Here is a 115,343-nt window from a genome sequence, read left to right as displayed (position 1 = left end):
TCCCGATTGAGCCGGGAACTGAAAATGAATGGAAATACCCTCCGTTTGAGGGAAAAGTTTCTGAAGGATACATTTGGGGACGGGGCGCTATGGATGTTCAGGGTGGTGTTCTCGCCATTATGGAGGCGGTGGAGTATCTTCTGTCAAAAGAGTTCCGACCGGATCGTACCATCATTCTGGGCTTTGGACATGATGAGGAGATTGACGGAGAAAGAGGTGCTCAGGCAATCGGAGAAACCCTCGCACAAAGGGGTATTGAACTGGCCTGTCTGCTTGATGAGGGTACGCCCATTGTCCACGACGTGCTTGCTGAGCTTCCAAACCCGGTTGCACTGGTGGCTGTTGCAGAAAAGGGTTATCTGAGTCTTGAGCTGTCTACATCAGCTGAAGGGGGGCATTCATCAGTACCCCAGGGACTAACTGCAATTGCCAGACTCAGTGAGGCTATACAAAAGCTTGAAAAAAATCCGATGAATAATAAGGTTGACGGGCTGGTGAAGCAGACTATGACTGCTATCGGACCCCAAATGCCCTTTTTGTACCGCATTGTTATGGCCAATCTCTGGCTTTTTGGCGGACTTGTTAAAAAAGAGCTGGCTGCCATGCCGGCAACCCGGGCTGCCCTTGGAACGACCATTGCTACAACCATATTTGAGTCCGGGATTAAAGAAAATGTTCTTCCGACTCAGGCCAAGGCCATTGTAAATTTCCGGATTCATCCCAACGACACTATTGAAAGTGTGATTGATCACGTGAGACGGACAATCAATGATCCTGAAGTGCGTATTTCAGAATTGCCTGGTTCCATCAACCCTTCTCAGATTTCAGATGTCGCGGCATCTCCATACAAAACGCTTAAAAAGACAATCAGAGAAGTTTTTCCGGATGTGATTGTTGCTCCGACGCTTATGATAGGTGCCACCGATGCAAGGCATTATGCCCATCTCACAGATAATATCTACCGGTTTCTTCCCCTGAGGGCAGATGAGGGCGATCTGGACCGTGTTCATGGCACAAATGAGAGACTTTCCAAGGAAAACTATCGTGAAATGATTGAGTTTTATATCAGACTTATTGAAGAGTCAGCTGACTGATCTGTTTTTTATTTATATCTATCAGGGCACTGCATATATTTTTGAAATCGAAATATTTTAAACAAATGAACATGTTGCCTAAAGGTCGATGTTTACTGGAGGTTGAAATATCCATGAGTAGTTTGCTCAAGGAAACCCCGTAGATGAAATTGACTTCAATGCCAAGGACACAGGACTATTGCCGCGAGCATGCACATGAAAATTTACCTTCCTGGCATTCAGCAACAAAAACTAACAGATTGAAAGACAACTAATTGCATAATTATAAACACATGAAAATCCTGTACATTTTTCCCCATCCTGATGATGAGTCATTCGGACCGGCTCCGGCAATAGCAGCCCAGCTCAGACAAGGCCATCAGGTTTTTCTGCTTACCTATACCAGGGGCGGCGCCACTAAAGTCCGTCACCAGTACGGCTATACCGTTGAAGAGATGGGAAAGATCCGGTATAAGGAAATGCTTGATGTAGCAGATGTTCTGGGATTAACCGGTATGCAGGTATTGGATTTGCCCGACAGCGGCCTTAAGGATATGGATCCAATTGAAATTGAAGATATTACGGAAAATCATATCAGAAATATTGTGCCTGATGTGGTTGTAACATATGCAGTGCATGGAATCAGTGGATTTCATGATCATCTTGTCTCTCATGCTGTAGTTAAACGGGTATACTCCAAATTGCGGCGTGAATGGGATAATGCTCCTTCCAGGCTGGCGTTTTTCACACTCGCGCAATCAGAAAAGGATGACGGGAAGTTTACTTTGCAAGTCTCTTCAGAAGATGAAATTGATTGCGGTACTCCGCTGTCAGGTGAAGATATTGAAAAAGGGGCCCGGGCTTTGGACTGCTACAGGACGTATCAGCAGGTTATAAAAGAAGCAAGGGTACTTGAGCGAACAGGAGATACCGTATACTTCGAGTTTTTTCAGGAATCCTTTTCTCCGCATGTCACTTCAATTTGCGACGGACTGCAAGACAGCGAATGAACATCCCGGCGGGGATGGATTCGATGTTTCCATTTGATTATTATGTCCTTACTTAGGAAGCAGGCTGGCCAATTTTTCCCCTTCGTGACGCGAAATTCCGACATACCAGACATCGTCCCATTTCCAGGAAACGACATCATAACCGTCTACATTCGAAATGTGATAATCATCCTTGCTTATACATTCTTTGACGGCTTCCGGGTTTCTCTTCAAATGGTTTTCAAGATCAGACACCTTGAAAGCATATATGTAGATGAAATCTTCATCATCCATTTTGTATTGAAGAAGGGGAATGTGATAGTCATTGACAAATTCTGTGTATGCAGCTCCGGAAATGCTGGTATTTGCCAGTTCGGGCACAGTGATGGAAATATTAAAGTTCTCGGCCAGATGATTTCCGATATTTTCCCGGGAAGTAGCGCTAATCTCCGGGGGCATCTCATGCCTGTCAAATGTTGAAAAATGTTCCAGAACGTGTTTTTCAAGGGACGGAAGATCAGATGTGGCTGCCGCCTGTTCATCCGTGAAAAACCACTGACTGACAAATAGTATCAATCCCGCTATAAATACAGCGGCAATGGAAGAAATCGCAGCAAATCGCTTTCCGGGAGTCATCAATCCGGTATTTGCCGGATATTCTATTTCCACAGGGCTTTCATCATAATATTCGGAGTTGCCCGATACAGCGTTAAGTTTTTCTTCAATCGCTTTTCTCAGATGTTCGGGTGTTTTATCAAAAATCACCTTTTCCCTGACAAGCTGTTTCACCCATAGCTCTTCTTCATAATAAGCCCGTACATCCGGATTATCTTCAATGAATGAAAAAAAAGCCTCTCTTTCTTCACGGGTAGCCTCGCCATCGGCCACCACAGTAGAGAGTTCATAGGCTTGTTTTTTGTCAAGCTTTAGTCCCATATCTATAAGTACCACATGCTGATTTCAATTTCAGGGGTTATGGCAAATAACTTCATCACATTTTGAGTGCAAAATGCAGATTCGCCTGATACTGTCGGTTATTAACCGTATATGCCGGGTGTTTTGAAAAAGAAGTTGAGCATATTTCTTTGTATCATGACGCCGTTATCTGAGATGATCTTTATACCTGTAAATTGCAGACTTAAATAAATCGTTCTCATCAGACGGTATGTTCCAAAATTTAGACTCAGTCCAAGCTTCCGGCCATCGCAATGTTGTTCAAGCAACTACGATTATTTTTTTCGTGGCATTGTTAACAGGTTTGATTTCCGAAGCCAAAGCTCAGGTAGTTAATGTGGAACGACACCGTGTTATAGCAGATTCGGTTAATGTATGGACCGGTGGACTGGGCTTCGGGTTGAATACATCAAAAAACAGAACTCGAGTTACCCGCTATAATACTTCCGCGGATGTCACATATATCGGTACCAGGCACGATTACCTTATTCTTGGCAGAAACAACTTTCTCCGCGTTGAGGGAGAGAATGTGATGAATGACGGACACATTCATCTCCGCTCTGTTCTCTACAGGGATAATACGTTTGCTCCCGAAGTGTTCTTACAGGCGCAATACAATCTGGACTGGGGACTGAAACGCAGAGCTCTTGCAGGCTCGAATATTAGGATACGACTCTCAGAGACTGAAAATTTCAACGCTTTTGTCAGTACCGGGCTGATGTTCGAAAACGAGATATGGGAAGATTCTGATGAAGATCTCCGGAAAGAGTATTCCCGGCTGAAATCCACGACAAGTTTCAACATACGCGGAAGAATTACCGATAATCTGGATGTTGCTGCAATAAGTTACTATCAGGCCAGGCCCGATCGGTTCTTCAGGCCAAGATTTACTTCTGACTGGCAGCTGCGTTTTCACATATCCGAGCATCTGAGATTATCCCTGCAGTTTGTAAGTACCTATGACTCGGCGCCACCCTTAAATTCAGAAGATTTTATTTATAATATCAATAATGTACTGGAAGTGCGATTTTAACCGTTTATTCGTATCTGGTGACATAATCAAATCCATCGCTTTATGCTGTTAAAAACATTCAATCTCATCATCCTGCTTTTTTTGTTGTCGGCATGCGGCTCTGAACAAGATTCGGCTATGGGACATGCCGGAGATAATGACCATGACTTCTGGGTCTCACTGGAAACTGCTGAAAGACAGGCGCTTGACGAAGGCAAGTATATTGTACTTGATATTTATACAGAATGGTGCGGGTATTGCCGGCGAATGAACCAGGAAACCTACGCAGATCAAAGGGTTAATGAAGCCCTGGACAGGTTTTTCTACCCGGTGCGTATTGACGCCGAGTCTTCTGAAAATGTGACATTTCAGGGCTCCAATTATGAAATGAGAGACCTGGCGGTTGAGTTCGGGGTCAGATCGTACCCTACAACGGTATTTATATCACCTGATGGTGAAGTAATTGCAGCACAAACCGGATTTATTGAACCCGAAACCTTCCACAGAATGTTATCTTTTGTAGGTTCGGAAAGCTACAAGGACAAAACATTCCGGGAATATACCGATTCTGCAGAATGATAAAACGCAAATGAAAAAAAATCACTCAATTCCTTTGAGCCTGCTGATGTTGACCAAAGTTCGACCACTATTTCTGTTGCTGGCGCTGTTTGTAATAACTGCCGGCCTTTTTCAGGATTCGCAAGCCCAGCTGCGCGGAAGTTCCGAAAAGGTTGATGTTGAAACATATTTGTCAAAAGATGTCGTGCCCAGGGGCAGTACATTCCGTGTTGCTGTCATGCTTGACATTGCTGATGGCTGGCATGTAAATGCGCATCAGCCGACTCTTGATTATCTGATTGGCACCGAGGTCAAACTGGAAACCCATGACCGTTTCATTTTGTCTGATATCCGTTATCCGGAGCCGGATAAGTACGAGTTCGCTTTTGCGGGTGGGGAAGACCTTTTGGTTTATGGCGGAAAAGTACCGGTCTATCTGGATATCCGGGCTTCTTCCGGACTGGAGACCGGCACCCATAAACTGACAGGCCATGTCCGTGCACAGGCATGTGATGATCAGAATTGCCTTGCTCCGTCGAACCTGCCACTGGAAATTGAATTTGAAGTAGTTGACGGGGAACATACTGCTCAGGAGATCAATCAGGATGTTTTTGATCAGTATGATGCCGCTGCATCCGGAGCAGATGCCAGTCTGCAGCCCCAGTCCCCCAATGAAATTGAGGCTCTTTTCGAGGACAGGGGGATTATCCTTGCCTTTCTGGCACTGTTTCTGATCGGGCTTGCTCTGAATCTCACTCCATGCGTATACCCGATGCTTTCTGTGACCGTATCCATATTTGGCGGGCAGAATGACCCGAATATGCTCCGGGTTTTTTCAAAAGCGGTTGTATATGTACTTGGAATAGCGACCATGTACAGTGTGCTGGGTGTGCTGGCTTCGTTCAGTGGTGAGTTGTTTGGTTCCTGGCTGCAGCACCCCTGGGTCCTGGCAGGTATCGGGCTGTTGCTGTTCGGACTCGCACTAAGCATGTTCGGTCTCTATGAAATCCAGGTGCCGTACTGGCTGGCATCACGTCTTGGTACCGGAAACTCGACCGGTTTTGTCGGAACCTATTTTTCAGGACTTGTTGTCGGGGTATTTGCCGCTCCCTGTATTGGTCCCCCAATCATAGCGCTGCTCGCCTTCATCGGATCACAGGGCGATCCTGTTTTCGGATTCTGGTCCTTTTTTATTCTTTCGCTTGGATTGGGACTGCCGTATCTGATACTTGGTACATTTTCCGGCCTGCTGCCGAAATTGCCCAAGTCGGGAGTCTGGATGATCTGGGTGAAAAAGGTCTTTGGCGTTGTGCTCGTCGCACTCGCACTCTTTTATCTTGCCATGCCGTTTATGCCGGTCAGCGATGCCTTCTGGGTAGTTCCGCTGGCCTTTATCATCGGCGGCGTATATCTTGGATTTCTTGAGTCATCCGGCAAGGAAACGCCGTACTTTTCCAAATTAAAAAAGGCTTTCGGCGCGCTTGCCGTCGTGGCGGGTATCTTTTTCTTTATGAATCTTCAGAAGGACGGGATTCAGTGGGAAAGTTTTGACCAGTCACGGCTTGCTGAAGCAAGGGAATCCGGAAATCCTGTTGTACTGGATTTTTACGCTGACTGGTGCATTCCATGCCTTGAGCTTGAACGTATTACCTTCACGGATTCACGTGTAGTCGACGCAACAGATGACATGGTCAGGATGAAAGTGGACCTGACACAGTTTGACTCGCCTGAATCCGAAGAACTGCGCCGCGAGTTCGATGTGGCCGGAGTTCCTACGATCGTTTTTCTGGATGAACAGGGTAACGAGGTTGCGGACGCACGGGTAGTCGGATTTGTCGGGCCGGATGAGTTTATCAGCAGAGTAAATAAGGTGAAGCAATAAAGTCTCTCAGCGGAACCGGGTCCAGGGGAGTTCTCCGGGAGTTTCCGTTTTAAAACTCATGACTTTTTTTGTGACAGGATGATTGAATGTCACACTGCTGCAAATAAGTGCCAGCGAATTGTCCGGCAACGGCATGGCTCCGTACTTCCGGTCACCCGCAACCGGATATCCTGCTGCTGCAAGTTGTGCTCGTATCTGGTGAAACCGGCCGGTATGCAGACGGATGTGAACAAGTGACCGCTTGCCGCTTATTTGCTTTACTGTCAAATCCAGCTCGGCTTTTTGAGCTCCCGGAGTTCCCTCGCGGCATATCTCTGCTTTTTTCCTTGCATTGTTTTTTCTGAGATAATGTACAAGCCGGCCCTGATTCACCACATGACCCTCAACAACAGCGAGATACTCTTTTTTGACAGTTCTGGTTCTGATTTGTTCAGATAAACGGGAAGCTGCTTTGGACGTACGCGCCAGCACCATTGTACCACCCACAGGATGGTCAAGGCGCTGCACAAGTGCCAGAAAAACATTTCCGGGCTTCTCATACTTTTCCTTGAGATACGTTTTCATAACCGACTGGACATCCGGCTTCCCGGATTTGTCAGCCTGGGAAAGCATGTTTGATGGCTTGTTTATGACCAGCAGGTGATTGTCCTCAAACAATATCTCTATATTGTGATATATTTGTCCGTCTTGCGTCATTTGTAATTTTCAGGCAGTTGGTTGGATGAAGCAATAATACAATATTTCAAGCCAAGGTCACATGAATGTTCTGATTCCCTGCAGCACAGCTTCAGGACAGGAAAAAATTCGGAAAATCTGCGAAAAAGTGTAAAGAGCAAGCGCTGAATCCAAAATGAATAAAAACCTTTTACAGAAACTGGACAACCTGACATCCGAGCCCGGAGTGTATCAGTTCAAAGATGATTCCGGCGAAGTCATTTATGTGGGAAAGGCAAAGCGCCTGAACCAGAGGGTGCGGTCATACTTTCAAAAATCTGCAGATCATACCGGGAAAATCCAGGCACTTGTCCGGAAAATTTCCGATCTCGATGTAATTATTACCGATTCTGAGGCCGAAGCGCTGATCCTCGAAAATAACCTGATTAAAAAACACCGGCCCAGATACAATATTTTATACAGGGATGACAAAACATACCCTTATATCTGTATTTCAAACGAGGAACGGCCCCGGGTGTTTCCTACACGTACCATAATCAGGGACGGAAGCCGGTATTACGGACCCTATGATCATGTCGGCAAGATGAGACTGATGCTCGAAACCATTCGCAAAGCCTTCCGGCTGTGCACGTGTGCCTGTTCTTCAAGAATGATCGACCACAGCAGAGGAATGCCGAAATGGGGTAAATGTTTTGAAGATTATTTTGAAAACTGTTCGTATGAAACAGAACCGGAGGAGTATAAACAAAAGATAAATCAGGTTGTGAGGCTGCTTAACGGACACACACGTGAGCTTATACGGGATTTGAAACATGATATGGATGCCTTATCTGAAAATCTCGAATTTGAAAAAGCAGCCGTTCTCAGAGATGGTATCCTGTCGCTGGAAAAGTACAGTTCCAAAATGAAAATGGTGTCTGCCGACGGACTGGACAGAGATGTTTTTGCCATAGAGTCGGATTGGGACGAGAATGTGGCATGCGGCGTGCTCTTCCAGGTCAGGGAGGGAAAACTGATTGGCAAATACCATCGCTTTCTTAAAAACATTGAAGGCCGTGACCGGAAGACGTTACTGCAGTCCTTCATGGAAGACTACTATACAAGTGCTTTATCCGGAACCGTTCCGGATGAAGTCTGCATGGGGAATGAACTGCAAAATGATGAGCCGCTGTTTGAATATCTCTGGCAAAGCAAAAACAGAAAGGTTCCTCTGACGGTACCGCAAAGAGGGGAGAAGGCGCAGATGGTTCAGATGGCCAGGGCAAATGCTTCTTTGCTTCTGAAGGAATGGGTTCTTGAAAAAATTAAGGCAGATCAGGGCAGGGTGCCGCATTCTGTGAAAGCACTTGAGAGGGATTTGCAATTGCAGCGCCTGCCAAGAAGGATTGAATGCTTTGATATTTCCAATTTTCAGGGTGCATATACGGTCGGTTCGATGGTTTGCTTTGTTGACGGGCAGCCGCGAAAGAGTGAATACAAACGTTTTCACATAAAGGATGTCGACGGACCGGATGATTTCGCATCGATGAGACAGGTAGTCAGGCGCAGATATGAACGTTTAAAGCAAACCGGCGGGCAGCTCCCTGACCTTGTTGTTGTCGATGGAGGCAAAGGCCAGCTTTCAGGTTCGGTAGAAACACTGAAGGAGATCGGAATGCATAATGACCTGGCGGTAATTGGATTGGCAAAAAGACTTGAGGAGATCTTTTTCCCCGGCGAAACGTATCCGGTCATGATACCAAAATCATCATCAAGCCTTAAGCTGTTGCAGCGAATCAGGGATGAAGCTCACAGATTTGCCATCACCTTTCATCGTGATGTAAGAAGCAAACAGACATTCCGTTCCGAACTGCAGGAAATCCCCGGAATCGGGGTGAAATCATCAGAAAAATTGATAAAGCATTTTGGTTCGGCAGCTGAAGTGGCAAAACAGGACTTTGAGACTTTGAAACAGGTTGTCGGGAAAAAATCAGCCACAGCAGTCTTCTCATACTTTTCACCGGAACAAAAAGAAGAAAAATAATTCGAACCGCAGCTCTTCTTGTTCGTAAAAGTAGGTAGTTGACAGAATGAATTTAGGCATTATGTCAATCTGATGTGTAAAAGTAATGACAAGAGTCGCAGTATCAGCATTTGCGAAATGATTTAAAATGCTTTATTGTTGATATTATTGCGACCCTCAATAAAAACCAGTTAAAAGCCTATACGGAAACAGTTACAGTTCTTAACACTAGAACACCTGCCATGCAGGCAATATCACTCAATTTCTCAGCGTTTAAAGGCTAATATGATGTCGCAAAAATCTCATACCCACTTGCATCAGGTTGATGACCACGAACTTGTGCAGCGTTATCGCAAGCACAATGATCAGGAGGCATTCAAGCAGCTCCTTGATCGTCATCAGTCCAAGATTTACTCCTACATCTACAGTATGGTCGGGAATGCAGAAATCGCAAACGACATATTTCAGGAGACATTTACCAAGGTCATCACCAAAATGGATGAGACTTACAACGAACAGGGTAAATGGATCGCCTGGGTTATGCGTATCGCGCACAATGCAACCATTGACTATCTGCGCAAGAAAAAGCGGTTTGTGGATGTAAATGCACAGGATGATCCTGATTATGATTTTTACGACAGGCTGACCGATGAGACGCTCGATGACGCACAGGAAGTCATCGAAAAAGGGGAAGCCAAGAACAGCCTTATGAAACACATCTCCAAGCTTCCCAAGGAACAAAGGGAAGTGGTAATGCTTAGGCATTATTACGAGATGTCATTTAAAGAGATAGCTGAACTGACCAATGTGTCGATCAATACGGCACTTGGAAGAATGAGATATGCTCTTATTAACCTGAGAAAAATGTTTGATAAAGAACATGGAAAAGAAGAAAAATATGTCGAACGTAGATGAGCTATGTGTCAAGTATGTGTTCGACGAACTGGATCCTTCTGAAATAACCCTGGTCGAGCAGGCGATGAACTACGATCAGAACCTGCTTATCGAGATTGAAAGTCTGAAAAGCACATGGCGCAAGCTCAAAAAACTGCCCGAAATGAGTCCGCCTGACAATATCAGCGAAGCGGTGATAGAACAGGCAAGAGAATACTCGAATCAGCAGCAGCTTTTTGGCAGCCAATGGAAAAACCCCGGTCTGCTTGCAACCGCCGCCATTGTCATTTTCAGTTTGATGATATCAACTGCCTATCTTCTTCCGGCAGGAAACGGCGACTCGGCAGATATTACTCCGGTATCATCGGAAATGAACAAAGCGGGTAGTTCCGGTGGCACAGTTATCACTACCAGCCAGTCCGATAATCATTCTCTTTTTGATTTCAAGGCTGACCAGGGCAATTTTATCTCTCCCGTCGAGCAGGCAGAACGGCACGCTGCTGCAGACTCTGTTCACCGTGACAATACACAGAGCGGTGTCACCAATATGCAGACACCTGTCATGTCACCAGCATTTCGAGATTTCCAGTTAACCGGAACCGGACAATAAAGACGCCTATAGCTGATTCTATACGACCTGCATTCTTACATTAAATTTTGCTTCAGTTGCTTCACCCCGGACAGTTTATACTGCCACCTTTCAAAATATATTCTTACCTTTACGGTTTGTGAAAATTTGTGTTGACCAGCGCAGATTTAATCGCCAAGTCCGGATAAATTACGTTTTATTGTATGGGAAAAGTTATCTCTGTAGCAAACCAAAAAGGTGGAGTAGGAAAGACAACAACAGCTATAAACCTGGCAGCAAGTCTTGCAGCGATAGAGCACACTACACTGCTTATCGATATTGATCCGCAGAGCAATTCCACAAGCGGCACCGGGTTTGAGTACAAGGCTATAGAGTACTCCGTGTATCAGGTCATGGTAGAAGGATACAATGCCGGGAAGGCAGTAAAAAAAACCGAATTGCCTTATCTGGATGTCATACCTTCACACATCAACCTTGTTGGTGCCGAAATTGAAATGGTAGACAGACCTCACAGGGAGAAGATCCTCAGAAATGCCATTACCGATATCAGGGACGAATATGATTTTATCATCATTGACTGTCCGCCGTCGCTGGGATTGCTTACAATTAATGCACTGACCGCTTCTGATTCGGTTCTCATTCCTGTACAGTGTGAATATTTCGCGCTCGAGGGTCTGGGGCAGCTTCTCAATACCATAAAAATCGTGCGCCAGCATCTGAACACGGATCTTGACATCGAGGGTGTTGTGCTTACGATGTATGACACGCGGACAAGGCTTTCCAATCAGGTTGCCGAAGAGGTCAAAAGATATTTCGACAACCGGGTATTTGAAACGGTCATCTCCCGTAATATCAGGCTTGCCGAAGCACCCAGTTTCGGCAAACCGGCTTTATTGTATGACTCCGTCTCTATCGGGTCGAAAAATTATCTGGCACTGGCAAAGGAGATTGTCAGGAGAAACAAAAAACGTTTTAAACACAGCTCCGTATTCGCTGAAAAGAATAAGCAGGCATCAAATTAAAAAGGCAGACTGCAAGGATGGATCATTATGACTAAGAAAGTTTTAGGAAGAGGTCTCGGAGCTTTTTTCCCGGAATATGAGGATGATCAAACCTCGGAGTCCGGCGGATCCAGGGAGCATCAGGTACTGAAAAGAGTAAATATTACCGTAGAGCTGCCCGTTTCGGATATCCGTCCTAACCCGCATCAGCCGCGTGAAGATTTTGATGAGATTAAACTGCAGGAGTTATCCGACTCCATCAGGCAGCATGGATTGATTCAGCCCGTAACCGTCAGAGCCATAAGTGAGGACAAGTTCGAGCTTATTAGCGGTGAGCGTCGTCTCAGGGCGACAAAAATGGCTGGAATCACAACCATACCTGCGTACATCCGCGAGGTCGATGATGACGACATCATTGCCTTTGCATTGATTGAAAATGTTCAGCGCGAACAGCTGAACCCAATCGAAGTAGCCCTCGGATACAAGAGGCTTTTGGAAGAATGCGATTTTACCCAGGACCAGGTCGCAAAAAAGCTGGGAAAGAACAGATCGACGGTTACCAATATGCTCAGGCTGCTGAATCTGCGTCCGACCATACAGTCTGCGCTTAAGACAAACAAGATCAGCACAGGCCATGCCCGGACCTTAATTACCATAGAAGATCCGAAAGTGCAGGATAAACTGCTGAACAAGGCCATTGAAGAGGACTGGTCGGTACGGCAAATAGAAGATGCCGTGCGCAAGCTGGATCAGAAGAAAAAGTCCCGCAACAAACTTCTGAAAGAAAAGGACCAGAAGGATGTGCATCTTATGGAGATATCAAACCGTTTGAGAAACAAGTACAGTACCAGGGTTCAGATAAAAAAGAAAAATAAAGGCGGTGAAATTCGCCTTGAATATTACTCTGATGACGATTTCGAAAGGCTCATATCACTGCTGGAATCGGCTCAGGAATGATCCGCCCGGGTTGCGGAACAGGTACTGGAAGTTTATAGGACTTATCATACTTCTGCTAACCGGTGCACACAATGCTCAAGCCTCTGCAGGTTACGCTGCTTATCCGGGAGATAATGGATTTGGGGCCAGTTCCGGTGAGATTGCTCTGAGATACAGTCCGGGTAACACCAGCATCAATAACATAAGCAACATCAGCATGTATCCGGCCTGTTCCCGTTCGGTCATCAGCAAATTCAGAACGGGTCAGGACGGCAACGGGAATATGACCGAAGGCGGTATCCGTGACACGGTTCCCGATCCGTCCAGTGTGTGGAGAAAATCACTCATGGTACCAGGCTGGGGGCAAGTTGTAAATGAACAGACCTGGAAAGTCCCGGTCATATACGGACTGCTTGGCGGATTGACTTATTACAGCATCCTGATGCATCAGAATTACAGAGATTACAGAGCTGCATTTTATAATTCGCAACCTGATACTGATGATGAGCGTTTCGGGCCGACTCCCGGTCATATTGATCCCAATACCAATCCTGAGTCACTTCGTTATACTAGAAACATGTACCGTAACAGAAGGGATTTGACATTTATCGGAATATTGCTTGCATACGGGCTGAATATTGTGGACGCTTACGTGTTTGCCCAGATGCGGGATTTCGATGTCAGTGATGATTTAAGCGCCAATATATCGCTTGACAGCCCGCTCTATTCCGGCCATAACGGGGCAGTTGATCAGGTATCGTCCGGAATGATACCCGGCAGCCCGGATAAAACCGGTTTTCGGTTTACCATTTCCCTGCAAATCCCCTGACTAACCGACATAAATATCAGATAATGGAAAAAAAACGACAACAGATTCAAAGCCGGTATGATGCCCGTTTTGAAAAAGATGTATGGAGCGTGTTCAAGGTTATGGGAGAGTTTGTGGATGGCTATGAGCGTATGTCCCATGTAGGGCCGTCCGTTTCATTTTTTGGCTCGGCAAGGTTAAAAAGTGACAACCCTTACTATCAGATGGCTGTACAGACAGCGAAAGAGCTGTCCCAGATCGGATTCGGAATTATAACCGGTGGCGGCCCGGGGATAATGGAAGCGGGAAACCGGGGAGCCAATGAGGGAGGAGGTACATCAGTCGGATTGTGTATTTCGCTTCCCATGGAAGAAGACGGTAACTATTACATTGAAAAAGAGTACCGGATCAACTTCAACTACTTTTTTGCACGCAAGGTTATGTTTGTGAAATATGCCCAGGGCTTTGTTGTGCTGCCGGGAGGCCTTGGAACACTGGATGAGTTTTTTGAAGCCCTGACTCTAATCCAGACCCGGAAAATCCATCGTTTTCCGATCGTTATGATGGGTAAAGAGTACTGGGATGGTCTTATTTCATGGATGAAAAATACGATGGTCGCCAGCGGTACAATTGACGCTGAAGATCTTGATCTGTTTCATATAACAGATGATCCTGAAGAAGCGCGGGATATTATTTATAACTTTTATCAGGAAAATAAATTGAGGCCCAACTTTTAGATTTCTTTGCATTTATAACCCATAGAGAATTTTTAATGGCATTATAAAACTAAAATGTTAAATTAGGCAACTCTAAAAGTACGATTATCCTGCTCAAAGACGTTTATCTAACGACTACTAATCCAAAATCAACGTAAAGCCTTATGAAAGCTGTCAAAAGCTCTTTATCGATCTTCACCGCTCTGCTGTTGGTTTTTGCAGTGAATTACTCTGCAGATGCCCAGTCCAGAGAAGATGCCATTTCGACTTTTAACGAAGGTTTCGCCTTGTTCAATGAAGAAGGGGATAATCTTGGCGCTATTGAAAAATTCAAGGAAACGATCGAAATAGCCGATCAGGTGGGATCGGAAGCCGATGATATTCGTGACCGTGCCGTCGGACAAATACCGCGTCTGGCATTTATGCATGCCGCTCAGCTTGTCAGAGACCGAGAACTCGAAGAGGCCATCGAAGGTTTTCAACTGGCCATTGAATATGCGGAAGAATATGATGATGAAGACATTCTCCGTCGTGCCCGCGGTAATCTGCCGGCGCTGCACCTGAACCTGGGTAATCAGTTATACCGGGATGAAATGAATGATGAAGCACTTGAGCAGTATGAAAAAGCGCTTGAGCTCAACCCCTCATATGTAAGCGCATACTATCAAAAAGGACTTGTATACCGTCGTTTCGGGGATTTGGATCAGGCACTTGAGCACTTCGATACTTCCATTGAACTTGCAAGGGAAGCGGATGATGAGGAAAACGTAGAACGAAGTGAGCGTGCAGCAAGAGACTACCTTGTATATCGTGCGTCTGAGCAGATCGAGGAAGAAAATTACAACCGCGCACTTGACCTGCTTAACAGAGCGGCCGGATATGGCGAAAGTGCAAGACTTCACTACCGCTTTGCTGAAACCTATAATTACCTTGAGCGTCATTCTGATGCACTGAGCAGTGCAGAAAGGGCCCTGGAACTGGAGGATGGAGGCAGAGAAGACCATGCACGTATATATTTTGAGCTGGGTCTTGCACATAAAGGACTTGATAATACCGCAGATGCCTGCAGCGCTTTCGAAAATGCCATGGTCGGCGAATACAGATCACCCGCCGAACATGAAATGGAGCACGAGCTCAACTGCGAATAGCTTTTTTAGTTTTTTAAGACTAAATTTCAAAAACTCCGGTCACGAATATGGCCGGAGTTTTTTTTTACATATATGACTGTTTTCGGTATTGGATCGGGAGTGGTTGATCATCGAAAACCGGTATTTCCAGGTATCATGCAACTATTAAAACCTTGAACATATGGTAAGTGAAATGGATAAGAATCTGCAAATCAAATGCAGCAATACAATCAGGGGGCTGGCTATTGATGCAGTGCAGGCTGCAAACTCGGGTCATCCCGGAATGCCAATGGGAATGGCAGATGTCGCATTTGTTCTCTGGACCGAATTCTTAAAACACAATCCGGATAACCCGGACTGGTTTGACCGTGATCGTTTTGTCCTCTCTGCAGGACACGGCTCCATGTTGCTCTACAGCCTTCTTCATCTTACCGGGTACCCATTACCACTGCAGGAGCTGAAGCAGTTCCGGCAGTGGGACAGCAAAACTCCCGGTCACCCTGAGTTTGGTTTGACAAAAGGTGTTGAAACCACAACCGGACCACTTGGGCAAGGCTTTGCCAATGGTGTCGGCATGGCCATCGCCGAAACACATCTTGCTGATAAATGCAACACAATTGACCTGAATGTCATCGATCATCATACCTACGCAATTGTCAGTGATGGTGATCTGATGGAGGGGATCAGTCATGAGGCAGCATCACTTGCCGGCCACCTGGGTCTTGGAAAGCTGATTTATTTTTATGATGACAATGGCATAACCATTGACGGGTCAACTGATCTGGCTTTTTCCGAAAATGTAAAACAACGATTCGAAGCCTATGGCTGGCATTGTATTTCAATCGACGGGCATGATTTTAAAGCCATCAGAAATGCCACCAACGAAGCAAAAGCGGAAAGTGAGCGTCCGTCACTGATACTCTGCAAAACACATATTGGCTATGGAAGTCCGAACAAGCAGGGAACTGCTGAGTCTCACGGCGCACCGCTTGGAGACGATGAAATCCGGCTGACAAAAGAACGTCTGGGACTGGAGCCGGAGCAAAAATTTCAGATTGATGAAGATGTAAAAACTTTTTTCAGAAAAGCAGTTGAAAAGGGAAAGCAGGTGGAAATGGAGTGGAATGAGCGGGTCAGTCAGCTTTCCGAAGATGCTCCGGAAAAAGCGGCCTTTCTTGACTCCTGCATTAACAGGAACATTCCCGATATAGCGGACGCATTGCCGTCATTTGAAGCAGACGCGAAAGGGATGGCAACCAGAAAAGCTTCCGGGTCAGTACTTGATAGCTTGATGCAAAAAATTCCTCATATTATTGGCGGTTCGGCTGACCTGACACCGAGCAACAATACCAAGGCCAAAGGAATAGGTATATACTCTGCCGGTGACAGAGGAGGGAGGTATATCCATTATGGTGTCCGCGAACACGGGATGTGGGGTGCCATGAACGGCATTGCTCTGCATGGCGGACTGATTCCCTTCGGAGGAACATTCCTGATTTTTTCAGATTACTGCCGGCCCTCAATCAGACTGGCTGCATTGTCCGGCTTGCCATCTGTCGGAGTTTTCACCCATGATAGTATCGGCTTGGGCGAGGATGGCCCGACGCATCAGCCTGTAGAACAGCTCTCTTCACTGCGGGCGATTCCAAACCTCGTTCTTCTGAGGCCCTGCGACGCTAATGAAACTGCCCGGGCATGGAAAGTGGCTTTGGAGCGGACAGACGGTCCCACACTGATCGCACTAAGCCGGCAGCCCATTCCGACCCTTGACAGGAAAACCTTCGCGTCAGCTTCATTAGTCGAAAAGGGTGCATATGTACTTGCGGATGCAGAAAACAAGGATCCTGATATAGTAATGATCGGTACCGGTGCTGAGGTATCTCATCTTGTTGAGGCCCGCAGAATTCTTTCGAAAAAAAACATTCATGCCAGAGTGGTTTCCATGCCAAGCTGGGAACTTTTCCGGAAACAGAGTGCGTCCTACAGAAAATCGGTACTTCTCTCGGATGATATACCGAAACTGTCAATGGAAGCAGGTGTTTCCCATGGATGGTCTGAATGGACCGGTCCCAATGGAGTTTCGATTGCAATTGATCATTTTGGGGCATCGGCACCCTATAAAACCATATTTGAAAAATTTGGTTTTACACCGGAAAATGCAGTGGCGACGGCTGAGGAGTTGCTGAAGCAGTAGTTTTTGCAGTATTTCCTGAAAAATCACAGGCAAATTCGGTTATGCTCATCCGGCTGAAGAAGGCGGCATCATGATGGATAATGTAACAGGTGCAACAGACTTCAGCCAGAGCTGATGATTCTTCAGGATTCCGTTTCTGCAGTTTCTTCAGCGTCTGGTGGCTGCATTACAGGGGAAGGATGTTTTTGAATGCAGGTAAAGGTGATATCATCGCAAAGCTTTTCACCTGAGATGAACTCTTCTGCCGAAATCTGAATTTTGTTCAGAATGGTTGTGGCATTAAGGGATCCATACAGCTCAAGAAGCTGAACAAGACGATGATCACCATACTGCTCTTTGTTTTCATTGCGGGCCTCGGTCAAGCCATCCGTATAAAAAAGAAGCTTGTCACCCGGCCGCATCGTAACCTGAATCTGTTTCAGGTTTTTTTCCAGCACCCCTGTTTGAGACATTCCGAGTGCCAGTCCGGATGATCTCAGTTCACTGATGGTATCTCTTGCCGCCAGATAAAACAGAGGAGGATTGTGCCCGGCTCTGCAAATTTTCACGGGTGAGCCGTCTGAGGGGAAAAAGGCAGCACAGGCAGTGACAAAGGTCTTGTCTTTTTTCCCGGATTTGATGTAATCATTCAGATGCATAAAAAGTTCTTTCGGTTCCGGTTCAAACTTTTCGGTGATCAAATGCACCAGCGCCTGAAGTCTGACCATATATAATGCCGCGGACAAGCCCTTGCCCGATACATCAGCAATGATATAATATGTTCCGCCGGGGGAATGGATAACATCGACATAATCACCGCCTACATCACTGGCAGTGCTTGCAAAAGAGGCAAATTCAAGATCGTCCAGCTTTATATTCGAAGAAGGCAGCAGACTGATCTGGATATCTTTTGCCAAATCAATTTCTCTTTTGACATCCGACTTTTCCAGAAGTTCCAGTAAAAGAAGCAGTACCAGTGTTATGATGGAAACCGGTAAAAGAAGGGCTGCAACAGGCCCGGTTCCCACAAAATAAATTGCGAAACCGACAAAAGACAAACCAAGTGCCAGCCGACGGCCCGGAGTCAGCCGGGATAGCAGCGAAGAGATTAATTTGAAGACGCGAACTGGCGGCTGTTTTTTATCTGCGCTTTCCCTGGAAACCCCGACAGCATCATAATACAATTCCATCAGCCTCCGGGAGTCGTCATGCAACTCCCTGCCGATGCGTTCGGCAGTCATATCGCGCGTGTATTCACGATAAAAAGTTCTTGTCCTCTCAAACTTCTGACGGGTTTCGTTTTCCAGGCTCATACGTATTAATTCAGGAGAGAAATAAGCACAAATGAATCATCTCAAAACAATAATCTGCAACAAAAAGCATATGTCAACATATCAATGGTATTCGGATAATTAAACTAAAAGTTATATGAAAATTGAGTTATTTTAACCAGCCGGATGGTAATTACAAATGAATAATACCAAAAATCCGGAGGTATACGGACATCATCAGCATGATAAATGTATACAGAAAAATTCATCCGGCAACACAAAACAACGGAATTTCTCTCATGCCCGAAAAACTTTTTTTGATTGACGGAACAGCGCTGGCCTACAGGTCATATTTCGCGATGATAAAGAGCAATCTGAAGAATGCCGAAGGAATTCCGACCGGAGCCATGTATGGTTTTGCAAATGCTCTCGTCAATCTTCTTGATAAGGAAAAACCGGAATTTCTTGCTGTAGCCTGGGATACCCATGCTCCTACATTTCGCCATGAGATGGATGAAAACTACAAGGCAAACCGTCCGCCGCAACCCGAAGAACTTCAGAAGGCCATACCGCTGATAAAGGAAATGGTTGCACTTTTCGGATTTGAAAATATTGAAAAGGACGGGTATGAAGCTGATGATCTTATCGGCACGCTGGCAACGGAAGCCAAAAATGAGCAGGTAGCCGTTTACATGGTAACTCCCGACAAAGACTTCATGCAGCTGGTCGGCGATAACGTTTATATGTACAAGCCATTGAACAGGGGGGACGGTTTTGACATTATCGACTCTCAGGGGGTTGTGGATTACTTTGGTGTATCACCGGAGCAGGTGGTTGACATCCTGGCACTCATAGGAGATACATCGGACAACATTCCGGGTGTTCCCGGGATCGGGAAAAAGGGAGCCGCCAAAATTATCGGGGAATACGAAACCCTGGAGAATGCAATAGATCAGGCACCCTCCATGAAAAGCAAACGTGCCAGGGAGGGATTGACAAATAACAAGGATCAGGCACTGAAATCCAGGGAAATGATTATCATCAATACGGATGTACCCGAAACCGTATCCTGGAAAGAGCTGAAATGGCACGGCGTCGATACCGAAAAGCTCGTGTCTTTTTTCAAGCGAATGCAGTTCCGTTCGCTGGCCCGGAAAATTGCAACGGCTGACAGCGGTATGCTTGGAACCATCAGTGATAAACTGCAAACCGAAGGTCAGGGATCTTTATTCGACGTTGAACCGGAACCTGGCACTGAGAGTGAATCAGTGAATTCCGCCTCAACTTTTGACACACTCAATCCGGATGAAGTCGATTACATAACAGTGACCAGTTCCGAAGCGTTGCAAAGCAGCATTGATACTCTGATGCAGGCCGGCAGCTGGAGTTTTGATACAGAGACGACATCAACCAACCCGCAGCAGGCGGATTTGCTGGGCATTGCTTTCTCTGACAAAAAAAACCGGGGATGGTATGTTCATGTGTCCGACTTTGACAAAAAGACACTGCTGCAGATGCTGAAACCCCTGTTTGAGCGGAATGATGTCCTCAAAGTTGCTCATCATTTTAAATATGACTACAGAGTTCTGCAGCGGTTTGGCATCACCATCAAAGGAAAGTGTTTTGACACGATGCTGGCCGCATATCTTATTGACTCCGGCCAGAAAATGGATATGAACTCATTGGCACAGGGATATTTGAATTATGATCCGGTCAGCATTGAATCACTCATCGGAGAAAAGGGACGCAATCAGAAATCGATGCGGGATATTCCCCTTGAAGATGTCGCTCCCTACGCATGTGAGGATGCCGATATCACCCTGCAGCTTTTCAATGTTATGAAAAAAAAGCTTCAGGAGCTGGAAGTCACCGGACTTGCAGAGAATATCGAGTTTCCCCTTGCCCGGGTGCTTGGAGACATGGAATCCAATGGTTTTAAACTGGATCTGGACCTGCTTTCATCCTTTTCCGATGAGCTGGAGCGCGACATAATTTCGCTTCGCGACAAAATTTATCATCTGACAGGCGAAGAGTTTAATATCAACTCAACGCAGCAGCTTGGAAACATCCTGTTCGAGAAAATGAATCTGCCGTCAAAGAAGAAGACGGCGACCGGAAAATATTCAACTTCGGAGCAGGTGCTTGCACAGCTGGCTCAGGAATATGACGTGGCCGCAAAAATACTGGAATACCGCGGTCTGTCAAAGCTGAAGTCCACTTATGTGGATGCTTTGCCAAAGCTGGTTAATGAGACTACCGGCAGAATCCACAGCACATTCAACCAGCATGTTACGGCTACCGGACGCCTTTCATCAACGCAACCCAATTTGCAAAATATTCCGGTACGTACGGAACGTGGAAGGGGCATCCGCAAAGCCTTCGTTGCCGCTGAAGGGTACCGGATTCTGGCTGTCGATTATTCCCAGATCGAACTTCGCATCATTGCTTCCATATCCGGTGATGAAGCAATGATACGGGCATTTAATGAAGACGAAGATATTCACAGCCGTACCGCAGCTGAACTGTTCGGAGCAGACTCCCTGGAAAAGGTGGACCGGGAACAGCGAAGGAAGGCCAAAGAGGTGAATTTCGGTATTCCCTACGGAGTCAGTGCTTTCGGGCTTGCACAAAGGCTGGGAATTTCGAACAAGGAGGGAAGGGCAATCATTGATGCCTATTTTGACCGTTTCCCGGGTATCAGGAGTTTTATTGAGGAAACTACCGCGTTTGCAAGGGAAAAAGGATATGTTCAGACATTGTCCGGCCGGCGGCGTTATATTCCGGATATTCATTCCCGCAATCAAAATATTCGCGGTTTTGCCGAGAGGACGGCTGTGAATATGCCTATTCAGGGCACGGCCGCTGATCTGATAAAGATTGCAATGATTGAAGTCGACAAAGCGCTTGCCTCCGATGAGTCACGGACACGCATGCTTCTTCAGGTTCATGACGAACTGGTGTTCGAATTGCCTGAAGAGGAGACTGAAACTACTCCTCAGAAAATCCGCTCAATCATGGAGCAGGCCATGGATCTGAAAGTGCCCCTTAAAGCCGAAACCGGCATTTCGGATAACTGGCTGGATGCCCATTGACATTCTTCTTATGTCCAATGCTTCTTCGTCATTACCCACATGATGCCTGAAAAAGCCGGTGTATCTGTCGGCACCGGCTTTTTTATGAATTAAAAGCGGGCTACCTCAGACTGATACCCAGTCCGGCGCTGATCATGTGATAGTCAGCCAGGGTATAATCAACATTGAACGTGACCAGGGGCAGGCTGATGCGAACTCCGGCCAGGGCACGGAAACTATTGGCACCGTCAATTGAAATATCAATCGGATCATCCAGCGATGTCAGTTTTCGCACGGGCTCTCCGTCTTCCTGAGTGAGTACGTAAAACGGAAAGCGGCCGTCAACATTTATGGATGTATTGGATGCTTCGAATCCTGCACCTGCATACACCGAAATTACAGGGAGTGATTTACCCACGAGAAGATTTACAGTATAGGCATTTGTACTGAAGCTAACCTCCTGATCTTCCCAGGCCGGATGCTCAGGTCCGCCAAGGTCATCCTGGATCTGATCATTGTCCGGATCAAAATCATCAGGACGCGAATCCAGTCCGGCGCTGGATCCGAAGGCTGTGTAGCCTGCCATCAGAGAGAACGTTACGGGAAGGAGAGCACCTCCGGGCAGCCATTGATTCAGTTCGTGCTTAACACCAAGGCCATACAGATAGATTTCGCCGTAATCAAGGAATTTCACCGGTGGGATAAACCGTGCCATAATTTCCGTGTCCCCAAACACACCAACCCCGGCCTGAACCATGGGTGTTGCTATAAATTGCTGGCCGGTGCCCGGTGGCATCCTGAAATCAGCCAGCCGCAAGCCCTCAATCTCATAGGCAAGCCGTACATCCGTACTTGAACTGCCGCTGAAAGTGGGTGTTACAGGTCCGCCATCTATCGTATTTATGGTACTGAAATCAAGCTCGCTTACATCAAAACTTTGTCTTGCATCCGGAACAAGTGCCACAGCTGTATTGATTTTTACATGAAAACCAAGAAATCCGTGTGCATTGGCCCGGTCAACCCAGCCGGAATTCAAACCCGCGCCGAATCCGTCACCAAATGGTTCAAGGTATTCCTCGAAAAGCAGCTGGCCGTCTTCAACGCCACCCCTCAGAAAGTCACCAACGTCCCCGAGTTGCGCATGAGCATTTTGTGGGAGAAATGATAAGGCAGCGAAAATTATGATGGCCGATAATGCAGGTATATACTTTTTTGTAACAGTGTGATACATATCCTGTCCCTCCAGTTTTTTCGGTTACAGTCAGTCTGGTTTGAAACTAATTTCAGCTAATGTAGTGTATTTTTTCAAGAAGCCAAACTGTCAACGATATTTACATAACTGCGGTAGCGGGATTCGGAGATGTCACCGTTTTGAAAGGCTTCTATGACTGCGCAGGAGGGCTCATGACGATGTGTGCAGTTATAAAACCGGCATGATTCGCGCAGTACCTTCATCTCGGGATAAAACAGGGAAACTTCGTAAGGTTCAAAATTGACCAGCCCGAATTCACGTATGCCCGGAGTATCTACAACATAGGTGTCATCAGCAAGTGTAAAAAGCTGGGCAAAAGTGGTTGTGTGTTTACCTTTATTGGAGAAGTTGCTTATTTCACCTGTTTTGAGATTCAGATCCGGGTTCAGTGTATTAAGGATGCTTGTTTTTCCGGTGCCGGAATGTCCGGTCATGGCAGAAAGCTTCCCTTTCATACCGTCAAACAGCCGGTCTATGCTTTCCCGGTCATAAATACTTACGGCAAAGAAAGGATAGCCGAGTCCGGAATACAACTCCTCCAGTTCGGTGATCTTGTTTTCATCTTTTTCATTCCTGACCAGATCCGATTTATTGATGACGATTACCGGATTTATCTCATTGGCCCCGGCAGAGACCAGGAGGCGATCGATAAAGCCGGTTTTAAAAGCCGGCTTTTTAAATGACTGGATAATCAGTATCTGGTCGAGATTGGCAGCAATTATCTGAATGCCTTTTTTCCCGTGGGTAGCCTGCCGCACCAAACGGTTTTTCCGTTCGAAGATCTGATCTATTATCCCTGTTCCGTCAGCCTGCAGGTCAACGCTGACGTTATCACCAACGGCAACCGGATTGGTCACTTCTTCATCTGAAAGGCGGAATTTACCCGGGAGGCGGCAGGATACCATTCGTTTGTCATCCAGCAGAACGTGATACCAGCTGCCGGTCGCTTTGATGATCAATCCCTGCATATGATTTTCAAATTCCCTGGAGATTTCATTTTGCAGTGATCATTTAGCCGGCATGTTTCAGTTTGCTGATACACTTTCCGATTCAGGTTCACTCAGGTACTCTTCTTTCCTTTTGCTTCGTTCATTGTCGCTTTTCCGGCTTTTAAACTTTTGGGCAGGATCAGTCACGGGCTCTTTTTCCAGTACAAGATCCAGTATGGGGTCCATTCGGTCAAGATACTGAAACTTCAGGCCCTTGATCACATCCTGTTCAATCTCATCAACATCTTTTTGATTTCTCTTGGGAAGTATGACCGTTTCTATCCCTGCCCGTTTGGCGGCAAGTGTCTTTTCCTTGATACCGCCAACAGGCAACACGGAGCCTCGTAAAGTGATTTCGCCGGTCATCGCAACGGTGTTTTTGATTTTTCGCTGTGTAAAAATGGAAGATACAGCAGAAAGAAGTGCCAGTCCCGCAGAGGGACCGTCTTTTGGAACCGAACCGGCAGGAACGTGTATATGGAGATCCCATTCATTGAAAGCAGCATCGGGAATTCCAAGTTCTGATGCACGGGATTTCAAATAGCTCAGGGCAAGCATGGCAGACTCTTTCATGACATCGCCCAGCTGTCCGGTAATGTTCAGTTTTCCTGATCCCCGGGAAACATTGGCTTCAATAAAAAGAATATCTCCGCCGTAGGGCGTCCAGGCCAGTCCGGTAGCCACGCCCGGGACCGTAGTTCTTTCTGCAACGTCAGAGAAATAGCGGCGTTTCCCAAGGTAATCTTCGATATCTTTGACTCCGATGGATGCCTTTGTAATCTCTTCTGATGCTATTTTGCTGGCGACCCCGCGGGCCAGGGAACCGATTTCACGCTCGAGGTTTCGCACACCGGATTCACGCGTATATCCGTCAATTACTTTCTCTATCGCTTTGTCTGATACCCGGAATTGTGACTTTGTCAGTCCGTTTTCTTTGACCTGTTTCGGAACCAGGTATTTTTTTGAAATCTGCAGCTTTTCCTCAAGAGTGTAACCGCTCAGATAGATCATCTCCATACGGTCTCTGAGGGCAGCAGGAATGGTGTCCAGATTGTTTGCCGTGGCAATAAACAGCACCTTGGACAGGTCATATTCCACTTCAAGGTAATTATCATAAAACGTATGATTCTGCTCGGGGTCAAGCACCTCGAGCAGTGCCGATGTCGGGTCTCCTCGGAAATTCATGCCGACCTTGTCAATTTCATCAAGCATCATTAGCGGATTGCTTGTACCGGCTTTTTTAATGCTTTGGATGATGCGGCCGGGAAGCGCCCCGATGTAGGTGCGGCGGTGGCCTCTTATCTCGGCTTCATCCTGCAGACCGCCAACGCTGAAACGCTGGAATTCACGATTCATCGCACGGGCGATAGACCTTCCCAAAGAGGTTTTTCCGACTCCCGGCGGGCCGTAAAAGCACAGAATAGGTGCTTTCATGTCTTTTTTCAGCTTCAGTACCGAGAGGTATTCTACAATACGCTTCTTTACTTTTTCCAGGCCGTAGTGGTCTTCATCCAGAATTTTTCTGGCGTTTTTGAGATCCAGCTTGTCTTCGGAGTAGTGATTCCACGGCAAATCAACCAGCCATTCAACATAGTTATAAATTACACCATGGTTTGGCGCATTGGCCGGAGTTCTTTCGAGACGGTCAAGTTCCTTGTCAAGAACCTTCCGCACATTCTCGGGAAATTCCTTTTCGTCTGCTTTGGCCCGGAGCTTTTTTACATCCTCCTGCTCACTGTCCTCACCGAGTTCTTCCTGGATGGCCTTCAATTGCTGGCGCAGATAGAAATCTTTCTGCTGCTTGTCAATGTCCGTTTTTACCTTGGACCGGATCTCTTCGCTCAGGTTAAGAACCTGCATCTCCTTTTTGAGATAATTCATCACCTTTTCCATTTTGTCAGAAAAGGTTTTTATCTCAAGAAGAGCCTGTTTTTCATCCAGCGAGATATTCAGATTTGAGCTGATAAAATTCAGCAGGAAGGTCGGACTGTTGATGTTGTTGATTGCAATGCCGGCCTCGGATGGGATGTTCGGAGACAGGTTTACAATCTGTGTCGCCGTCTCCTTGATTGACCGCATGGCCGCGTCGAGTTCAACTCCGGAAACATCCTGATTGTAGACAAAGGGCTTGACCCTGGCTGTATAGTAGGGTTCGACACTGACGAATTCTTCAATTTCGAAGACGCTTTTACCCTGGATGACAATACTTTTGCTGCCATCAGGCATTTTGATCAGCTTGAGGATCTGGGCTACAGTGCCGACATGATAAAGCTCATCTGGTGCCGGATCTTCCTGATCCTTGTTTTTTTGTGTTACTATTCCGACTGTTTTATCGGTTTCATATGCTTTCTTTACAAGCTCGAGCGAACGGTCTCGGCCGACGGTAATGGGTATGACGACACCAGGGTAGAGGACCGTATTTTTCAGCGGAAGAATCGGCAGCTCTTCCGGTATGTCAGATTCGGTCATTTTCTTCTCTTCTTCCTCAGAGAGAAGCGGAATTGCCTGTTCAAAATCGTCAAACTCATCTTCCGAAAGATTGTGCGTAAGTATTTTCAGCCCATCAAAGTTTTGCATGAATAAATCTTTTATATATGGATATTCTGTCGGTAAAATACGAATTAAGTTTCTGGTCTGTAACTATTAAGTTTCCGGTCTGTTACTGACGAATTGAAAACTGCCCGGTATGGAAAGAAACCGGATTTTTATCTCATCGTTCATTAAAATTCCAACCAAAATGGCGCAACAAATGAACCAAAAAATAAACTGTGTACATTTCGTCATAGAATCCGACAAATCAGCAGAGTTTTCTGGTGAGACCGAAAAATCACTGATTATGGAAGCAGCTGGCTGACGTTTCCCGGACAATATGGCAGACTATTGACAACCAGGTGTCCGAACCCGGTTCTCTGGCCATTGTTTGCTCCGGTTTCGCAGTTGTGATATTATGCAGCTGGATCTCAGAAACTTATTCGCAGGCTCATTCCGGAAACAGAGCCGGCAACCCAATTTGTTTTACCGGAGTCACTGTTTCTGTGGAGCCGAACAGCACCTGAAGCAGATACAGGACCCGCATCCAGGCCCAGTCCGGCACCAAAAGAAATACTGCCGTCGGGACGGATCTGCATGCTGCCTTTGACAGGAAGAAAGGGCAAAATTCTGATCTCAGATCCAAGGGACGTTATCCATCCGTCGGTTTCAAACTCAGGGGCATTGAAACGATAGTTAAGATCGATCAATCCGACAAACCAGTTATATTGAATTGCTGCTCCCAGGTGCAGCTTTGTCGGCAACTGCACATAGTAAGCTGATTCATCCACGTCAGCAAGATTTTCAAATACAGACTGCTCCGCTTCATCTTTTGCCAGGTAGTGAAACAATTCAGCCGGGTAACCGGAGAAGCCGGCATCTGACTCCGGAATATCTTCATATGTCCTGGTGATTGTTCTGGATTCGCGGGTTCCGTCATGATTATGATATCGAACAGCACCAAGGTCGTGAACGGCAATGCTAAAGCGAAGGGACTTTCTCAGGGGCCGGTCGACATGTGGTGACAGCGCTATATCATCGCCCAGCGGCATGACATAGGTTAGGCCTGCATCCAGACCCATCCCGATTCCGTTGACCTCCATATTTGAAGATCGGGAAAAATGTTCCCGGTGAGTCTGATGCGGATCAGCACCGGCGATCAGTTCCGATACAAAACGGTCGATGTCACCCGCAACGTGCGCAGTTAAATGTTTCGAATTATCCCATTCATTGTCAGAGCGGATATAGCGGGATTCGAATTCACTGTCTGAATGCATGCCACCAAGGATAAATTTGGGTGCAATTCCAAAGTAGAGTGTGTTCAGGTCTGCCGTCCAGTTATTGAACATGGTGACCTCCCTTGCAAACCCCACTGACAGTTCATGATATACATGATACTGTTCTGACAATCTTCTGCTGAGTGACTCTTCTTCTCCGGATTCTGATGCATTGGCAGCATCAAACCAGTTCCGGCTGATTTGAAATGATGACATGCCACGGGAGCGAAGGGCAACAGAACGTGCCGAGTTCCCGCCGGACCAGCTTATTGCAACCGGGGTGAATTCATATTTCCTGGTGTGGCGCAACCGGTCATCATTTGAAAATAAGCTGGTGACGTCATCGTCAGACCAGGATTCATTGCCCGGTGTGGTCCCGGAGTAGAAGTGACGGGATACAATGTCCGGAAAGTGGCTCCAGCTGCTGATTCTCTCCCCGCGGCTGTCATACACGCCTCCGCTGCCCGCAGAAATCTGAAATCGCCCCGACCGCTTATGAAGCGCAAGATTTGCAGGGTTGTGAAAATGAGCATCTATGCCGCTCAGATATGCCGTGCCTCCCCCGAGCGCAACGATATCAGGATGGCCGACTGAACGGGCTGTTACCGTAGCACAAACTCCTGTAAACAGCAAGGTCAGCAGCAACGGACGGATTTTGATTAATAACAATGCGAACACCTCAGGTTTTCCGGGGAAAAGTCGAAAAAATATCTGAAAACTTCAGTATATCAATCAGCCGTGAGTCAGTTGCAGCTGTTCCCGGACAAATTGAAATAATATTGTTCTGCAGCATATACATAAAATACGCAAAAGCGTAAATTATTGTTTGTATAACATATTCTGAATGAATTATTTCAGTTTTTCCTACCTTGAATCAGGAAATTGCCGGAAAACGATATAATGAGAGGAGTTATTTACTATGCAAAAACAAGGTCTGACGCTTGGAAAAATAAACGGCATACGGGTTGGACTGGATTACAGCTGGTTTATCATATTTGTGCTTGTAGTCTACATGCTGGCCGTATGGTTTTTTCCGGAAAACTTTGAAGATGTTTCAACTGCCGGGGCATGGGTTCTTAGTTTGCTGACAGCGTTTCTGTTTTTTTTATCCATTCTGCTGCATGAATTTGCCCATGCCGTGGCCGCCAGAAAGAGAGATGTCGAGATCAGTGAAATTATCCTGTTCATTTTCGGAGGACTGGCGCGCATGAAAAAAGAACCTGAAAAAGCCGCAGATGAATTTGTGATTGCCGGTGCCGGTCCGCTGTGCAGTTTTGTACTGGGAGCCGTGTTCCTGGGTATTGCTTTTCTGTCCGAACCCTTTTTGGGCGAGGGGCTTCACGGCGTTTTCTGGTACATCGGATATATCAATATTTTACTTGTGATCTTCAATCTGGTTCCGGGTTTCCCGCTTGACGGTGGACGGATGATGCGCGCAGCCATCTGGCACTACACCGGCAACCTGAGAAGATCCACACGTGTTGTCAGTATTTTCGGACAGGTGTTTGCCTTCTTTTTAATGTTTGTCGGGGTGATGGTCATTTTTGGCGGTGCTATCATAACCGGTGTCGTCTGGATTTTCGTGGGAATGTTCCTGCTTCAGTCGGCCAAAAGCGGATATTACATGGTTGCCATGCGGGAAGGATTGTCCGGCATACCGGTAAAAAAAATGATGACGATTGATCCGTCCATTGTTCATCCGGACCTCAGCCTCAGAAACCTTGTGAATGAACATTTTTTCAAAAATCGCTTCTCCTGTTTTCCTGTGGTCAGGCAGAATGAGTTTCTTGGTCTTGTTGAGATAAATCAGGTGAAGAACGTAGACAGAGAGAAGTGGGAGCTTGTGAAAGTTTCTGACATAATGACACCCCGGGATGATCTGAACATAGTTCACCCTGAAACCGATGCTTATGATGCTTTAATGCAGATGATTGATTCGCGGAGCGGGCGGTTGCCTGTAATGGAGGGGGATCGCCTGGTCGGAATTATTTCCCGGAAAGATATTCTGCAGTTTGTCGAGTTTCGCGAAACGCTGCAGGGGTGAGCGGCTATCCGATGACTTTCAGCTGGGCCAGCCTGGCCACCAGTTTTTTCTGCCCGACATTTTTGAAGAAGACGGTCAGGCGTGCATCGTCACCCTGACCCTGGCATTGAACAATTTTTCCGGGGCCGAATTTCTTGTGGATGACAGCCATCCCTGATCTCCAGATGATTTCGCCGGTATTCTGGTCATATTCTACACCCATTCCACCGCCGTCATCGGCAGGCGCGGCCGAATCATACGATTCACTATGAAAATCACTGCCTGCACCGGCATTTCCATCATAGTTCGATTGATCATAGGAAATGTAGGTGCCTGATTTCCCGGAGCGGCCTGCCATGCCGGGTGATCCTGTCTGGCGGATCGTGGCACCTGTTTCGGTACGAACCACAGAAGGGTCAACCTCATCCAGAAAGCGCGAGCGGTTCATATCCACCTGCTCGCCAAAGCGGAACCTGTTTTTCGCATAACTGAAATACAGCCGCTTTTCTGCCCGGGTAATTGCTACATAAAACAACCGCCGCTCTTCTTCAATATCAACGTCTTCTCCGCTGCGCCCGCCGATGGGAAACAGATCTTCCTCCAGTCCGGTAATAAAAACAACCGGAAACTCGAGCCCCTTGGATCCGTGCACGGTCATCAGTGTGACTGCCGGATCATCGGTATCATGAGCATCCAGGTCTGTCACCAGACTGATTTCCTGTAGAAAGGCACTCAGGGAAGGGGTGTTGCTGCTTTTTTCGAAGTAGGAAATGGCGTTCAGCAATTCCATGACGTTCTGCCTTCGCATCAGGGAGTCATGGGAATGTTCTTCGACAAACTGCTTGACATATCCGGTCTCATCCAGTAAAAAACGGACCGTATCTGTCAGACCTGTATCTGTGAGCTTCTTGCCGGTTCGCTCCAGAATATCGACAAAGTCGCGGATCCGCCCGATTGCAGGCTTGTAAATGCCCGTAGATTCAACGTCGCCGATGGTATCCCACAATGACTTGTTGTGTTTGCGGGCTATCTGCTGCAGATTTGTTATGGTTTTTTCGCCTACCCCGCGGGCAGGTTCATTGATGACACGCAGCAGGGATTCATCATCATGAGGATTTACAAGAAGTCGAAGGTACGCTGTTACATCCTTGATTTCCTTTCGCTGATAAAATGAAATACCGCCGACTAGCTGATAGGGAACACCTCTGCGCCGGAAAGCATCTTCCAGGACCCTGCTCTGATAATTGGTGCGGTAAAGCACGGCGAAATCCCTGAAACTGAGATGCTCCCGCATTTTCAAATCTTCGATGGAGCGCACGATTCTGTTTGCTTCGTCCCGCTCATCATAATTTTCGAGCACGGTGATAATTTCGCCCCTGTCATTCTGAGTCCAGAGCGTTTTATCCAGACGGGAGGTATTTTGCCGGATGACGGAGTCAGCACATTGCAGAATTGATTTGGTCGAGCGGTAGTTCTGTTCCAGGGGGATCTGGGCGGAATCGGGGTAATCTTCCTTGAAATTGAGAATATTTGAGATATCCGCTCCGCGGAACGAGTATATGCTTTGCGAATCATCGCCTACAACGCAGATATTCTGATGTCCGGCGGCCAGCAGCTGCGTGGCCCGGTACTGGGCATGATTGGTATCCTGATACTCATCGATCAGAATGTATCGAAAATGATTCTGGTATTTTTGAAGTATTTCCGGATGGTGCTCAAAGAGTTCGATAGGCTTTATTAACAAGTCGTCGAAGTCCATGGCATTGTTTTGCCTGCACCGGGCGATGTAGCGTTCGTACACCTGAGCGGCGATATCATCAAGCGAACTCTGGACGAATTTGTTTTTGAAAGCCTCGGGGGAAATCAGCTGATTTTTTGCATTGCTGATAATAAACCGGACAGCCTGCGGTTTGACTTCGCGGGTGTTGAACCCCAGTTCCTGAAGGATGGATTTGATCACCCGGTCGGTGTCAACAGTATCGTAGATACTGAAATCACGGGTGTATCCAAGGTGCTCAGCCTCAAATCGGAGGATTCGTGAAAAAATGGAGTGGAAGGTTCCCATCCAGATACGGTTGGCTTTTTCACCTATCAGATCAACAATGCGCTCCTGCATCTCGCGGGCAGCTTTGTTGGTAAATGTGAGTGCCAGTATCTGGTTGGGCCAGGCTTTTTTCTGGTAAAGAAGATTGGCTATGCGGTAGGTGAGAACACGCGTCTTGCCGCTTCCTGCACCTGCAATAATCAGGAGCGGACCATCCGTGTGCAATACGGCTTTTTTTTGAGCGTCGTTGACATCTGTCAGGAAAGGCGGTTCGGAATGAGGCGGTTTTTCGCCATCGTTCTGTAATACAAATGTTGGCATGGTATGGGAATACTTCCGGTTTACCGGTCCAGATCGGCCAGGATTGTGCGCATTTTCGCAAGATTCACCCGGGCATCACTTTGTTTTTTCTTTTCATTTTCAACGACATCCGCCGGAGCATTATTCAAAAACTTTTCATTGGCAAGCTTCTTTTCGACTGATGTCAGAAATGACTCAAGGCGGCTGATCTCTTTTTGAACGCGCTGCTTTTCCTTATCGAAATCAATAAGGCCCGAGAGCGGCACAAACAGCTCATGTCCGTCAACGACATCGGAGGCACTGGCACCCGGTCTGTTCACTTCGGTGTCAACGGTGAATTCCGAAATTTTCAGCATTTTTTCAAAAATGGCCTGATGTTCCAGCAGCTTTTCACGGGTTTCCCGGTCAGCGGGCTTGATGATCAGCTCAATGTCCAGATTATCAGGCACATTCATTTCGGCACGGATATTCCTCACTGATGAGATCATTTGCTGAATGGTGATGAACAGGTCCCGGGAATTACCGTCAGTCCATTTGCTGTCCGCAACAGGCCAGTCACTGACTATCAGCGCATCTTCGGGAGTCCGGCTGCGCAATCGCTGCCAAATTTCTTCCGTAATAAACGGCATGAAGGGATGCAGCAGTTTAAGCTGCATTTCAAGGATGATTATTGCCCTCTCCGCAGTCTCATGCGGCATGCTTTGCCCGTATTCAGGTTTAATCAGCTCGAGGTACCAGTCGCAAAAGTCATCCCACACAAGAGAATATATTTTCAGCAAGGCCTCGTTCAGCCGGTAGCGGGACAGGTCGTCATCGACATCCTGAATGGTTTGATTTATCCGGGTGATCATCCAGCGATCCTGCAGCGGCATTTCAGAAATTTCAGCTGCACCCGAGTCAGCTTCATCTTCACCGGCTGAAAAATGGCGGCGATAGGATGCCTGCGGATCCAGGTGCAGATTTAAAAAGCGGAAGGCATTCCACAGTTTATTTGCAAAATTCCGGCCCATTTCAAATTTCGAAGGATCGAGTTTGATGTCCTGACCCTGAGCGCACAGGATGATAAGGCAGTAACGCACGGCATCGGCCCCGTACTGGTCAATCATTTCCAGCGGATCGATGCCGTTGTTCAGGCTTTTGCTCATCTTCCGGCCAAGCTTGTCCTTGACAATGCCGGTCATGAAAATATCCCGGAACGGGGTTTCGCCGGTAAAATGGATGCCCCCCATAAGCATCCGGCTGACCCAGAAGAACAGGATATCGTACCCGGATACCAGCACGGAGGTGGGATAAAAATAGTCGAGCGCCCGGGTTTTGTCAGGCCATCCCAGGGTGGAAAAAGGCCAGAGCCAGGAAGAGAACCATGTATCCAGCACATCCGGATCCTGAACCATGCTGCTGTCCGGCTGCTCAATGCTGACTACATAATCTTTCGAATAGTCAATGCTGCCGTCTTCTTTTGTATGGTACCAAACGGGGATCCGGTGTCCCCACCAGAGCTGCCGTGAGATCACCCAGTCGCGAATGTTCTCCATCCAGCGAAAGAATTCATTTTGCCAGCGGGGCGGATAAAACCGGAACTCGCCGTCCCGGCTGAATTGCATGGCTTTATCAGCCAGTGGCTTCATTTTTACAAACCACTGATCAGAAAGCAGAGGCTCAATGACAGCTTTGCTCCGGCTCGATATGCCGATCTGATTGACATAATCTTCCACTTTTTCCAGCAGGCCTTCCGACTCGATGTCCTTTACGATGGCGTCACGGGCATCAAACCGGTCCATTCCATTATACCGGCCGGAGTCTTCGTTCATAGTACCATCTTTGTTGATGATGTTGATCCTGGGAAGATTGTGTCTCAGGCCTATTTCGAAGTCATTTTCGTCGTGGGCGGGCGTAACTTTCAGCGCGCCTGAACCATACTCTGTTTTGACATATTCATCGGCGATGATGGGTACCTTGCGTCCGGTAGTCGGCACAAAGGCATGTCCGCCAATCATATTCTTGTAGCGGTCGTCTTCAGGGTGAACGCTTACAGCCGTGTCGGCCGGAATGGTTTCAGGTCGTGTCGTGGCGATGGTGAGATGGGTTTTACCCGATTTGGCGGCGGTTTCTTCATCAAGCGGATAGGAAACATGCCACATGTGACCCTTGCGCTCGACATGCTCGACTTCCTCATCCGAAATGGCGGTCATATCGACCGGACACCAGTTGACCAGGTAATTTCCCTTGTAGATAAGTCCTTCATCATGCAGCCGGATGAAAGTTTCCTGGACCGCCCGCGACAGGCCTTCGTCCATGGTAAAACGTTCGCGGCTCCAGTCACAACTGACTCCCAGCTTGCTGTACTGGCGGGTAATGATTTCACCGTACTTCTCTTTCCATTCCCAGACTTTGTTTACAAATTCTTCCCGCCCGATATCATGCCTGGTCTTTTTTTCCTTTTCTTTGAGCTCCCGCTCCACAACGTTCTGGGTTGCGATACCTGCGTGATCGGTTCCCGGAAGCCATAGGGCTTCATAACCCTGCATTCTTTTGAGGCGTGTCAGTGTGTCCTGAACAGCTCCCTGAAGGGCATGACCCATGTGAAGGGCTCCGGTCACATTGGGAGGAGGCATCATGATAGTGAAGGGTTCCTTTCCGGAATCTTCACTGGCCTCGAAAAAGCGATGCTTCATCCAGTAGTCATACCACTGATCTTCAATGGCTTTGGGGTCGTATTTTTTGGGTACTGCGTTTGTTTCACTGTTATTGGGAGTTCCGCTGCTCATAAAATAATTGTAAATGTGTGGTCTTGCCCTGTTTTCCGGTTCCGAAAATGCTGTCTGCTGAATTTATACCTTTCTTCTCAGCAGCACACCGAAGTGCCCGTCACATTCATGAATGTGGGGAATGGTCTGATAGGATTTTCCATCATCGGAAAGAACCTCTTCGGGAAGGTATTCATCGAGATCTTCCAGTTCGAAATTGTCATAAACCGACAGGAAGTGCTCTATTCGCTCCATGTTTTCTTCCGGTTCAATCGAACAGGTGGCATATACCAGCCGGCCTCCACGTTTGACCATGTTTGCTGCTGCATCAAGGAGTTCATCCTGCTGCCGGGTGAATTCATCGAGGTCAGATTCCGAGCGTCTCCAGCGCAGATCGGCTCGTTTGGACAGCACACCGGTGCCGCTGCAGGGAGCATCAAGAAGGACGGCATCCACAAGCCTGAAACGCTCCTGTATAATGTCGGCTCTTTGAATCTTGACAATGTCGGCTCCGTAGTTGGTCACATTTTCGGCGATGGAACCAATGCGGTCACCATCAATGTCAATGGCATGAATACTGCCCTTGTTCTCCATCAGATCACAAAGCATGATGGTTTTTGTACCGGGAGCGGCGCAGAGATCATATACTTCTTCACCGGGCTGGGGATCCAGTATCGTTGGCGCGAATCCGGCGGAAACATCCTGAACCTGGCAAAGACCTTTTTGAAACCAGCCTTTGCTGCGGACTTTTTGAAGTGAATTCACACGGTAATACCCGGGAAGCCAGTCACTTTCCTCGAATTCGACGTCGGCTTTCTCAAGACGGAGGCTGAAATTTCGGTCATTGGTCTTTAAACCGTTTACCCTCAGATAATAGTAGGGGTGCTGATTGTTGAATTGCATCAGCCGGAACGCCTCTCTCTCTCCAAACCGGTCGACCCATCGCTTCACGAGCCATTCGGGGTGGGAGAAAGTGGTGGCAATGAGTTTTGTCCGGTCCTTGAAGTCAGGTTTTGGCAGATTCGGCATATCGCGCTGCAGGCGGCGAAGGATGGCATTCATAAGATCTCCGCTCTTGGATCCGCCCATTGCCTTTGCCAGCTCTACCGCTTCATTAACGGCAGCATAGTCGGGAGTACCGTCCATAAAAAGCATATCGTAAAGTCCGATGCGCAGAATATTTTTGAACTGCGGGTTCATTTCCTCCACACCGACGGCGCTGTATTTTGATATAAGAAAATCAAGGTAGCTTTTTCTGCGCAGGATCCCCTGATAATACTCGTTTGCCTGCTGGCGGTCCTGGCCCTCAAGCTTGTTGAGCAGTTCGGTGTTTGTTCGATTGTTTTCTTCAAAAAAGTTCAGCGCATTTACACATGCCTGACGAGCTGTGATTGTCTGTTCCAAGGCTATTTTTGCTTAACGAGTTATTATTCTTAATCCCGGAAAAGGTACGGATTTTTTTTCTAAGTTTTAAGTCCCTGAAGTAGTTGTGAGCATTTTTCATCTTGCTGAAAAGCGATTATAAAAAGACAATTTGGATAGAATTGTCATTTTTGTTTTGCCGATCTATTTGGTAATTTTGCAAATCAATCCGGGGCGGCTGTCCCGAATTCCTGAATAATTGTAAATAATAAAACTCTTTGCTGATGAATAAAGGGAGCATAGCTCAGATTATCGGACCTGTTGTTGACGTGGATTTTGAAGAAGGCAATCTTCCGCCGATTCTGAACGCTTTGAAAGTGGAACGGGAAAATGGTCAGGATTTGATCCTGGAAGTGGCTCAGCACCTTGGAGAAAACAGGGTTCGGACTATAGCCATGGATTCCACGGACGGCCTTGTCAGAGAGATGCCTGTCGAAGATCTGAAGACCACCATTTCCATGCCTATCGGAGAAGACATCCGCGGACGCCTGTTCAATATTATCGGAGATGCCATTGACGGAATTGAACAGCCCAAAGGTGATGAGCGGTATCCCATTCATCGTCCTGCGCCGGCATTCGAAGATCTTTCGACATCTACCGAAATGCTGGAAACAGGGATCAAGGTAATTGACCTGCTTTGTCCGTATGCCAAAGGCGGCAAGATCGGATTGTTCGGAGGAGCCGGTGTAGGAAAAACCGTAATTATTCAGGAGCTTATTAACAACATCGCCAAACAGCATGGCGGACTCTCTGTATTTGCCGGTGTAGGGGAGCGTACCCGTGAGGGAAATGACCTGCTTCGGGAGTTTATTGAATCGGGGGTTATTAATTACGGCGAAGAGTTCAAGAAAGAGTTTGAAGAGTCAGACAACTGGAATCTTGAAAAAGTAGATCCGGAAGCACTCAAGAAATCACAGGCAACCCTGGTATTCGGTCAGATGAATGAACCGCCCGGCGCGCGTGCACGTGTTGCATTGTCGGGACTTACCATTGCCGAATACTTCCGGGACAAGGTCAGCAAGGACATCCTTTTGTTTGTTGACAACATATTCCGCTTTACCCAGGCCGGCTCCGAAGTGTCAGCACTTCTCGGGCGGATGCCGTCTGCCGTTGGTTATCAGCCGACTCTTGCATCCGAAATGGGAGATTTGCAGGAGCGGATTACATCAACAAAGGAGGGATCCATTACATCGGTTCAGGCTATTTATGTTCCGGCGGATGACCTTACCGATCCCGCGCCTGCCACCACTTTTTCTCACCTTGATGCCACAACGGTACTTTCCCGTCAGATTGCATCGCTTGGCATCTATCCTGCCGTTGATCCGCTTGATTCGACTTCAAGAATCCTGGATCCCAGGGCTATCGGCGAAGACCACTATGAAGCTGCACAAAGTGTGAAGGAGCTGCTCCAGCGCTATAAAGAGCTTCAGGATATTATCGCGATTCTTGGTATGGATGAGTTGTCTGATGAGGACAAACTTACCGTGGCCCGTGCCCGCCGGGTGCAAAGATTCCTGAGTCAGCCTTTCTTTGTTGCATCGCAGTTTACCGGACTGGAGGGCAAGTTTGTCAAAATTGAGGATACCATAAAAGGATTCAAAAAAATTGTTGATGGTGAACTTGACCATCTTCCTGAAAATGCATTTTTCCTTGTCGGTAGCATTGAAGAGGCCATTGAACGCGGTGAGAAAATGCTGAAGGAAGACATGGAAAAAGAGGAAGAAGAGGCATAACAACAACCGGCGATATTATGAAAGCCCAAATATTAACACCAACGGGATCTGTTTTTGACGGAGATGCGGAAGGAATACAGATGCCCGGATCAGATGGTGGCCTTGAAGTAAGAAAAGGCCATGCCTCTCTTGTATCACTGCTTGATATCGGAAAGCTTGTCGTAAAAATGAAAGGCAGCGAAAAAAAATCCTATGCTGTCAGTGGCGGGTTCGTTGAGGTAAATGACGATAATGTCATAGTCATGGCAGAAGAGGCGCTTGAGCCGGAGCAGATTGATATAAAACAGGAGGAGCAGAAGCAGCAGGAAGCTGAGTCAGGACTGAAGGAGCACAAAGTATACACCGAGGAGTACAAAAGATATTACCGGGAGCTCCGGATAATAAAAAACCGAATTAAACTGGCAAAGAGCTGACCGGGTAACTTGTTGATCTGCAAAACTATGCAGGTTGTTCCCTGGAAGAATTCTGATTGCTGGATTTCCAGGGAAGTATTGATTTACCAGCTTATTCTGCTGGGTCTTGTCGGCTCTTCCTCGTCCTCGGGTGGCTGTTCCATTATAAATCCCTGAGGCTGCTCAAAAGCCTCACGGCTCCAGGGAATAGTCGGATCTTCAGACGCGCTTTGAATAAACTCGCCTACTATGGGCAATGCTGTCCGGGCGCCCTGGCCTACCTGTGTTCCCTGTGGAAACCGGATACGGCGGTCCTCTCCGCCTACCCATGCACCGGCAACGAGGTGCGGCATCATGGCAACAAACCAGTTGTCGGCACTGTTCTGAGTTGTACCCGTCTTACCGGCAATATCCTGGGATATGTTGAACATCCAGTTCAGCCGGTTGCCGGTTCCATACCAGCCATCGCCCCCGCGAATGACACCTCTCATCATGTCGACCATGATATAGGCCGTTTCCGGACTAATTACCTCTTGCTGGTGTTCAGACTGAAATTCCTGAAGCACATTGCCTTCAGAGTCTTCGATACGGGTAACGGCATAAGGTTCTATATGAACGCCCATGTTGGCAAATGTTGTGTAGGCACTTGTCAGCTCAAGCAGGCTTGAGTGGGCTGTTCCAAGAGCAATAGCGGGATTGGTATGAATAGGCGTTTTATTCATTCCCATCCTTTTTGCAAAATCCGCTATTTTTTCACCGGCAGGGCGGAGGTCTTCAAGCCGGTTGGTTCCTGGTGACCCGGCCAGTTCTGGAAGCAGTCTTACAGTCACATTGTTGAGACTGCGGCCAATACCTTCCCTGAGCGTCATCATCTCCGGCCCGCTGGGAATAACCGGATCCCTCGGAGACCAGCGGTCACCGCTTGCGTCAAAAAAGTTAACCGGATATTTCGAGAAACGATGATATGGCTGGTAACCATGGTCTATGGCCACGGCGTATACGAACGGCTTGAAAGTAGACCCGGTTTGTCTGCGAAGCTGATTCACGTTATCACGCTGTATGGACCCGTAGTCGGATCCGCCAACCCATGCCCTGATATTGCCATTGGTCGGATCTATAGCCACAAAACCGGCTTCAAGGCGCGTTCTGGCACGTTTGACAGAGTCTACAAATGCCTCATCTGTCTTGAGCTTGTTAATAATTTCATCACGATCGCCGATATCTTCCTGCTGGTACTGATAAAACTTCTCTGTTTCTGCCAGAAAACTGTCAAGAATTCTGGGGTATTCATCCCACAGTTTGTCCATATACTCATTACTGCCGCTTGACGTCCACTCGCGCTCAAAGCTTCTCTGATGCATGGCGAGCTGTCTCCTGAGACCTTCTTCTGCGAAGCGCTGCATGCGGGAGTCGATTGTGGTATGAATGACAAGACCATCCCTGTACAGATCATAACCGTTTTCATTAGCCCAGTCCTGAATCTGCTGGCGGACGTACTCTCCGAAATAGCGGCTTTCCCGTCCGCTACGGAAGGGGGGATTGTAATCGAGCTCCATCGGGGCGTAACGGTATTGTGCAAATTCCTCCTGAGTAATAAACCCGTGACGCGCCATTTGTGACATTACCACATTGCGTCGCTGCATCGATCGTTCCGGCTGGCTTCGCGGGTTCAGCGCGGACACGGCCTGAAGGCTGCCAATCAATGTAGCAGCTTCCGGTACGGTGAGGTCACTGGCAGGTTTGTTGAAATGCGTGTGTGAAGCTGATTCTATACCAAAGGCACTGTTGCTGAATTCAACAGTGTTCAGGTACATTTCGATAATCTCCTGTTTGGTATAATTCTGTTCAATTTGTATCGCTGTAATGATCTCACGCAATTTTCGCGTTACGCTTACCTCGCGTCCGATGGACCTGTAAAGGTTTCTCGCCAGCTGCTGCGAAATGGTTGAGCCACCCTGCGGATTCCCGCGAATCATATGATAGGGGATGGCCAGTGTACGGTAGAGGTCCACACCCCAGTGATCATAAAAACGATGATCTTCTGTTGCAACCAGCGCGTCTATGGCATTCTGAGAAATATTATCATAGCTGATGTAGGTCCGGTTTTCGGTAAAATACTTGTCCAGTACCTGTCCGTCACTGCTGACTACAAAACTCGCCATGTCTGTTTGCGGATTTTCAAGCTCCTCAATGGACGGCAGACCCTGAGCCAGGTACAAAAATCCGAAAAATCCCAGCACCAGTCCTCCGATAACTATGCCCCCGAATACACCCATGATATGTCTCCAGCCAATGCCGGAACCTGAACCGCTGCGTTTGCCGTTTCCCGGCTTTTTTCCTGAAGATGTTGCACTTGCTTCAGAAGCTCCGGACTTTCCAAACCGCCTGGAGGAAACCCGCCTTCCGGATGGTTTATCATCCTTTTCAGCACCGGAACCGGAGGTGTTCTCCCCTTGCTGTTTACGCTTTTCCGCCATTTCGCGGCGGTAGACCGGATCATTTAAATAACGGTCCATGTCTATTGGTCCAAAGTCCTTATTACTCATTTCCTGATAACTCCTCGGTGTTAACGGTCTGCAAATCGTAAGTGTCTGCCTCCCATTTAACGAGTTTGAATTTTCCGTTGGTATGCAGACCTGCAATTCTGTCGCGGCCGAAAAATCCGCAGTTCATGCTAATGTTGCCGTTATGTTTTTCCAGTCTTGCAGAATGGTGGTGCCCGTAAATAATGGCATGTATATCGGGGTCTGATGTAACCCGGTTTGCTGCCCAGCGATCCAGTTTGTTTCGGTTTTCAGTCATTCGTTCCGGATTCTGCTTCCATCTGCTCATCCCTGAGAAGGTCTTCATCAAATGCCATCCCAAACGACGGGGTAATATGGCACGGTATATTAACGTAAAATACGAATTTCTGAGGAAACGATGCACCAACGGTCTGGGCAATTTCATTTCAGGGGCAGTCAGACCGTCTCCGTGCAAGACCATACAGGATCTTGCACCAACCTGAATAATTCGGTATTCGTGTTCCATGTCAAACCCGAGTGACGGAAGATAACCATTGGTCCAGTTATCATGATTACCAGTCACAAACAGGGTGTGACTACCCGTACGCTCATGAAATTCCCGGAAATGCTGTAAAATCTTTTTTCCAACCGGAGGCGGCTCATCGCCGTACTCCATCCAGTAGTCAAAAAAATCACCAAGCAGCGTAATCCTCAGCCCGTTTTCCTCACAATAAGATACCAGCCGCATAAGCTCTTCTTCAAGACGCTCATTATGCTGATCGTCAAAGGCACCCAGATGGACATCAGAGATAAAAATGTGGCCGTCCGCAGACTGCCGGTTTTTATTTTTTTCTGTAGATAACAAACCGGATAAGCTCGGAGAAGAGGTCACGTGTTTCGGATTCAGGGAATTCAGAAAGCAGGATCAGGGCTTTCCCGGCATGCTCTTCCATTTTTTGATGTGCATATGTCAATCCTCCGTTTTTATTTACAAATTCCCTGATTCTGCTGACATCTTCATCACCTTTCTTTTTTTTTCTGTAAAGCCATCGCATTTTGCGGGCCTCAAGCATGCCCGATTTATCAAGTGCCGCAATGAACGGAAGTGTTATTTTCCGTTCGATGATGTCATTACCGGATGACTTGCCGGTCTCACGGTGGCTGTAGTCAAGCAGGTCGTCCCTGATCTGAAATGCAAGGCCGATGTGATGGCCGATGTCCCGCATTCTCTGACGCGTTGGCTCATCAACCGATGTACTGATCGCACCGCATTCGCAGCAGGCTACCAGTAAACTTCCGGTTTTTTCGGTGATAATGCGGTAATATTTCTCTTCCGTCATATTCTGAAGCTTGGATGCTTTCAGTTGCCGCAATTCACCTTCGCTCATACGCTTGACTGCTGTTGACAGTGCTTTCAGCAGCTCTGTTTCCTCTGAGTCGACAGCTACCAGAAGGCCTTTTGCAAGCAGAAAATCACCTAAAAGCACACTGGCTTTATTTTTCCAGACTTTGTTTATACTGAGCAGACCTCTTCGCCTGTCGGCTTCATCAACCACATCGTCGTGGATCAGTGTGGCGGTGTGAAGCAGCTCGATCATTGTTGCTGCCGTATACGTGCGCCCGGTAATGTCACCGCACAGTTTTGCCGAAAGAAGCACGAGGGTGGGCCGCAGCTCTTTTCCCTTCATTCGCAGAAGGTAATTGATGATTCGGTTCAGAAGAAACACATCGGTTTTCAGATTTTCACGAAAATGTTTTTTGAAATCACTGAGCTCAGCTGCGATCGGCTTTTGTATTTGCTCAAGCGATGTTATTGAAGTGCTGTTATTGTTGATGATATTCTCCGTTGCCTGTTGAGTCATGCAAAACTACTGATCATTTTGAACATTTTTTGGTATCTTTCGGCCGGTTTGACCTATATGCCACTTTAAATGTGATCTGGTGGCCTTAATATGTAACTGCTTTGTGCTACATTCTGTACACGGGCAAATTTAGCAGAATTTCAGACATAAAATCTCGAGAAAAGACATTGAAAACAATAAAACGAATTGCCGTTTTTACGAGCGGGGGAGACTCCCCGGGAATGAACGCTGCCGTCAGAGCCGCAGTAAGAACTGCTTTAAGTAACGATATCACTGTCGCTGGCATTCGTTACGGTTACCAGGGAATGATTGACAATGATTTTGTTGAGATGGAAGACCACTCGGTATCCAACATCATTCAGCGCGGCGGAACCATACTAAAATCAGCCCGGTCCAAAGATTTCCGGGAGTATGAAGGTCGCAAAAAAGCCATAGAAAATTTAAAAGCAGATAATATTGATGCCATTGTAGCCATTGGCGGTGACGGAACATTCCGAGGTGCAACAGAGCTTTATCAGGAATTCGGTCTTCCCGTAGTCGGGGTGCCCGGGACCATCGACAACGATCTCTCGGGAACCGACGAAACAATCGGTTACGACACGGCGATGAATACGGCCATTGATGCCATCGACAAAATCAGGGACACCGCCGATGCGCATGAACGACTGTTTCTGGTCGAAGTCATGGGAAGAGAAGCAGGTTTTATTGCTTTGGAAACGGGTATTGCCACCGGTGCCGAGTTGATTCTGCTTCCAGAAGCAGTTTCCAGAGTCGATGACGTCAGGGAATCACTGAATGAGGTCTTCAAGGTACAGAGAAGAAGCAGTCTGGTAATCGTAGCTGAAGGGGATGAAACCGGAGGCGCTATCAAACTGGCGGAAAACCTTAAGGATGATTTCGAGAAATATGAGATGCGGGTAAGTGTGCTCGGGCACATTCAGAGAGGCGGAGCACCCACATCCAGGGACCGGGTATTGGCAAGCAGGCTGGGAAGTGCGGCAGTACAGGCTCTTGTGGATGGTCATTCCAGCATAATGGTTGGAGTTGTGAACAACAAGCTCAAGCTGACCCCGATGAAAAACACCTGGTCTAAAAAGAAAAGCCTTAATTATGAACTGCTTGAACTTGCAAAAGTTCTGAGCTAAGTAAGCAACACATATTATGTTTCATATCGACATTCAGAAAACGGAGCGTTTTACAGATGAAAAAGCGCTCCGGGAAGCCAGGAAAACCGTACAGCAGTCTTCAGAAGATCTGGACAACAGAACAGGCAAAGGTTCCGGGTGGCTTGGCTGGCAGGATATTCTTCAAAAACCAAATGATGCGCTTCTTGAAAACATGGATGCTATCGGTGCAGAAATTCATCAGAAGGCCGATGTATTCATCGTGTGCGGTATCGGCGGCTCATATCTGGGGGCCAAGGCTGTCATCGATGCACTGAAGCCTGAATTCGATGACAGTGGTCCTGAAATTGTCTATGCCGGACACCATATTTCAGGGCGTTACCTCCGGCAGCTGATCAGGCACCTCGAAAAGCCGAAAAGTGATGGCAGCCCCAAACAGGTATACCTGAATGTAATATCCAAATCGGGAACAACCATGGAGACGGCGATTGCCTTCCGTGTTCTTCGCAAGTGGATGCATGATCAGTACGGAGATGAAGCTGTTTCCAGAATTTTTTGCACTACCAGCAAGGATGGCGGTGCCCTCAACAAAATTATTAAGGCTTACGGATACCGAAAGTTCATACTTCCTGATGATGTGGGAGGCCGCTTTTCAGTTCTGACTCCTGTCGGTCTTCTTCCAATTGCCGTGGCCGGTATTGATGTCAAGCAACTCGTTTACGGGGCTGTTTCTGCCTATCAGGATTTGAATAAAGATCGCAGCAATCTTCTGGACTACGTTTCAGCCCGGTATGCACTATACAAAAATGGCTACGCGATTGATCTGATAGCCTCTTTTGAACCAGCGCTGACATCAATGGGGGGGTGGCTCCAGCAGCTTTACGGTGAAAGTGAAGGGAAAAACGGTAAAGGAATGTTTCCTGCAGTGGCTCAATACTCAACAGATCTTCACAGTATCGGCCAGATGGTACAGGATGGACCCCGTAATATGGTTGAGACGTTCCTTGTCGTGGACGATACGGGACAGACAGTAATTATTGATAAGGACAACCGGAATTATGATGGTCTGAACTATCTGTCCGGAAAGAGCATGGAACACGTCAATGAAAAAGCATTGCAGGGAACGCAGCAGGCGCATCTGGAAGGCGGAGTTCCGATATTCACCGGATATATGAGCCAACTCGACGCGCACTCTCTGGGATATGCAATCTACTATTTCGAACTTGCTACGGCCATCTTTGTCTATGCATTGGATGAAAATCCATTCGATCAGCCGGGAGTGGAAGCCTACAAAAAAGAAATGTATCACCTGCTTGGCAGGAATAACGGGTAGCACATGACGGACAGTAAAAAACAGGACTTTTCATACTACGCCATTGCAGGCAATATCGGAGCCGGTAAATCATCACTGACAACCCTTCTTGCGCAGCATTTTAAATGGAAGGCCTATTACGAGTCGGTAGATGACAATCCCTATTTGTCGGATTTCTACGATGATATGAGGCGCTGGAGCTTCAATCTTCAGGTGTATTTTTTATCCAGCAGATTCCGCAGTCAGAAAGAAATCGTGCGTACTCAGAACAGCTTTATCCAGGATCGTACGATATACGAGGATGTGGAGATATTTGCCAAGAATCTGTATCAGATGGGGCTGATGAGCAAGCGTGATTTTGAAAACTACAGCAACCTGTTTCATGAAATGCTGGAGTTCCTGACCCCCCCAAATCTTTTGATCTATCTCAGGGCTGAGGTTCCGACGCTGGTCCGGCAGATTCAGCAAAGGGGCAGAGATTACGAGAGCACCATACGCATCGAATACCTTGAAAGGCTGAACACGTTGTATGAAGACTGGATCAGCCGCTATCCCTATGAAAAACTCATTATAGACACAGATCATCTGGATTTTGTCAACAACAAAGAAGATCTGGGAAAAGTAATCGAGATGATCGAACAGAGAAGGTTTGGTTTATTTTCATAGGATTGTTTGTGACTGCATAATTTCCTAATTTTAGAAGCTTTCGTAAAACCTTTCATTGTATTCATGGTTTCATTTCGATTTAACGAAATACCCAAAGGCGTGTCAAATGATCAGCTGATGCTGGAAGCGGAGGATCTCGATATCGAGGATTCCGCTATCAGCAGGATCAGGCTTTCCATGCGGTTCAACAAGCAGGATGACAACCTCAGAATTGAGTGTCATGTGGTTACGGAAGCTGCATTTACCTGCGACCGGTCACTGGAAGTATTTCAGACCGAACTGGAAGGCACATACGAGGTGGTATTTCAAGTGAATGTTGAGGATGAAAAGGAGGAACTGAGCGGTACCCTGCGCAGGCTGGACCCTGCCCAGAACCAGATCGACATTTCCAGGGAAATCCGTGATACCGTGTTACTGAGTATTCCAATAAAAAAATTGCATCCCAGATATATAAAAAAAGGTGAAATAACCGGATTTGAAGCCAGCTATGGCAGTGATCCGGATTCCGAAGACCATGATCCGAGATGGGATGCACTGGCTAAATTGAAACAGCAAATACAAAAAAATTAAGTTGACCAATGGCACATCCAAAACGAAAAACATCCAAAGCCCGCCGTGACAAGCGCAGAACGCACAAGAATCTTGGCGAAGCTACACTCACAGAATGTCCGAACTGCGGAGCTGTTCATCAGCGTCACCGGGCATGCGCTGAATGCGGATACTATCGCGGGCGGCAGGTGATAAAAGCAGCATCCGAGGTCTGATTTTATTCGAGAAGTCACAACTTCCGCCAGGTTCAGTTAAACCAGGTTAATATTACATCTAACTTTTGATTATGAAAATTGCTGTCGACGCTGCAGGTGGAGATTTTCAACCGGAAAACCCTGTCAAGGGTGCCATTCAGGCTGTTAATGAAAACGCTCATATTTCCGTTTGCCTGGTCGGACCCGAAGCTCCGGTCAGAAAGGAGCTTGAGGGTCTTGATTATCCTGAAGACCGACTGACGGTTCATGATGCTCCGGAAATTATCGGGATGGATGAGTCGCCTGCGCAGGCCGTAAAAACCAAGACACGCTCATCAATTGTGGTTGGTCTTGGCATGCATCAGAAAGGGATGGTTAACGGTTTTGTAAGTGCCGGAAATACCGGAGCACTGATGGCAGCGTCCGCCTTTATTCTTGGCAGACTCGACGGAATTATTCGTCCGACCATAGCCACTTTCTTTCCAACGATCAAAGGCCAGGGTCTGATGATAGACGCCGGAGCCAATCTGGAGGTCAAGCCGGAAATGCTGTTTCAATTTGGTATTATGGGCAAAATATTTGCCAGTGACATCATGGGAATTGAAACCCCGCGTGTTGGCTTGCTGAATGTTGGAGAGGAAAAAGAAAAGGGTTCGGAAACGCTCAAAAAAGCGCACCAGTTGCTCGAGGCTCTGCCAAGCTTCGTCGGTAATATCGAAGGACGTGATATTCTGGCAGGCAATGCCGATGTTTTTGTTTGTGACGGCATCACCGGTAACATCCTTCTGAAATTTGGCGAATCGATTCCCGAGGCACTGCAAACACTGCTTTTTGCAGCTATGAAAAAAAATCAGATTGACGGCGAGCAAAAAAAGCTCGTTGGAGGTCTTTTGAAAGAAGCCTTTGCACCATTTGATTACCAGGCTGTCGGGGGGGTGCCTTTTCTTGGTGTGAATGGCATCAGTATGGTGGGACACGGCGGCAGCTCTCCGGAGGCCATAAAAAATATGATCGTAAACGCTGCCCGGATGGCAGAAATTGATATCAATAAAAAGATTATTACATCAATTGCATAGGACTGTAATTGAAACGTATCCCGGATACGTTAATCGCGATATACACATATATGAAATCAAATACTAGAGCGAAAATTTCCGCTGTGGGGCATTATGTGCCGGATTATGTCCTGACCAATAAAGAGCTGGAAACAATGGTCGAGACCAATGATGAATGGATAAGGACCAGAACCGGCATTTCAGAACGACGACTTTTGAAAGATCCGGAAAAGGCATCAGCATTCATGGCAGCTGAAGCCGCTAAAGAGATTCTTGAACAGCGGAACATTTCGGCTGATGAAATTGATGCCATTATTGTGGCCACAGTTACACCGGACTATATGTTTCCGGCTACCGCCTGCCTGGCTCAAACCATGATTGGAGCTCATAGTGCATTTGCTTATGATCTGTCCGCCGCCTGTTCCGGATTTTTGTATGCTTTGACCACGGGTACTACCATGATCGAATCCGGCCGCTATAAAAAAGTTCTGGTTATCGGTTCTGATAAAATGAGCTCTATTGTGGACTTTACTGACCGGACCACCTGCATATTGTTCGGGGATGCGGCCGCGGGCGTATTGCTGGAGCCGTCAGATGACGAAAACGGAGTCATCGATCATATCATGCAGTCATCTGCTGAAGGAGCCAAAGCACTCATCCAGGCCGGAGGAGGAAGTATAAATCCTGCCACACATGAGACCGTTGAGAAAAAAATGCATTATATCAGGCAGGATGGCCGGCCGGTATTCAAGCGCGCAACCGAAGGAATGGCTGATGTTTCCGAAGCAATAATGAAAAAAAACAATCTTTCGGCCGATGATATTGACTGGCTTGTTCCACATCAGGCAAATCTCCGGATTATTGATGCCACCGCCCGCAGGATGGATCTTGACAAAAGCAAAGTGATGATCAATATTGAGAAATACGGAAATACAACTGCTGCCACGATTCCGCTTTGCCTTTATGACTGGAAGGACAAGCTCAACAAAGGGGACAATCTCGTACTCGTTGCCTTCGGGGGTGGTTATACCTGGGGTGCAAGCTATGTCAAATGGTCAATGTAAATAAGCTCGATATGAAAAAAGCATATCTTTTCCCGGGGCAGGGTTCCCAGAAAACAGGAATGGGAGCGGATCATTACCGGTTTCAGCCGGATTTTAAAAAACGGTGCGATCAGGCCGATGAGATTCTCGGTTACTCACTTACCGATGTAATGTTCAATGGCCCTGATGATACCCTTACACAGACCAGATACACACAGCCAGCCCTTTTTCTCCATTCCTATGCGCTGTTTGAGACACTCGGCCACAAGCCGGACATGCTTGCCGGACATAGTCTGGGTGAATATACCGCGCTGACGGCCGCAGGTGTTATTGCATTTGAAGATGCTTTGAAAGCTGTGGGACGAAGAGGAGAGCTGATGCAGTACGCTGCAGAAAAGCAGCCCGGGGCCATGGCTGCGATTATCGGCCTGGATGACAGCACAGTAGAAGAAATATGTTCCAAATGCTCTGAAGAATCGGACGAGGTAGTTGTACCCGCCAATTACAATACCAAAGGACAGCTTGTCATATCCGGACATTCGGGCCTGGTGGAACAGGCAATGGAACAGATGAAAAGTGCAGGGGCGAAAATTGTGAAAAAACTGCCCGTAAGCGGGGGATTTCATTCTGTTTTGATGGATCCGGCCAAACAGGAACTGGATAAAACAATTGATACTCTTGATTTTGCTGAGCCGCAAGCCGCAGTTTATTCCAATGTGACCGGAACTGGCTCAACGGATCCGGCCGTACTGAAAGAAAACTTAAAGAAGCAGCTCCTTAACCCGGTGCGCTGGACACAGACACTAGAGCAAATGCACAGGGATGGCACCCGCCATTTTATTGAAATCGGATCAGGCAATGTTTTGCAGGGGCTGGTCAAACGGACACTGACCGGTGTTGAGATTTCCGGTTTCAACTGAAATTAATTGTTAACTAATAGAAGATAACATGAGTTCGGATAATAACTTTACATTGCATGGCAAAGCGGCCATAGTAACAGGAGGCAGCAGAGGGATTGGCAAAGCCATAGCCCTGAGACTTGCAGAAGCCGGAGCTGATGTGCTCATTACCTATGCCAGATCTGCTGAAGCTGCCGAAGAAGTTGTGAGCAGCATAAGGAAAATGGGGCGCAAATCAGTTGCTGTACAGGCCGATGCCGTCAGTTTTTCAAAGGCTGAAGAGGTGATCGAAACTGTTCAGGCAGAAATGGGAAGTTTTGATATCCTGGTTAACAACGCCGGAATCACCAAAGACACCCTCATTATGAGGATGAAAGAGGAGCAGTGGGACGATGTCATCCATACTAATCTGAAAAGTGTCTTCAATTATTCCAAAGCGGCGATTCGTCCGATGATGAAAGCCAGGTCGGGATCGATTGTCAATATCGGATCCGTCGTGGGAATTGCAGGGAATGCCGGACAAACAAATTATGCTGCATCCAAGGCCGGAATTACTGGTTTTTCCAAATCTCTGGCAAAAGAAATTGCTTCCAGGGGCATTCGTGTGAATGTTATTGCTCCCGGGTACATAGCCACGGAAATGACGGGCAATCTGGACGAAAAGGTTTTGAAAAGCATTGAAGACAGCATACCTCTGGGAAGGTCCGGCAAACCCGAAGAGGTTGCAGATGCGGTTACTTTTCTGGCTTCAGATGCTTCTTCCTACATTACAGGAGCCGTTATTCAGGTAGATGGCGGAATGGCCATGTAATATCAACCTATTAAGTTGATTTAGCTGTAATCTATTTTTATTATAAAAGGCATTTAAGCGAGCCCATTGGTACTTTCCATAAATCGCGAAATCAAACAGATAACCACAACACACAGGTAACATTATGTCGAAAGATATAGATGCAAAAGTAAAATCCATTATTGTTGACAAACTCGGTGTAGATGAGTCAGAAGTTGGAAACGAAGCCAACTTCACCAACGATCTTGGTGCCGATTCACTGGACACGGTGGAACTTATCATGGAGTTCGAAAAAGAGTTTGATATCAGCATACCCGATGAAGATGCCGAAAACATCGCAACCGTCGGAGATGCCATTACCTACCTGAAAGGCAAAATCTCCTGATACATCCATACGCATTAGTAAATGTCAAAACGTAGAGTAGTAGTTACAGGTATAGGGGCCCTTACACCAGTCGGAAAAGGTGCCCCCGATTTCTGGAATGGGCTGGTCAGCGGCAAAAGCGGCACCAGGCCCATTGACAGTTTCGATATCTCAAAATTTCCGACAAAATTCGCAGCTCAGATTGAGGACTTTGACGTCTCAGAATACATGAATGTCAAAGAGGCACGACGGATGGACCGGTTTTGTCAGTACGCGATGATTACGGCTGATGAAGCGGTCACCGATTCCGGTCTGAATCTGGATGAAATAGACAAAAACCGGGTTGCGGTACTCATCGGAAGCGGCATTGGCGGCATGCAGGTCTTCTATGACCAGGCTGTCCAGTTTTACGAAAAAGGACAGCGGGCAGTGTCACCCTTCTTCATACCCATGCTGATCCCCGACATTGCGGCAGGACAGGTATCAATCAAGTACGGGTTCAGAGGTGCAAATTTATGCGCTGTATCGGCTTGCGCAACGGGTTCTCACAATATTGGCCTGGCTTTTGATGCTATAGCGCACGGGCAGGCAGATTATGCGGTATGCGGTGGGGCTGAAGCACCTGTTTTCGGAATGGGTCTGGCCGGTTTCAACTCGGTAAGGGCACTTTCCACAAGAAATGACAGCCCGGAAACAGCTTCCAGACCTTTTGACAAGACCCGTGACGGTTTCGTTCTGGGGGAAGGCGCCGGCATGATGATGCTTGAGACATATGAATCTGCGGTCAAACGCGGTGCCAGGATTTATGGCGAAATTGTCGGTTATGGCTTCTCTGCTGATGCACATCATATAACGGCACCTGATCCCGAAGGAAAAGGGGTAGTTCTGGCTTTGAACAGTGCACTTGATGCCGCCGGCATTACGCCGACCGACATTGATCATATAAACATGCACGGAACCTCCACACCTCTTGGTGATATCGCTGAAACGAACTCCATCAAAAAGGTTTTCGGAGACCACGCATACAAGATCAACCTCAATTCCACGAAATCAATGACAGGACATATGCTTGGTGCTGCAGGTGCAGCGGAATCAATTGCTACAGTACTGGCCATTTATCATGGATTGATTCCTCCTACGATCAATTATGAACATCCTGATCCGGAATGTGATCTTGACTATACCACCAATGAGGCCGTAGCCAGAGATATCACCTATGGAATGAACAATGCCTTTGGATTCGGAGGGCATAATACCACCCTTGTGTTTAAAAAGTTCAAAGAATAGTGATTGCTAGAATCCGGGCTCTGTATGAACGCAGCAGACTCGGTTATGAAGAACGGCAAAAGATAAGAAGCCTGGAAAAACTGACCGGTTTACCGGTCAGGCGGGCAAGTCTTTATCAAAAAGCATTGCGGCACCGTTCTTATGTGGCAGAAAAGAATCTCTCTGCTACCGAATCTTATGAGCAGCTTGAGTTTCTTGGTGACGCAGTACTGGATCTGATTGTATCCGAGATCATATTAAACAGATACCCTGCAGCCAGTGAGGGGATGATGACACAACTCAGGTCCCGGCTTGTCAAAGGGGAAATGCTTGCCCGGATCGCCAGAAAAATTGGGCTCGGCAACTATGTCGAACTGGGGGACAGGGTGAAAAATCAGGGTGTTGAAAACTCTGAAAGTGTTCTTGCCGATTGCTTTGAAGCTCTGGTCGGTGCCATCTATCTGGATCACGGTTATCTTCATTGCAGAAAATTTGCGACGGATCTTTATGGCAAATATGTCACTTATGAAGAACTGGTTTCTTCAAGTGACAATTTTAAAAGTTTGCTCCTGGAGACAGTTCAGGCCCGAAAACTGCCTGCACCAGTTTACAATATAGTAAAAGAGTCGGGCCCCGGACACGATAAAGTCTTTGATGTTGAAGTTGTTGTAAGCGACAAGGTTCTCGGTACCGGCACCGGAAAAAACAAAAAAAAGGCCGAACAGGCTGCCGCTGAGAAAGCTTTGCGTGACATAAATAAAATATAGATTCTTATTGCAAAGTAGATTCTTATTGTAAATATTCATTCCTTTTACTGTTATGCATAACCAACAGCATCCATAATTATAGGTAATAGCTTACATGTCAACCAATGAAATCCAGGTTAAACGGATATCAAACTCTCGCTTATCAGAAATTGACTTTGACAACCTGACTTTCGGGGAGCAGTTCTCTGATCATCAATTTGAACTACGCTACAGTGACGGAAAGTGGCAGAACCCGGAAATTATTCCTTACGGACAGATACCGCTGTATCCGGCTGTCGCCACGCTTCATTACGGTCAGGCTGTATTTGAGGGCATGAAGGCTTTTTGCTATCGTGATGACGAGGTAAATATTTTCCGGATAGATGACCATTATGACCGGTTTAGGCGCTCTTGTGAAAGAGTCTGCATCCCGGAAGTGCCCAAAGAGTACTTTGTCGGGGGTATGAAGGAACTTGTGCGGACGGACAAGGAATGGGTTCCAAAAGCAAAGTTCAAATCCCTTTATATCCGGCCTATTGTTTTTGCAGCAGATCAGACACTTGGGTTGCGGGCTTCCAAAACATACCGTTTTTATATCATCTGCAGTCCGGTAGGCAACTATTATTCGGAAGGAATCAACCCCATCCGGCTTACAACTATGCCCCAGTATGTCCGGGCGGTTCAGGGCGGGGTTGGCGATGTAAAAGTTCCCGGTAATTATGCGGCGAGTCTGAAGCCAACGACAGAAGCTCAGCAGAAAGGCTTCACGCAGGTACTGTGGCTTGATGCAAAAGAGCACAGATATGTTGAAGAAGTGGGAAGTATGAACATATTTTTCCAGATTGGTAACACCCTGGTTACACCACCGATCAATGGCAGCATTCTGCCGGGCATTACCCGGATGTCGGTGCTTGAGCTTGCAAAATCACATGGAATGAAGGTTGAAGAGCGTCCTGTTTCCATAGATGAGCTGATTTCACTGCATCAACAGGGTGAGCTCAGGGAAATATTCGGCGCGGGTACTGCCGCTGTCATATCTCCCGTTGGCATGATACAGCATAATGAACATCAGATTACAGTATCTTCAAATGAGATGGGTCCTGTTGCCCGCTGGTTTTATGACAGAATTACGGGTATTCAGCACGGTGATATTGCTGATGAGAAGGCCTGGTGTACCATAGTGTGATGATACGGCAGTTTCAAATGAAACATAGGAGCTTATGAAGGTTTATCAGGATCTTGTCGAAAGGGTACTTGACAACGGTGTCAGAAAGCAAAACCGTACGGGAACAGATACGATATCTTCCTTTTCCGAATTCTACAAAATTGACCTGAATGACGGATTTCCCTTGCTGACCACAAAAAAGGTTCCATTCCGGTCTGTCATCCTCGAGTTGCTGTGGTATCTGCGGGGCGAAGATCACATACGTTGGCTCCGTGATGAAAAAGATTGTCATATTTGGGATGCCTGGGCTGATGAAGACGGTCATGTAGGGCCCATATATCCGGTGATGTGGAGGAAATTTCCTTATTTTGAAGAGACGGAGATAGATCTCGAGGGAAATGCCGGAAAGGTTAAAAAAAGGGTTTACGAAAAAAAAGAGTTTGATCAGATCAGGCATGCCGTTGATACCATTAAAAACAATCCTGAAAGCAGGCGGATTGTCATTAATGCATGGCATCCCGGCCTGATAGACCAGATGGCTTTGCCTCCCTGCCATGTCATGTTCATATTCAACGTTTCCAACGGGCGTCTGAACTGCCATCTGACCCAGCGGTCAGGGGACATTGCGCTGGGTATTCCGTTCAATATGGCTTGCTATGCAGCACTGACTATGACCATCGCCAAGCTCACCGGTCTGGAACCCGGATTCTTTGCCCATACCATAGTTGATGCACACATCTATGTCAATCACATAGATGGATTAAAAGAGCAGCTGAAAAGAGAACCCCGGGCGATGCCGGAACTGCAGATTTCAGGAGAGGATATTGATGAACTGGATCTTGAACATTTCAGGCTGCTTAACTACGACCCTCATCCAAGAATTCCTTTTGAAGTAGCGGTCTGAAACTTGCTGACATTGTCATTTTAATGCCAATACCTTTTTCAGCACCCACCTTCTACAATTTTTGCCTGAGCTATGAAAATATCGCTTATAGCAGCTCATGACCCCGGCCTGGTTATTGGCAAAGACGGAAGCTTGCCGTGGTATATCCCGGAAGATCTGGCACATTTTAAAAGGCGGACCAAGGGTCATCCGGTTGTAATGGGACGTGGTGTATTTGAAGAACTGAAAGAGCGTCCGCTTCCAGGCCGGCGCAATATTGTCATGTCGCGTACCCGGAGCTACGAGAACGTTGAAACGTACAGAAACAGGAAGGAGGTTCTCGAAGCTCTGAAGGAAGTCCCGCTGGTATATATAATTGGCGGCGAACAGGTTTATCGTGATTTTTATCCGGTCTGTGACAGGCTGGAAATCACTGAAATCCACGAAAAATATGACGGCGATACCTTTTTTCCTGAATACCGCGATGAGATTGGCATTATCTGGAAAGAAGTCCGGCGTGTTGATCATGAAAATATATCCTTTGTTGATTATGAAAAGGTCAATTCGAAAAACCATAGTTCAGCAAAAGCCGGTATTTAACCTGAACCTGAGTCTGTTTTTGATACAGTTGGTGTTGTTGCTGCAGCCCTGCCTGACATTTTCAGACGTGCCGGTAACCCAGTCATTAGAGGTATACGAAAACAATATACTGGACTCGGGCGGGCCGCTGCTGGCAGAACAAGCCGCTGTCAATATTGAGTACTATGATATCAATCTTTCTGTAGACCCCTCGGACAGCAGTATCTCCGGGTATGTTACGGCACATGCCGGTATTATTGACAATCTGGATACCTATGTAGCGCATCTCGATTCTGTTTTTGAAGTCAGTAAAGTAGAAATAACTGACAGTCAGGGGAAAAGACACGCTTCCGGTTTCGAACACACAGACGGGCTGGTCATTGTCACTCTTCCGGAAAAAAAAGAGATTGGCGGTCATCTTGAGGTCGCCATTTTCTATTCCGGAAAGCCACGTCCGGCACCGAATCCACCCTGGGAGGGTGGGTTTACATGGTCGGAGTCAAAATCCGGCTTGCCATGGATAGGGGTTTCCTGCCAGGTGAACGGGGCGGATATATGGCTCCCTGTGAAAGATCATCCGTCGGATCGCCCTGACTCGGTATCGCTCAGGATCACGGTTCCGGACGGTCTTACGGTTCTTTCGAATGGTGTTTTACGCTCAGAAGAGAGTACAGATAACAACCGGACGGTATTTCACTGGGTTACTAACCATCCTGTAAGCAATTATGCATTAACCATAAATATCGGCCCATACGAAAAACTTTCAAGTGAGTTTACCAGTGTTACTGAAGAACAATTTCCTGTAAATTTATGGGTTTTGCCGGAAAACAAGAGTAAAGCAAAGGCATTGCTGGATCAGGCTGAGGAGCATCTCGCTTTTTTTGAAAAGCTGCTGGGTCCGTATCCCTTTCGCAGTGAAAAATACGGTATTGCCGAGGCTCCATTTTTTGGCATGGAGCATCAGACCCTGATAGCATATGGTGCGGGCTTTACAAACGATACCGTTTTCGATACCGGCTCGGACTTTGATGATTTGCATCATCATGAACTCGCACATGAGTGGTGGGGAAACCTGATTACTGCTTATGACTGGAAAGATTTCTGGATTCATGAGGGTTTTGCAACCTACATGCAGCCATTATATGCCGAACATTTGCACGGAAGAGAGCAGTACGACTATTTTATGGAACGACTGTATCAGCGCATTGAAAACAATATTGCAGTGGCACCACTGAAAAGCAGAAGCACCAGAGAGATGTACGATGGAAGGGATATCTACATGAAAGGTGCCTGGATTTTGCATTCCCTGCGATATCTCACCGGAGATGAAAATTTCAAAAAAATACTGAGAACCATGCTGTATCCTGATCCGGAACTTGCCGGACAAAGCCGTCCTGCTCCGTCCAGATTTACAGATACATCGGAATTTATAGAAATTGTCGCTTCAGTTACGGGTAAGTCTCTGGACTGGTTTTTTGAATCCTATCTGAGGCATCCGGAGTTGCCCGGGCTCAACTCAAAGGTGGAAGGTGATTCACTTTATCTCAGCTGGTCCGCTCCCGGCGAACAGGAATTTAAAATGCCGGTTGAAGTTTTTGACGGAAACACTGAACAGACAATTATTCCCCCGATGAAGGAGCATGGCGAAAAGGCGGTTTTTATAAAAGATCACAGTAAATACCGCATTGATCCGGGCAGGCAAGTTCTCAGAAGTGAGATGTATGCCGATGATTAGATACGTTACAACTCAAAAGGTACCGGATCTGACCACTGCCCGCTGACACCATAAAAGTCAATTGCCAAAACCCTTATATAATAACTTCCGGAATCCAGGCCGGATACTTCGATTTCGTTATTGTGGAGCATTTTCAGTGAGTGATGCTTTTTGATCTTTCTGTCATCGTACCGGTCATTTGAATAATTGAATATATGGGCGAGGTAGCGGTCAGCAAGAGTTACAGGGGGCCATTCAAAAGCATTTGCTCTGCTTTCAGATTGCATGGCCGGGACGGTGTCGGCAGTAAATGTAAAAGAGATATCCGGCTGTTCGGGGATGTCCACAAACTCAAATACCGTTGCACTTATTGAACCTGCCAGCCCTTTCCCTGCGGGTATGTCGCAGGGTTGAACAGCGCAATTCCAGCGAAGCACACCTTTGCGACTGGATATGGTAATCCCGGATTCGCCCCGGCATTGCATGCCAAAGGAGTGATTTTGAATTGATTCGCTGTCCACATGTGTCAGGGTGTCGTCGAAACAAACGATTAACGGTAGTCTTTCTTCACTATACCGGTCAACTTGAATACTTGCACTCAGGGTGTGCAATGTTGATCCGGTTGAGCTGAACTTGACAAAAGACGAGGGGTGAATGATGATGGAGTTGCTTTTGTCAAACTGAATGACCGCAAATTGCCGTGATCCGGTCTCCAGGTTATCTCCCGGAAGCAGTGTATCACCTGCTGTGAATCTCAGCGAATCACCATCCCTGATAACATTCAAACCACCGTCACTGTAAGAGATAACAGGAGGATTAAGCGGATCGTAGTCATAGCCGGGCAACGGCACTGCCGGAGCCTTCTCAGGAGGATATTCAAGTCCGTAAGGCTTTTCGGAGGTCACCGGATTAATACCCGGTGTCCCATTATCAGCAGAACTGGCCTCGCTATCATGAGCGGTGCATGAGGAGAGGAGGAAAATCAGAGATAAGGCGGCCGGAAAAGTTGTAAAAAGGTGATATGAGAATGAAAACGGCACAAGAGTAAAAGTTGCAAATTAATTCAGAGGTACATTTTTGAGATGAACCACATAATGTTTTATGACGGGTTTGGTCAGAGCCAGAATATGCTGATTGTCAGATGCTCTTGAAAACTCAACGGCTACATCATCATTGAGTATCCAGATACCATCATTTTTATATTTATATGCTTCGCTTTGGCTGAAATCATAAAAAAAGTATGACGATACGGTATCACTGTCCGAAGGCATGCCCATTTTCTCAAGTACTCCGGATGTATCCTGTTTCCATTTTTTCAGCTGTTTGTCTGTGGGTTTTTTGTCAAGAAATGTCGTACGGAAAAAATCACGGTCTAAAAAACGCCTGCAAAGATCGCTAAGGACCGGGTCGTCGTGATGCTGCCAGTATTTAAGGGTTAAAATGATATCATTATCGTCAAGCCTGGTGAACATGTCCAGCATCTTTCGGCTCACCATTTCGGTATTGTTCCGCCTTTGCGAAATGAAAAACTCCAGGGCAGGAGAATAGAACGGTAAGGGTTCATTCCTTTGTAACAGCCGGCGCGCATGATTTAGTATGGCAATAAGCAATTTGTCACCGCCCAGAACGGTTTTATGCAAATAAACCTGCATATACATCAGGCGCCTGGCAACAATATAGTTTTCAATGGCATAAATTCCTTTTTTGTCAATGACAATATTGCCCTGGTGAACCCGCATTGTGCGGATTATCCGGTCTATGCCTATCGATCCCTCAAGTACACCTGTAAACATGCTGTCCCGGCGAAGATAGTCGAGCCTGTCAATATCAAGTTGAGACGAGATTAGCTGATGCAGGAACACCTTGGGGTACCGGTTGGTAAAAATCCGGATTGCAGTATCAAGCTGACCCTCAAACTGCCGGTTGAGTTCCTCCATCAACAGGAGGGTCAGTTTCTCATGATGAGCATTGCCGATGATGCTTTTTTCCAGCGTATGAGAAAAGGGACCGTGTCCGATGTCGTGAAGTAGTATTGCGGCCAGAGTACTTTCAAACTCATTATAGGTTATGGTAGTATCTCTTTCCCGAAGGTGATTTAAAACGCGCTGCATCAGACCCAGGGCTCCGAGTGCATGGGAAAAACGGGAGTGTTCTGCTCCGGGAAACACGGTGTTTGCCAGACCAAGCTGACGAATGCGTCTCAGCCTCTGGACATAGGGATGATCCAGAAGCTTAAGGACAAGTCCTTTCGGGACACTTACGAAACCGTGTACCGGATCAGTAAATATTTTGTATTGTGTGGATTTGTCCATTAATATAACTCACAGTAGTTTGTCACGCGTATATGCAATAAAATTAAATCGGTGTGGCAGGTCTGAGTGATGGTTTCAGGGATGAATGCATTCAGATGCGCCGGACCGGGACTTTTATGTTACCTGATGATCACTTACTTTTTACGGCCTGCTGATATAAGCAGGGAACTCTGTTTAACCCGAAATGTACGAAACAATGACCTTTGATAAAAAATGTGCTGCTTTTCTGGAAGATCTTCTTGTTACACCGAGCCCCGCTGGTTTCGAAAAAGCCGGACAGCAGGTTTGGGTAGATTACCTCCGTCCGGTCGCTGACCATATTGAAACAGATGCCTACGGTTCCGCTGCGGCACATATCCATGTAAACCCGGATGCTGCAACCGTAATGCTGGAAGCTCATTGTGATGAAATAGGCATGATTGTCCAGTATGTTGACGAATCCGGATATATATATATAAACAGAGTCGGCGGCAGTGACCCGTCCATTGCAAGAGCGAGAAAGGTGTTTATTCACAGCCGCGATGGTATTGTAAGCGGAATCATTGGTCATACGGCTATTCATTTGCAGGAAAAGGAGCAGAACAAATCTCCGAAATGGAGTGATCTGTTTATAGACATTGGAGCATCAAACAGGGAAGAAGTTCTGGGAATGATTCAGATAGGAGACCCGGTGACGCTTGCTGAGCAATTTGAGTTTTTATCAGACGATATCATAACCGGTCGTGCACTGGATAACCGAATCGGAGGGTTTGTCCTCGCAAATGTTGTTGAAATGCTTCAGCAGTCCAAAGATAAGCTCAAGGTCAATGTCATTGCACTTAATGCCGTACAGGAGGAAATTGGAGGCTTTGGAGCCCGGATGATGACGTACCGGTATGAGCCGGATGTTGCCATAGTTACTGATGTTACGCATGCAACCGACAGTCCGGGGATAAATCAAAAGAAACATGGTATGGTCAAGCTGGGCAAGGGTCCGGTTATAAATCATGGTGGCGCCAACCATCCCAAAGTTATGTATCATCTGGAGAAAGCGGCGGAAGACAGGGGGATTATCCTGCAAAGAGAAGCAACTGGCGCACGAACCGGCACCGATACGGACAGTATATTTTACCAGAAAAAAGGCGTTCCCAGCGGACTGATTTCGTTGCCGCTGCGGTATATGCATACCCCTGTGGAAATGATATCAATTGAGGACGTTTTGCAAACCACGATGCTTTTGACACAGTCTGTGATGAATATGGATGCCGGACAGAAGTTTTCGGTTTTTGATTAAAACCCGTCGGTCATTATAAAATCAAAAAAAAAGCCAAAACGATTGCTCGATTTGGCTTTTTTAGAAACATCCTGAAAAAATCAGTCTTTCTTTTTTTCCTGAATATCAATGCGGACCTCTTGAGCCAGTTTTTTCAGATCCTGCAGAAGTTTTCGTGCACGTGTTCCAGCAGTTTTATTATTCTTGCTGTAGAACTTTTCCATATCCACCTCTAACTCATCAACCAAAGATTTTATTTCGCTGAATCTGTTCATGAATTACTCCGTTTAATTAAAATTAAATTACTTTGTTGAAGACATATTGTCTTCATCTGTGAGAAGCTAATTATAAGCTGTACATGATGTCAAGCGGGAATTGGCCGAAAACTGCATAAAAAGACCCCAAAAAAGAAGTTTTTTTGCACTTTTTGCCGTTTTTCTATTTTTTCGGATCAATTTTCTGCAGAATCCTGGTTTCCGGAAGGTTTTTAAACTGCGGAATAGTACACAAGAAGCTGTTGGCCGGAAGAGGTAACAGGTTGTGGTCTATCAGGCTTTCCGGATTGCGGACCGTTTCCCCGGAGTTTTTTTTATCAACGGGTTCCGGACTGAAATTTGTTTCTGTGTTTTTTACTGTAGGAAAAAGCACAATTGCATCAGCATGCACAGCTTCTGATAAACGGTGTGCCAGATGATTCAGAGGCACAGGACCGATAGTACCATTTGATTGATCCTTGACCAGATTGGATATGACAAGGTGAGTCCGCCCGGGAAGGTTATCAAGCCAGTTATGGTTGATTTTGAGTTCACCGTCAGTGCTGGTGATGATGTCTTTCTGATAGCCGTTGATGCCAATGCCGGCAACGCCACTGTCAGCAAGAAGGGCGATGATCCGGTTGTTTAAATCTCTGGTGCTGCGCACTACGGCCTCTTCACGCATCATACCGGTCTGCAGCAATCGATTCGTGTAGAGACTGTCACCATGCAGAATGTAAGCCCGGCAATTCTGTTGTCCTGCAAGTGCTTCTGCAAAGCTTTGCATGAACATGCCGTTATCCAGATGGTTATAGTCCAGAATGGCAATGTACTTCATAATTTTTAATCACTGATCTTTATTCATGTTGAGATTTCCGGCCCGGAACTGATAGGGGAGCAGATCGGATATATGGAATCTGGATGATTCGGTTTCATTATGCTGCAACATAACAACACCCTGTTCCATCTGCTCGCTTATGACCTGGCGGCATGCACCGCATGGGCTTACATAATCACTTTGAGGTGCATAAACATGTATGTATTCCAGGATACCGGCCCCTGAAGCAACTGCTTTTGAAATAGCTACCCGTTCGGCGCACAATCCTTTTTGCCATTCCGAAAGTTCGATGTTTACTCCAGAGTAAACGCCCTTGTCCGTTTTGAGCAAAGCCGTTACGGGAAATCCTGAAAAAGGTATAATACATTGTTTAGTGAGCTCTGATAGCCTGCTCTGACTTGTTTGGGCATCTTCTGCTGTTGCAAACAGCAGGGACGGGTCCGGAAGTTCATGATCATCAACCAGTTGAATTTCCAGATCAAAAAGATGGCGCCAGTTTTTCAAATCTTCTTCAGTTTCTTTTTCAGCTTGTCCTGACGAGTCGGGAGGAGCAAGAAGCGTTTTTGGTTTATCGGCTTCGCTCAAGCACGAAAAAATCGCAGTTTGAATAGGATCAATTGACAATGGAAAAGAGATGTTTTCAAGCCGCACACCCGGATAATATTTACCCGATTCACCAGCGATCATACACACATTGGTACGCCCGGAGTAGGGGGAGTACGAGCGTTTTTTAAATAAACTCCAGTTGTATGATTGCATGACGCCTCTTTTAATTTTTTTATTGAACGGCTTCAAGTATGATCCCGTCACCGATGTCATACAGTGATGGGATGGTTACGGGCAGTTTCCCGCCGGCACCTGCTGCACCTGTTAATACATAACCCGCAGCGACTTGCTGCCGTTCGCGCGGTGACCATGCCAGCATATGTACATCGGCATCATCAAAAGCGCCAAGTATGTAGGGCGATCCAAGTGAAACTGCAATTACAGGAGCCTCTGTATCAAACAGTTTGCTTATCATCGGACTCACCATCTCATCAAGACTGATCTCTTCAGCAGTGCGTATCGCAAGATGGGACAATGCGACAACAAGGTCAGATGATGCGACGGTTTCTGTGGCTTCAAGACTGTCTGCGGAACACATGCCGGGATGAATATGGACGCTTTTCAGGCGTTTGAATTTTTCATCAAGCATTCCTGTAATATGATCATTCACAGTGCGGCGTCCGTCACTGATATTTACTACAACAACTTTTTCAAAATCGTTACCGTCCAGGGGCAGCAGGTTGCCATCGTTCTTCAGCAAGGTTATTGAGCTCTCAGCAACGGCATCAGCAATCCTTCTGAATTCCCGGGTATTTATTTTGGAAGTCAGCTCGTAAATGTCCACTAGCTGAGGCTGTGAAAACAGCCCGGTATCCATTTTCATTTCAAGTACTCTTTTAACGGAAGCATCAATCCGGCTCTCTTCGATATCGCCCGAAATGACAGCCAGTTCGATGGCATTGATGGCTTCTTCAAGATCCGCGGAAAGCAATATCTGGTCAACTCCCGCTTTAATGGCCAGAACTGCAGCATCGCCCGCATCGAAGTAATTGCTGACACCCCGCATCCCCATTCCATCGGTCACTACAACTCCTTCAAACCGGAGTGAGTCACGAAGAATATGACTGGTGATTCCCGGATCGAGTGTGGCGGGAAAATCAGGAAACAGGGCAATTTCCGGCAGTGCAATGTGGGCAGTCATAATGCTTTTCATGCCGGCTTGAAAGGCTTTTTTAAATGGAACAAGCTCAACTTGTGTGAGTCGTTCATAATCTATGGGCAGCACGGGCAGATCCACATGTGAATCAACGTCCGTATCACCATGTCCGGGGAAGTGTTTAGCTGTGGCCATCAGACCGGCATCATGTACACCCTCCATAAACGCTATGCCATATTTTGCAACGGTATCGGCAACCTCAGAGTAGGAGCGTACATTGATTACAGGGTTCAGCGGGTTATTATTAATATCAAGCACAGGCGCATAGATCTGATGAACCCCAAGTGCACCAGCTTCCTTTGCGGTGATGCGCCCTTTTTGATAAGCGAAATTTCTGTTTTGAGTTGCGGCAATTCCCATTGCCGGTGCAAGGTATGTCGCCTCGTCTATCCTCATTGCAGCACCAAATTCCATATCCTGACTTATCCAAAGCGGAATGGTGCTCTTTTTCTGAAGCTTATTTGTGATAATTGCCTGTTCATAGGCTCTTCCGCTAAAAAACATCACGCCGCCTACCTGGTGTCTGGTGACCGCTTCATGCATCCTTTCCCATCCGCGATCTCCTTCCGGATAAAAGCCGCCTCTGCCTGCAACCATGAAAAGCTGAGCGATCTTTTCCCGAAGGCTCATTTGTGCCATCAGATCTTCAATAAAATCTTCGGATGGTGTCAGATTGTCTGAATGTGCCCATGCTTCCGGTTCCGGACCATGATCATTATTTACAGTTGCTTTTTCGGTACTGCAGCCAAAAAGAACTATGCTTGAGGTAAAAACGACTACCCAAAATTGATTCAGACGATAACCGGCAATGCTTGCCGCGTGTTTCAGTGATAAGTTGATCATTATTTTAAAAAACGTTTATTTGTCCCTGTAAAAAAAATCCGTTTTCCGGCGTATTTGTTTACGGCTTCAATAGCTGCCGGTGCCGGATCTGATCATCCTGGTAATTGATTCCAAATGATTCAGGCTTGATTCTGTTGTCCTTCCAGAGCAGAAACTGATCCTTATAGAAATCTGAAAATATATTACCTGACTGCCCCGTGCTCAATATCGAATAATAATGATTTTCAGGTTCTTGTAATATTATCTGCAGTGCTGTTGTAGCAGAATTTGCTGTGAAAGGGGGTGCGAAATTAATGCTGGAGGATAACAGGCTATGCGATGCTCCGGTGGTCTGAGTCATTCCGGGATTGAAAAGATTGTTCTCAGCAAGTCGCGCAGAACGAACGCGGTTCGTTGTGGCAGTGTAAAGAGCAGGCTCGAATGTTCGCCGGATGACGTTTCCCCATTGCCAGTCATGTGGTTCGGCACCATGGTTTTCGGAAAGGTAAGATATGGCCATGTTCATGGCCTGCCGAATCCAGCTGTTGTAGGAGTGAGGATGGTCATCCGGCCACAATTCAGGAGTTTTTATTATTTTTGTTACAGCTGAAACGGGGATATTGGGGGACCGGAACAGCATTTTTTGCCCGGTTTCGTTCAGATATTCCCGGTATAGCAACTCTGCGGAGTGATATAAAAACAATTCAAATATGGTTGCCGCAGTCTCATTGTGATTAAACTCAAAATTCCAGTTTTCAAGATAGGGGACAATGAGCTCGGTCTCTGCGTCCGGATCTTCGGAGCCGAGGCTGGATAAAATTGCGGGCATAAGGTCTTCGGCAAATGCCGAATATGTGTCGGTGTGCCAGCGATCTCTCAGGTTTCGCTCAAAATCATCCCGGGATGACTGTTCGGTCAACGAGACAAGCCGATCCGCCCGGTCCCCGGGGGGGGAATACAGGGATTTGGTATCACCAGTCAGCCGGTATGAGGGTTTATTTTCTTTGAAATAGACCATCCCGGATGAGTTTTGATGTAGGGCCGTTCCTGTGGTCATTGCGCTGGCATGTTCCCGTGTTGTCATCTCATGCGAACTGCGGACCCTGAGCGGTTCTGAATCCGTAATCACGTTCCCGGCGTGCATTCTGCCGGTTTCGCCGGCAGTTGTGGCATACAGAATCTGGACGGCCGGCACACGTATGCCACTTGCCGCATCGTGCAGCTCGTCAACAGAAGATGCGCTGTTCAGCCCGTAATAGAAACCAAAATCAGGTACTTCAGTAAAGCCACTCCACTCAAAGGCCATATACCGGTTATTCTCCTCTGATAGCGCAATAACCGGCCGGCCACCAGAGGAAAATGTGACCAGATGGTATTCGTTCTGGTCTTTTAACTCAATAATAGTCCGGTCCATTTCAAGGTGTTCTGAAAGCTTGCCGGGCAACGACGGGTCTCTTTGCCAGTCAATATCTGTTTCTACCGGATCAGTAAACAGCTGACCGGAAAAAAAGTCGCCGTCATCAACAGCATCAGGACGCACACTCCAGGAAGCATACTCATTTTGTCCATGCAAAATCACGGGGAAACCCGGCAGGGTCATTCCCGCGATTTTTTGATCAGCAATGTAATAGACCATTTTATAGTACTGATCAGGCAATTCAAGCCGCGATTCAGCGGTTGTAAACAGGCCTGTAATCGGTCGGGAGCCTGCGTGATGAAAAGCCATGCCGGAACCGGATTGCAAGGTTCTTTCCGGTGAAATACCTTCCGTCAGATTCAGCAAATCCTGAACAAGTGCATGTTGCGCCATGCTGTCAATAACGGGTGGTTCTTCACCGAACAGGTTCGTGAAAGATGCATCGGTACCCGTCAGAAGTGCCGTCAGATCAAGGTTGTCGCTATAGTGCAGCATGTGAAAAGCGGGCTTTGTCCAGAATGACTGATGATACTTCCAGGCCCAGAGTAAATGCACTCCGATGGAATGCCATGGTTTCCATGTAACCGGACTGGCATCACTGAGAGAAAAGGCCAGTGGGAGATCATTCTGATTCTGACTGACAAAAGAGTTTACACCTTCAGCATAAGCTTCCAGAAGTGCCTTCTGCCCGGATGGCATGTTCTCATAACGCTCTCTGGCAATTTTGCCGAAACCCATTGTCAGATAAAACCGGTCAAGATACAGCAAGTCCGGGTCTACTTTTTTTGCGTGGAGTCCTTCAAGTTTGTATTGCTGACGGGTCATTTGCCAGAGCCGGTCACTGGCATGGATATATCCTGCTGCAACATATGCATCACGGGTATCTGCAGCGTGGATAACAGGAACCTTGAAATCACTCCAGTCGACACGGACTTCCGAGTTCAGATGGCTGACCGAAATGCTGCGGGATAAAGATGGTACAGTTGCAGAATAGGTAAGGTAAAGGGACAAAGCGGATACAACAATCACAGCTGTCAGAATCAGTATTGCAATCTTTACCGCAGATTTCATGAAACAGGAAAATATGTGTAAGTTTGGTTCTGTTTAAAAGTAGGACAAATTACAAATTCTGAATCAGAACCGTCTGATAAATGAGCAAGAAAGTTATAGATTCGGTTGATGTTGACAGGCTTCTGGCCATAGCTGAAAAATGGGGGACTCCAACATATGTTTATGTTGAAGATATGATCAGAGACAGATGCCGCAAACTGGTCAATCTTTTTTCCGGATTGCCCGTTTCCTGGCTCTATGCCGTAAAAGCAAACGACAACCCTTTTTTGTTAGAGATCATTTCAGAGGAGCAGCTGGGCTTTGATACGGTCAGTTATGAGGAGGTTCTTTTATGCCGCAAACTGGGAGTGCCGGCTGAGAACATTTTTTATACTGAAAACAACATGACCGACGAAGAAATGCACGGTGCAGCCCGTGAGGGTGTTGTTCTCAATTTTGGTTCTCTGGGACGCCTGCGTTCGTATTGCGAGCAATATCCCGGTTCAAGCTGCAGTGTACGCATCAAACCGGATATCAGTGACGGACATCATGCAAAAGTCGATACCGGCAACGAAGACAGCAAATTCGGGATTCGTATGGACCTGCTTCCGGAAGCTGTTGCCCTCGCCCGGCAGCATGATGTTTCCATAACCGGTATTCATGCTCATATCGGCAGCGGTATTACCGAACCGGAAAACCTTCTGAATGAAATTGATATTCTTCTTCATGCTGCAAAAGGTGTTGACAGCCTTAAGTTCATAAACTTTGGAGGAGGTCTTCCCATTCCTTACCGCTCAGGAGAAGAGGAGTTTGCTTTGGACCAATTCGCCTCTTTGGCAAAGGAGAGGCTTGAAACTTTTCTGGAAGAATCCGGCGGTGGAATATCCTTTTTATTTGAACCGGGACGGTGGATTGTCGGACCTGCCGGAGTACTTTTAACAAGGGTCAACACGGTAAAAGACCAGGGCAGAAAAAAATTCCTCGGAACGGATACGGGTTTTAATCATCTACTGCGTCCTGCACTCTACGATTCCTGGCATGAAATCGTTAACATAAGTGCCGCCAAAACAGCAAAAGAGGAAAAGTACAATGTAGCCGGGAATATTTGTGAAAGCGGTGATATTCTTGGAACGGACCGAATTATGCCTGAAACCCGCACCGGTGATTGTCTGGCGATACTCGATGCAGGTGCATATGGCATGACTATGGCATCCCATTATAACCGGAGGGCATTGCCTGCAGAAATACTGATAACGACAAAGGGTTTTCACAAGGTGATCCGAAGACGCTCCTCAGCGGATGAGACGGTAGACCGTTTTTTGAAGGAAACCGGTTACCCTGTTGATGCATAACGAAATATGCCGGACGCCTGAGAACCTGAATAGATTTCCAATATTAATAATCCTTAATAAAGTATTGACCTGATTTAATGCAGCAAGTTATTGATTTACGCAGCGATACCGTAACAAAACCAACCGGGGCCATGTGGCAGGCCATGCACAAGGCTCCGGTAGGGGATGATGTGTTTGGTGAAGATCCCGGTTTAAACAAACTTGAAGAGCGGGTCGCAGCTCTGTTTGGAATGGAAGCGGGAGTATTCGTGCCAAGCGGCACCATGGGCAATCAAATTGGACTGAAAGTGCTTACCCAACCTGCCGATGAAGTTGTCATCGATGAAAACGCACATATTTTCAATTCCGAAGGCGCTGCCGGTGGATTGATTTCCGGAATTCAGCTTCGGCCTCTTCCCGGTACTCGTGGTATTCTCAATGCGGAGCAGGTCGCATCAGCCATCAGAAGCAAAAATGACTGGGACCCCCGGACAACTGTCATCGCCCTGGAAAATACGGCCAACATGGGAGGCGGAACCTGCTATCCTGTTGAAACCATCCGTGAGATTTATAAACTGGCACGCAGCAATGATCTGGCGCTTCATATGGATGGTGCACGAATATGGAATGCGGCTGTTGCCTGTGGGCTGGACCTGAAAGAGTATGGCAGGTACTGTGATACTCTTTCCGTTTGTTTCAGCAAAGGCCTGGGAGCTCCGGTCGGATCCATGATTCTGGGGAGCAGCAAGTTGATGAAACATGCCAGAAGGTACCGCAAGTTGCTCGGCGGCGGAATGCGCCAGGCCGGTATGCTGGCAGCCGCCGCAGATCATGCTCTTGACGAACATATTGACCGGCTGGCAGATGATCACAGACGGGCACGCCTGCTGGCGGAAGCACTCGCTGAATCACCCTTTTTCAGCGTGAATCCGGACCATGTGGAAACCAATATTCTCCTCTTCAGGGTTCGAAATGGTGACACGGACCATGCATTGAATTGGTTTTCACAACACGGCATCGCCATGATACCATTTGGTCCGGGAATTATTCGTGCAACATTCCATCTTCACATAAGTGACAAGGAGCTGGACAAGACAATTAATACGGCAAGAAACTACACCGGTTCCTGAATACTAAAAGTAACTAACCTGTTTATTTGCAGTGAATATATTTCAGTTTGCCTGGCACTACAGACGCCTGGTAATTTTCGGACTCAGTTTTACTTTTTTTTCAAGCTTCGGGCAAACATTTCTGGTTTCGTTGTTTGTACCGGGATTCCTGGAAACATTCGGAATTACCAATGCCTATTTTGGAACTGTTTATTCGGCTGCAACATTGGGCAGTGCTTTTACACTCGCCTGGATTGGCGGAAAAATTGACCAGATTCCGCTGAAAAAATATGCACTTTTTGTCGCTGCAGGCCTTGTGCTGTCCGCTCTTATTATAAGTTTGTCGCAATGGGTGTGGATGTTGCTGCTTGGAATATTTGGCATGCGTTTGTTCGGACAGGGACTGAGCACGCACACGGCACAAACAGCTATGGCCCGATATTTTGTGACCATGAGAGGCAAAGCATTGAGCCTTGCCAATCTGGGTTTTACGCTGGGAGAGGCATTCCTGCCGATTACCATAACCACTATTATTACGGTATTGGGCTGGAGAGCCGGCTGGGGGAGTGCCGCATTTTTTATTTTACTGGTTCTTCCGGCGATAATTCTTGCAACCATCAGCAAGGATCCCTCAGGGTACGGTGAATCTGGAAATAACAATGATGATAACCTAAATGCGGAACCGGGTCAGAAATGGAGCCGGACAAAAGTCATCCGTGATTACCGGTTCTTCATTTTTCTGCCCGGCGTACTCATTTCTCCATTTCTGCTTACCGGGCTGTTTTTGTACCAGACCCAGCTGGCGGCTTACAAGGGCTGGGAAATAGAAACACTTGCAGCTGGTTTTGTCGCATTTGCCATTGCAAGGTCATCATTCTCTCTTATTTCCGGAATACTCGTGGACCGGTTCAAGGCTGCCCGGTTATTTCCTTTTTTCTTGTTACCCTTTCTGACCGGGTTGGTTATTTTGTCACTTTCTGGTCACGAATTGATTGTATTTGCCTATCTCTTTCTTGCAGGAACCACGGAAGGATTCGGAGCCAACGTAAAGACCTCCCTGTATGCCGAATTATACGGAACAGCAAATCTCGGTGCTATTCGCAGCATGATGTCCATGTTTATGGTGACAAGTACGGCTGTAAGTCCTATTTTATTCGGATACCTTCTCGATCTTGGAATCTCATTTGGTACCATTATTCATGGAGCTGTTATCCTGGTGATAATTTCCGTTTTGAGTGCCATGTTTATTTATCGGGAAGCCCACAGAACATTATCCTGAAATCTATGACAAAAGAAAAGGCAACTGAGTTATTGCTCTCGGGAAAGGCTTCTTTTTCACTTGAAGTACCCTACAGGCTCTTTCGGGTTCAAGAAGAAGAAACCGGCCCGTTATTTGTTTATCTGCATGCCAATGGCAGCAATCTTCCGGAAACTGAAAAATTAATTGCTCCTCTCCTTGCTCTGGAAGGCTACCATCTGCTGATACAGGCTCCATATCCGGAAATCCAATCCACAGCCCAGACCAGGGGATATCACTGGATTCCCGGGTACTCGGATGAACAAACCATTACAGCTGCAAGGGAATATGTTTCAGAGTTTCTTCAGGAAGTGATTGACGGTGTCCTTCCACACATTGATGCCCGGCGTCTTGTACTGACGGGATGGGAGGATTCCAGGAATCAATTATCCTACTTCTGCTCCACCCGCCCGCACTACGTAAATGAGCTGATACTGTTTGGCGGATCGGTAAACCGTTCATGGTTAAGTGATGAGAGTGAACGTTATCGCCATATCAGAATGTTAGGATTATCGGGTAAGGATGCCGATATTTCCTATGACACCAAAAAGATCATAAGTATGTGGCTCGCTGGTGAAAACGAGGGTGACTCTTGATGAAAAATTCAGATAAATCAAGCATATTTTGTTTTTTAGTCAGATATTCAATGGTCTTAACTTGTTGTAAGTAAATACTTCGGATGAGGTAAATTACACTGTCAAGCCAATACAATATTCAACATATCATCACAGTCTATGAAAATACTTGTTATTGAAGATGACCGAATTGTTCGAACTCTGGTCAAGCACGTATTGGAAAAAGAGGGGCACGAAGTTGCAATAGCTGAAAGAGGAGAAACCGGTGAAAAGACGGCACTTGAAGAGTCTTTTGACATAATCGTTCTGGATCTGGGGCTGCCGGACAAAAACGGTCTTGAAGTATGCAAAGTATTGCGGGATAATGATATAAAGACGCCAATCCTAATCCTTTCTGCGTATCAGAACACAGACACCAAAATTACCGGTCTTAATACCGGGGCAGATGATTATCTGACAAAGCCTTTTGACAACAAAGAACTTCTTGCGCGGATAGACGCCATCACCCGCAGGGTTAAGAAAGGAGATGCGCCAACCAACGTCTATGAATGCGGTGAGCTGCGCATTGATCTGGTAAACCGCGAATTTTACGTGCGCGATGTCAAGGTGCTGTTGACGAATAATGAGTTCAATCTCATGGCTTATTTCATGAAAAACCCTAACAGGATTCTTGAAAAGGATGAGCTCACGAACAATGTCTGGGATATCAATTTTGATACCAATACCAATTTTCTGAATGTGTACATCAGCTATCTCAGGAAGAAAATTGAAGAAATCACGCCGGTCAATTATATACAGACCGTACGGAAAAAAGGCTTTATGTTGAAATGCGGTTCTGATTCCTGAACCCGGCAACTATTATTGTGATGTCAGAAATGCCGGATGCATCCAGGCGTGAACTGGAAACCAGTTTTTTTTCAAATTATGTAAGTGAGCATAAGAAAACACTGTTCCGGGAACTGCTCGCGCACCGAACCCGCTTCTTTACGGTTGTTCTTGAAGATATATACCAGCCGCAAAATGCTTCCGCCGTTTTACGAAGCTGTGATGGTTTCGGCATCCAGGATGTCCATGTTATTGAAAACAGGAACTTTTTTGATATTGACAAGGGAGTAACAATCGGGTCTGACAAGTGGCTTGATGTTCACCGGTACAATAAACCAGATACTAACAATACACTTGAAGCATACCGGCAACTGAGGGAAAAAGGATACCGTATTGTGGCTACCACCCCGCACAAAAAACAGGTGTCACTGCCAGATTTTTTCCCCGCTGAACCAACCGCACTGGTTTTCGGTGCTGAAAAACTGGGTCTGACCCCCGACGCTGTTGACCATGCGGATGCGTGGCTCCATCTGCCCATGTACGGTTTCAGCGAGAGCTTCAACATTTCGGTTTGTGTTGCTTTATGCCTGTACCATCTTCGGCAGCATTTGGAAAAAACGGATATCCCATGGCAACTGACCGAAAGTGAAAAGAGTGATTTATATCTTCAGTGGCTTCGTAAGTCCATACGCAAACTGCCGGCACTCGAACGGAAACTCAAAGAGATGCTTGATCGCTGACATCCACAAGTCCGAGACTGATGCGGCCACGTTCCGGATCTATAGAAATTATTCGCACAGTTATAATATCGCCTACGGAGACAACATCATGCGGATTTTTAATCCGTTTGCTTTCACTCATTTTCGAAATATGCAGCAGCCCGTCTTCTTTTACGCCGATATCGACAAATGCTCCGAAATCCACCACATTCCTGACTGTTCCCTCAAGTTGCTGATCTTCTCTGAGGTCGCTCATTGACAGAACCTCCTGCTTAAGCAGCGGTTTGGGCAATGACTCACGCGGATCCCGGCCCGGTTTCTGCAAATTTTCAATAATCAGTTCCAGGGTTGGCCTGCCTATTTCCGCACTCTCTGCAGTTTTATCCAGATCCAGATCGCGGAACTTCAGGGGAAGCAGATGCGCTGTTTCCCGTATCTGCCCCGGTGAAATGCCAACCATTTTGCACACAGACTCAGCGGCATCATAACTCTCGGGATGGATAGCGGTATTGTCAAAAGGCTGAGGGGAGTCCGGTATGCGTAGAAAACCGGCAGCCTGCTGAAAACGGAGTGCGCCTACTCCGGGCACTTTCTTTAATTCATTTCGTTCTTTAAAAGGTCCGTTCTCATTCCTGTATGTGACAATTTTTTCAGCCATACTGCTGCTCAGTCCGGAGACGTATGTCAGCAGTGATGAACTTGCCGTATTGACATTGACGCCAACCAGGTTAACACAACTTTCAACAACATCGTCCAGTTTTCTTGAAAGATTAGGCTGATTGACATCGTGCTGATACAAACCGACCCCGATGGATTTCGGGTCAATTTTCACAAGTTCTGCAAGGGGATCCTGAACCCTGCGGGCAATGGAAATATTTCCCCTCATGGCGGCGTCAAGATCAGGAAACTCCTGCTTGGCAAGGGGTGAGGCCGAATAAACCGATGCCCCGGCTTCATTGACGATAAGATAATGCAGCTCTTCATCCGGTTTCTTTTCCTTCCGTTCTCCAATGAGTTCTGCAATTACAAGTTCTGTTTCGCGGGACCCGGTACCGTTGCCGATGGCGATAAGTGTGATACCATGACGGTCAATCAAGCGGTTCAGTGTCTCCTTGGATTCGCGGATTTTTTTCAGTGGAGGAGTGGGAAAAATGGTTGTGCCTTCCAGGTACCTTCCGGTTGGATCAATGACGGCAACTTTGCAACCGGTCCGGTAGGCAGGATCTATGCCCATAACCATCTGTGAGGACAGAGGAGCCTGAAGAAGCAGATTTTTCAGATTTTCGGCAAAAGTCTGAATTGCATGTTCTTCGGCTTTTTCGGTTAACTCTTTACGCGCTTCGCGTTCAAGTGCCGGAAAAAGCAGTCTGCGGTAACTGTCACGAACAGCACTGCCAAGCTGTTCTGTGAATACGGAGTTCCTGTTAGTAATTATGAAATTCTCAATATCATCGATCACCTTATCTTCAGGAATTTCTATATCTGCGGACAGAATTCCTTCCCGTTCACCGCGGTTGACAGCCAGGATCTGGTGAGGTTTGAGAAATTTGATTTTCAGACTGAAATCATAATACTCGCGAAACACTTCCCGGTCGTCTTTTTCACCGGTTGCCTTGGCACTCATGATACCGTGCTTCTGGATTCGTGATCGGATGCTGTTTCGAACTTCTACTTCCTCATTAATCCATTCGGCACAGATGTCCCGGGCTCCCTGCAATGCTTCCTCAACAGACCCGGCACTGTTCTGATCTGCTTCGGTGTCATCAGATCCGCCAACAAAATCTTTGGCGATTTCATCCGGATTGCCGGTTTCTGTTTCTTCCTCCCAGATCAGTATGGCCAGTGGTTCCAGCCCTTTTTCCCGGGCTGCCGAAGCACGGGTTCGTCGTTTGGGCTTGTATGGAAGGTACAGATCTTCCAGCTGCTTTAAAGATGTGCAGGCCTGGATTTCCTTTTCAAGCTCTTCATCCAGTTTCCCTTGCTGCCTGATGGACTCCAGAACCGTTTTTTTCCGCTCATCCAGAAGTTTCGCATACTCAAGCTCATCCCGTATGGAACGGAGCTGTTCCTCATCAAGTCCGCCGGTTCGCTCCTGGCGGTAGCGGGCAATAAACGGAATGGTAGCTCCTTCTTCCAGGAGGCCGGCGACCGCCGATACCTGTTTCTCAGACAGACTGAAGCTCTTTGCTATAGAAGAAATTATTCCTGCAGTAGACATCTTTTTAGTATTTTTATAATCCAGCTGCATGCAGACGATCGCAGTTTTACCGACACCATCGGCCAAAGAACATTACGAAGTGTCCTGCGTTACATGTTCAGCTGTATTCGTATACAATCCAGTTTTAAAAGCCGGATGACTTTTTCGACAGAAATGGCATGCAAATTGCACCAGTTTCTGATATTGAAACCGTCATTTCCGGAACCGCAAAAATATAAGCAGATCTGACTATTTACAATGAATTATTCCAGAAAAGAAGAATATTTGCAGTTTGCCATTCATATGGCACGTTCGGCAGGAAAACGCACTCTGGCACATTTTCAAAAGGGTGTGGAGGTTGACCGCAAGCAGGATGATTCCCCTGTGACCCAGGCTGACAGGGATGCTGAAAAGTGGATGCGTGAACGCATCCTGGAGAAGTATCCCGATCACGGAATTGTGGGAGAGGAATTTGGCAATGAGGGAGAGAACAAATCGGTTCAGTGGATTCTGGATCCGATTGACGGCACGCTTTCTTTCATACACGGAATTCCTTTATATACGACATTAATCGGCGTTACCATAGACGGAGAACCCGAAATAGGCGTAATTTATGCACCTGCTACTGATGAGCTGTGTGAAGCGGCTGCAGGTTTCGGCGCGCGATACAATGGCAAAGATTGCAGGGTTGCCGATACTAAGAATCTCTCTGAGGCCACTTTGTTAAGTACGGATATTACCACCATACGGTCAGAAAATATGCATGAGCAATTCAACCTGTTGCTCGACCAGTGCCGGCTTCACCGAACCTGGGGGGATGCCTACGGACATATGATGGTGGCAACCGGCCGGGCCGATATCATGTTTGATCCGGTACTTCATATTTGGGATGCGGCACCCCTGATCACAATTATGCAGGAAGCCGGCGGGGTCTTTCTCGATGTGGAGGGAAATGCGTCAATAGACAGTGGTCACGGCTTTTCTTCCAATGAGTTGCTGGCCGGCGATGTACTCAAAATAATGGGCAACCAATGAGCAGTCACTTCCTGAAGATTTTCCTTATTCTGCCGGTGATGCTGGGAAGCAGTCTCGCATGGAACAGTGCATTTGGCAACAATGAAACCGATATTTCCGGTTTCGGTCCCCTGGATTATCCGGACAAGCCATCACTGGAAGTCAATTACAGACATCTGGATGCCCGTCTGGACATCGGGTTTGAGGGCAGGATCATAGAAGGAAAAGTGACATACTCGGTTGAACCCAGACACGGTTTTGTTGATCAGATCACCTGGGCTGCGCCCGGTATTGAAATCAGTGATTTCTCAGCCGGAGACATATCGGCTGAGTATTCTCAAGATGATGACACAATCAGAATCGTTTTTGACGAGTATCTGACCACCGGAGAGACCAAGGACATAACACTTACCTACAGAACGGATCCGGCTTTTGGTGTTCATTTACTTGAAAGCGGAACTATTTTTTCTTCCAGGTTGCCCGGTAGTGTGTCACACTGGTTACCCGGGCCCGTATTTCCCGGAGTGAGTCTGCCGTTCACGCTCAGATTAAATACGCCGGAAGAAATGACCGGAGCAGCAACAGGTGATCCCGGACAGGAAGGCAGTGAAGATGGGACCAACTATTTCATATTTGAATCCGACGATCCTATGCCCGTTTCAGAGCTGGGCTTTGCTGTTGGTGTGTTTGAACTGCATGAAACCTTTTCGGGTACAAATAATCTGAGATTGTATGTTGAAGAAGATTTGCTTGACAGTGATAAGAGCCGGGACATCCTGGATTATATGGCTCAGGAAACCAGGCAGCTTGAGCGATTTGTCAGAAGAGGCCTTCCGATTCCGGCATTCCATACCGTAATCACGAAGGACAGCAGATGGGAATATCGCCCCTACGCAGCCGGGATGGGCTTTGTATCACCCGGAAATTCAGGTGGTCTGTCCTCTGAAGAAACGATGGAACAATTCTCACTGCAGATATCGAGATCTATTGCGGCACAGTGGTTTGGAATATCACTCAGAGCGGAAAAATGGGATACTTCAGACTTCATTCCGCTATTACAGGCACTGGTTGCGGAAGAAACGGAAAAAAATCGCTGGATCAGGGAAAAAGATGCACTTGGTTCTGCATTCAGCATCCCGGAAACAGTCTATGACAAACATAGTATGAACACATGGCAGGCATCGCGTGATTATATAAAAGAACAGTCGGATCCGGTTTTGAATGAAGTACTCGCAAAGATGATCCGCCAGACAGACCTGTCTGACAAAGCCTTGTCTGCATATGGCTTTTCAAGTTATGTCTATGATATCTCGGGCCGATGGGTTACGGCCCCGGATGTACTGGAAATGGCTGCCCGCCTTTCACACAGGAAAATCCGGTACCATGTGCATATCAGTCAGCAGGGTGCCTCCCCTGATGTGACATTAAAAATTGAGCCGCACTCTGAACCGGCTGACAGTGAGTTGCTGCTGGATGTCAGGCTGATAGCTGACGGACAGATCCATGACAAGGAGTTCAGTGTAAACCCCGGGGGAGATACCGTAAACGTATCGATGGATCAGGCTGTGCAGAACGTAATGATCAGGGATATGGATAATTTTCGATTTGATGTTGAAAAGCCGTTTGAGTTCTGGCTATATCAACTGCGTCGGGCTGAACAATCCGAAGACCGGAGTAAAGCCGCATATGCTTTGATCGATTACTCTGATGATCCGGATCTGCAGCTCGCCATCCGGGATATTAAACGCAGTGAAGACCACCCCGATGTGGGAGCGGCTTTGCATGCATTGCTGGCAGAACTGACAAGCGGCGCAAGCGGAACGGAAAACACCTTTCTTGATGGTATTGAAAGTGATCATGCAGAAACGAGGATGATTTCCATGCGGGCACTGGCCGCCTACCCGGGCCGCAGCAATGTCAAAGACAGAGTATTTTCCATTATTCAGGGGTCTGATGATATCCCGCTGGTGAATGAAGCGATTACCACCTACAGACATCTTCTTGATGAAGATCAGTTCCGGGAGTTTGCCCATCAATTCCTCAGGGAGGACCGGGACGATCTGCTCTTCACAAAAACCTTGCTGGAAGAGCTGTATGAACTGCCTGTCAGGGAAGAGTCAGTTGAGTTTGTACGGGATTATCTGGACAATAACTATCCTTTTGAAATCAGATGGACAACTTACCGGTTGCTGCGGAATAAAGCTCCGGATGCGGAATGGCAGCGTGACTTTCTGGAAAACTTTCAGGATGACCCGGATCCGCGTATCCGTTTTCTTTCGATTTTTTCCAGTTCTGAACTAAATCCGGAGGAAAGGGGACCTTTTTATGAATCAAGAATGTTGAGTGAGTACGATATTCGTATATTGAAAACACTCAGGGATTATTACAAATCAGAATAGCACACACCCTCATCTTGTGAAATCATGAATTACATTATAAAGCTTCCTCCGAAATCCAAGCGTGAAGAGATCATTGACGCATGGGTCAATGATATACTTAATGATCATGAATACAAAAAGCTTCGCGCAACACTAGACGAGCTTATTGCAAGCGGGTTTAACAGGGATGGTGTTATGTTCATGTTCCTGCATAAATCCACCCATGAAATTGCCAGGAAAAAGATCCTCGAGCAATCCCACTACGAACTTGCAGACATAGCCTTTTCAACACCAATCAGTCTGAACTGATTTTAGCTGACCATCATCATCTGATAATTCTGATCAGACAGAATCTCGTCAGCCACCGATCAATTAATATCAGTTCTGTCTGATCCAGATCAATAATTCCCTGAAGCTCGCCTTTTTTCCATACATAAGAATACCCACGCGATAAATTCTGGCGCTTATCCAGATAAGTACCAGGAAAGTGAGAATCATCAGGAGTATGGTGCCGAATAATTGCCAAAGCGGCACAGAAATCACAGCCATTCGGACCGGCATGAGGATCGGGGCGAAGAAAGGAAACATTGACAAAGCTACAGCCATATTGGATCCCGGGTCGTCGGAAACGGTAACCAGAAAAAGCAGGGGGATGATAATGAGCAGGATGACAGGCATTTGCAGCTGCTGACTGTCCGACTCCTGGTCAACTGCTGAGCCGACTGCGGCAAACAGGGAGCTGTAGATCAAAAACCCGAGCAGGAAGAAGAGAATGAATCCGATCCACAGCATGGGTCCGACAGAGGGAATTGTAAAGGCTGCTGCTTCAGTACCGGCCGCAGAAGCATCTGCCGCTTCGGTACCGCTGCCGGCGAACAACCCGATCAAAGGTCCCGCCACAGTCAGCAATATCGCACCGGCTGCCGACCAAATGGCAAACTGTGTGAGACCCAGAGCTCCGACTCCGATTACCTTGCCCATCAGCAGTTCAAACGGTTTCACCGATGAGGCAATGACTTCAACAATACGGCTCGTTTTTTCTTCCATCACGCTGCGCATAATTACCGCTCCGTAGGCGAACATGGCCCCGTAAATAATGAAACCCATGATAATTCCGACAAATACAAAAAATCCGGTGTCTTCCTCTTCTTCGCCGGTATCGGTAATGGTGAGGTTTTCTATTTCTACAGATTCGCGGAGAACAATGCGAACTTCATCGGGAGCTTCAAGCCGGTCCAGTCTGACGTCCTGCACAATTCGCTGCAGATCGGAACGGACACGCGAGGTGGTTGTCATACCGGCAGTGCCATCGTGATAAAATGAAGTTCTGCCTTCGCCATCCAGTATTTCGTGAGGTATGATGATATATCCTTCGATCTCACCGCGCATGAGCTGCTGCCTCAGTTCTTCCGGACCGGCATCACTCATGCGGTAAATAGTAGTATCATCTTCTACAAGTCGTTTGCCAACTTCTTCTGTCTCATCATAAACAAGGTATTGCCGCTCTCTGTCACTGCTTAACGTCTGGATGAGCCCGGGCAGAACCAGAAGCAGTATCATTCCGATAGGTGCCAGTACTGTTGTTACGATGAAAACCTTGCTTTTCAGCCGGGACAAGTACTCCCGTTTGATTATCAGCAGCAGTTTTTCCTTGTTGATCATATTATCAGATTATTTTGAAACCGTGTCGATGAAAATTTCCTGAATAGTGGGTTCTATCAGTTCAAAGGCCTCAATACGAACATGATTATGAGCTTCCTTGAGTATTTGCTGATCGTCGGCACCGTCCAGCAGCCGTATTTCTGCAAAATTGGTAGAGCGGTTATTGATGCGCACATTGGGTATGTTTTCAAGAAAACCGTCGTCACCTCTGAACCGAATCCGGATACTATTTTTTCCGTAGGATGATTTAATACCACTCAGGTTCCCGTTAAGCACAAGTTTCCCTTTGTTGAACAGCGCGATGTCATCGCACAGTTGCTCTACCTGCTCCATGCGATGAGTGGCGAAGAAAATGCTTTTGCCAGCCTTGCGGAGTTCCAGAATAACTTCCTTGAGTATTTCGCTGTTGATAGGATCCAGGCCGCTGAACGGCTCATCAAAAATGAGACATTCCGGGTCATGTGCTACAGTAGCAATGAACTGAATTTTTTGCTGCATTCCTTTGGAAAGCTCTCCGACTTCCATACCAATCAAATCAGAAGCCTCAAACCGGTCCAGCCAGTATTTTATGTTTTTCCGGGCGTCTTCACGTGCCACTTCCCGGAGCCTGCAGAGGTACATCAGCTGTTCGCCAACTTTCATTTTTTTGTAAAGACCGCGCTCCTCGGGGAGGTAACCTATCTGCTTCTGGGTTTCCGGGCCGGCCTTATTTCCGTTCATTTTGACGACACCGCTGTCAGGTATCAGGATGTAGGTCAGCATCCTGATGCTTGTGGTCTTCCCTGCACCATTGGGGCCGAGCAATCCGAAAATCCGGCCCTTTTCTACCTGAAATGACACATTGTCTACGGCCTTGAAATTGCCGAACTGTTTAGTCACATTTTGAAATTCAACGATTGGTGCTGACATGATACGTTTATTGTTAATAGGTCAATTCCGTCCGCCCGTAAACAATCCGGAAAAATTAATTTGTAAGATACGTTTTGAATTTCTTATATACAGTATATAACGGACGATGCATATTTCTTCATGGTAATTGATAAGCAGTAAATTGAAATCTTGAAAATAGGAATCATTTATCGTAAATCATTGCAGACAAAATATCAGACATTGACAACCGGCAGGCTAATATTTTCCAGACACTTTGAGCACTATCCATTACGGTTTTTCAATAACAAGGTTTCAAAATAAACAGCAGGTTATTCATGCATGTAGTACATATCAGTTTTGAGTGTTATCCCGTCGCGAAGGCCGGAGGACTGGCCGATGTTGTGGGGTCGCTGCCAAAATATCTTCAGCAAGTCGGTGCTGAGTCATGGGTGATCATGCCCCACTTTGATATCGAGTGGGTCAGAAATCATCAGCTTGAGACCGTTCACGAAGGCTATGCACGGCTGGGCGAAGAGCGGTTCGGATACAAAATAAAGCGTGAATACAGTGATATCCTTGGTTTTCCACTATACCTTGTAGATGTTCCCGGAAAGCTTGACCGCCCGGGTATATATATTGACCCGAACAGCGACTATCCTTACTGGGATGAATATGAGCGGTTTGCCTCATTTCAGATTGCTGCTCTCGACTGGATGAAGTCTTTCAGCAAAAAGCCGGATATCATACATTGTCATGACCACCATACGGCTTTGATTCCGTTTATGATGACCGCATCACCGGTGTACCACGAATTCCGCAGTATTCCTTCCGTTCTGACCATTCACAACGGAAACTATCAGGGTTGGTACGATCCAGGGAAAAAAGCTCTCCTGCCGAAAATTGAACCCGAAAGGGAAGGCATGATGTACTGGAACGGTCGGTTGAATGCGCTATCGGCCGGAATCCGTACTGCATGGAGAATCACAACCGTCTCCCAGTCGTATCTGCAGGAGCTTCAGCAGTCATGCAAGGGGCTGGAGTCGCTGCTGTCATTTGAAAAGGATAAGTCTCTGGGTATAATCAACGGAATAGACACACAGGTCTGGGACCCGCAAACCGATCCGCTGATTATCAGCAACTACGATTCAGAGACATTCCCGGAGGGAAAACAAAAGAACAAAAAGTGGCTCTGTGGCCAGTTTGATTTCGATCCGGAGCTTCCGCTTTTTGTGTTCATCGGCCGTCTGGTGGATGAAAAGGGGGCGGACCTGCTTCCTGACCTGATTGTTCGTTTTCTGGAAACAGGCCTGAAGGGCAATTTCCTGATACTGGGTACCGGTGAGCCGTGGCTCCATCAGCGCATTGAGCAGATGAAGGATCAGTATGTAGCTTTTTTCAATGCCTCACTCTCATATAACGAGCAGCTGGCGCACCGGATGTATGCGGGAAGTGACTTTTTGCTTATGCCATCGCGTGTGGAGCCTTGCGGTCTCAATCAGATGTACTCTCTGCGATACGGAACCATTCCGATAGTGCGGAGTGTAGGCGGCCTGAAAGATTCGGTAACTGATTACTCCGAGCCCGGGGGGTATGGCATCAGGTTTGATCAGTTCAATCTGGACGATGCATATATTGCTCTTCAACGGGCCGTTTCTGTGTTTGCCGACAAACATTTAATGCAGGAGTTGCAAAAAAAGGCCATGTCCCGGGATTTTTCGTGGTATAGCTCAGCTGAGAAGTATCATAACATGTATCAGTCACTAATCAAGGAGAAGTAACTATGATGGGTTCAACTATTGCCGTCATTTTAGGCGGAGGAGCCGGAAGCCGCCTTTTCCCCCTTACCAAAAGCCGATCCAAACCTGCTGTCCCGGTTGGAGGTAAATACAGGCTCGTGGATATCCCCATATCCAACTGCCTTCATTCGGATATTCGTAAAATCTACGTACTCACTCAGTTCAACTCCGCATCACTGAATCAGCATGTCAAGAATACATTTCACTTCGACAACTTCTCAAGTGGCTTTGTTGATATACTTGCTGCAGAACAAACTCCAAGTTCGCATCAGTGGTTTCAGGGAACAGCCGACGCCGTCAGGCAAACTTTTCGGTATCTCCAGAACCACCGCGCCGACAAGATACTCATACTTTCCGGAGACCAGCTCTATCAGATGGATTACCGTAAAATGATGCAGGCCCATGATGAAGCCGGGGCTGAGGTTACCATCGGTACCATACCTGTAACAGCTTCGGATGCCACGGGCTTCGGTATCATGAAAACGGCCGAAAACGGGCTGATAACAAGTTTCATAGAAAAACCGGCGCATGATCAGCTGCAGGACTGGAAATCATCGGTTTCCGATGATCTCAGAAGCCAGGGGAAAGAGTATCTGGCATCCATGGGTATTTACGTATTCAATATCGACACCCTGAAAAACCTCATTCTTGAGAATCCTGAAGCTGTCGATTTCGGGAAAGAGATCATTCCCAAGGCGATTGAATCGGAAATGCCGGTAGCCAGTTATAAATACACCGGGTACTGGACCGACATCGGTACGATCCGCTCATTTTACGACGCCAATCTGGAACTGGCCGATCCACTGCCGCAATTCGACCTCTATGCACCGGGTAAACGGATATTTACACGTGCACGGCTGCTGCCTCCCAGCAAAATGTACGGAACGAAAGTTGACCGGTCTGTTATCGCGGAGGGATGCATCATTGATGCTGATACAATAGAGCATTCCATCGTGGGAATCCGGTCACGAGTAGGAGAGGGCACAATTATCCGGGATGCTATTGTTATGGGTAGTGATTTTTATCCTACTCTGGAAGAGCTGGAAGAAAGCACTCCGGATTATCCTGCTATGGGAGTAGGTTCTAATTGCCATATTGAGCGTGCAATTATCGACAAGAATGCGAGAATCGGAAATAACGTCAGGATTATCGGCGGCGATCATCTCGAAGAGGTCAAAAATGAAAATTATTCTATTATCGATGGAATAGTTGTGGTTGAGAAAAACGGAGTGATTAAGGATGGAACTGTTATTTAAGAAAAATAGATATATAACCAAATTCAGCACAGCTGTCCTTTTTTCCCTGTTGGCTTTTTTTCTGAGCTTTGCCATTGCCTCATGTGACAGCAGTGAGCCGACGGCGGCGGAACCGGGCTTTGAGCTGGCCCCAGGCGACACAATTCCGCTCGCAGTAATGGCAACTGCCGATGTACATGGCTGGGTCAGATCCTGGGACTATTACCGCAATCGGAAAGAGCCGTCATACGGGCTTTCAAAAGTGGCTACACTTGTTGATTCAGTCCGGCAGGTTTATCCGAATAACCTGCTGCTTGATTCGGGAGACTGGCTGCAGGGAAATCCTTTTGCCGAATATTTTGCGTTGCAGGCCTCTGAAGAGGATCATTTTCCCTTTCTGACGGTGGTTGACCACATGGGTTTTGATGCTGTGGTTCTGGGCAATCATGAATTCAATTTCGGTCTTGACTACCTGAACCGGCAAATTGAGATGTCGGAAACACCTGTCATCGGAGCCAATATCTACCGTCACAGCACCGATGAACCGGCATATCCTCCTTATGTCATCAGGGAGGTTGCAGGTGTCCGCGTTGCTGTTGTCGGCCTGACCACACCCGGTTCTGCAGTCTGGGACAGGCCCCGTGTTGAAGGAAATTTGCAGTTCGGGGACGGAAAAGAGACTGCAGAACGGTTTGTCAGAAAAGTCAGAGATGATGAAGATGCCGACGTGGTTATCATTCTGGCCCATTCGGGACTTGACGGTGATACCAGCTATGAGCGTGAAAATCTGGGCGAAGAAAACTTTGGCAGGAAAGTGGGAGAGGAAATAGAAGGAGTGGACCTGCTGGTACTCGGTCATACACATCGTACGGTTGAGGATATGACGCTGGAGGGTGCGGACGGGCGATCCGTGGGTGTTATTCAGCCCGGGCGATGGGCTTCGCATCTGGGTGTTGCAACGATGAAGCTGACGCGGGATGAGGATGGTACCGTACATGTGGCAGGTCATACATCTCAAAATCATGCGGTAGAAAATGTTAAAGAGCATCCTGAAATAGTTTCACTTACCGAAGAAGCACATCAGCGTGTGGTTGACTATGTCACTGAACCGGTTGCGGAAACCGGAGATGAGTGGTCCGCAGAAATGGCCAGAATGCAGGATACACCCATTATTGATCTTATTCAGGCCGTTCAGAAAGAAGTAACCGGAGCTCAGCTGTCGGCCGCCGCTGCATTCAATACATCCGTGTCATTCGGACCCGGAGAGATTACCAGGGGAGACATTGCACTGCTGTATCCCTTTTTCAATACACTTTACAAACTTGAAATGACGGGAAAACAGCTGCGCGAATTTCTGGAGCATACTTCGCAATACTATCTTACAGGAACGGATGAAAAAGGACTGCCGAAAGTAAACCGCGACTGGCCGGGATTCAATTTCGACATGATTTCAGGACTGGACTATGTCCTGGATCTGAGAAGGCCCGCAGGTGAGCGTGTGACCGTTATGGAATATGAAAATGAGCCGGTTGATGATGATCAGACGTTCACCGTTGCTGTCAACTCCTACCGTGCCGAAGGCGGTGGTGGGTTTGACATGCTTGCGGACGCACCTGTGCTGGAGGAAATTGACAGATCGGTGGGAGATATGATACTGGAGTACCTTATTGACAAGGAACAAATCGGTCATGATGATGTATTTGAGGAAAACTGGCGGCTCGTCTATTAATCTACAACAGGACATGGATATTATCGCGGTTGCGGGAATCATGCATCAGTTTACAGCCGCATTATGAATATACTCTTAGTTGAACCATTTCTTGGAGGTTCGCACCGGGCTTTTATTAACGGGCTGGAACAGCATTCCCGTCATAACATATTCAGCGTAACCATGAGAGGAAGCCACTGGAAGTGGCGGATGAGCGGAGGTGCCGTAACTCTTGCTGACAAGACACGTGACATACCGGAAAAAATCGACCTGGTTGTGGCCAGCAGCATGACCAACCTGCCTGCATTCATTGCACTGACGAATCCCCGTTTTGCCGGAGTGCCCACTATCATATACATGCACGAGAATCAGCTGACTCAACCGGTGCCGCCCGACGAAGGGCGCGACATGACCTACTGCTACATCAATTATCTGAGCGTACTTGCCGCCGATTATGTTTTTTTTAATTCTGAATTCCATAAAAAAGACTTCCTGGATGCATTGCCCGGTTTCCTGGCCCGGTTTCCGGATTATCAGCAATCTGAATCCATTGCCCGTATCGCCCGGAAATCATATTTGCTGTATCCCGGTCTTGAGTTGAAAAATCTTGATCCGGCAGTGGAGGAGAGGAAAAAAAGAAAGCCGAATGAGAAACCGGTCATTGTCTGGAATCAGCGGTGGTCTTTCGATAAAGACCCGGAAAAGTTTTTCAGGGTGATAGATAAACTCGACGATGCCGAATGTGAATTTGATCTGATCCTGGCCGGTGATCATGAACACGATCAGACCAGTCGCTTTGAAGAAGCCTGGAAACGATATGGCAGCCGTATTCTTCACTACGGCTATGTAGAGGACAGCCGCCAGTATGGTAATTTGCTGCAGAAAGGAGATTTTGTGGTATCAACCGCGCAGCATGAATTTTTTTGCACGGCAATCATGGAAGCGGTCTATTGCGGATGTCATCCTGTTCTTCCGAGAAACCTTACCTATCCGGAAATAATCCCTGCTGCTCTGCAGGAACCTTTGCTCCATGGCCCTGTTTTTTATGATGACGAGACGGACCTGTTCCGGAAAATGAAAAAAATGCTTGATGGTACTAACAAAAAGCTCCCTCTCAGTACCCTTCAGGCTGTCAACCGGCACCTTGACTGGAGCAGGTTTGTGTCAGAATACGACGAGTTGTTTGAAAAAATCAAAAAGGACTATCCTCATCATCAGGGGGAGGGGTGAAGCCGGTCTTCCTGGCCCGCTGGGCACTGCTGTCTGCACTGTCGTTGCCTTCAGTGAGCGATCCTGAATGGCCGGATTCATCAGAGCCTGATTCCAGGTAGGGAGAGTCGTTGAAAGATTTTGCAAGGTTTTCAAACCGCGCATAATTTTTTACGAAATGGAGGCTGACCGTGCCGACAGGACCATTTCGCTGCTTCCCGACAATCAGTTCGGCGACTCCTTCAGTTGAATTGCCCTGCTCATCAGTTGTGATCTTGTAGTATTCGGGCCGGTAAAGGAAGCAAACCACATCGGCATCCTGTTCAATTGACCCTGATTCACGCAAGTCACTAAGCTGCGGACGTTTGTCACCGCCCCTCTGTTCAACGGCGCGGCTCAGCTGGGACAGGGCAATGACCGGAACATCCAGTTCCTTGGCTAGTGCCTTGAGTCCGCGGGAGATGCCGGCAATTTCCTGCTCCCTGTTCTGCCGGTCATTCTGCATTCCCGTCATCAACTGCAGATAGTCGACAATGATCAGGCCAATACCGTGCTCATTTTTCAGCCGCCGGCATTTCGAGCGCATCTCCATGATGCTGATCGATGGTGTATCGTCAATAAATATCGGTGCCGTGTGAAGGCGGCCGGCGCCTTCGAGCAGTTTTTTAAATTCGTTGTCGTCCAGTTTTCCAGTCCGCGCCTTCTGTGCATCAACCCTGGCCTCCATAGTCAAAAGACGCTGAACCAGCGCCTGATCAGACATTTCAAGACTGAACACGGCTACCGGAGCCCGCTTTTCCTGGTCCGGGTTCAATGCAGAATTCCTGGCAACGGTCAGTGTAAACGCCGTTTTACCCATTGACGGCCTGGCAGCAACAATAATCAGATCCCCCCTTTGCCAGCCGGCAGTCAAATTGTCAACATCCAGTCCGGTCGGCACCCCGGTTATACCCATCTTTTTACCGCGGATCTCCTCCAGATAAGATATGGTATGCTTGAGGATATCGACCAGGTTTTTGCTGCCACCCTGGGCCTTTGCGTTGGTTATATCATAAATGCGCTGTTCTGCGGCATCAAGAACCTCAAAAGAATCACTGGTAGAATCATAGGCTTCCTGGATGATATCCGAGCAGCTCAGAATCAGATTTCTTTTCAGGGCTTTTTCGGCTACGATCTGACAGTGGTATTCAATGTTGGCAGCCGAACTTACCGACCGGGTCAGGTCAGAAAGAAATCCGCTGCCTCCGACGGTCTCCAGCAGGTCTAGATCACGCAGCTCATTTTCAACCGTCAGCAGATCAAGCGGGTTGTCACGTTCAAAAAGCTTGGAAAGAACCTCGAAAATATGCCTGTGCGCAGGCTTGTAAAAGTCATTAACCTCAAGCATTTCAAGCGCCGTAGCGGCAGCCTGTTCTTCGATGAGCATACTGCCCAGAATAGCCTCTTCAATCTCTACAGCCTGCGGAGGAATCCGTCCCTGATTCTCAAGAACAGCAAATGCATCGTTTTTATTTTCTTTTCCTTTGGATGATTGCTTCATGAACTGATTGTAAATCCTGCAGAAATGCCTGAATGAATGATGATGTTAACAGTGGCAATTTTTGTGCGGATCAGTGATAACTTCGCCTTTTCCCATTGCCAGATGCTAAGGTATAAAAAAATCCGGAAGCTTGCCCGTGTGATGACAGGAAAGTCACATTCAGGAACGGTCAACAGTCAAATTGTCATACCGTTTCCGAAGCATTTTTACATCCTCCCAGGTATCGCGTTTCCAGGCAGGATTTCGCAGCAGAGCCGCCGGATGAAAGGTCACCAGAAGTTCGATATCATTGTGAAACGGATGAAACCGCCCTCGCAGTGATTTCATGGGAGCAGTTGTGTTGAGGAGGGTCTGTGCGGCTATTCTTCCGAGACACAAGATAATCAGGGGGTTGACCAGTTCAATTTGGCGGTACAGAAAAGGCAGGCTGCGTTCCCGTTCTTCCGGATGAGGATCACGGTTATTCGGAGGCCGGTGCTTCAGAATATTGGCGATATAAACTTCATCGCGCTCAAATGAAATTGCGGCAAGAATTTTGTTGAGCAGCTGGCCGGCTTTTCCGACAAACGGTTCCCCCTGTTTGTCCTCCTGATAGCCGGGAGCTTCTCCGATAAGCATAATATCGGCATCAGGATTACCGGTTCCGAACACGAGACTGGTTTCACCAAGGTCGGTTCGCAGAGCATCTGAATGCAGGCAAAGCTCTCTCAGTTCATCAAGTGTTGCTGCTTCTTGCAGGGTGGTGGTCGAGGCCGATCCCGATCCCGATTCAGAAGATTCTTCGGAATTACCGGCCTGAACAGCGGATTTTTTTGCAGAAGACTTATCCTTCTCACTTTCCGGTGATGGAGATGGTGCATCAACACTATGTTTTGAAGACTGACCGGATGAAGTCTGCTGCTCCTGTGAAGAAATATCCGGGACCCGGTATGCGCCATAGGTTTTTTCTTCGGCCTCAAGAAAAGCTTTGGTCTGTCTGATGGCTTCTTTTAGATCGTGACTGCTCATACCCATTTTTTTATTTATTCGGATGAAATACCCATCGCGGCTTACCGTCACACAGAAGCATGATTATAACCGGCATTGGTATTTCACTTCGTGACCTTCGGTTCATGTGACGTTAGAATCTTAAATTATAAACACATGAAATGTCCATGACCGGGCTGGCGCCCGGACAAACAGGCGTATGATTAAATACGGTCATGGCATTTCACTTCGTGACCTTCGGTTCATCTGACCATATGAATCAAAAATTTTAAACAGATGAATTGGCATCGGTTTATACCATTTCGGGAATGGATGCAGTGACGGTACCGGCAGGGTGCCGTTCACCAAGCCGGACCCTGACAAGCTGATTGATCAGACTGTCATCGTACGGGACACAAGCACGGATATAATTATCGGTCCAGCCCTGAATGAGACCATCTTGCTGATGGTCCTCAAACAGGACGGTACGTTCCCGGCCAAGAAATTTGGAGTCAAAATCGAATTTTTTCTGCTCCGATATTCTTCGGAGCATGTGTGTCCTGGTCTTGCGAACCGGAACGGGTACGGTGTCGCCGAGGCTGAGGGCAGTTGTATTGGGGCGTTCGGAATAAGTGAAAACGTGGAGGTATCCGGCATTAAGCGACTGAATAAATGACAGTGATTCTTCAAATATCTCATCGGTTTCACCGGGGTGTCCCGTAATGACATCCACTCCGATGCAGGCATCCGGTAATCTGGAATGAATATACTCCAGCCTGTTCCGGTACAAATCTGTATCGTATCTGCGCTTCATAAGGCGAAGCAGGCGGTCTGATCCACTCTGAAGAGGGATATGGAAGTGAGGCTGCAATGTATTTGAAGCGGCTGCGAAGTCAACAATCTCTTCGGTAAGCAGATTGGGTTCGATCGATGATATTCTCATGCGGCTCAATCCCTTCAGGCTGTCGAGTATTTCGAGCAGATCCAGAAGCGACTCGCCTGACTGTTTGCCGAAATCACCGACATTCACACCGGTAAGTACGATTTCCCTGTACCCATTGGAAATGAGCTGTCTGGCATTTTCAACGATATCACCGATTTCCGGACTTCTGCTTTTGCCTCTTGCGAGAGGGATGGTACAAAAACTGCACTTGTAATCACATCCGTCCTGAACCTTCAGAAACGCCCGCGTCCGGTCACTTGAGGAGAAGGCATGGTGGAAATCGACAGCCTCATTCACATCGGTGTGATGGATCACAGTCTGATCCGGTTTTTGAAAATCTCCGGCCAGTTCGAGAATGTCAAACTTCTCATTGGCACCTAAGACGAGATCAACACCGTCAATGGCCGCAATTACTTCCGGCTCCAGCTGCGCATAACATCCGGTAACGGCAATGAAAGCATCCGGATTTATTTTTTGAGCTTTTCTGACCGTTTTGCGGCAGTCTCTGTTGGCATTTTGAGTTACCGAGCAAGTATTGATCACATAAACATCGGCATAGTCGTCGAATGACCGGATTTCAAAACGGCCTCCCCTGAACTGCTGCTTCAGTGCGGAAGTTTCTGCAAAATTGAGTTTGCAGCCGAGTGTCTGAAAGGCAACGGTTCGCCTGTTGGATGTGATATGGGATGTTGTTTCTGACATGTGTTGAATAACGATAGAGGAGTCAGATCAAGTACGGATCCTGCTGCCCGAAATCACAGAACCGCATAATCAGAATTACGCCGTAATAAAACGTGATAATAGTCAAAAAACTGCCGAACAGAGTGTTTATCAGGGCAGATAATACAGTATTATGGCAAGTACTACGAAGTTAATAATTGCCAGAGGCAGCATTTTGGTCCACCCCAGCTGCATCAGTTGATTGAACTTGAACCGGGGTATGGTCCATCGAACCCAGATGAACACAAAGACCCAAAATGCAGTTTTGAGCAGAAAGACATGAACGTCAATCACAGATTTCAGGACGGGGCCCATTTCAGGCATCCAGAGTCCGGCAAACGGCAGGTGATATCCGCCGAAGAAGAACGTGGTAATCAGCATGCTGCCGATGACGACATGCATGTACTCAGCCAGAAAGAACGTTCCGAACTTCATGGAGCTGTACTCGGTGTGAAAGCCTCCGACCAGTTCCTGTTCCGCTTCGACCAGGTCGAAAGGGGTGCGGTTGGCTTCAGCAAAAACGGCAACCGTAAAGATGACAAATCCAAGCGGATTGCGGAAGATGTTCCACCAGACTTCCTGTGAGTTGACAATTTCAACAATGCTCAGCGAGCCGGCAAAAAGAATAACCGAAGCCAGTGCCACGCCCATGGGGAGTTCATAGCTTATCATCTGGGCAGCTGCCCGCAATCCGCCGAGCAGGGAATATTTGCTGTTGGATGCCCATCCGGCCAGAGTGACGCCATAAACGGCAAGGGATGCTACGGCAAGAAGAAAGAGAACGCCAATGTTGAGATCGGCAACAAAAATGTATTCACCAAAAGGAATTACGGCAACCGTGATAAGCGCGGTGGCAACGGGAATCATCGGAGCCAGGGTGTACAGAAACCAGTTGGCTTTGGAAGGTACAATGTCTTCCTTCAGAAAGAGCTTGATTACATCGGCAAATGGCTGAAAAATCCCAAACGGACCCACCCGGTTGGGGCCATGACGGTTTTGAATGAAGGCTGATATTCGCCGTTCAGCATACACGGTTACAGCAGCAGACGGCAGCAAAAAAAGCAGGACTACCGCAAGCATGACAATTGTCGAAAATAGTATCGGGTCCATTTATACTGTATTTACTTCGGAATCTTGTTCCAGTTTCAATTGAATACCGTTCTCATCATCCATCCTCTCATAACTGACATCCCGGAAAAGCGGAACTTCGCCGGAAATCTGGTCCAGTATATCCCGGGAGGACTGCCAGTCGGGACGGTCGCTGTCCGGGGAGATCCGGACGAAAAATTCCCAGGCAGGGATGCAATCAATCCGGTTTGCATCTGATACCCAGTTATCAAATTTTGTTCCGTAGTGATCCAGTCTGCCCATGGACATCTCCAGATTGAGCCGCCGGTTGGTGTACAGCGTTTCTTTTGCGGGAAATGTTCTCTGGATCCGGCCATCAACATTAACGTAAGAGGCGGCGTGTTCGGCTGCCGATGTCACCGGTATCACCAGATCAGCGTGTTTGCTGGTTTCGTTGTGATTTGTGCCGAGATAGACGACAAAGGTGTCTTCAAAAAGCTCAGGAGGGGCATCAGTCCTTCCCATCAGGTCATCATTCAGTATGACAATCATGGATGGTTTTTTGCTATCAATCAGCTTTTTAAGCTTCCCGCTTTCGGTCGCGGCATATCCGAGTGCGCGAACTCCGTTGGTGTTGGGCGCCTGATCATCTGTAAGCAAAAGGTCGTCCCCGGCACCGGGAATTACATGCGGAACAAAAGAGAAGTTCTGTACACCGAGTTTTTCAAAGCTGGATTTAAGGACGTAATTATCCTCAACGGATGCATGGGGGCTTCCGATGACTTGTATTTTGTCGGCAGATCTTTTTTCAAGTTCTTCACGGAATGTCAGTTCGGCATTGTTCCATGAGGATTTGACCTGATTTCCGGCATTCAGCCTGATATGCGGTTTGGAGATTCGGTTTTCATTATACTCCCGGTAGGAGAGACGGCCTGCGTCTGGCATCCAGTGGTCGTTGACGGCTTCATTGAACCGGGGGGTTATCCGCATTACAAGGTTGTCACGGGTCCAGATATAAGTGTTGCACCCCTTGCCATTACTGACATCAATACTTGGCGTCTGATTCATCTCCCACACCCGTGCCTTGAAACGAAAGTCTGCTGATGTAAGAGCTCCGACAGGACAAATATCCACAGTGTTCAGGGAATACGGATCGTCAAACTCTTCTCCTTCCGCGGTCATCGGATAGTTCTTATCACCTCTTGAGATGATGGAAAGCTGGTTTGTTTTGCTGATTTCTTCAGTAAAACGTGTGCAGCGGGTACAGTTGATGCAGCGTTCAGCATCCAGGATGACACGGGGTCCGAGCTGAATAGCCTTGGGTTTGTGGACCTTTTTATGCTCGAACCGGCTGCCTTCGGGCCCGTACTTGTAAGTAAGAATCTGCAGGGGGCACTCGCCGGCCTGATCACAAATAGGGCAGTCAAGCGGATGATTAATGAGAATGAACTCAAGGTTGTCAGCCTGGGCCTGTTTCACCAGATCATCCGTATGATGCGTGTGGATGACCATTCCGTCGGCAAGGTCCAGACTGCAGGCCGTCATCAGCTTCGGGAAGTACCGGATTTTGCGGTTTCCATCTTCATCAATTTCATAAGCGCCTTTATCCCGGTCAAAAACGGGCATTCCCGCCTTCACTACACATTGTCTGCAGTTAGCCGGAATTGAAAGGGATGGATGATAGCAGAAAAAGGGCAGATCAAGCCCGTGATCCAGCATAAACTGGAGCACCTTGCCGGGCTCCTCGTATTCATATCGCTTGTTGTCAATAAAAATTTCTGGCATAACAGACTTGTAAGTTGTTGATCAGGCTACGGCATAAACCGTTTTTTTACACCTGCTTTCAAATTCATCGCGAAACCGGTCAATGGAGTAGCGAACCGGCCAGGCAGCAGCATCGGCAAGAGCGCATATCGTACGGCCTTCCATCCGGTTGCAGATGGCAAGCAGCAGATCGAGATCCCTCATCTCGCCATTGCCGTTTTTGATTTTCAAAAGAGTCTTTTCCAGCCAACCTGTACCTTCCCGGCAGGGGGTGCACTGTCCGCAGGATTCATGGTGATAAAAATGGGAAATTCTCCAGATTACATCGACCATATCGGTATCTTCGTCCAGAATTACCATTCCGGCAGTTCCCATCATGGTTCCGATTTCGCGCAGTGAGTCGGCATCCATGGTTATGCCGTCGAGAACGTCGGCTCTCACAGGCGGGGTGGAGGAGCCGCCGGGTATGAGGGCTTTTAGTTTTTTACCGTTACGGACACCTCCGGCCACCTCATTTATCAGGGTCATTATTTCCATGCCGGAGGGGTATTCGTAAACTCCGGGCTGGTTGACATGTCCGGAAATGCCATACAGCACCGGACCCGGGTGTGAATCAGGGCCGATCTGTTTAAACCATGATGCCCCGTTATTTATCACCAGCGGGACGTTGGCCAGGGTTTCGATATTGTTGATGGTTGTCGGACGTCCCCAGAGACCTTTTTGTGCGGGAAATGGCGGTTTGACCCTGGGGTATCCGCGCTTCCCTTCAAGGGATTCCATAAGGGATGATTCTTCGCCGCAAATATAGGCCCCGGCGCCCATGTGGGTGTACATTTCAACCGAGAAATCAGATCCCAGAATATTCTTGCCAAGGTAGCCTTTGTCATAAGCCTGCCGGATGGCTTCGTCCAGCAATTTTACATACGGCCGGTACTCTCCGCGGATGTAAACGTAAATAACATCCACATGCATTGCATAGGCAGCGATTATTGCGCCTTCAATAAACAGATGCGGATTGAATTCGAAAAGTTTACGGTCTTTAAAAGTTCCCGGCTCCGACTCATCTCCATTACAGGCGAGATATCTGGGGCCGCCGTCAGGCTCCGGCATGAATGACCATTTGAGCCCGGCATTAAAGCCGGCACCGCCGCGCCCGCGAATATTGGCTTCTTTCACCTCAGCCACAACTTCTTCGGGTGGCCAGTTATTCTTGTCTTTCAGAATTGTTGAAAGTGCTTTGTACCCGCCGTGTTTTTCATAAACAGGCATTTCATGCAGGTCCTTGATGGCAGGAAGCAGGTGAGGTTGATATGATTTCCAGTCTTTGGACATCGCAAAAATTATTCAGAATCGTTTTTATGTTGAGGCATGGTGATGGATTCAAAAGCAGGTTTTTTACCGGCTTTCAGATCTTCAACAAGTTGATCCACCTTTTCTCTTGTCAGAAAATTGACGTATTTGTCGTTGGTAACCTGAAGCATGGGGGCATACCCGCAAGCGCCCAGGCACTCCACAGACTGCAGTGAGAACTGACCGTCGGATGTGGTTTCGCCGGCCTTGATTCCAAGCTTTTCTTCCAGGTAGTGCAGTATGTCATATCCGCCGCAAACCTGACAGCTCAGACAGGTACACACATCCAGAACATGCTTGCCCTTGGGTTTTTCGTAAAACTGGGTGTAAAATGTGACTACACCATGAATATGAGCCTCGGGAATGTCCATGGTGCGGGCAACCAGCTTCTGGATCGACGGATCGGTGTGACCGAATTTATCCTGGGCATACCATAGCACAGGCAGGACCGCCGCCTGCTTTTCCGGATATTTGTCGATAATTTTTTCGATCTCCTTGAGATCTTTGGCATCAAATGTATAGGTATCAGACATAGTTTACTTATCAGAATCTCCCATTACCGGATCCATGCCACCGATAATAACAACCGTATCAGCGACCATTTCTCCGTCAAGTACAGTTTCCAGTCCCTGCAGATTGCTGAAGGACGGCGACTTGATTTTCAGCCGCCAGGGATGACCGGTTCCGTCACTTTGTATATAAAAACCGAGTTCGCCTTTGGGTGCTTCAATAGCGTGATAGGCTTCAGCACCTTCGGGCGGACACACACCGGTATCGGTCATCATAAAGTCGTGAATAAGTCCTTCCATGGAATAGTAGACCTCATCTTTTGAGGGGTAACTCTTTTTGGCATCATCTACACGGATCGGACCTTTATCCGGCATTTTTTTAAAACACTGTTCGATAATTCTTACCGACTCGGCCATTTCCTCCATCCGGCAGTAATAGCGTGCCAGATTATCACCCTCGGTCCGGGTTGGCACTTCAAAGTCAATCTGATCGTAATGAAGGTACGGCTCAAATTTGCGGACATCATAAGCGATACCCGTAGCTCGAAGCGCCGGGCCGGTCAGTCCGATGTTAATGGCTTCTTCGTGGCCGATGGAACCGACACCGGCATTTCTGTCAACAAAAATGCGGTTGCGGTCAAGCAGTTTATGCCAGTCACGCAGTTCGCGTGGAAATTCCGAGATAAACTTTTTGATTTTTTCTACGGAAGCGGGAGTGAAGTCGTTGTTAACGCCGCCGATACGGGAGTGTGAAACGGTGAATCGGTGCCCGGCGACCTCATCGAAAATGTCGTAGATTTTCTCCCTTTCGCGGAAAGTCCAGATAAAAAAGGATACGGCACCGGCATCCATGACCATGGTGCCAAGCCATAAAAGATGCGAGGATATACGGGCTAACTCATTGCATATCATCCGGATATAATTAGCACGCTCAGGCGACTCAATATTGGCAATCCTTTCGACGGCAAGGCAGAGAGCGACATTGTTGCTGTAGGGGGAGAGGTAGTCCATGCGATCGGTGTAGGGCATGAACTCCTGGTAGGTTTTGTTTTCGGCCATCTTCTCGATCCCGCGATGGAGGTAGCCGGTATCAAGCCTGCATTTGGTGATTTTCTCTCCGTCAAGCTCCATCAGAACACGAAGTACGCCATGGGTGGCGGGATGCTGCGGTCCCATATTGAGCGTCATACGGGTTGCCAGAGGATCGCTTTTGTCCAACTCGACAGTTGCGTGCTTGTCCTCAAGACTTTTGTAGATGGCTTCCTGATGCTCAGGAAAAAAAGTTGGTTTTTTTCGGGAAATGTGCGCGTCTGATTCCATTGGGAAGTAGTTGCTTCAGTCGTGGTCGGGTGTAGTATTGGGCAATTCCAGAGAACCGGGTACGCCAAGCAGAGGAAACTCCTTGCGCAGCGGATAGTATTTGAAGTCTTCCGGAAGGAATATGCGCCGCAGGTCGGGATGTCCCTCAAAGTGGATTCCGTACATATCGTAAACTTCACGCTCGTTCCAGTTTGCGCTTTTCCATAAGTCGCATACCGAAGGTAGTACGGGGTTGTTTTCATCAACCAGCACTTTCAGGAAAAATCGCTGATGATCCCTCAGTGAAATAAGATGGTAGAATACTTCAAACCGGTCTTCTGAGGTAAACCTGTCGGTTCCGAAAACATCGTTGAGATAGATGAAATGAAGTTCATCCTTCATGAACCGGCAGGTTTCGGTCAGCCGGTCGCGCTTCAGGGTTATGACCGGATATTTGTAGTCGTAATACAATCGGACCAGGTCATCACCCAGAAATTCCCTTAGTTTCTGAAGGAGTTTTTCGGTTGTTTCTGAATTCATGGTTAACTGTCAAGCTTGATGGTTTGCTCCTCTTTAATCTTGTCCTGAATTCTCATCAGGGCATTGAGAAGAGACTCCGGACGCGGCGGGCAACCCGATATGTATACATCGACGGGCAGGAAGTTATCGACTCCCTGAACCACGCCATAGCAGCGGTGCATACCTCCGGTTGAGGCGCAGGCGCCCATGGCGATGCACCATTTCGGGTCGGGCATCTGGTCCCAGATACGTCTGATGGCATGGGACATTTTGTAGGTGCACCATCCGGCTACGATCATCACGTCACTCTGACGCGGTGAAAAGCGAAGAACTTCAGAGCCGAAACGGGCGGCGTCATATTTCGGGCCGGCAAAGGCCATCATTTCGATAGCACAGCATGCCAGTCCCATCGGCATGGGCCAGACAGCATTTGAGCGTCCCCATTTGGTTAATGCATCTACTGTTGTGGTGAAGAAACCTTCACCCATTACACGATCAAAACTCATAATTATAGCGGTTTTACCCGGGTTTTCTGGCTATGGAAGGATCGGTATCCCAATCAAAAGAACCTTTTTTCAGAGTGTATATCAGTCCGAGAAACAGTATGAAAATAAATAACATCATTGCCCAAAACGTTCCTGGCCCGAATTCCTGATACCGGACAGCCCAGGGATAGATGAAGATCACTTCAAGGTCAAAAACAATAAATTCCATTGCAATGATGTAAAAACTTACGGAATACCGGTCCCGTGCCTGTCCTATCGGGTCCATTCCGCTTTCATAGGCTCCGAGTTTGTTATCGGACGGCCGGGTCGGACCCAGGAGCCGGGAGAGGATTATAAATGCAAGAGCCAGGACCACAGCCAGGGCAATAAGCAGTAAAACAGGAATGTATTGTTCAAGCATCACTTGGTATTGAAAAGGTGACAGGGCATCAATTCGGCACTAAAATTACTTCCGTTATGCGCTAATGTCAATCAAAACAGGTAATCCATTCTTATTTCCTTTATTGCATGTAAAAGGCAATAAACCAGCCGATAACATATTGTGCCGGCAATTTATTCAGTCAGGTGTATTCAGTTGTGATTTTCCGTTTTAATTATGGCCGGGCAGCGGTGCCATGCCATTTCTGTTGAACGGGGATGAATGAGAGAAGCTGGTGATGTGTTTATAGAAGTATAAAAAATGGTTACCTTGCAGTTAGATATTAGCAGATTGTTTGCGCGTTGACCCGGCATTGCCGGTTTATGCAGACAAACCAGGCTGAAAGGTATTCACCCAAAAAAGTGACAAGTTTTGAGCAAGATTCAAATGGACATACTGGGACTTTCGACAAGTCCAAGCAGCGGTGGCGCATATGCGTTGATTCTCAATGAAACTGACGGCAAACGTCGTCTGCCGATCATTATAGGCACATTTGAAGCCCAGGCCATAGCACTTGAGCTTGAAAACATCAAGCCGCCAAGACCCATGACGCATGATCTCATGCGCAATATCATTCAGAGCTTCAACACATTTGTCAAAGAAATCTATATCAATGACCTCAAGGAGGGAACATTCTATGCCCAGGTGGTCTACGACAATAATGGTGAAACACTGACGCAGGATTCACGCCCAAGCGACGCCATAGCCCTTGCGATACGTTTCAATGCTCCCATATTTGTATCAGACCACATTATTGATGAAGCGGGAATTGAATCCGACCCCCAGGCAGAAGAGCACGAAGAATCCGGATTTTCCGAGGAGAGGGGCACGGAATCTCCTGCTGAGGAAGAGTCCCCGCCGGCATCCAGCAAAGAGAGCCGCATCAAGATGCTGGAAAAAAACCTTACAACGGCAATAGCCGAGGAGGACTACGAAAAAGCCGCCAAGATCAGGGATGAGTTGAACCGACTCAAGAGTTAACTAACTTTAAACGAGTGCGATTTTGAATATTGAAAAAGTGGATTACGGCAAACTCCCGTATTCCCGTCTTTTCCGTGATTTTGTGAATGGGGGTGACGATCTGACCCCATTTTATGAATTCCCGCATCATTATGATGACCTGCAAAAGGCCGTCTCATCCTATCGGTTTGAGGGTGACAGAGACGAAATGGCCCGGATTATTACCGAATTCAATTCCGGTTTTACTCTTGCTGACGAAGCAAAAGAACATCTCACATCACTTTCCGATCCGGAAACAGTTACGATTACAACGGGGCAGCAGGTCAGCCTTTTCGGGGGGCCTCTTTACGTTATATACAAGGCGCTGACAATTATCAACCTCGCCGGGAAATTAACACGAGACACAAACAAAAGGGTCGTTCCCGTATTCTGGCTGGCTGATGAAGATCATGATTATGACGAGATTGCCACCGTTTCACTGGCCGGAAACAATGGGACGGAGCGGTTTCATCTACCATGCAAGACTTGTGAACGGCATGCTGCCGGAATGATACCCATTGGAGAGGATTTTGAGTCATTTCGCCGTGATGTGTATTCAAAACTGCCGGAAACTGATTTCCACGGGGAAGTAACAGAACTTCTGGATGAGAGTTATTTCCGGGGCAGAACACTCCGCCATGCATTTGGGGAACTCCTGGCACGCCTGCTGTCAAAACACGGTCTGATTTTTGCAGGCAGTAATTTTCCTGATGCCAAAAAAGCTGCGGCAGATTGCTTTCGCACGGCGATTAATAAAACTGCGGATATTGAGTCTGCACTCAGGAAGCAGTCGGATCGTTTGTCCGGATTGTATCATCAACAGGCACAGATTTCGGACAGCCTGCTGTTCTGGCATGATGACCAGCACGGACGTATGCGCCTCGCTCATCAAAACGGTTCATGGACGATGCAGACCGGTGAAAGTTTCAGCACCGGAGAGCTTCTGGACAAGCTGGATAGCGATCCCGGCAGATTCTCACCCAATGTTTTTTTACGGCCGATATTACAGGATAAATTGCTTCCCAATGCCGCTTACGTAGCCGGCCCCGCAGAGATAGCATATTACGCTCAGATGAGGCCGCTTTATGATCTCTTCGGAAAGTCAATGCCCTTCATTGCGTCCAGGATGACGGCTACAATAGCAGAGCCTCCGGTTCAAAGATTTCTCAAGGAACTACCCTTTGAATTTTCTGATTTTGCGAAGCGGCCCGAAGACCTGGAGCAGGAATACCTGCGCCGGCACAGTGATCCCGAACTGGACCAGCGATTTGAAGAATGGAAAAAGAAAATCTCTCTATTAAGCGAGTCAAAAATAAAGGAAACCGGAATATCTGATCCCGGATTGAACAAACACGCACAGGCCATTACAAAAGAGTACCACAAGGCTATTGATAAACTCAGAAAAAAAATGGTCAATCAGGTCCGGCAGAAGGAAGAGGTGCAAATTAACCGGATTAAAAAATCGAGAAATGCACTTTTCCCGGATGGTCATTTGCAGGAGCGGGAGATATCATTCATATATTTTATGAACAAATTCGGTGTGAATGTCTGGGATGACTTGCTGACGTCACTGGAAAATCATCAGGGGCTTTTCAGCCAGCATTTTCGGGTGGATTTATAAGACAGGCCAGGCAATGGACAAGGATGCACTCAGAAAAAAATTGTTGCAGCAGCGAACTTCAATGGGTGCCCTGCAGCTGGAAACGCTGGGACGGCTGATATCTGAACAGATACTCAGATCGTCTTGGTACCTTGAAGCGCGTGTTATTCACTGTTTTTCAGGGACCATATCCAAGGGCGAAGTGCCCACCTTCAAGATTCTGAAGGAGATAGTCGGAGCCGGAAAAACACTTGTCATGCCTAAAGTGACGAAGATCCCAGGGGTCATGGAGCACCATGTCGTCCGGGACCCGGAGGATCTGACAAGTGGCAACTGGGGGATTCTGGAACCCGCTAATGACAATCCGGTGGGCGTCAGTGAGATTGATCTGGTTTTGGTTCCGGGGCTGGCTGCTGACCGGACAGGCAACAGAATTGGCTATGGAAGAGGGTATTATGACCGGTTTTTATCGGAAATTCCGGAAACACGAACCATCATGCCGGTACCGGAGATATTTGTGCTGGAACATATCCCAACGGAACAGGGAGACGTGGCTGTTAAAGCCCTGGCTACCGAGAATATTGTGGCAGACTGCATTAAGAGATAAGGGCAGTCGATCCAGATGCGGTAACTTTTTTCCGGCGCCTGCGTATGAAATGAACAGCTGTTATGGTTTGCAGCAGTGACTCGTGAATGGTGTGTCAACCCGGGCATCCGGAGCACCATAAATCATGTTCAAAATGAAATTGAAATTGTTATGGAAAGAAACAAGACCGGCACACATTTGAAAAACGATCTCGATCCGGACCTCCGGATCACTGATGAGGAATACGAGCGGCTGAAGTCCGAGTACGAATTTGAAAAAGGAGAAAAGATTAAGAATAAGGGATCGGGGTTTGCCAGAGCGGCAGGTATCGTCTTTCTGATTGCTGCCGCCGTTTTCGTTATGCAGCAGTTTTATTTTCCGTACGGCCCGGACATAACTCATATTTTGAGAGTCATGCCGGCAGCGGGAACCATACTGGTAATTCTGATTGGTCTTGGCCTGTTGAGTAGTTTCCGCAGACGGCGGAAAGTGTCGCAAAAAGAGAAAAAAAGCGCGGCTCCGAACACTTCGGAATCAGATTCCGGCGACTCCTTTGCCTATCAGTACAACCAAAAATGGTATCGGTCACGTCAGGAAAAAATGATCTTTGGTGTGTGCGGCGGTATTGCTGAACGTTTCGGCTGGGATCCGACCATTGTCCGGGCTCTGTTTGTGCTGGCATTTTTTAGTTACGGTTTCAGTTTAGTTATTTATATTGCCCTGGCAGTAATCCTGCCCAAAAGACCTGTCAGAGGTCTGGTATCATAATTTTTATCTAATCGGAATGCTAATAAGTTTTGAAGGGATTGACGGCAGCGGAAAGTCAACCAATATCCGGAATCTTTGTCAATACCTGGAGGAAAAGGGATATGATGTTCAGGTGTTCAGGGAACCCGGCGGAACGGTTCTTTCTGAGCAGATTCGCGAAATTTTGCTGAACAGTGATGAAGATATTCATCCGATAGCCGAGTCACTTCTGTTTTCTGCGGCCAGGGCACAACTGGTTGCAACCCGCATCCGGCCGGCTCTTGCAGAAGGAACTATAGTCATAGTGGATCGTTTTTTTGACTCAACTACAGCTTACCAGGGCTATGGACGGGAGGTCATACCTGTGTGGCAGATTGATCAGCTGAATGATTTGGCGACGCAGCAACTTGAGCCGGATATTACTTTCTATCTGAGGCTGCCGCCGGAAGAAGCTCAGCGCCGACGGGCCAGGGAAGGCAGTGAAGACCGCCTTGAACGGTCCGGAGAGAAATTTTTTGAGCGTGTCAGTAAAGGATTTGATCAACTGGCAGCGGAAAAGGAGAGAATCATCACACTTGACTCAACTCAGCCCGTTGAAATTCTGACGGAACAGATTGTTTCCCATTTAAGGCCGAAGCTTGACCGGCTGTAATGTCCGGATTCATCCAGTAAATCAGGGCAGGAAGAAAGAGCAGGTCCGCCAGAAGTGCCGTGAGAATGGTAAGGCATGTCAGCAATCCCATCAGCATGTTGGACTCGAACGAACTTGTGCCCAGTACACCGAATCCTGCAAGAAGTATAATACTGGTCAGTATAATAGCCCTGCCGGTGTGGATGGTAGTGTTCTTTACAGCCTGACGCAGATCAGACCCTCGCAGAGTTTCCATCCTGAAGCGCGCCAGATAGTGTATACTGTCGTCTACAGCTATGCCGAAAGCTATTGTGAAAATGACAGCTGTTGACGGCCGGATGTCGATACCTGCAAAACCCATGAATCCGGCGGTAATGATTAGTGGTATCAGGTTGGGCAACAGAGAGATAATCACGAGTTTGGCATTTCTGAAAAGCAGTGCCATAATTACGGAAATGAACAGAAAAGCAAGTCCGATACTCCAGGTGAGGGCCGAAACAATGTTTCCGGTCAGGTCGGCTGACAAGATGGTTGATCCGGTAAGCGTGACGGATGACTCCGGGAAAAGGGCATCAAGCCGGGGCTTCAGGTCGTCACGCATCTGATTGATGCGATAGGAGCCGACGTCATAAGCCCTTGCTATTACGCGTGTTTGCCGGTTCTCAAAGTCATTCATTCGTGACGGGCCGGATGCCCCCGTCAGGTCCAGAAGCAAATCGTATTGGGCAACAAGCTGACGGGAATCGGGCACCGTGTCTTCCTGATGGTCCCTCATTACCTGATCGACTCGTTTTATCAGTGTGGCAAAAGAAATGCTCTGACTGATTTCATCGTATTCGCCGAGCATATTGTGAAGCTGTTCTATGCGTCGCAGCAGGTCCGGGTCATAAGCGCCATCCTCCTTTCCGGTATCAATGATGATTTCCAGAGGAAACTGGGGGGCTATGTGTTCATCAAGAAACCGGCTTTGCTGAATCAGATGAGAGCTTTCACCAATATCATCAAAAACCCTGCTGTTGGTTTTCAGCTGCGTAATTCCGATGGAAAACAGTGCGGTTACCAGCAGTGTGATACTCACTACGATCCTGTAATGATTCCGGGCGGTTCTGTGGGTGGAGGAAAGCAGAGAGCCGATTTTCCGGAAAAACACCTTGCTTTTATCTTCTACGGGCATCCTTGTTTTTATCAGTTGCAATACGGAAGGCAGCACAAATATGGTTACCGCAAATGCAATCAGCACCCCCAATGCTGTGTAGAGGCCGAAACGCCGCATCGGCATGACATCACTCGTCATCAATGTCATGAAACCGATTGCGGTGGTAATACTGGTCAGCAGCGTCGCTGAACCCAGTACGAGAATCGTCTCTTCCAGTGAGCGTTTTTTACTTTTGTTGTCAAGCCGCAAGTCCTGATATTTTGAAAGCATGTGAATGGAATCCGCGACTCCCACACATAACAGGATCGGTGCAATGGTGCTGCTCATGATCTCAAAGTGTCCGCCGGTCATCACCAGAACAGCAACTACAAAGAGTATGGTAACCCATACAATGGAAATGGGGAGCAGCACGCCGATGACCGTTCTGAACAGAAGCCACAAAATAATAATGATAAGCAGTGAAGCCACAGAAACATAGAGCAGAATCTCCCTGTTCAGGGTTTCCACGTACTGCGTCCGGAAATAGGGGAGCCCGGTTACATTGATGTCATAATGCTGCCTGTAGGATTCAAGTTTGTCCTCCAGACGGGATATGAGTTCCCGCCTGTTTGAAAAGGTATTTTCCTGCTCGTCGAGATTGATATAGATAGCTGTTGCGGTACCATCCGAGCCCAGGAATGTGCCGTATACGAACGGATCGTTCAGCATTCTGCTGCGGATATCATCAAGAATCCTGCCGGTTGCGTTTTCGCCAGTTTGCACCTTATCCAAATCATCATCAGAAAGGTATTTATCAGTACTCAATGATCCGTCATCAGACCGGACAAACTCCCGGATATTCCACAAACTCCGTACTTCTTTCGTGTAGGGGAGCATTTCAAGATCTTCAGAAAGCCGTTTGATGCGATACAAGTGCTCATTTGTAAACAGGGAGTCATGCCGGAAAGCGACAATAATGGAGGTGTCGTCCCGACCGAACTCATCGGATATGCGCTGAAACTCAACAATGGTTTCCGCATCGTCCGGGTAAAACCCTTCCAGGTCGAAGTCGGCCTCGACGTTCAATGCGGGCAGAAAGGCAAAAAACGCAAGACCAGCTACAAGGGCCAGATAGGTCCGCGGTCTGGCGAGTATCTGTCCGATTATCAGATCAATATGATTTTTCCGAATCAATGTTTGGCCTTTCTGTTTCGATATGCGCAGTTACCAGTAGAATTTCAGTGTGCCGTAAACGAGAGAGTTTGTTCTGTATGAGCCGAAAGACAAATGACCATAGCCCGGACCAGGATCGGAACCGCCGAAAATATGCGTTCCCAAGCCAAGGTTAACCTGATCAGAAATGTCATATATATGTTCCGAACTGATCCAGAAATCATTGCCTGCCGGATGATATGTTGTCTGCATCCGGTTGCTCAACCGTTCCCGGAACAAGTCCCGGGCAACGAAACCAGAAAATCTGTGAAAGCGTTCTTTCCGGACAATATCAGGGTGAGGCGAGCGAATTCCCTCCATAAACCACTGGACACCGGCAAGTAAAGTGGACCGCTCATAACGGATCTCGGTCAGTAACCGGTAGGATTGCTCAGCAGACAAAAAACCATCCTCTTCTTCATCGATCAAACGGGTTATGCGTGCCAGTTCTCCGAGACTTGTGGATGCAGGGTCAAACTCCAGAATGATACCGGGAACCCGGTCGAACTGTTCATCTTGAAACCAGAGTGCTTCTGCTGTCAAGGTAATTCCGGATCCGGCGCGGTAAGAAGTTCCGCCGCCCAGAATCAGAGTGGGTTTGAAAGAGGGTTTCAAGGTAATTGCAGGTGAAGCAAAAGGATCTGCCGGATCAATTGACAATTTTTTTTGGTAAGACGGCATGGGAGGCACCCAGTGAAATGCAGAAAGCTGAATTTCAAGCGAAGCAGACAGATCGTACTCCCATATCAGTCCGGTCTGGAGTTCCGTCAGTTGCCTGTCCGGTCTGTTATCACCGGATGGAAAATCGGATATGCGCAGCGGGAGTCCGGCCGGAGTGGGGACGGGAATAAACCACCTGTCTTCGGGATGCGGCAGTCGAACCGGGGTGATGACAGGTGAGAAAACAAGTTCAAATACGCTGTTTCCGGTATAATGTCTGTATGATAATGCAATGTTGCCGCGGACTGTTGCATTGTCGGGTTCAATGACAAAGTTCCGCAGATCCCTGGGCCGTAAAAACTCAAATAACGAGTTGGCGGGAGTCAGTCCTCTGCGCAGATCTTGCCGGCCGACCCGGAGATCCCCCCGGGAAAGCCAGAATTCTATCCAGAGTTCGGGGATGTATATATCGAGAGAGTCCGGGCTGGCAGTGAAATAATTCCGGATATTGGCGCTGGTGTGGAAGCGACCGTCCGGCAGGCGCTGATCCAGCTCCAGACTCAGTCTTTGAACAGCCGGATGATACGAATGCGGAGGGTGCATCGTGAAACCGGACAGATGCTGAAAGGTGCCGGTCCACTGAGGTCTATCGGCCGCATGAAGCTGGAGGGTCAGGGCAGCACAGAAAGCGGCAGTGAACAACGTTGTCCGGACGGCAGAAAACGCTTTTTCAGCAGCAAAATTACCAAACATGAGGACTTTTAAATTATTTTTCAATTGCTGAAATGAAAAAAAATGCTTAATTTTGAATTATTGTGCATTTCCTATTCCTCTTGTCTGGAAGGTCATGCATATATCGTAATGGTGATACCAGCCACAAATCACACAAACACTCAACTTTACGAAGCATAAAAGTACATTATGGCGCATCAAAGAATCGAAGTTGACCTGCCCCTCGCAAAAGTTTACGAATTAATGAGTTCTCCGACAGATTTTCCGAAGTTCATTTCGTCTTTGAAAGAGGTGAACAAAATTAATTCGCAAACTTTCGAATACGTAACTGAAATTGGCGGAGAAGAATTCCGTTGGACCACCAACATCATTGATGATCTGCGAAACACCCGCTTTGCCTGGATCACCATCAATGGGAACCTGAATCAAACCGGAACCATCCGGTTTACCCCCTTGAATAACGGTTCCCGTACCAGGGTTGATTTCAGTCTGGATTACCGGACGTTCTTTGGTGAACCTTCCACTGATATGGCGAAGTTTATTGAAGAACTGCCCGATCAGCTGATGGGTGATCTTGAAAAATTCAAAAATCTTGCCGAAAGCGGCAACTTTAAGGATGAGGAAGAGGTAGAGTCCGGAAAAGAAGAGGTCACTGCCTGATTCAGGTTTGAAAATTTATAAAAAGGGGCTTCAAGCCCCTTTTTTTTTGACTCCTGATCCGGATCTCAAACAAATGGATATTACCGAGTTTCTGTCATCAAACGTAAGAGAGAAGCCCTTTGCTGCCGTATTGGGACATCCCGTTGCGCACAGCCGTTCTCCGGCAATTCACAATGCTGCTTTAAAATACCATGCATTGCCGGTATCATACCATGCCATTGACTGTCCGCCGGAAAAAAACACACTCCTGCCCGAGCTTTTTTCACTACCTGCTTTCAGAGGTGCAAATATCACCATTCCGCTTAAGCAGGATATCATCGGTTATCTGAATGAAACCGATGAAACCTCGCAGGAAATTGGTGCTGTAAATACCGTTGTTCCTTCTGGTCACGCAGGAGTCAGACCCTCTGGTTTCAATACCGATGCCTATGGTTTTCAAAAACCGCTTGAGGGCATAACCGATCTTGAATGTGCCGTTGTACTGGGTGCGGGGGGTGCCTGCAGGGCGGTGGTTTACGCCCTTCGGAAATCCGGTTTCAAAAAAATATATGTTGCCAGCAGAAGGGCGGGGTCGGGATTATCCAAATTGCCCGGACAGGTCGATATCATTGATTACTCTGTAATCAAAAACGCTGTTAAGGATTCGGATATCATTGTCAATACCACACCCGTCGGCATGTATCCGAAGGTGGACGGGTTGCCTGTGCCGGAGGATCTGATTCCGCTATTGAAGGGGAAAATATGCTACGACATCATATACAATCCGCTGGAGACCCGTTTTCTTAAAGAGGCGCGAAAGCATGAAGCCAAAACGATAGGAGGTCTGGATATGTTTATCTATCAGGCTGCAAGGTCGTTTGAACTCTGGTTCGACAAACCCATGCCGCTTGAAATGGCGAGAAGTATTATTATATCCGATTTGAATTCGTGAAATGATGACACACTTTTGGACGCAGCACAGGGAGGTACTGGCCGCATTTATTGATAAAAATGCCGAAAAAGACGGGTATCGGCTGCGCTCAGTGACCAATGTGGAAACCGGATCGGATGCCATCCAGGCTCTCGAGGCAAACAGAGTTACATCTTCAGAATATCTTGGACATCACCCGCTTAAGCTGAGTATGGGCAAGCAGGTGCATGGCACTAACATAGTGTATACGGAAGAACCGGACATATATGAAAAAACGGATGGACTGGTAACTGACAAACCTGATCTTGCCGTCGGAGTTCTGGTGGCCGACTGCGCGGCAGTATTGCTGGCAGACAGAGTGCACCGGGTTATTGCCGCCGTACATGCAGGCTGGAGAGGGGCATCTGCAGGTATCATCTCCAAAGCAGTAAACAAAATGATGACGTTTGGAGCGGAACCGGATGTGATGGAAGCCTATGTAAGTCCATGCATCAGCAAGGATATGTTTGAAGTCGGGGATGAGGTAGCCTCACAGTTTCCCGCCCGTTTCGTTGACCGGTCCTTCCCAAAGCCTCATGTGGATTTGCAGGGTTTTCTGAAACATGAACTGCTTGTCAGCGGAATGTCCGAAGAAGCCGTCAAGTGCGACGAACGTTGTACTTACCGGACGGCCGAATCATTACACTCTTACCGAAGAGACGGCACAGCCAGCGGACGAATGCTTGGAGTCATTGTTCTTACATAATCAAGATTATTTTCCGGAAAACAATGGGATTGTTATTGCGATTGCACCCATGAACATTATCAACAGATTCAGATACGCCAGTGAATTCTAAAAAACTGATTATACTTGGCTCAACCGGTTCCATCGGAACCCAGACACTGGACATTGTCAGGTCTCAACCGGACAAGCTGGAAGTGTTTGCACTTACTGCAAACACTAACTGGAAGCTGCTGGCTGAACAAATCAACGAATTCAAACCAGCTTATGCCTTTCTGAAAGATGATCAGAAGCTTGGTGAGCTGCAGTCCTCGCTATTGCATAATGAAACCGAGATTCTCAGCGGTGGTGCCGGTATCATTGAAGAACTTGTGAGCAGTGATGAACCTGATTCGGTTATCAACAGCCTGGTTGGTTTTTCCGGGTTTCGCCCCACTGTTTCGGCCCTGGCTGCGGGAAAAAAAGTAGCACTTGCCAATAAGGAATCCCTCGTTGTTGGTGGGGCGTTGCTCGCACCCTATCTGAACGGACATTATGACAGGCTCATTCCGATTGACTCCGAGCACAGTGCCATACTGCAATGTTTGGTTGGGGAAGACACAGATACCCTGGAAAAACTGATCATCACCGCCAGCGGCGGGCCATTTCGCACCTGGTCCATCGATAACTTAAAGAACGCAGGTGTTCGGGATGCGCTGAAACATCCCAACTGGGACATGGGAGCGAAAATTACCATCGACTCTGCGACGATGATGAATAAGGGACTGGAGGTTATTGAGGCTCATTGGTTATTTGGCCTTCCGTTAGAAAAAATTGAGGCTGTCATACATCCGCAAAGCATAGTTCACTCCATGGTGCTGTTCAATGACGGGTCCATGAAAGCGCAGCTTGGTTTGCCGGATATGCGGCTTCCTATTCAATATGCTCTGAGCTATCCGGATCGCTGGCCGCTGCCATCCCGGCATATAAACTGGGCCGAGCATCAGCAGCTGACTTTCGAACCGGTTGATACCCGCCGTTTTCCCTGTTATGATCTTGCCTTGCAGGCCATCCGGACCGGAGGCCATGCCCCGGCAATTCTTAATGCTGCAAATGAGATTGCAGTAGAACGATTTCTGAATGAAGAAATTTCTTATATTCAGATCTCCCGGATTGTAGCTGAGAGCCTTTCTCATATATCACCAGGTGAAACGTTATCAGTAGAGTCTCTGGAAGAGGTCGATCAGCAGACAAGGGCAGTTGCCCGGGATATTTGAAAAAAAACGCGACGATATATACATGGAAGTAATCTTCAGCATCCTACAGACCGTACTCATTTTTGTAGCAGCTATCTTTATTCTGGTGCTGGTTCACGAACTGGGTCATTTTCTTGCCGCTAAACTTTTCGGAATGAGAGTTGAGCGTTTTTCCATCGGTTTTCCGCCACGCCTTGTCGGAGTCAAAAAGGGAGATACCGATTACTGTATCTCCGCTCTGCCCCTGGGGGGATATGTAAAAATATCCGGAATGGTTGATGAGAGCATGGATGACAGTTTTGAGGCCTCCGAACCCAAGGATTACGAATACAGAAGCAAACCTGTCTGGCAGCGCATGATTGTCATCACAGCCGGTGTGATATTCAACATGCTGCTTGCCTATGCGATTTTTGCCGTTATCACATTTTCTCACGGGGTCAATCAGATTCCCGCTGAAAACATCCAGGGAATGTATATTCCGGATACATCGACTGCCGCCGATGTAGGCTTTGAGACGGGTGATCGCCTTGTAGCTGTGAATGACAAGGAAATTGAATATGTCCGGCGCGGACAGTTTTTTTCCATGAGCGATATTACCAGCAGATCGCTGTCATTCACTGTTGAGCGCGACGGTGAAATGATCACCATTGAACCGCCGGCAGACTTTCTGGATTACCTGGCCAGGAATCCGGAGTTTCTGGAACTTCAAAATGCCCTGCCCAGCAAAGTGGGGGCTGTAGCCGAGGACACCCCGGCTGAAAAAGCCGGTTTGCAGGAAGGCGATGAGATTATTGCCATTGACGGTGAGGAAATAGGATACTGGGCACAAATGGTTGAGAAAATACAGGCCGGCGGGGAAGAGATGCTCTTTACCGTGAGACGAAACTCCGACACCCTCGAAAAGACCATCAGTCCCGAACCGGAAAGAAGGGTAATCGGCATCGCAATTGTGGATCCTCATCAGTACTTCGGATACGAAACCATCAGCTTTGGGGTCTTCGGTTCTATCAGAGAGGGGGTTAATCAGGCCCATGACACGCTCTTCGGCATTATAAACGGTTTTCGCCAGCTGCTGACCGGCACCATATCCGTACGGGAAAACCTCGGCGGACCGGTAGCCATTGCATCCGTGACGGCCGAAGTGACCGAACGCGGGGGTGCACTGGGCTTCTGGAATTTCACGGCTTTTCTGAGCATCACCCTTGCCCTGATGAATATCCTGCCTATTCCGATGCTGGACGGAGGGCATCTAATGTTTCTTATATACGAAGCGGTAACACGAAGGGAACCATCAATGAAAGTGCGAATGGCACTTCAGCAAATCGGCTTTATTTTGTTGATCAGTCTTATGATCTTTGTCACATTCAATGATATCCTCAGACACGTAGTTAACTGACATATGAGATTTGCAAAGGATGGTGTTCCCGTTATTGTTGCCGTACTGTTCCTTTCACTGATAATTATTGCCATAGGCTGGATACTGAACAATGCGTTTTCTATCCTCCTTTATCTGGCAGGCGTCGGCCTGAGCGGTTTTACGCTGTTCTTCTTCCGCGATCCTGAGCGCAGCATCCCGGAAGGCGACTTTGTTCTGGCACCGGCAGACGGAAAAGTGATTTCTGTTGATGATGTCAGAGAGGACACCTATCTGGGGAGAAGTGCCCGGCAGATAACCATTTTTCTTTCACTGGGCGATGTCCATGTAAACCGCTATCCTGTTTCCGGAAAGGTCGAACATGTTTCCTATCATCCGGGAAAGTATCTGGTTGCCTGGCACCCCAAGGCTTCGGAACTGAATGAGCGTGCCGAATTCGGCATCAGACATCCGAGCGGCGTGCCGATTTTTTATCGCCAGATCACCGGTTTCGTAGCCCGCCGCATCGTATTTCATACGAAGGAAGGGGATGAAGTCAGTGCCGGTGACCGGTTCGGCATCATGAAATTTGGCTCCCGGATGGATATACTTGTGCCTGACGACATGGAAGTCCTGGTAAGTGAAGGAGACCGCACGAGGGGCGGAGAGACCATCCTGGGCCGTTTATGATCTTTGACCCGGAAAGCCGCACTGCGGTTTCACCGCTGTAACTATTGCTGAAACCTGGAATACGGGAGATGATGAATCCTGAAAAAAGAAAATTGCGCAGGCAACTGAGAAATGACCACTTGCGTCAGAAGTTCCGCAAACCCATTCCGAGGGCTGTTGTTCCGAGTTTTTTTACCCTGATGAACCTGTTCTGCGGTTTTGTTGCTATCGTACAGATTTATGAGGGCAAGATTGAGTTTGGTGCCTGGCTGATTGTACTGGCTGCCGTCTTTGATATGATGGATGGTTTCATGGCAAGGCTTGCCAATGCAACATCAGAGTTTGGTATTGAGCTGGATTCTCTGAGTGATATGGTTTCTTTCGGTGTGGCTCCGGGATTTCTGTTCTACAGCCATTCTCTCAATGAATTGATGATCATAGGAATCATCGTGTCTGCGTTACCCGTTATCTGCGGATCGATGCGGCTGGCGCGGTTTAACGTGGATGCCCGTATTGAAGATCCGGACTATTTCAAGGGGCTGCCGATTCCGGCAATGGCCATGATGCTTGTCGCTCTGTTTCTCATTTTTCAGGACAGCGGTGCATTGTTTGAAGGGTTCAAGTACGGAATCAACAGTGTCATTATTCCGGTTATTCTGTTGCTCTCTCTGCTGATGGTAAGCACGGTTCCCTTTGACAAAATCCCCAAGTTCAAAAAAGGCCATCTGCGCAAGCACAGAGGAAGGGTTTATCTGTTTATATTCTATTTCATTGCTGTTATCATGCTTCAGGAATACGGACTGATACTGGTTTTTTCCATTTTCATTTTCAAGGGGGTCGTCATGGCCCTGATCCGTTTCTGGAAGGAGATTCACGAGGAGCCGGTTCAGGGCTGAGGCTGCCAGACGGGATCAGCCGGCAATCAGGCAATTATGCCATTAGCTATTCTGCCGCCCTGCTTACGGAGAAGATCAGAAGTTGTACTGCAGGCTTATGGCGTGAGCGGTTCCGAACCCGGTTTCATAAGGCATGAAGGCATAATTAAAATAGAACTCACTTATCAGTAATCCGGCTCCCAGGCTGAACCGGCGTTCTGTCTCACCGGTGCGATACCCGCCCCTCAGATCAATTAAATCTGAAACCCTGAGCTCCATTCCCAGGTTGAAATAACCGTCTTTTTGAGGACTGATGGAGCCATCTTCAGGCTCGAATTCATTCAACGGAAGATTGAAATCACCTATGAATGATACCAATAGCGGAATTTCATCATCGGCAGCTGTCGTGGAAAACTGAAGAAACCGGATGTCCGCGCCAAAACTCAGCATGGTCGGCAGCTCCGTAGCCGTCTCGGAAAGCTCATCCATGGATCCCAGGTTTCTAAGCGATGCACCAAGCCTGACGCGCTCGTCAAAGATGTTCATGCCAACCCCGGCATTGAGCCCGTATCCGCCTGCGTCTTGCTGAAAATACTGTTCGTGCAGATACATGCCGGTCAATCCCAGAGATAGCGGACCGATATTGCGGGCATAGGAGGTAGCAACAGAAAAATATCTGACTGAAAAAGTCCCGTCAGGGTTTTGGGTCGGATTTTGCCGGAACGCAACATCATCGATCAGCGATGACATGAATGCGACACCGAAGGCGTCGTTATCCCTGCGGTAAGCAAGTCCTGCAAAACTGTTCTGTGTGTCCGTTGCGGGCCATATCATATATGAAATGGTTGCACTGCTCTGTTTTTCCAGTGCCAGCATGGACGGGTTCAGGAATATGGAGGATGCCCCGGACAAAGAAGCCGTATTTCCTTCGGAAATTCCCATATTATGGGCTGAAGGGCCTGTCAGGAGGAACTGCATTCCGGTAGTCTGCCCGCCTCCCGCATGCAGTACCGGAGTAGTTATCAGTAAGAGTAATGCCGCCGTCAGGATTCTTTTTGTCATCTTATTCAGGGAGTCAGAATTTCTTTGTTTCACGCAGTTGCCTGTGGCATCCGTTACAGTTTCTGTTACAGAGATAATCTCAAATTTAAAACATGCATTCCAGCAATTCCCATCGGTTCTCTTACAAAAGCATAATCAATGGAAGGGCTCAGCGCATCATACGGAAGATGCACAGAGAATCCGGCGCTTACTTTATGGGTCTCCTCAAGGAAGTCCAGGTCCAGAACCTCCCAGCCTCCTCTCAGGGTAATTCGCTCATGGGCATCCCAGGATGCTCCGAAGCGGATTTGATGGCTGCTGGTAGTAATGTTATCGGTCTGGCGGGAGTTGCGCGGTGGCAGCACGCCTGATGCGACCTGCAAGCGCTGATATTCGGAGCTTTGCCGCTGGATTTCATATTCAGAGCTGAGAGTCAGTCCGGTTTCCGCAAATCTGTAGGATGTGGACAGCCGGAAGCGGTTAGGAAACGGATCTGATTTGCTGCGACCGTCCTGTCCGCCATACAGGTCTGATGTGTTCCATGAGTATTCGGAGACAAGATCCTGGGCAGCGAATCCAATTCTCCAGGAGTCGGTGGGACTCAGGATCATGCCGATATCAAACCCGGCGCCAGTGGAATTGCTGATCTCTTCATGGAAACTGGCCAGCTGAAGTTTGACCGAAGCGCCAAGGCGGATTCGCGGGTTGATGCTGATGCCAAATGCTGCAAAAAACTGAAACTCGTGGGTGGACAGATAATCCGTGTGGTATCCGCTGCTGGTCCGGCCGTCAATGTCATAGACATTGGCGTTGAGCAATCCGAAGCTGAGTCCGGCATTGGGGGGCAGCGGGAATGTTGCGTTCACGGAATGAAGCGAGCGGTCGAACGACATCAGCGCCGTGCCCAGATCAAACTGATTATTCGTGATATCGGCAGAAAGTGCAGGGTTGTAGTGAGCGTAAACGCCGTCCTGGGATACGGACCCGATGGCATTGCCCATTGCCATGCCCCTTGCACCAAATCCCATCCTCGTAAACGCACCGCTGAAACCACCGCTCTGAGCATGAACATCAACAGAAAAAACCATGATTATCAAGGCAGCTACCATCGTGACAAACAATGTGCGGTGAGCTTTATGTATGCCGCTCCGGTACAGGGGCGGATTCGCAGAGCCGGTCCGGCATTTT

Annotated in this window: 98 protein-coding genes (2 of these 98 only partly in view); 60 read left to right on the top strand and 38 right to left on the bottom strand. The window is 47.5% G+C overall.

Going from position 1 to position 115,343, the window contains the following annotated elements:
* Nucleotides 1-1,094 carry the 3' portion of a M20 family peptidase gene (locus NATSA_RS07595; protein ID WP_272491754.1) on the top strand. The gene continues 364 nt to the left of window position 1, outside the view, so only the last 1,094 of its 1,458 coding nucleotides appear in the window; its start codon lies beyond the left edge, outside the window; its stop codon occupies nt 1,092-1,094.
* Nucleotides 1,095-1,366: 272 nt separating this feature from the next.
* Complete coding sequence (locus NATSA_RS07590; RefSeq protein ID WP_210511412.1) at nt 1,367-2,083, top strand: PIG-L deacetylase family protein; 717 nt, start codon at nt 1,367-1,369, stop codon at nt 2,081-2,083.
* 48 nt (nt 2,084-2,131) lie between these two features.
* Here NATSA_RS07590 and NATSA_RS07585 read toward each other — a convergent pair whose 3' ends face one another.
* Entirely contained in the window at nt 2,132-3,013 is an 882-nt protein-coding gene (locus NATSA_RS07585) for an anti-sigma factor family protein (protein ID WP_210511411.1), read from the bottom strand.
* 289 nt (nt 3,014-3,302) lie between these two features.
* Between NATSA_RS07585 and NATSA_RS07580 the strand changes: the two genes are divergently transcribed.
* The 3 genes from NATSA_RS07580 to NATSA_RS07570 are packed head-to-tail and all read left to right on the top strand — an operon-like array spanning nt 3,303 to nt 6,468.
* Nucleotides 3,303-4,049 carry a DUF481 domain-containing protein gene (locus tag NATSA_RS07580; protein WP_210511410.1) on the top strand — a complete coding sequence of 249 codons (747 nt, stop codon included), beginning with the start codon at nt 3,303-3,305 and terminating at the stop codon, nt 4,047-4,049.
* 42 nt (nt 4,050-4,091) lie between these two features.
* Entirely contained in the window at nt 4,092-4,607 is a 516-nt protein-coding gene (locus NATSA_RS07575) for a thioredoxin family protein (RefSeq protein WP_210511409.1), read from the top strand.
* A gap of 46 nt (nt 4,608-4,653) precedes the next feature.
* A complete protein-coding gene (locus NATSA_RS07570) occupies nt 4,654-6,468 on the top strand; it encodes a protein-disulfide reductase DsbD family protein (RefSeq protein ID WP_210511408.1) in 1,815 nt (604 codons plus the stop codon).
* 6 nt (nt 6,469-6,474) lie between these two features.
* Here the strand turns inward: NATSA_RS07570 and NATSA_RS07565 are convergent, their stop codons facing one another.
* Nucleotides 6,475-7,164 (bottom strand): RluA family pseudouridine synthase, encoded by a 690-nt coding sequence (locus tag NATSA_RS07565; RefSeq protein WP_210511407.1) that lies wholly within the window; start codon nt 7,162-7,164, stop codon nt 6,475-6,477.
* Nucleotides 7,165-7,318: 154 nt separating this feature from the next.
* Between NATSA_RS07565 and uvrC the strand changes: the two genes are divergently transcribed.
* From uvrC to tkt, 9 genes are all read left to right on the top strand, one after another.
* Nucleotides 7,319-9,166 (top strand): excinuclease ABC subunit UvrC, encoded by a 1,848-nt coding sequence (uvrC, locus tag NATSA_RS07560; protein ID WP_210511406.1) that lies wholly within the window; start codon nt 7,319-7,321, stop codon nt 9,164-9,166.
* A 264-nt stretch (nt 9,167-9,430) separates the two neighbouring features.
* The gene (locus NATSA_RS07555; RefSeq protein WP_210511405.1) at nt 9,431-10,060 is read left to right on the top strand and encodes an RNA polymerase sigma factor; all 630 of its coding nucleotides are present in this window, start codon (nt 9,431-9,433) and stop codon (nt 10,058-10,060) included.
* Nucleotides 10,044-10,649, top strand: a complete 606-nt coding sequence (locus NATSA_RS07550) for a hypothetical protein (RefSeq protein ID WP_210511404.1) — start codon at nt 10,044-10,046, stop codon at nt 10,647-10,649. Before NATSA_RS07555 ends, NATSA_RS07550 begins: the two co-directional genes overlap by 17 nt.
* A 182-nt stretch (nt 10,650-10,831) precedes the next feature.
* The gene (locus NATSA_RS07545) at nt 10,832-11,650 is read left to right on the top strand and encodes a ParA family protein (RefSeq protein ID WP_210511403.1); all 819 of its coding nucleotides are present in this window, start codon (nt 10,832-10,834) and stop codon (nt 11,648-11,650) included.
* A gap of 27 nt (nt 11,651-11,677) precedes the next feature.
* Nucleotides 11,678-12,586 (top strand): ParB/RepB/Spo0J family partition protein, encoded by a 909-nt coding sequence (locus NATSA_RS07540; protein ID WP_246481736.1) that lies wholly within the window; start codon nt 11,678-11,680, stop codon nt 12,584-12,586.
* Nucleotides 12,537-13,394, top strand: a complete 858-nt coding sequence (locus tag NATSA_RS07535; protein ID WP_210511402.1) for a DUF5683 domain-containing protein — start codon at nt 12,537-12,539, stop codon at nt 13,392-13,394. Before NATSA_RS07540 ends, NATSA_RS07535 begins: the two co-directional genes overlap by 50 nt.
* Nucleotides 13,395-13,417: 23 nt before the next feature.
* Nucleotides 13,418-14,110: an LOG family protein gene (locus NATSA_RS07530; RefSeq protein WP_210511401.1), complete on the top strand. Its 693-nt coding sequence runs from the start codon at nt 13,418-13,420 to the stop codon at nt 14,108-14,110.
* A 143-nt stretch (nt 14,111-14,253) separates the two neighbouring features.
* Nucleotides 14,254-15,237, top strand: a complete 984-nt coding sequence (locus tag NATSA_RS07525) for a tetratricopeptide repeat protein (protein WP_210511400.1) — start codon at nt 14,254-14,256, stop codon at nt 15,235-15,237.
* A 172-nt stretch (nt 15,238-15,409) separates the two neighbouring features.
* The gene (gene tkt / locus NATSA_RS07520; RefSeq protein WP_210511399.1) at nt 15,410-17,410 is read left to right on the top strand and encodes a transketolase; all 2,001 of its coding nucleotides are present in this window, start codon (nt 15,410-15,412) and stop codon (nt 17,408-17,410) included.
* Nucleotides 17,411-17,532: 122 nt separating this feature from the next.
* On the opposite strand, the gene NATSA_RS07515 is transcribed toward tkt, so the two are convergent.
* Complete coding sequence (locus NATSA_RS07515) at nt 17,533-18,702, bottom strand: PP2C family protein-serine/threonine phosphatase (RefSeq protein ID WP_210511398.1); 1,170 nt, start codon at nt 18,700-18,702, stop codon at nt 17,533-17,535.
* A gap of 257 nt (nt 18,703-18,959) precedes the next feature.
* Here NATSA_RS07515 and polA point away from each other — a divergent pair, with 257 nt between their 5' ends.
* A complete protein-coding gene (polA, locus tag NATSA_RS07510; protein ID WP_246481735.1) occupies nt 18,960-21,752 on the top strand; it encodes a DNA polymerase I in 2,793 nt (930 codons plus the stop codon).
* Nucleotides 21,753-21,852: 100 nt separating this feature from the next.
* On the opposite strand, the gene NATSA_RS07505 is transcribed toward polA, so the two are convergent.
* From NATSA_RS07505 to NATSA_RS07490, 4 genes are all read right to left on the bottom strand, one after another.
* Nucleotides 21,853-22,962: a DUF6588 family protein gene (locus NATSA_RS07505; RefSeq protein WP_210511396.1), complete on the bottom strand. Its 1,110-nt coding sequence runs from the start codon at nt 22,960-22,962 to the stop codon at nt 21,853-21,855.
* A gap of 74 nt (nt 22,963-23,036) precedes the next feature.
* A complete protein-coding gene (gene rsgA, locus NATSA_RS07500; RefSeq protein ID WP_210511395.1) occupies nt 23,037-23,951 on the bottom strand; it encodes a ribosome small subunit-dependent GTPase A in 915 nt (304 codons plus the stop codon).
* Between the two features lie 57 nt (nt 23,952-24,008).
* A complete protein-coding gene (gene lon, locus NATSA_RS07495; protein ID WP_210511394.1) occupies nt 24,009-26,549 on the bottom strand; it encodes an endopeptidase La in 2,541 nt (846 codons plus the stop codon).
* Between the two features lie 383 nt (nt 26,550-26,932).
* Entirely contained in the window at nt 26,933-28,447 is a 1,515-nt protein-coding gene (locus tag NATSA_RS07490; protein WP_210511393.1) for a DUF5723 family protein, read from the bottom strand.
* A 250-nt stretch (nt 28,448-28,697) separates the two neighbouring features.
* On the opposite strand from NATSA_RS07490, the gene NATSA_RS07485 reads away from it, so the two are divergent.
* Nucleotides 28,698-29,822 carry a site-2 protease family protein gene (locus tag NATSA_RS07485; protein ID WP_210511392.1) on the top strand — a complete coding sequence of 375 codons (1,125 nt, stop codon included), beginning with the start codon at nt 28,698-28,700 and terminating at the stop codon, nt 29,820-29,822.
* A 4-nt stretch (nt 29,823-29,826) separates the two neighbouring features.
* Here NATSA_RS07485 and NATSA_RS07480 read toward each other — a convergent pair whose 3' ends face one another.
* The 3 genes from NATSA_RS07480 to rsmB form a co-directional block, all read right to left on the bottom strand.
* The gene (locus NATSA_RS07480; RefSeq protein ID WP_210511391.1) at nt 29,827-32,166 is read right to left on the bottom strand and encodes an ATP-dependent helicase; all 2,340 of its coding nucleotides are present in this window, start codon (nt 32,164-32,166) and stop codon (nt 29,827-29,829) included.
* A gap of 20 nt (nt 32,167-32,186) precedes the next feature.
* Nucleotides 32,187-34,913, bottom strand: a complete 2,727-nt coding sequence (locus tag NATSA_RS07475; RefSeq protein ID WP_210511390.1) for a valine--tRNA ligase — start codon at nt 34,911-34,913, stop codon at nt 32,187-32,189.
* 63 nt (nt 34,914-34,976) lie between these two features.
* Nucleotides 34,977-36,296: a 16S rRNA (cytosine(967)-C(5))-methyltransferase RsmB gene (gene rsmB / locus NATSA_RS07470; RefSeq protein WP_210511389.1), complete on the bottom strand. Its 1,320-nt coding sequence runs from the start codon at nt 36,294-36,296 to the stop codon at nt 34,977-34,979.
* 242 nt (nt 36,297-36,538) lie between these two features.
* Between rsmB and atpD the strand changes: the two genes are divergently transcribed.
* Together atpD and atpC are read left to right on the top strand one after the other, a co-directional pair.
* The gene (gene atpD / locus NATSA_RS07465) at nt 36,539-38,047 is read left to right on the top strand and encodes a F0F1 ATP synthase subunit beta (RefSeq protein ID WP_210511388.1); all 1,509 of its coding nucleotides are present in this window, start codon (nt 36,539-36,541) and stop codon (nt 38,045-38,047) included.
* Nucleotides 38,048-38,064: 17 nt separating this feature from the next.
* Nucleotides 38,065-38,460: an ATP synthase F1 subunit epsilon gene (gene atpC / locus NATSA_RS07460; protein ID WP_210511387.1), complete on the top strand. Its 396-nt coding sequence runs from the start codon at nt 38,065-38,067 to the stop codon at nt 38,458-38,460.
* An 83-nt stretch (nt 38,461-38,543) separates the two neighbouring features.
* Here atpC and NATSA_RS07455 read toward each other — a convergent pair whose 3' ends face one another.
* The 3 genes from NATSA_RS07455 to NATSA_RS07445 are packed head-to-tail and all read right to left on the bottom strand — an operon-like array spanning nt 38,544 to nt 42,805.
* Nucleotides 38,544-40,985 carry a penicillin-binding protein 1A gene (locus NATSA_RS07455; RefSeq protein WP_246481734.1) on the bottom strand — a complete coding sequence of 814 codons (2,442 nt, stop codon included), beginning with the start codon at nt 40,983-40,985 and terminating at the stop codon, nt 38,544-38,546.
* A complete protein-coding gene (locus NATSA_RS07450; protein WP_210511386.1) occupies nt 40,978-41,808 on the bottom strand; it encodes a UDP-2,3-diacylglucosamine diphosphatase in 831 nt (276 codons plus the stop codon). Before NATSA_RS07450 ends, NATSA_RS07455 begins: the two co-directional genes overlap by 8 nt.
* Complete coding sequence (locus tag NATSA_RS07445) at nt 41,786-42,805, bottom strand: polyprenyl synthetase family protein (protein ID WP_210511385.1); 1,020 nt, start codon at nt 42,803-42,805, stop codon at nt 41,786-41,788. Before NATSA_RS07445 ends, NATSA_RS07450 begins: the two co-directional genes overlap by 23 nt.
* A gap of 176 nt (nt 42,806-42,981) precedes the next feature.
* On the opposite strand from NATSA_RS07445, the gene pfkA reads away from it, so the two are divergent.
* The 16 genes from pfkA to NATSA_RS07365 all read left to right on the top strand — a co-directional run bounded on the left by pfkA (nt 42,982) and on the right by NATSA_RS07365 (nt 57,175).
* Nucleotides 42,982-43,950: a 6-phosphofructokinase gene (gene pfkA, locus NATSA_RS07440; protein WP_419539855.1), complete on the top strand. Its 969-nt coding sequence runs from the start codon at nt 42,982-42,984 to the stop codon at nt 43,948-43,950.
* 16 nt (nt 43,951-43,966) lie between these two features.
* Entirely contained in the window at nt 43,967-45,262 is a 1,296-nt protein-coding gene (locus tag NATSA_RS07435; protein ID WP_210511384.1) for a glucose-6-phosphate isomerase, read from the top strand.
* Between the two features lie 3 nt (nt 45,263-45,265).
* Nucleotides 45,266-45,907: a deoxynucleoside kinase gene (locus NATSA_RS07430; RefSeq protein ID WP_210511383.1), complete on the top strand. Its 642-nt coding sequence runs from the start codon at nt 45,266-45,268 to the stop codon at nt 45,905-45,907.
* A gap of 63 nt (nt 45,908-45,970) precedes the next feature.
* Nucleotides 45,971-46,477 (top strand): YceD family protein, encoded by a 507-nt coding sequence (locus NATSA_RS07425; RefSeq protein ID WP_210511382.1) that lies wholly within the window; start codon nt 45,971-45,973, stop codon nt 46,475-46,477.
* 8 nt (nt 46,478-46,485) lie between these two features.
* On the top strand, nt 46,486-46,671 hold the full coding sequence (rpmF, locus tag NATSA_RS07420) for a 50S ribosomal protein L32 (RefSeq protein WP_210511381.1): 186 nt from the start codon (nt 46,486-46,488) through the stop codon (nt 46,669-46,671).
* Nucleotides 46,672-46,742: 71 nt separating this feature from the next.
* Nucleotides 46,743-47,726: a phosphate acyltransferase PlsX gene (plsX, locus tag NATSA_RS07415; protein WP_210511380.1), complete on the top strand. Its 984-nt coding sequence runs from the start codon at nt 46,743-46,745 to the stop codon at nt 47,724-47,726.
* Between the two features lie 50 nt (nt 47,727-47,776).
* Nucleotides 47,777-48,769, top strand: a complete 993-nt coding sequence (locus NATSA_RS07410; protein ID WP_210511379.1) for a beta-ketoacyl-ACP synthase III — start codon at nt 47,777-47,779, stop codon at nt 48,767-48,769.
* Between the two features lie 11 nt (nt 48,770-48,780).
* A complete protein-coding gene (fabD, locus tag NATSA_RS07405; protein ID WP_210511378.1) occupies nt 48,781-49,668 on the top strand; it encodes an ACP S-malonyltransferase in 888 nt (295 codons plus the stop codon).
* A gap of 28 nt (nt 49,669-49,696) precedes the next feature.
* Nucleotides 49,697-50,458, top strand: coding sequence for a 3-oxoacyl-[acyl-carrier-protein] reductase (gene fabG / locus NATSA_RS07400; RefSeq protein ID WP_210511377.1), 762 nt, complete (start codon nt 49,697-49,699; stop codon nt 50,456-50,458).
* A gap of 124 nt (nt 50,459-50,582) precedes the next feature.
* Nucleotides 50,583-50,822: an acyl carrier protein gene (locus tag NATSA_RS07395; RefSeq protein WP_210511376.1), complete on the top strand. Its 240-nt coding sequence runs from the start codon at nt 50,583-50,585 to the stop codon at nt 50,820-50,822.
* 21 nt (nt 50,823-50,843) lie between these two features.
* On the top strand, nt 50,844-52,088 hold the full coding sequence (gene fabF, locus NATSA_RS07390; RefSeq protein ID WP_210511375.1) for a beta-ketoacyl-ACP synthase II: 1,245 nt from the start codon (nt 50,844-50,846) through the stop codon (nt 52,086-52,088).
* Nucleotides 52,088-52,834: a ribonuclease III gene (gene rnc, locus NATSA_RS07385; RefSeq protein ID WP_210511374.1), complete on the top strand. Its 747-nt coding sequence runs from the start codon at nt 52,088-52,090 to the stop codon at nt 52,832-52,834. Before fabF ends, rnc begins: the two co-directional genes overlap by 1 nt.
* A gap of 94 nt (nt 52,835-52,928) precedes the next feature.
* On the top strand, nt 52,929-53,999 hold the full coding sequence (locus NATSA_RS07380) for a branched-chain amino acid aminotransferase (protein WP_210511373.1): 1,071 nt from the start codon (nt 52,929-52,931) through the stop codon (nt 53,997-53,999).
* Nucleotides 54,000-54,033: 34 nt separating this feature from the next.
* Entirely contained in the window at nt 54,034-54,882 is an 849-nt protein-coding gene (thyA, locus tag NATSA_RS07375; protein WP_210511372.1) for a thymidylate synthase, read from the top strand.
* 72 nt (nt 54,883-54,954) lie between these two features.
* Entirely contained in the window at nt 54,955-55,461 is a 507-nt protein-coding gene (locus tag NATSA_RS07370) for a dihydrofolate reductase (protein ID WP_210511371.1), read from the top strand.
* A complete protein-coding gene (locus tag NATSA_RS07365) occupies nt 55,412-57,175 on the top strand; it encodes a M1 family metallopeptidase (RefSeq protein WP_210511370.1) in 1,764 nt (587 codons plus the stop codon). The genes NATSA_RS07370 and NATSA_RS07365 overlap by 50 nt, the downstream gene beginning before the upstream one ends.
* A gap of 5 nt (nt 57,176-57,180) precedes the next feature.
* On the opposite strand, the gene NATSA_RS07360 is transcribed toward NATSA_RS07365, so the two are convergent.
* Nucleotides 57,181-58,059 carry a hypothetical protein gene (locus NATSA_RS07360; RefSeq protein WP_210511369.1) on the bottom strand — a complete coding sequence of 293 codons (879 nt, stop codon included), beginning with the start codon at nt 58,057-58,059 and terminating at the stop codon, nt 57,181-57,183.
* 153 nt (nt 58,060-58,212) lie between these two features.
* Nucleotides 58,213-59,466 carry an HD domain-containing protein gene (locus NATSA_RS07355; protein ID WP_210511368.1) on the bottom strand — a complete coding sequence of 418 codons (1,254 nt, stop codon included), beginning with the start codon at nt 59,464-59,466 and terminating at the stop codon, nt 58,213-58,215.
* Nucleotides 59,467-59,662: 196 nt separating this feature from the next.
* Between NATSA_RS07355 and NATSA_RS07350 the strand changes: the two genes are divergently transcribed.
* Complete coding sequence (locus NATSA_RS07350; protein ID WP_210511367.1) at nt 59,663-60,739, top strand: M20/M25/M40 family metallo-hydrolase; 1,077 nt, start codon at nt 59,663-59,665, stop codon at nt 60,737-60,739.
* An 80-nt stretch (nt 60,740-60,819) separates the two neighbouring features.
* On the opposite strand, the gene NATSA_RS07345 is transcribed toward NATSA_RS07350, so the two are convergent.
* From NATSA_RS07345 to NATSA_RS07325, 5 genes are all read right to left on the bottom strand, one after another.
* Nucleotides 60,820-60,993, bottom strand: coding sequence for a histone H1 (locus NATSA_RS07345; RefSeq protein ID WP_210511366.1), 174 nt, complete (start codon nt 60,991-60,993; stop codon nt 60,820-60,822).
* Between the two features lie 163 nt (nt 60,994-61,156).
* On the bottom strand, nt 61,157-61,810 hold the full coding sequence (locus tag NATSA_RS07340; protein ID WP_210511365.1) for a hypothetical protein: 654 nt from the start codon (nt 61,808-61,810) through the stop codon (nt 61,157-61,159).
* Between the two features lie 9 nt (nt 61,811-61,819).
* The gene (locus NATSA_RS07335; protein ID WP_210511364.1) at nt 61,820-62,569 is read right to left on the bottom strand and encodes a cytidine deaminase; all 750 of its coding nucleotides are present in this window, start codon (nt 62,567-62,569) and stop codon (nt 61,820-61,822) included.
* Nucleotides 62,570-62,588: 19 nt separating this feature from the next.
* Nucleotides 62,589-64,415, bottom strand: a complete 1,827-nt coding sequence (locus NATSA_RS07330) for a glycoside hydrolase family 3 protein (protein ID WP_210511363.1) — start codon at nt 64,413-64,415, stop codon at nt 62,589-62,591.
* Between the two features lie 58 nt (nt 64,416-64,473).
* Nucleotides 64,474-66,882 (bottom strand): penicillin acylase family protein, encoded by a 2,409-nt coding sequence (locus NATSA_RS07325; RefSeq protein ID WP_210511362.1) that lies wholly within the window; start codon nt 66,880-66,882, stop codon nt 64,474-64,476.
* Nucleotides 66,883-66,962: 80 nt separating this feature from the next.
* Here NATSA_RS07325 and lysA point away from each other — a divergent pair, with 80 nt between their 5' ends.
* From lysA to NATSA_RS07295, 6 genes are all read left to right on the top strand, one after another.
* Nucleotides 66,963-68,213, top strand: coding sequence for a diaminopimelate decarboxylase (lysA, locus tag NATSA_RS07320; protein ID WP_210511361.1), 1,251 nt, complete (start codon nt 66,963-66,965; stop codon nt 68,211-68,213).
* Nucleotides 68,214-68,290: 77 nt separating this feature from the next.
* Nucleotides 68,291-69,322: a threonine aldolase family protein gene (locus NATSA_RS07315; protein WP_210511360.1), complete on the top strand. Its 1,032-nt coding sequence runs from the start codon at nt 68,291-68,293 to the stop codon at nt 69,320-69,322.
* A gap of 31 nt (nt 69,323-69,353) precedes the next feature.
* On the top strand, nt 69,354-70,580 hold the full coding sequence (locus NATSA_RS07310; RefSeq protein WP_210511359.1) for an MFS transporter: 1,227 nt from the start codon (nt 69,354-69,356) through the stop codon (nt 70,578-70,580).
* A gap of 5 nt (nt 70,581-70,585) precedes the next feature.
* Nucleotides 70,586-71,194 (top strand): alpha/beta hydrolase, encoded by a 609-nt coding sequence (locus NATSA_RS07305; protein ID WP_210511358.1) that lies wholly within the window; start codon nt 70,586-70,588, stop codon nt 71,192-71,194.
* Nucleotides 71,195-71,332: 138 nt separating this feature from the next.
* Entirely contained in the window at nt 71,333-72,019 is a 687-nt protein-coding gene (locus NATSA_RS07300) for a response regulator transcription factor (RefSeq protein ID WP_210511357.1), read from the top strand.
* A gap of 20 nt (nt 72,020-72,039) precedes the next feature.
* Nucleotides 72,040-72,738, top strand: a complete 699-nt coding sequence (locus NATSA_RS07295; RefSeq protein ID WP_210511356.1) for a TrmH family RNA methyltransferase — start codon at nt 72,040-72,042, stop codon at nt 72,736-72,738.
* Here NATSA_RS07295 and NATSA_RS07290 read toward each other — a convergent pair.
* Nucleotides 72,716-74,935 carry a Tex family protein gene (locus NATSA_RS07290; RefSeq protein WP_210511355.1) on the bottom strand — a complete coding sequence of 740 codons (2,220 nt, stop codon included), beginning with the start codon at nt 74,933-74,935 and terminating at the stop codon, nt 72,716-72,718. The genes NATSA_RS07295 and NATSA_RS07290 overlap by 23 nt on opposite strands.
* Nucleotides 74,936-75,172: 237 nt before the next feature.
* Here NATSA_RS07290 and NATSA_RS07285 point away from each other — a divergent pair, with 237 nt between their 5' ends.
* From NATSA_RS07285 to NATSA_RS07275, 3 genes are read left to right on the top strand one after another with little or no spacing between them, the layout of a single operon-like run.
* Nucleotides 75,173-75,949 carry an inositol monophosphatase family protein gene (locus NATSA_RS07285; RefSeq protein ID WP_210511354.1) on the top strand — a complete coding sequence of 259 codons (777 nt, stop codon included), beginning with the start codon at nt 75,173-75,175 and terminating at the stop codon, nt 75,947-75,949.
* Entirely contained in the window at nt 75,946-78,327 is a 2,382-nt protein-coding gene (locus NATSA_RS07280; protein ID WP_210511353.1) for a M1 aminopeptidase family protein, read from the top strand. Before NATSA_RS07285 ends, NATSA_RS07280 begins: the two co-directional genes overlap by 4 nt.
* A gap of 24 nt (nt 78,328-78,351) precedes the next feature.
* The gene (locus NATSA_RS07275) at nt 78,352-78,615 is read left to right on the top strand and encodes a hypothetical protein (protein WP_210511352.1); all 264 of its coding nucleotides are present in this window, start codon (nt 78,352-78,354) and stop codon (nt 78,613-78,615) included.
* Nucleotides 78,616-78,684: 69 nt separating this feature from the next.
* Here the strand turns inward: NATSA_RS07275 and NATSA_RS07270 are convergent, their stop codons facing one another.
* Together NATSA_RS07270 and NATSA_RS07265 are read right to left on the bottom strand one after the other, a co-directional pair.
* Nucleotides 78,685-79,968: an ABC transporter permease gene (locus tag NATSA_RS07270; protein ID WP_210511351.1), complete on the bottom strand. Its 1,284-nt coding sequence runs from the start codon at nt 79,966-79,968 to the stop codon at nt 78,685-78,687.
* Nucleotides 79,969-79,977: 9 nt separating this feature from the next.
* A complete protein-coding gene (locus NATSA_RS07265) occupies nt 79,978-80,877 on the bottom strand; it encodes an ABC transporter ATP-binding protein (protein WP_210511350.1) in 900 nt (299 codons plus the stop codon).
* Between the two features lie 296 nt (nt 80,878-81,173).
* On the opposite strand from NATSA_RS07265, the gene NATSA_RS07260 reads away from it, so the two are divergent.
* The 4 genes from NATSA_RS07260 (at nt 81,174) to NATSA_RS07245 (ending at nt 86,807) form a co-directional block, all read left to right on the top strand.
* Complete coding sequence (locus tag NATSA_RS07260; RefSeq protein ID WP_210511349.1) at nt 81,174-82,616, top strand: glycogen synthase; 1,443 nt, start codon at nt 81,174-81,176, stop codon at nt 82,614-82,616.
* Nucleotides 82,617-82,618: 2 nt separating this feature from the next.
* Entirely contained in the window at nt 82,619-83,890 is a 1,272-nt protein-coding gene (locus NATSA_RS07255) for a glucose-1-phosphate adenylyltransferase (RefSeq protein ID WP_210511348.1), read from the top strand.
* A gap of 49 nt (nt 83,891-83,939) precedes the next feature.
* A complete protein-coding gene (locus NATSA_RS07250; RefSeq protein WP_210511347.1) occupies nt 83,940-85,598 on the top strand; it encodes a bifunctional metallophosphatase/5'-nucleotidase in 1,659 nt (552 codons plus the stop codon).
* 63 nt (nt 85,599-85,661) lie between these two features.
* A complete protein-coding gene (locus tag NATSA_RS07245) occupies nt 85,662-86,807 on the top strand; it encodes a tRNA-queuosine alpha-mannosyltransferase domain-containing protein (RefSeq protein WP_210511346.1) in 1,146 nt (381 codons plus the stop codon).
* On the opposite strand, the gene dnaB is transcribed toward NATSA_RS07245, so the two are convergent.
* From dnaB to NATSA_RS07190, 11 genes are all read right to left on the bottom strand, one after another.
* Nucleotides 86,770-88,326 carry a replicative DNA helicase gene (dnaB, locus tag NATSA_RS07240; RefSeq protein ID WP_210511345.1) on the bottom strand — a complete coding sequence of 519 codons (1,557 nt, stop codon included), beginning with the start codon at nt 88,324-88,326 and terminating at the stop codon, nt 86,770-86,772. The two genes, NATSA_RS07245 and dnaB, sit on opposite strands and share 38 nt — an antisense overlap.
* 159 nt (nt 88,327-88,485) lie before the next feature.
* The gene (locus NATSA_RS07235; RefSeq protein ID WP_210511344.1) at nt 88,486-89,334 is read right to left on the bottom strand and encodes a uracil-DNA glycosylase; all 849 of its coding nucleotides are present in this window, start codon (nt 89,332-89,334) and stop codon (nt 88,486-88,488) included.
* Nucleotides 89,335-89,605: 271 nt separating this feature from the next.
* Entirely contained in the window at nt 89,606-90,937 is a 1,332-nt protein-coding gene (mtaB, locus tag NATSA_RS07230) for a tRNA (N(6)-L-threonylcarbamoyladenosine(37)-C(2))-methylthiotransferase MtaB (RefSeq protein WP_210511343.1), read from the bottom strand.
* 129 nt (nt 90,938-91,066) lie between these two features.
* Nucleotides 91,067-92,065, bottom strand: coding sequence for an NADH-quinone oxidoreductase subunit NuoH (gene nuoH / locus NATSA_RS07225; protein ID WP_210511342.1), 999 nt, complete (start codon nt 92,063-92,065; stop codon nt 91,067-91,069).
* Nucleotides 92,066-93,808, bottom strand: a complete 1,743-nt coding sequence (locus tag NATSA_RS07220) for an NADH-quinone oxidoreductase subunit G (RefSeq protein ID WP_210511341.1) — start codon at nt 93,806-93,808, stop codon at nt 92,066-92,068.
* Nucleotides 93,809-93,829: 21 nt separating this feature from the next.
* Nucleotides 93,830-95,119, bottom strand: coding sequence for an NADH-quinone oxidoreductase subunit NuoF (nuoF, locus tag NATSA_RS07215; RefSeq protein WP_210511340.1), 1,290 nt, complete (start codon nt 95,117-95,119; stop codon nt 93,830-93,832).
* Between the two features lie 8 nt (nt 95,120-95,127).
* Nucleotides 95,128-95,670, bottom strand: a complete 543-nt coding sequence (locus NATSA_RS07210; RefSeq protein ID WP_210511339.1) for an NADH-quinone oxidoreductase subunit NuoE family protein — start codon at nt 95,668-95,670, stop codon at nt 95,128-95,130.
* A 3-nt stretch (nt 95,671-95,673) separates the two neighbouring features.
* Entirely contained in the window at nt 95,674-96,966 is a 1,293-nt protein-coding gene (gene nuoD, locus NATSA_RS07205; protein ID WP_210511338.1) for an NADH dehydrogenase (quinone) subunit D, read from the bottom strand.
* Between the two features lie 15 nt (nt 96,967-96,981).
* A complete protein-coding gene (locus NATSA_RS07200; RefSeq protein ID WP_210511337.1) occupies nt 96,982-97,485 on the bottom strand; it encodes an NADH-quinone oxidoreductase subunit C in 504 nt (167 codons plus the stop codon).
* A 2-nt stretch (nt 97,486-97,487) separates the two neighbouring features.
* The gene (locus NATSA_RS07195) at nt 97,488-97,970 is read right to left on the bottom strand and encodes an NADH-quinone oxidoreductase subunit B (protein ID WP_210511336.1); all 483 of its coding nucleotides are present in this window, start codon (nt 97,968-97,970) and stop codon (nt 97,488-97,490) included.
* 13 nt (nt 97,971-97,983) lie between these two features.
* Nucleotides 97,984-98,370: an NADH-quinone oxidoreductase subunit A gene (locus tag NATSA_RS07190; protein ID WP_210511335.1), complete on the bottom strand. Its 387-nt coding sequence runs from the start codon at nt 98,368-98,370 to the stop codon at nt 97,984-97,986.
* Nucleotides 98,371-98,760: 390 nt separating this feature from the next.
* Between NATSA_RS07190 and NATSA_RS07185 the strand changes: the two genes are divergently transcribed.
* The 5 genes from NATSA_RS07185 (at nt 98,761) to tmk (ending at nt 102,972) form a co-directional block, all read left to right on the top strand.
* Complete coding sequence (locus NATSA_RS07185) at nt 98,761-99,369, top strand: bifunctional nuclease family protein (protein ID WP_246481732.1); 609 nt, start codon at nt 98,761-98,763, stop codon at nt 99,367-99,369.
* A gap of 22 nt (nt 99,370-99,391) precedes the next feature.
* Nucleotides 99,392-101,008: a bacillithiol biosynthesis cysteine-adding enzyme BshC gene (gene bshC, locus NATSA_RS07180; protein ID WP_210511334.1), complete on the top strand. Its 1,617-nt coding sequence runs from the start codon at nt 99,392-99,394 to the stop codon at nt 101,006-101,008.
* A gap of 13 nt (nt 101,009-101,021) precedes the next feature.
* Nucleotides 101,022-101,594, top strand: coding sequence for a 5-formyltetrahydrofolate cyclo-ligase (locus NATSA_RS07175; RefSeq protein ID WP_210511333.1), 573 nt, complete (start codon nt 101,022-101,024; stop codon nt 101,592-101,594).
* 150 nt (nt 101,595-101,744) lie between these two features.
* Nucleotides 101,745-102,341 (top strand): PspC domain-containing protein, encoded by a 597-nt coding sequence (locus tag NATSA_RS15455; RefSeq protein ID WP_246481731.1) that lies wholly within the window; start codon nt 101,745-101,747, stop codon nt 102,339-102,341.
* 16 nt (nt 102,342-102,357) lie between these two features.
* A complete protein-coding gene (tmk, locus tag NATSA_RS07165) occupies nt 102,358-102,972 on the top strand; it encodes a dTMP kinase (RefSeq protein WP_210511332.1) in 615 nt (204 codons plus the stop codon).
* On the opposite strand, the gene NATSA_RS07160 is transcribed toward tmk, so the two are convergent.
* Together NATSA_RS07160 and NATSA_RS07155 are read right to left on the bottom strand one after the other, a co-directional pair.
* Nucleotides 102,890-105,280: an efflux RND transporter permease subunit gene (locus tag NATSA_RS07160; RefSeq protein ID WP_210511331.1), complete on the bottom strand. Its 2,391-nt coding sequence runs from the start codon at nt 105,278-105,280 to the stop codon at nt 102,890-102,892. The two genes, tmk and NATSA_RS07160, sit on opposite strands and share 83 nt — an antisense overlap.
* A gap of 30 nt (nt 105,281-105,310) precedes the next feature.
* A complete protein-coding gene (locus NATSA_RS07155) occupies nt 105,311-106,711 on the bottom strand; it encodes a hypothetical protein (protein ID WP_210511330.1) in 1,401 nt (466 codons plus the stop codon).
* A gap of 168 nt (nt 106,712-106,879) precedes the next feature.
* Here NATSA_RS07155 and NATSA_RS07150 point away from each other — a divergent pair, with 168 nt between their 5' ends.
* The 7 genes from NATSA_RS07150 to pssA all read left to right on the top strand — a co-directional run bounded on the left by NATSA_RS07150 (nt 106,880) and on the right by pssA (nt 113,135).
* Nucleotides 106,880-107,350: an SRPBCC family protein gene (locus tag NATSA_RS07150; RefSeq protein WP_210511329.1), complete on the top strand. Its 471-nt coding sequence runs from the start codon at nt 106,880-106,882 to the stop codon at nt 107,348-107,350.
* Nucleotides 107,351-107,423: 73 nt separating this feature from the next.
* Nucleotides 107,424-108,281, top strand: a complete 858-nt coding sequence (aroE, locus tag NATSA_RS07145; RefSeq protein ID WP_210511328.1) for a shikimate dehydrogenase — start codon at nt 107,424-107,426, stop codon at nt 108,279-108,281.
* Between the two features lies 1 nt (nt 108,282).
* Nucleotides 108,283-109,005: a peptidoglycan editing factor PgeF gene (gene pgeF, locus NATSA_RS07140; protein WP_210511327.1), complete on the top strand. Its 723-nt coding sequence runs from the start codon at nt 108,283-108,285 to the stop codon at nt 109,003-109,005.
* Nucleotides 109,006-109,085: 80 nt separating this feature from the next.
* Nucleotides 109,086-110,237 carry a 1-deoxy-D-xylulose-5-phosphate reductoisomerase gene (locus NATSA_RS07135; RefSeq protein WP_210511326.1) on the top strand — a complete coding sequence of 384 codons (1,152 nt, stop codon included), beginning with the start codon at nt 109,086-109,088 and terminating at the stop codon, nt 110,235-110,237.
* 22 nt (nt 110,238-110,259) lie between these two features.
* Nucleotides 110,260-111,612, top strand: coding sequence for an RIP metalloprotease RseP (rseP, locus tag NATSA_RS07130; RefSeq protein WP_210511325.1), 1,353 nt, complete (start codon nt 110,260-110,262; stop codon nt 111,610-111,612).
* Between the two features lie 3 nt (nt 111,613-111,615).
* Nucleotides 111,616-112,260: a phosphatidylserine decarboxylase family protein gene (locus tag NATSA_RS07125; protein ID WP_210511324.1), complete on the top strand. Its 645-nt coding sequence runs from the start codon at nt 111,616-111,618 to the stop codon at nt 112,258-112,260.
* Between the two features lie 68 nt (nt 112,261-112,328).
* The gene (pssA, locus tag NATSA_RS07120; protein ID WP_210511323.1) at nt 112,329-113,135 is read left to right on the top strand and encodes a CDP-diacylglycerol--serine O-phosphatidyltransferase; all 807 of its coding nucleotides are present in this window, start codon (nt 112,329-112,331) and stop codon (nt 113,133-113,135) included.
* A 75-nt stretch (nt 113,136-113,210) separates the two neighbouring features.
* Here the strand turns inward: pssA and NATSA_RS07115 are convergent, their stop codons facing one another.
* Nucleotides 113,211-114,176, bottom strand: coding sequence for a PorV/PorQ family protein (locus tag NATSA_RS07115; protein WP_210511322.1), 966 nt, complete (start codon nt 114,174-114,176; stop codon nt 113,211-113,213).
* A gap of 65 nt (nt 114,177-114,241) precedes the next feature.
* Nucleotides 114,242-115,343, bottom strand: partial view of an OmpP1/FadL family transporter gene (locus NATSA_RS07110; protein WP_210511321.1) — the 3' portion only. It continues 32 nt past the right edge of the window; the window shows 1,102 of its 1,134 coding nt (coding positions 33-1,134); the start codon falls outside the window, past its right edge; its stop codon occupies nt 114,242-114,244.

The sequence above is a fragment of the Natronogracilivirga saccharolytica genome, assembly GCF_017921895.1.
GTDB lineage: Bacteria > Bacteroidota > Rhodothermia > Balneolales > Natronogracilivirgulaceae > Natronogracilivirga > Natronogracilivirga saccharolytica.
This window is presented reverse-complemented; position numbering and strand designations above follow the sequence as displayed.

Bases quoted from the DNA above. Each gene is read 5' to 3' on its own strand.
- NATSA_RS07295 (WP_210511356.1), top strand. From the start codon at position 72,040: ATGTCAGAAATGCCGGATGCATCCAGGCGTGAACTGGAAACCAGTTTT.
- NATSA_RS07150 (WP_210511329.1), top strand. From the start codon at position 106,880: ATGGCGCATCAAAGAATCGAAGTTGACCTGCCCCTCGCAAAAGTTTAC.
- NATSA_RS07280 (WP_210511353.1), top strand. From the start codon at position 75,946: ATGAGCAGTCACTTCCTGAAGATTTTCCTTATTCTGCCGGTGATGCTG.
- NATSA_RS07540 (WP_246481736.1), top strand. From the start codon at position 11,678: ATGACTAAGAAAGTTTTAGGAAGAGGTCTCGGAGCTTTTTTCCCGGAA.
- plsX (WP_210511380.1), top strand. From the start codon at position 46,743: ATGAAAATTGCTGTCGACGCTGCAGGTGGAGATTTTCAACCGGAAAAC.
- NATSA_RS07235 (WP_210511344.1), bottom strand. From the start codon at position 89,334: ATGAGCAGTCACGATCTAAAAGAAGCCATCAGACAGACCAAAGCTTTT.
- NATSA_RS07345 (WP_210511366.1), bottom strand. From the start codon at position 60,993: ATGAACAGATTCAGCGAAATAAAATCTTTGGTTGATGAGTTAGAGGTG.
- nuoF (WP_210511340.1), bottom strand. From the start codon at position 95,119: ATGTCCAAAGACTGGAAATCATATCAACCTCACCTGCTTCCTGCCATC.
- NATSA_RS07565 (WP_210511407.1), bottom strand. From the start codon at position 7,164: ATGACGCAAGACGGACAAATATATCACAATATAGAGATATTGTTTGAG.
- NATSA_RS07270 (WP_210511351.1), bottom strand. From the start codon at position 79,968: ATGATCAACAAGGAAAAACTGCTGCTGATAATCAAACGGGAGTACTTG.
- NATSA_RS07200 (WP_210511337.1), bottom strand. From the start codon at position 97,485: ATGAATTCAGAAACAACCGAAAAACTCCTTCAGAAACTAAGGGAATTT.
- NATSA_RS07370 (WP_210511371.1), top strand. From the start codon at position 54,955: ATGAAAATATCGCTTATAGCAGCTCATGACCCCGGCCTGGTTATTGGC.
- NATSA_RS07305 (WP_210511358.1), top strand. From the start codon at position 70,586: ATGACAAAAGAAAAGGCAACTGAGTTATTGCTCTCGGGAAAGGCTTCT.
- NATSA_RS07395 (WP_210511376.1), top strand. From the start codon at position 50,583: ATGTCGAAAGATATAGATGCAAAAGTAAAATCCATTATTGTTGACAAA.
- NATSA_RS07410 (WP_210511379.1), top strand. From the start codon at position 47,777: ATGAAATCAAATACTAGAGCGAAAATTTCCGCTGTGGGGCATTATGTG.
- thyA (WP_210511372.1), top strand. From the start codon at position 54,034: ATGAAGGTTTATCAGGATCTTGTCGAAAGGGTACTTGACAACGGTGTC.
- lysA (WP_210511361.1), top strand. From the start codon at position 66,963: ATGAGCAAGAAAGTTATAGATTCGGTTGATGTTGACAGGCTTCTGGCC.
- rsgA (WP_210511395.1), bottom strand. From the start codon at position 23,951: ATGCAGGGATTGATCATCAAAGCGACCGGCAGCTGGTATCACGTTCTG.
- NATSA_RS07210 (WP_210511339.1), bottom strand. From the start codon at position 95,670: ATGTCTGATACCTATACATTTGATGCCAAAGATCTCAAGGAGATCGAA.
- NATSA_RS07475 (WP_210511390.1), bottom strand. From the start codon at position 34,913: ATGAGCAGCGGAACTCCCAATAACAGTGAAACAAACGCAGTACCCAAA.
- NATSA_RS07220 (WP_210511341.1), bottom strand. From the start codon at position 93,808: ATGCCAGAAATTTTTATTGACAACAAGCGATATGAATACGAGGAGCCC.
- NATSA_RS07365 (WP_210511370.1), top strand. From the start codon at position 55,412: ATGAAAAGGTCAATTCGAAAAACCATAGTTCAGCAAAAGCCGGTATTT.
- NATSA_RS07550 (WP_210511404.1), top strand. From the start codon at position 10,044: ATGTCGAACGTAGATGAGCTATGTGTCAAGTATGTGTTCGACGAACTG.
- NATSA_RS07485 (WP_210511392.1), top strand. From the start codon at position 28,698: ATGCAAAAACAAGGTCTGACGCTTGGAAAAATAAACGGCATACGGGTT.
- polA (WP_246481735.1), top strand. From the start codon at position 18,960: ATGCCCGAAAAACTTTTTTTGATTGACGGAACAGCGCTGGCCTACAGG.
- fabG (WP_210511377.1), top strand. From the start codon at position 49,697: ATGAGTTCGGATAATAACTTTACATTGCATGGCAAAGCGGCCATAGTA.
- NATSA_RS07350 (WP_210511367.1), top strand. From the start codon at position 59,663: ATGACCTTTGATAAAAAATGTGCTGCTTTTCTGGAAGATCTTCTTGTT.
- NATSA_RS07260 (WP_210511349.1), top strand. From the start codon at position 81,174: ATGCATGTAGTACATATCAGTTTTGAGTGTTATCCCGTCGCGAAGGCC.
- lon (WP_210511394.1), bottom strand. From the start codon at position 26,549: ATGCAAAACTTTGATGGGCTGAAAATACTTACGCACAATCTTTCGGAA.
- NATSA_RS07245 (WP_210511346.1), top strand. From the start codon at position 85,662: ATGAATATACTCTTAGTTGAACCATTTCTTGGAGGTTCGCACCGGGCT.
- fabD (WP_210511378.1), top strand. From the start codon at position 48,781: ATGAAAAAAGCATATCTTTTCCCGGGGCAGGGTTCCCAGAAAACAGGA.
- NATSA_RS07155 (WP_210511330.1), bottom strand. From the start codon at position 106,711: ATGTTTGGTAATTTTGCTGCTGAAAAAGCGTTTTCTGCCGTCCGGACA.
- NATSA_RS07525 (WP_210511400.1), top strand. From the start codon at position 14,254: ATGAAAGCTGTCAAAAGCTCTTTATCGATCTTCACCGCTCTGCTGTTG.
- NATSA_RS07445 (WP_210511385.1), bottom strand. From the start codon at position 42,805: ATGACTCAACAGGCAACGGAGAATATCATCAACAATAACAGCACTTCA.
- NATSA_RS07315 (WP_210511360.1), top strand. From the start codon at position 68,291: ATGCAGCAAGTTATTGATTTACGCAGCGATACCGTAACAAAACCAACC.
- NATSA_RS07425 (WP_210511382.1), top strand. From the start codon at position 45,971: ATGGTTTCATTTCGATTTAACGAAATACCCAAAGGCGTGTCAAATGAT.
- NATSA_RS07355 (WP_210511368.1), bottom strand. From the start codon at position 59,466: ATGGACAAATCCACACAATACAAAATATTTACTGATCCGGTACACGGT.
- NATSA_RS07505 (WP_210511396.1), bottom strand. From the start codon at position 22,962: ATGTATCACACTGTTACAAAAAAGTATATACCTGCATTATCGGCCATC.
- fabF (WP_210511375.1), top strand. From the start codon at position 50,844: ATGTCAAAACGTAGAGTAGTAGTTACAGGTATAGGGGCCCTTACACCA.
- NATSA_RS07430 (WP_210511383.1), top strand. From the start codon at position 45,266: ATGACGGACAGTAAAAAACAGGACTTTTCATACTACGCCATTGCAGGC.
- tmk (WP_210511332.1), top strand. From the start codon at position 102,358: ATGCTAATAAGTTTTGAAGGGATTGACGGCAGCGGAAAGTCAACCAAT.
- NATSA_RS07535 (WP_210511402.1), top strand. From the start codon at position 12,537: ATGACGATTTCGAAAGGCTCATATCACTGCTGGAATCGGCTCAGGAAT.
- NATSA_RS07325 (WP_210511362.1), bottom strand. From the start codon at position 66,882: ATGAAATCTGCGGTAAAGATTGCAATACTGATTCTGACAGCTGTGATT.
- NATSA_RS07115 (WP_210511322.1), bottom strand. From the start codon at position 114,176: ATGACAAAAAGAATCCTGACGGCGGCATTACTCTTACTGATAACTACT.
- NATSA_RS07255 (WP_210511348.1), top strand. From the start codon at position 82,619: ATGATGGGTTCAACTATTGCCGTCATTTTAGGCGGAGGAGCCGGAAGC.
- uvrC (WP_210511406.1), top strand. From the start codon at position 7,319: ATGAATAAAAACCTTTTACAGAAACTGGACAACCTGACATCCGAGCCC.
- NATSA_RS07330 (WP_210511363.1), bottom strand. From the start codon at position 64,415: ATGATCAACTTATCACTGAAACACGCGGCAAGCATTGCCGGTTATCGT.
- NATSA_RS07175 (WP_210511333.1), top strand. From the start codon at position 101,022: ATGGACAAGGATGCACTCAGAAAAAAATTGTTGCAGCAGCGAACTTCA.
- NATSA_RS07275 (WP_210511352.1), top strand. From the start codon at position 78,352: ATGAATTACATTATAAAGCTTCCTCCGAAATCCAAGCGTGAAGAGATC.
- NATSA_RS07455 (WP_246481734.1), bottom strand. From the start codon at position 40,985: ATGAGTAATAAGGACTTTGGACCAATAGACATGGACCGTTATTTAAAT.
- NATSA_RS07125 (WP_210511324.1), top strand. From the start codon at position 111,616: ATGAGATTTGCAAAGGATGGTGTTCCCGTTATTGTTGCCGTACTGTTC.
- NATSA_RS07555 (WP_210511405.1), top strand. From the start codon at position 9,431: ATGATGTCGCAAAAATCTCATACCCACTTGCATCAGGTTGATGACCAC.
- mtaB (WP_210511343.1), bottom strand. From the start codon at position 90,937: ATGTCAGAAACAACATCCCATATCACATCCAACAGGCGAACCGTTGCC.
- NATSA_RS07265 (WP_210511350.1), bottom strand. From the start codon at position 80,877: ATGTCAGCACCAATCGTTGAATTTCAAAATGTGACTAAACAGTTCGGC.
- NATSA_RS07285 (WP_210511354.1), top strand. From the start codon at position 75,173: ATGAATTATTCCAGAAAAGAAGAATATTTGCAGTTTGCCATTCATATG.
- NATSA_RS07340 (WP_210511365.1), bottom strand. From the start codon at position 61,810: ATGAAGTACATTGCCATTCTGGACTATAACCATCTGGATAACGGCATG.
- pgeF (WP_210511327.1), top strand. From the start codon at position 108,283: ATGATGACACACTTTTGGACGCAGCACAGGGAGGTACTGGCCGCATTT.
- NATSA_RS07380 (WP_210511373.1), top strand. From the start codon at position 52,929: ATGTCAACCAATGAAATCCAGGTTAAACGGATATCAAACTCTCGCTTA.
- NATSA_RS07300 (WP_210511357.1), top strand. From the start codon at position 71,333: ATGAAAATACTTGTTATTGAAGATGACCGAATTGTTCGAACTCTGGTC.
- NATSA_RS07195 (WP_210511336.1), bottom strand. From the start codon at position 97,970: ATGAGTTTTGATCGTGTAATGGGTGAAGGTTTCTTCACCACAACAGTA.
- NATSA_RS07590 (WP_210511412.1), top strand. From the start codon at position 1,367: ATGAAAATCCTGTACATTTTTCCCCATCCTGATGATGAGTCATTCGGA.
- NATSA_RS07545 (WP_210511403.1), top strand. From the start codon at position 10,832: ATGGGAAAAGTTATCTCTGTAGCAAACCAAAAAGGTGGAGTAGGAAAG.
- NATSA_RS07335 (WP_210511364.1), bottom strand. From the start codon at position 62,569: ATGCAATCATACAACTGGAGTTTATTTAAAAAACGCTCGTACTCCCCC.
- NATSA_RS07480 (WP_210511391.1), bottom strand. From the start codon at position 32,166: ATGCCAACATTTGTATTACAGAACGATGGCGAAAAACCGCCTCATTCC.
- rpmF (WP_210511381.1), top strand. From the start codon at position 46,486: ATGGCACATCCAAAACGAAAAACATCCAAAGCCCGCCGTGACAAGCGC.
- NATSA_RS15455 (WP_246481731.1), top strand. From the start codon at position 101,745: ATGGAAAGAAACAAGACCGGCACACATTTGAAAAACGATCTCGATCCG.
- NATSA_RS07570 (WP_210511408.1), top strand. From the start codon at position 4,654: ATGTTGACCAAAGTTCGACCACTATTTCTGTTGCTGGCGCTGTTTGTA.
- rseP (WP_210511325.1), top strand. From the start codon at position 110,260: ATGGAAGTAATCTTCAGCATCCTACAGACCGTACTCATTTTTGTAGCA.
- atpC (WP_210511387.1), top strand. From the start codon at position 38,065: ATGAAAGCCCAAATATTAACACCAACGGGATCTGTTTTTGACGGAGAT.
- aroE (WP_210511328.1), top strand. From the start codon at position 107,424: ATGGATATTACCGAGTTTCTGTCATCAAACGTAAGAGAGAAGCCCTTT.
- tkt (WP_210511399.1), top strand. From the start codon at position 15,410: ATGGATAAGAATCTGCAAATCAAATGCAGCAATACAATCAGGGGGCTG.
- NATSA_RS07435 (WP_210511384.1), top strand. From the start codon at position 43,967: ATGTTTCATATCGACATTCAGAAAACGGAGCGTTTTACAGATGAAAAA.
- NATSA_RS07290 (WP_210511355.1), bottom strand. From the start codon at position 74,935: ATGTCTACTGCAGGAATAATTTCTTCTATAGCAAAGAGCTTCAGTCTG.
- NATSA_RS07575 (WP_210511409.1), top strand. From the start codon at position 4,092: ATGCTGTTAAAAACATTCAATCTCATCATCCTGCTTTTTTTGTTGTCG.
- atpD (WP_210511388.1), top strand. From the start codon at position 36,539: ATGAATAAAGGGAGCATAGCTCAGATTATCGGACCTGTTGTTGACGTG.
- pssA (WP_210511323.1), top strand. From the start codon at position 112,329: ATGATGAATCCTGAAAAAAGAAAATTGCGCAGGCAACTGAGAAATGAC.
- dnaB (WP_210511345.1), bottom strand. From the start codon at position 88,326: ATGAAGCAATCATCCAAAGGAAAAGAAAATAAAAACGATGCATTTGCT.
- nuoD (WP_210511338.1), bottom strand. From the start codon at position 96,966: ATGGAATCAGACGCGCACATTTCCCGAAAAAAACCAACTTTTTTTCCT.
- NATSA_RS07515 (WP_210511398.1), bottom strand. From the start codon at position 18,702: ATGAGCCTGGAAAACGAAACCCGTCAGAAGTTTGAGAGGACAAGAACT.
- NATSA_RS07530 (WP_210511401.1), top strand. From the start codon at position 13,418: ATGGAAAAAAAACGACAACAGATTCAAAGCCGGTATGATGCCCGTTTT.
- NATSA_RS07190 (WP_210511335.1), bottom strand. From the start codon at position 98,370: ATGCTTGAACAATACATTCCTGTTTTACTGCTTATTGCCCTGGCTGTG.
- nuoH (WP_210511342.1), bottom strand. From the start codon at position 92,065: ATGGACCCGATACTATTTTCGACAATTGTCATGCTTGCGGTAGTCCTG.